This is a genomic window from Bacillus sp. SDLI1 (assembly GCF_001553895.1).
In the GTDB taxonomy this organism is placed as follows: domain Bacteria; phylum Bacillota; class Bacilli; order Bacillales; family Bacillaceae; genus Bacillus; species Bacillus siamensis.
Genome location: NZ_CP013950.1, coordinates 1756561 through 1869205, shown reverse-complemented (window position 1 = coordinate 1869205; position 112645 = coordinate 1756561). Strand labels below are relative to the sequence as shown.

Below are 112645 nucleotides of genomic sequence, written 5' to 3'. Positions count from 1 at the left end.
GCCCGCACACCGCAAGGCCGCCCGGTCATTATTCAGGCTGGCTCATCAGGTGACGGAAAGGCGCTGGCAGCCAAAACGGCGGAGGTCATTTTCACCGCGCAAAATCATCTGGAATCCGCGCAGGAATTCTATCAATCTATTAAAGAACAAGCGGCTTCTTACGGCCGTGATCCTGAAAAAATCGCGATCATGCCGGGGATTTTTCCCGTTATCGCCGATACCGAAGAAGAAGCGCGGGCCAAATATGAAGAGCTTCAAGACCTCATCATCCCGTCTGTCGGCCTGAACATTCTGCAAAACTATCTGGGCGGCGTCGATCTTTCCGCTTACCCGCTTGACGGCCCGCTGCCTGAATTGGATGCGGAAGCGTCAAATGCAGTTAAAAGCCGGTTCAAGCTCGTTCAGGAGATGGCCAAACGCGATAACATGACCATCCGCGAATTGTACAAATATGTGGCGGGTTCAAGAGGCCATCATATCTTTGTCGGAACGCCTGAACAGCTTGCCGATAAGATGGAGGAATGGGTTGAAAACCAAGCTTGTGACGGCTTCAACATCATGCCTCCGCTTTTGCCTGAAGGTCTCACTCTTTTTGTAGACAAAGTGATTCCGATTTTACAAGAGCGGGGCGTGTTCAGAAAAGAGTATGAAGGAACGACGCTGAGAGAACATTTCGGACTGGAAAAACCGGCAAACCGATATGCCGATTAAAGGAGGGCTCATCATGTCAAAACGATACCGGCTCGCAACGGAAGCGGACGCTGATGAACTGCTTTCACTGACACTGAGGGCATATGAACCGATCCGCAAGCTCGGCATCAACTTTGCCGCGGCAACGGCGGACAAAGAGCTCGTTTTGAATAACATACAAAAAAACGCCTGTTACGTTCTGGAGGAAGACGGACGCATAGTGGCGACGATTTCTCTGCGGATGCCGTGGGGGCCGAATCCCGGTCCGTACGGTGTCCCTCATATTTGGTGGTTCGCCGTCGACCCTGAAACCGGAAAAAAAGGGACTGGCTCAGACATGCTGGAGTGGCTGGAGAATACAGTGCTCCGCGATACACTAAAAGCGCCCTTCGTATCATTGGGCACAGCGGACAAGCATCCGTGGCTGATCGGCATGTACGAGCGGAAAGGCTACGTCCGCGCAGGCGAAAAGGATTTAGGAAAAGGGCACATCACCATCTATTTAAAAAAACAATTGCACGATTAACATATGAATAGGAAAAGGCGGGATTTCAATGAAGAAGAAAACATGGGCTTTGCTGCTCTCTGCCGCTCTTCTGGCGGTCTTATCAGCATGCGGAAACGGTAAAGAAAGCGAAGGCGGCGCTAACGTGCTGCATGTCGGCGCCACGGGGCAAAGCTATCCGTTCGCATATAAAGAAAACGGCAAGCTGACCGGCTTTGACGTGGATGTCATGGAAGCCGTTGCGAAAAAAATCAACATGAAACTGGACTGGAAGCTGCTTGAATTCAGCGGCCTGATGGGAGAGCTCCAGACCGGCAAACTCGACACCATCTCAAACCAGGTCGCTGTCACGGACGAACGCAAGAAAACGTATAACTTCACAGAACCGTATTCGTATGCGGGCACTCAAATCGTCGTCAAAGACGATAACAAAGACATCAAATCAGTCAATGATCTAAAAGGAAAAACAGTGGCGGCCGTTCTTGGCTCAAACCACGCGAAAAACCTTGAGAGCAAGGACCCGGATAAAAAAATCAACATTAAAACGTATGAAACACAAGAAGGCACGCTGAAAGACGTGGCTTACGGGCGCGTTGACGCTTACGTAAACAGCCGCAGCGTCCTGATCGCCCAAATCAAAAAGACCGGCCTGCCTCTGAAATTAGCAGGAGATCCGATTGTCTATGAAAAAGTCGCCTTCCCGTTTGCGAAGGATGCGGCTCACGATAAAATCCGCAAAAAAGTAGACAAAGCCATTGAAGAACTGCGGAAAGACGGCACGCTCAAAAAGCTGTCTGAAAAGTACTTTAAAGAAGACATTACAACGGAAGCAAAGCATTAAGAAACGGCGGTGAAAATCGAGAATGAACAGCATTGATTGGGGATTTATGTTTTCAGCTTTTCCCGCGTTAATCGAAGCCCTGCCGATCACATTACTAATGGCCGTCGCGGCCATGGTATTTGCCGTGATCGGCGGCCTTATATTAGCGCTTATCACAAAAAATCGTGTTCCTGTGCTTCACCAGCTGTCAAAGGTGTATATTTCATTTTTCCGGGGTGTGCCGACGCTCGTCCAGCTTTTCTTAATTTATTACGGCCTGCCTCAGCTGTTCCCCGGAATGAGCAAGATGACGGCGTTAACGGCGGCGATTATCGGGCTAAGCCTGAAAAATGCCGCCTACCTCGCTGAAATTTTCCGCGCCGCGCTCAACTCAGTCGATGAAGGGCAGCTTGAAGCCTGCCTGTCCGTCGGAATGACAAAATCACAGGCGTACAGACGGATCATTTTCCCGCAGGCCGTCAGAAACGCGCTTCCCGCAACGGGAAATACGTTTATCGGCCTGTTAAAAGAAACATCGCTCGCCTTTACATTAGGAGTGATGGAGATGTTCGCCCAAGGAAAAATGTACGCATCAGGCAACCTCAAATATTTTGAGACGTATTTAGCCGTTGCGGTCATGTACTGGATTCTTACGATTATTTACAGCGTGCTGCAGGATCTGCTCGAACGGGCGATCAGCAAGCCTTATCGCACATAGGAGGAGGCTCAGGATGATACAAGTCAGACATATTCGAAAAGCATTTAAAGACCTTACCGTACTTGACGGGATCGATCTTGAGATCAAAAGCGGCGAAGTCACGGCCATTATAGGCCCGTCCGGCTCGGGAAAATCAACGCTCCTCCGCTGCCTGAATCTGCTGGAGCGCCCGGATGACGGCATCATTGAAATCGGTGATGCCAAGCTGAATGCAGTGTCCTATTCGCGCAAAGACGTACACAAGCTTCGCCAGCAGACGGCGATGGTGTTTCAGAATTACAATCTCTTCAAAAACAAAACCGCGCTGCAAAACGTGACAGAAGCGCTGATCACCGCGCAAAAGAAACCGAAAAAAGAAGCGGAACAGATCGGGATGGATCTGCTGCGGCAAGTCGGTTTAGAGCAAAAAGCGGACAGCTACCCGATTACGATGTCAGGCGGGCAGCAGCAGCGGATCGGCATTGCGCGTGCTTTGGCCGTTGACCCTCACGCGATTTTACTGGATGAACCGACTTCGGCCCTTGACCCTGAGCTTGTAACCGGGGTGCTTCAAGTCATCAAATCAATTGCCGAAAAACAGACAACCATGGTCATCGTCACGCATGAGATGGCTTTTGCGCGTGAAGTGGCCGACCAGGTCATTTTTATGGCGGACGGACGCATCATCGAGCAGGGAACACCGGAAGAGCTGTTTGACAATCCGCAGAACGAACGGACGAAAAAATTTATAAAGCAAGTGGGAGAGCCTGCTGAGCTTGTATAGGAAGGGACGAAGAAGAAATGGCAAGAGAAACGTATGAATCATTAAACAAATGTTTAATCAATATCCGCCGCGACCTTCATGAACACCCTGAGCTGTCAGGCGAGGAATACGAAACGACGAATAAAATCCGCCGCTGGCTGGAGGAAGAGGGGATCACGGTTCTTGATGTTCCGAAACTTCAAACCGGAGTGATCGCCGAAATCAAAGGAGACAAAAGCGGCCCGGTCATCGCCGTCAGAGCGGACATTGACGCATTGCCGATCGAAGAGAAAACAAACCTTCCGTTTGCTTCGCGAAACAGCGGCGTCATGCATGCCTGCGGCCACGACTTCCATACGGCATCTATTCTCGGCACGGCTTTCTTATTAAATGAGAGAAAGCACGAGCTGAAAGGAACGGTGCGGTTTATTTTTCAGCCCGCGGAAGAAATCGCCGCCGGAGCGAGACAGGTCATTGAAGCCGGCGCGCTTGACGGTGTATCGGCAATATTCGGCATGCATAACAAACCCGACCTCCCCGTCGGCACGGTCGGCCTGAAAGAAGGCCCGCTGATGGCGAGTGTGGACCGCTTTGAAATCACTGTTAAAGGAAAAGGCGGCCACGCCGGAATCCCTGATAACAGCATTGATCCGATTCAGGCGGCAGGGCAGATCATCGGCGGCCTGCAATCAGTTGTCAGCAGAAATATCAGCTCGCTTCACAATGCCGTCGTCAGCATCACAAGGGTTCAAGGCGGCAGCTCTTGGAATGTCATCCCGGACCATGTGGAAATGGAAGGCACCGTCCGGACGTTTCAAAAAGAAGCGCGTGACGCTGTTCCGAAACATATGAAGCGGGTTGCCGAAGGAATCGCGGCCGGATTCGGGGCAGAAGCCGAATTCCGCTGGTATCCTTACCTTCCGTCAGTGATGAACGACGCCCGTTTCATCCAGACGGCGGAACAGACGGCTGAAGATCTCGGGCTTCAAACGGTTCGGGCAGAACAGTCTCCCGGCGGGGAAGACTTCGCGTTATATCAAGAAAAAATCCCCGGCTTCTTCGTCTGGATGGGAACAAACGGAACGGAAGAATGGCACCATCCCGCCTTCACACTCGACGAAAAAGCGCTCCCGAAAGCGGCTGAGTTTTTTGCCCGGCTGGCCGTTAATGTATTGGAGCAAGCGGAATGAATACGGAACATCTGACGGCCGGGCTTGCTCAGGCCGTCATGTCGTCTGTACCGGAAACATCCGCCGAAGCGATGAAAGAAGCGCGCAAAGGCCTGCTTGATTTTACAGCGGCAGCCTTTGCCGGGAGACGGGATAAAGGCATTGAGAAGCTGATTAAACTGGCCGAAGAAGAAGGCGGGGCGCCGACAGCTCCGCTTATCGGCAGAAATCAAAAAACAACGCCGTCCCAATCCGCGCTGATTAACGGATTCATTGCCCATGCGCTTGATTTTGACGATGTTCATTCTGATGTAAGAGGACATCCGAGCGCGGTCATCCTTCCGGCTCTGATCGCAGCGGCATCATCCGGCCATATAGACGAAAGTCGTTTTCTCGGTGCTTACGTGACAGGCATCGAAGTGATGGCGCGGCTCGGTGAGTCAGCGGGAAGACACCATTACGAGAAAGGCTGGCACAATACGGGAACGTTAGGCGCGATTGCGGCGGCCTGCGCCGTCGGTTTCGCGGAGAACCTCAATCAAAACGAATTGCAAAAAGCGATCGGCTTTGCGGCCGCCCGTTCCGGAGGCATGCGGGTGCAGTTCGGGACAGAAATGAAGCCGCTTCATGCCGGACTGGCCGCTCAAGCCGGGTTGTTCGCCGTAAAGCTTGCGAAGGCCGGTTTTGGCGGGTCGGATCATGCGCTTGACGGGGAGAAAGGCTTCTTCGGACTGTACGGCGATCTTGAACGGGCAGAAACCCTGCTTTTAAACGGGTGGGGAAAACCTTGGCGGATTGTGAGCCCGGGGCTTTGGTTTAAGGTTTATCCGTTTTGTTCGGCAGCCCATCACGCGGCGGACGCCATTCTCAAGCTGAAGGCTGAGCACGGTCTCACTTTCGGCCAAATGGAACGGACCGACGTTATTTATCCGCCGGGCGGGGATGCCGCATTGACAGAACGGCGTCCGAAAACAGGCGAAGCGGGCCGCTTCAGTGTGGAATATGTGATTGCCCTGGCTCTGCACGGTAAAGATTTTTCAGCAAAACACTTTACCTCCGAGCCGATTCCGGAATCCCTTCAAAAGGGGTTTGCGAGGATTCACCGAAGCTATGATGATCAAATTCAGCCGGCTGACAACGCCGTTCCGAAGGGCCGTTTTACAATTGTACGGGTCACGGCTTCCGGCAATCATGTCTATGAAACACGTATCGACTGTCCGAAGGGAGCGCCGGGAAACGGTCTTTCTGAAAAAGACATTGAAGACAAACTCCGGCTCGCTTTGCCGGGGGAAGAGGAAAAGGCGGAAGAATTGATTAAAGCAGCCGGTCAATCAAATATTGAACGCTATTTACAGCTGATATAAATAAAAAAAGCGAGGGGATGCAGCCCTCGCTTTTTTTACGTTCACTTCTATTGAATAGGGGGATATAGGGTGCGCCCCTGTCTGCGCTGGCAGGGGCGCGGTATCAGGAAACGGCCGTGCCATTTGCTTTTACCGTAAAACATCCTCTTGATAAGCGGATGTTGATATCCGAAACTTTGGCGATTTGTTCGTCGTGCGTGACCATGATGACGCATTTGCCGCCTTTATGCGCCAGGTCCTGAAAGAGCCGGACGATTTCCTTTGACGTATCCTCGTCGAGATTTCCCGTCGGCTCGTCCGCGCAAATCAAATCCGTGTCACAGCAGAAAGCCCGCGCAATCGAAACCCGCTGCTGCTGCCCTCCGCTTAATGTCAGCACCCGCTGTCGGGCCTGCTGTTCCGTGATGCCGACCCTTTCCAGCATGCTGAGCGCGAACGCATCTTTGTTTTTCTCCTTAGAACCGGTAATCTCCATCGCCGTTGTGACGTTCTGGAGCGCCGTCATATACGGGATCAGATTATAAGATTGAAAGACGATAGAAACATATTGATTTCTGAATTTGGTTAATCCGATTTTGGAGATGTCTTCTCCGTTATAAAGGATGCTTCCCTCTTTAGGTGTATCAAGGCCGCCCGCCAGTGACAGAAACGTGGTTTTTCCCGTTCCGGAGGCGCCGGCAATTGTATAAAACTTCTCTTTTTCAAAGCTGATCGTTATATTCTGAAACAGCGGCTGTGTTTTGTCTTTGTACCAATAGCCGGCCTGCTGAAAGGTTAATAAGCTCATTACGCTGCCTCCTCTTATTCCTGCTTGGTCAGAATGGTTTTAGGATGAAGCCGCATGACTGATACAGACGGCAGTAGTGTGGCGATGACGGCAATCGCGATGCCGATTCCGCCAAGAATCAGAAGATCATTCAGCGAGACGTTTACCTGCATCGTACTGATGACGTCCGCGCTGGATGAATGCTGGCCGAACATGCCGCCTCTGTGCGACATTTCTCCGCCGCCCCAGCCGCCTGCTGATTGCTGCTGTGAATCATCGGCTGAGCTGATCTGCTGGGAAAGAAGCTGGTTTCCGAGCTGATTCGCCACAAGGCTGCCTGCTGCGGATGCGATGCCGATGGCAATGACAGCGACAGCCAGAATTTCCGTTAAAAATTGTCCGATGAGCTTCCAGCGCTTTTCACCGATCGCCATTAAGACACCCATTTCATATTTGCGTTCCCTGATCGACATCATCACGATTAATCCGAGAATGACCGCGCCCGCGATGGATACCAGATACACCACGCTTTTAGAAAACGATGCGACATTTTCAATCGGGCCGACCATTTGCTGATACACCTGATCGTTCGCCGTCAGCGTGTAGGTGTTATAATCTATGGATGTTTTTTTCGCAGCCGCAACGAATGAGTCAATATATTTGGCATCATCCATGTAATAAACGGCTGAACTGATGTTGTTTTTGTTATCAGATCCTTTTAACGCCGCCGCGGCGGTGTAAGGTGTATAGATTTTATTGTCAGGATTTAAGAATGAAAAATGCTGTGCCTGATCGTCTCCTGATGATGTTGTTTTATAGATTCCCACAATTTGAAGCTTCGTTTTCACCGAATCATCCGCTGCTGAGGAAACCGTAATGGAGCTGCCGACCTTCAGCTTGTTTTGATCTGCCAGCGTTTCATTGATCACGGCGACTTTTGCGTCCGCATCTGTTTTTGTGATATTGCGTCCGTCAGTAATTTTTGAGCCGCCGCTCGTGAAATCGTCAAGCAATGCCGCAGAGAGCACGCCCTCGATCGAAATGTCCGCTGAAATCATCTGTCTTCCGCCGCCGCCTTGAAAACGGCTGCCGCCGGAATTATTATTGGCTGACTCGTCTGAGCTTTCAATCGCCTCAAAGCTTTCTGCATTTGCTGACGCTGTCGTGAGAAAGTTGTAATTTTTAACGTGCTGTAAGGATGTAAGCTTCTTTGCATCCGAGACGGAAATAGGCGTTGACTCAAACGACCTCTTTTCACCGTCTTTTTGCTGCTGCGCCATTTGCTTTTGGCGGTCAGCCTGGAGTGTGACGCTTCCGCCGAGCTGCTGCCTTGCCAGTTCGCTTGATTTCTTTGCCGCAGTTTGAATCGTAAGACCGGACAGGACAAAAATGCAAATCACTGAAAACACAACCAGCTGCAAAAATGTTTTCCCCTTTTTTGCCTTCATGCTCCAAAAGGCTCTTTTTATAAAGTTCATGTCGGTTCCTCCGTGTGGGTGTCAGATCTTGTAAAACCGGCCTTCTTTAGCACCGGTCATCCGATATGTATATAGTAGGAGAAATGTATGAAAAAAATATGAACAAACTATTTCCGGGTGATGAAATAAAAACTAACAATTGTGAAACGCGAAAATATCCGGGTAAAATGGTGCTATTATAAGTAAAAGCGTCAAGATAAGCGGAGGAACCAATGAAGATATTAATGATAGAAGACAATATAAGCGTATGCACCATGACGGAAATGTTCTTTTTTAAAGAAGGATTTGAAGCCGAATTTGTCCATGACGGAGTGGAAGGCTATCAGCGGTTCACAGAAGAGGAGTGGGATTTGGTCATTCTGGACATTATGCTTCCGTCCATGGATGGAGTGACGATCTGCCGGAAAATAAGAGAGACGAGCAGTGTGCCGATTATTATGCTGACCGCAAAGGACACGGAGTCTGATCAGGTGATCGGGTTTGAAATGGGGGCCGACGACTATGTCACCAAGCCGTTCAGCCCGCTGACGCTTGTAGCGCGGATTAAAGCGGTGATCAGAAGATACCGGGCGACGGGGCAGGCCGTAAAAAGCGATGACTTGATCGAAACGGCGTGTTTCTCAATCAATAAGAAGACGCGGGAAGTGTTTCTGCACGGAAAGGCTGTCGAGAATCTGACACCGAAGGAATTTGATCTGCTCTTTTATCTCGCACAGAACCCGCGTCAGGTTTTTTCAAGAGAGCAGCTGCTTGAGCAGGTGTGGGGCTATCAATTTTACGGCGATGAACGTACGGTTGATGTTCATATTAAACGGCTGCGCAAAAAACTGTCCAGTGACGAAAAAACGTTTTTATACACGGTGTGGGGGGTAGGGTACAAATTTGATGAGGATTAAATACTTATATCAGCTGCTGCTGAGCCATGTCAGCATTTTGATTTTGGCCTTTTTCATCATCATTTCCCTGTTTTCACATTTTGTGAAAGATTTTGCGTATCAAAACAAAGTGGATGAGCTGTCATCCTATGCCCAACAGATCACAAGTGAGCTGAACGGGCGCGAACTTGATCTGCGCCGCTTGTATCCGTATCAGGACATGTTAAAAACGCGCGAGACAAGGTTTATTATTTTTGATGAACATCAGCGGCCTTACTTTTTTCCTGATGATATGCCGCCGCGCGAGAAGCTGAAAAGTAAAGAGTGGCGCATGCTGAAGCAAGGGAAAACCGTTCAGATCAGAGCGGAGATGAATCGTTTTAATACGGAAGGCTTAGAAGTATCGCTCGTCGCAAAACCGCTTTTTATCAACAATCAATTTAAAGGCGCGGTGCTGCTCGTGTCTCCTGTCAGAGGGGTCGAGCAGATGATCAGCCAGGTCAACCGCTATATGATTTACGCGATTATCAGCACCCTTATCATCACGATTCTGTTAAGCTGGCTTTTATCTAAGTTTCACGTCAAGCGGATTCAGACATTGCGGGATGCGACGGGAAAAGTGGCTTGCGGTGATTACGATATTTCGCTCAAGAACAGCGGCGGCGATGAAATCGGCATGCTGGCGTCCGATTTCAATACGATGGCTAAAAATCTGAAGCAATCGAGAGAGCAGATTGACCGCCTTGAAAAGCGGAGGCGCCAATTTATCGCCGATGTTTCCCATGAGCTGAGAACGCCTTTGACGACCATTAACGGGCTGGTGGAGGGCCTTAACAGCAACACCATCCCGGAAAAAGATAAAGAGAAATGCTTCTCGCTGATCAGTGAAGAAACGAAGCGGATGCTCAGGCTCGTGAAAGAAAACCTGGATTATGAAAAAATCAGATCCCAGCAAATCAAGCTGGACAAGCTGAGCCTGCCGCTCATCGAGGTGTTTGAAATTATTAAAGAGCATCTCAATCAGCAGGCCGAGGAAAAACAAAATCGGCTCCGGATTGAAGCGGAGGACGGCGTCAAAGTGTTCGCCGATTATGACAGGCTGATCCAGATTCTCGTCAACATTACGAAAAACAGCATTCAATTTACGCAAAACGGAGACATTACGCTGCGCGGGTATGAAGGCTATAAGGAAACGGTTATTGAAATCGAAGACACCGGAATCGGTATTTCTAAAGAAGAAATCGAGCACATATGGGAGCGTTTTTATAAGGCAGATGTGTCCCGAACGAATACGGCATACGGCGAATACGGACTCGGCCTGTCCATCGTCAGGCAGCTCGTCGAAATGCACAAAGGCACGATAGACATTGACAGCGAAAAGGGAAAAGGCACAACCTTTACAATCCGCCTTCCGCTGAATACGAAACATGAATCATTTTAAAACCGGCAGTCCTGTTCGGCTGCCGGCTGTTTCATCTTCACTGCGAAAAATTGCGCTCTGCCGAAACAAAGTTTGCGTGTTTTTCGGGATGGAAAGACACGGAAACGTGATAAAATAACTGGTAAACAGGTCTTGGATGGGGAGGGTGAAGGAATGAAGAGCGGGTTAATTCCTTCTTCAGCAGTCGGGCAGAAGATTAACGAGTGGTATCGATACATAAGAACATTCAGCGTGCCGGATGCGGAGATCTTGAAGGCCGAGATCAAACAAGAGCTTGACCATATGGAGCCTGATTCGAACTTGGTGCTTTATTATTCCCTCATGGAATTTCGCCATCAGCTGATGCTGGACTACTTGGAGCCGCTGGAAAAACTGAAGATAGAAGACCAGCCGACCCTGTCGGAAATTCTTGATAACATTGATAACAGCCAGGCCGGGCTCAAAGGGCTTCTCGATTATTACGTCAACTTTTTCAAAGGCATGTTTGAATTTGATAAAAGAGAATTTATATCAGCGATTACGTATTATAAACAGGCTGAGAAAAAATTGGCCTTCGTATCGGACCACGTGGAGCGGGCAGAGTTTTATTTTAAGGTGGCCGAAGCTTATTATCATATGAAACAAACGTATTTTTCTTTGATACATATAAAGAATGCTTATGAAATTTACGTAGAGCAGGACACATACAACGTCCGGATCATTCAATGCCATTTTGTGTTCGGCGTCAATTTAATGGATGAAAGACGTTTTGAACAGGCGGCCAAACATTTTCAGCACGCTCTGCAAATGGCTGAAAAAGAACAAAAAGCGCAGCTTGTCGGGAGGGCGCTGTATAACCTCGGACTGTGCTACTACAATCAGGACCGCACCGACGAAGCGATTCCTTACTTTGAACGGGCGGTTGATACATTTGAATCACAAAGAATCGTCAATTCTCTTCCTCAAGCATATTTTCTAATCACACTCATTTACTTTAAACTCGGAAAAAAAGATAAAGCGTCGGAATATCACAGGCGGGGATATGAATATGCTAAAGAAACAGACGATCCCGTTTACACGGTAAAATTCGAATGGCTGCAGGCTCTGTATCAGGCGAAACCGGATGAGGAAAAAATCAGCGCATGTTTCCGTTACCTGGAGAATAAAAATTTGTACGCCGATATAGAGGATTTAGCACTAGAAGCAGCTAAATATTACTATGAACAAAATTGCTTTAAAATTTCTTCTGACTATTTTCTGAAAGTCGAAGAGGCAAGAAAACAAATACAAAGGAGTGAGGGTTTGTATGAAATTGAAATCTAAATGGTTTGTTATTTGTTTAGCAGCCGCCGCGATTTTTACAGTTGCAGGTGCAGGCCAGACAGATCAGGCTGACTTCCATGTAACTGAAAGAGGAATGACGTGAGAAGAAAATAACCTGAACAAAGGAAAAGACTGCCTGAGAATGTTCTCGGCAGTTTTTTTTGCGTGCATGGAAGCGGCTCAAAGAAAAAAAGAAAACGCCGCAGGTCAAAACCCGCAGCGTCCTCATATAGACGGAGTGATGCTTAGAAACCGCCAACAAAGGCAGTACCTACAATGACTAACAGGATAAATAAAACAACGATCAAAGCGAAAGAGCTAATTCCTTCTCCAGAGTATCCCATTATGCTTCACCTCCATATTGTCTATACCATACAATATGTTTCAGAAGCTGTTTTGTAAGGGATAGTAGTGGACAAGAGAAAAAAGAGGCTGTGCCCTATGAGAGTAGGACCCCGGCGAAAAATTCGTCATACAGCGCCCGCACCGCGTGTTTTTCCTGTTCTTCTTTCACCCCGAACATCATGCTGACTTCCGATGATCCCTGATTGATCATCTCGATGTTGACGCCGGCTCCCGACAGCGCTTTGGATGCCCTGGCGGTTGTGCCGACATTATGGCGCATCGCTTCGCCAACTACCATAATCAGCGCCAGATTGTGCCTGACGGTGACTTCATCTGCTTGAAGTTCCTGCTTCAGACGGGTGACGAGCTTCTCTTCCAGCTCTAAGTCCATCTGATTGTGCCGAAGGATGATTGTGATATCGTCAATCCCAGATGGAACGTGCTCATACGTCAATCCTTCTTCCTCCAAAATGTGAAGGGCTTTGCGGCCGAAGCCGATTTCCCGGTTCATTAAATATTTGCTTATGTAGATGCTGCAAAAGCCCGTGTCGCTTGCGATGCCGATGACAGGCCCGTTCGTATTGTCACGGCTGCTGACGACGCGCGTTCCTTTCGCATCAGGGTTATTCGTGTTTTTAATCTGAACGGGGATGCCGGCCCGAAAAGCGGGAATCAGCGCTTCATCATGAAAAACGGAAAACCCGGCATAGGAGAGCTCACGCATTTCCCGATACGTCAGTTCGTTAATTTCTTTCGGGTGCTGCACGATCGACGGGTTGACGGAATAGACGGCGTCCACATCGGTAAAGTTTTCGTACAGATCGGCCTTTAAGCCGTTGGCGAGAATGGAGCCGGTAATATCTGAACCGCTTCGGGAAAACGTCACAATCTCATTCTCCTTCGTATAGCCGAAAAAACCAGGAAAAATGATCAAGCCTTCACGGTTTCTCAGACGGTACAAATGATCATAAGACTCAGGGAGCACCTGCGCGCTGCCGGGTTCATTCGTTACAAACAGCCCCGCTTCTTTCGGGCTTACGTATTCGGCTTTCACGCCCTGCCTGCGGAAGTAGGCCGCGATCAGCTTCGCGTTATTGTCTTCGCCGCTCGCTTTCACCGCATCCATATACTGATCGGGATTGGCTTTGCTGCTGTTTAAGAGAGCGAATAAGTCACGGCGGATTCTTTCTATAATAGAGGGATCGAGATCCAGCTCGTGTGCGATGGCGGCGTACCGCTCAATGACCGCTTCGGCAAGCTCGGGAGCCGCTCCTTTTTGCAAATAATGCTCCGCACACCGGATTAACAGATCCGTCACCTTTGTATCGTCCGAGAAGCGTTTTCCCGGCGCCGATACGACGACGGCTTTCCGCGCGGGATCGGCCGTCACGATTTGAAACACTTTCTCAAGCTGGGCTCCTGACGCAAGGGAGCTGCCTCCGAATTTTACAACTTTCATGATTTACATCCCCTAATATTTAAATTTTCTCACAAATTTAATTTTTATTATCTCTCTTTCAAAGAGGTAAATCAAGGGTTTTTTCTACGTGGAAAGCACATTTGTATTCACAGAGAGGAATTTCATCGCTGTTTGTCAGATTTGCTTCCTTAAAGTGTGTCATCCTGTGCAAAAAATGATAAGCAGCCAAATGAAGGTTATAGTAAATCCTGCAAATTCTTGATAGACTGATTGTAAAAGAATTTAGTGTACGGCCCGCGGATGACCGCTTTTAAAAAGCAAAACCGTATTGACTGCGCTTGGAAAGATGATAAGATTATAATTGTCGTTGATAATGATAATCATTACGAGTGGGGATATATGGGAGTTGTTTGGCAATGAGTCATACCGTTTGTGATGGGTGCGGGGAGGCAGCATGAAGCTACGTTACTTACTTTTGCTACTGGCGGTATTGGCGTGTACTTCTATTTTTATCGGTGTAGAAGACTTGTCGCCGCTGGATATTTTTCATTTAAATAAAGAACAGGCAAGTACATTATTTGACAGCCGGCTGCCGCGTTTGGTGAGCATTATTATTGCCGGCATGAGCCTGAGCATCTGCGGATTAATCATGCAGCAGATCAGCCGGAATAAATTTGTATCGCCGACGACTGCGGGAACGATGGACTGGGCAAGGCTCGGGATTTTGATTTCATTAATGCTTTTTACGTCAGCGAGTCCGCTTGTAAAAATGTCTATCGCTTTTATTTTCGCGTTGGCGGGAAATTTCCTGTTCATGAAAATCCTCGAGAGAATCAAGTTTAATGATGCGATTTTTATTCCTCTCGTCGGTTTAATGCTTGGGAATATCGTCAGTTCAGTCGCCACGTTTATCGCGTATAAATACGATCTGATCCAAAATCTGTCGTCCTGGCTGCAGGGGGATTTCTCATTGGTCGTCAAAGGCCGGTACGAGCTTTTATATCTGAGTATCCCGCTTTTGATCATCGCTTATGTCTATGCGGATAAATTTACGGTGGCGGGAATGGGAGAGAGCTTTTCCGTCAATCTCGGCCTGAAATACAAACGCGTCGTCAATATCGGTCTGATTATCGTGTCGCTTATCGCTTCACTTGTGATTCTGACCGTCGGGATGCTGCCGTTTCTCGGTTTGATCATTCCCAATATCGTGTCGATCTACAAAGGGGACAACCTGAGGAGCAGTCTGCCCCACACAGCTCTCTTGGGCGCTGTTTTTGTGCTGTTTTGCGACATTTTGGGAAGGGTGATCATCTTCCCTTACGAAATTTCCATCGGCCTGATGGTCGGTGTGATCGGCAGCGGCATCTTCCTGTATATGCTGTTAAGGAGAAAAGCATATGAGTCATAATAAAAAAATTACGCTGCTGGCGGCGCTCGCCATGATATGTATCGGATTCTTTTTGTTCTACGGACTGGGCAACTGGGAATACTCCCTGCCGAGACGGTGCTTCAAAGTGCTTGCCATGATGCTCACCGGGGGAGCGATCGCATTTTCAACGGTCATCTTCCAGACGATTACAAATAACCGCATACTGACACCGGGCATCCTAGGCCTCGATTCCCTGTATATGCTCATTCAGACCGTCATCGTATTTCTGTTCGGTTCAATGAATATCGTCATGATGAACAAAAACCTTAATTTCGTCATCTCCGTCGGGCTGATGGTGCTCTTGTCACTCGTTTTGTATCAGCTCATGTTTAAAGGCGAGGGGCGGAACGTGTTTTTCCTTCTGCTTGTCGGCGTCGTGTTCGGCACGCTGTTCAACAGTCTGTCATCCTTTATGCAGATGCTGATTGATCCGAATGAGTTTCAGGTTGTTCAGGACAAAATGTTTGCCAGCTTTAACAATATCAACACCGATCTTTTAGGATTTGCCGGTGCCGTCTTTCTTCTGACAGGCATTTATGTCTGGCGGTTCACGCGGTTTTTTGACGTGCTGTCGCTCGGCAGGGAACACGCCGTCAACCTTGGGATTGATTACGATAAGCTTGTGAAACAGATGCTCATTGTCGTCGCTGTTCTTGTGTCTGTCTCTACGGCTCTTGTCGGGCCGATTATGTTTTTAGGACTGCTTGTCGTCAATCTGGCGAGAGAGTTTTTAAAAACCTTCAGGCACACGTATTTAATCGCGGGGTCTGTTCTGATCAGCATCATCGCGCTTGTCGGAGGCCAGTTCGTCGTGGAAAAAGTGTTTACGTTTTCCACGACGCTGAGCGTCATCATTAATTTTGCCGGCGGGATTTATTTTATCTATCTGCTGTTAAAGGAGAATAAATCATGGTAGAGGTCAAAAATGTAAGCAAACAATACGGCGGGAAAGTTGTCCTTGAGAAAACGTCTCTTTCCATTCAAAAGGGCAGGCTGACCTCGTTTATCGGTCCGAACGGCGCGGGAAAAAGCACGCTGCTGTCTATCATGAGCCGGCTGATTAAGACGGATTCCGGAGAAATCACGGTTGACGGGCAAGAGATCGGTTCCTGCAAAAGCAATGATCTGGCGAAAAAAATCAGCATCCTGAAGCAGACGAACCAAATCAATATCAGGCTGACGATTAAAGACCTGGTCAGCTTCGGCCGATTTCCGTATTCCCAGGGGAAGCTGACGGATGAGGATTGGGTGCACATCAACCAGGCCCTCAGTTATATGAAGCTTGACGACTTAAAGGATAAATATCTCGATCAGCTCAGCGGAGGCCAGTGCCAGAGGGCGTTTATCGCGATGATTATCGCTCAGGATACGGATTATATTTTTCTCGATGAGCCGCTGAACAATTTAGATATGAAGCATTCCGTTGAAATGATGAAGCTGTTGAAGCGGCTTGTGGAGGACTTCGGAAAAACGGTCGTCGTAGTGATTCATGATATCAACTTCGCTTCCGTATACTCAGACCATATCGTTGCTCTGAAAAACGGCCGGATCGTCAAAGAAGGGCCGGCGGAGGAGATTATTGACACTTCCGTGCTTGAAGACATTTATGATATGACCATTCCGATTCAAGAGATTGACAGTCAGCGGATCGGTGTGTATTTTTCTTAAAAACCAGATGAGGTGAGAGACATGAAAAAATTCGCATTGCTATTCATTGCGCTAGTTACGATTTTTGTTGTTTCTGCATGCGGAAACGGGGACAAAACATCCGGCAAATCAAAAGAAATGGTCACGATTAAGGACGACATGAACAAAGAAGGAGTCAAAGTGCCGAAGAACCCGAAAAAAGTCGTCGTATTCAACTTCGGAATGCTGGACACGATGGATGAACTCGGTTTACAGGATCATGTGGCAGGACTTCCGAAACAAAACCTTCCAAAATACTTATCTTCATATAATAGTGATAAATACGCCAATACAGGCGGTTTAAAAGAACCGGATTTTGAAAAAGTCGCAGATATAGATCCGGATTTAATCATTATCGCCCACAGACAATCTGATTCTTATAAAGAGTTCTCAAAAATCGCGCCGACGATTTATCTCGATGATGACTATACAAACTACGTTGACACATTCAAACACAACACCGAAGTGATCGGCAAAATCTTTAACAAAGAAAATGAAGTGAAAGATAAGCTTGCGAAAATTGACAAGTCCATTGCCGATCTGAAGAAAAAGACAAGCAGCACGGATAAAAACGGTCTAGTGGTGATGGCGAACGACGGCAAAATCAGCGCGTTCGGATCTAAATCAAGATACGGCTTCATTCATGATGTGTTCGGCGTTAAACCGGCTGACAAAAACATCGAAGCATCACTGCACGGACAAAGCATTTCCTATGAATATATCGCCAAAACAAACCCTGATTACATGTTTGTCGTTGACCGCGGAACAGCGATCGGCACAAAATCTTCAACGAAACAAGTGGTTGAAAATGATTATGTAAAATCGGTGAAAGCCGTGAAAAACAACCATGTTGTCTACCTTGACTCAGCTACATGGTATTTATCAGGAGGCGGCCTGGAATCCATGGCGCAAATGGTGAAAGAAGTAAAAGACGGAATCGAGAAGTAAAAAAAGAACCCGGTCACATACGTGATCGGGTTCTTCTGGGTTTAACGCGTGACGGCCTGCTGCTGCTCGGGCTGACGCGGTTTTTTCTTCATTATAAAAGATAGAAGGAAGCCGGCCAGCGCGATGCAGGCGGCTACGACAAATGCCGCATTCATGCCGTGCAGGGCGGCGTTTGCCGGAGTTGTCGCATTTGCGTGCGCCGCCTGGCTGCTCATCACGGAAACTAGCAGCGCCGTACCGATAGAACCGCCGATTTGGCGGACGGTATTGTTCATGGCTGTGCCGTGCGGAATTAAGTGGCGCGGCAGGGCGTTGATTCCCGCTGTCGTCACCGGCATCATAATCATGGCTGTTCCCAAAAGCCGCGCGGTATAAACGACGACAATCCAAATGAGAGAAGTCGAGTCCGTCAGATTCATAAACGGCAGGGACGTGAGCAGGATGATAAAGAATCCGGTCATCGCAAGGCCCTTTCCGCCGATTTTGTCAAAAATCCGGCCGATAAACGGAGACATCATCCCCATCACAACCGCGCCCGGCAAAAGCATTAATCCGGTATCAAACGCGGATACGCCCCGGACCTTCTGCGTGTAGAGCGGGAGAATGGTTTCCGTTCCGATCAGCAGCGCGAAAACAAGCGTGCCGAGCAGGGTGGTCAGGCTGAAAATCCCGAAGGAAAACACGCGGAATTCCAGCATCGGTTTTTTGAGCTTCATCTGTCTTGCGATAAAGAAAATCAGCGCGACCGCTCCGACAAGCAGCGAGGCCAGCACTTCAGTACTGGTCCACCCTGATGAACCGGCGCTTGAGAAGCCGTAAAGCAGACCGCCGAATCCGAGGGTCGATAAGATCACGGATAAAATATCAATCTGTGTTTCTCGTAATGTCGTGACATTTTTCATCAGAATAATCGCTAAAAGCAAATCGATGACCGCGATCGGAAAGATGATATAAAACAAAGAGCGCCAAGAGAATGCTTCGACCGCCCATCCGGAAAGCGTCGGGCCGATTGCCGGCGCGAACGAGATCACCAAGCCGACCATACCCATTGCGCGGCCGCGCTTTTCAATCGGGAAAATCGTGAGAAATACCGTCTGCATGAGCGGCAGCATAATTCCGGCGCCGGCCGCTTGGATAATCCGGGCCGTTAACAATACCGGAAAGTTCGGAGCGAATGCGCCGACAATGGTTCCGGCCGTGAAAATACTCATGGCGGAAATCAAGAGGGTGCGGCTCGTAAATTTCTCTATTAAAAACGCGGTAATCGGGATTAAAATCCCGTTCGTCAGCATAAACGATGTTGTCAGCCATTGCGCTTTGTTGGCGTCTATATTGAAGTCATTCATAATGTGCGGCAGCGCCGTAATAAGCAGCGTCTGGTTCAAAATGGCGACGAACGCTCCCGCCAAAAGAATCCCGACAATGACAGAGCGGTTGTACGGTGCAGTTTTAATACTCTTATTCAAGCTGATTCCTTCTTTCTTTATAGTTTGAGCAATGTTTTAACGGCTGCAAGCGGCTGGTGCAGCGGTCCGGCCTGTTCCAAATAACCGATGAGCGCTTTTATGAGAAAATCCCGCGGCTGTTTGTCCGCTGATTCTTTCTCCAGCATGGCCGCCGCGGAAGCGAGACCCGCGGCATCATATTTCTCCTCAGGAAGGGCTGAGACGGCTTCTTTCAGCTCCTTCAGGCTTTCAGCCAGCAATACGGTTTTGTCTTTCGGCTTAAATGAGGAAGCGGAGGCGATATAAAGGTCAATCATCTCCTGCGGCAAAGCGGTTTCGGTTTTCCTGTTTTCGACGATGAGATTGAGATGGCGGATGATAAACTCCGTGAGAGGCTTCAGGTCGAGCGGTTCTTTTTCCAGCTTAATCAGCGTGATGCATTCTCTCAGGAGCCCCTGCAGGACAATCACCAGCTCCCATACATAAGGAATGATGTCTTCGCCGTACGTCTGAATCAGTGAATCGCGATGCCAGCAGATAAAAGTGGAACGGGCCCTGTGAATATGCCGTTTTACCCGGTCATTAATAGAGGAAGGGCTTCCGTACATCAGCATATTAAAAAACTGCTGATTGCGCCTGAAGCCTTCAAGCTCAGCCATCAGTTTTTTGGCAAACCGTTCCTCAGGGGACAGGCTTGTTTCTTCATTTAATAGTGAAGCGGCCGCTACCATCTGTTTCTGGTTAAAATCGAGCAGCTCCAGAAGCAGGTCTTCCTTCGATTCAAACAGCTTATATAAAGATGCTTTGGAGACTTTGCACTCCTCAGCAATCGCCTGCATCGATACCGACGAAAAGCTTCTCCCCGAAAAAAGCTTTCTTGCCGCCAGCAGAATATCCGTTTTCTTATCATTCATAAGCCCAGATTCCTTCTTTCGTCACAATAGAAAACCCATCGGTTCACAGAAAACCAATGAGTATATGATGAAAATATTAACAAAAATTTTTGCGCAGTGTCAACGCTTTTGTTTGAGAAAAAGAAAAAACCTGCCGGAGCGTTTCCGGCAGGCTGATGCGCTTATTTATCCGTTTTAAACCCTTGTTTTTCAAGCATTTCACGAATGTGCGGATAATAAAGCTGCTTATAGTAGGAGGTGATGCCTTGTGACCAGTTTCTTGTTTCCTGTCCGCCTGTGCGGTTTTTCATGTATTCGGACATCTGCTTGTCATAGGCTTCGATATGTGTTCTTAAATCTTCCTCTTGATACGTTTCATGATGCAGAACGGCTGCTTGCGGCAGACGCGGTTTTTTCGCGGAGCGGTCTGCCGGATGGCCGATGACGAGACCGGAAACCGGGAAAACGTATTTCGGGAGTTTCAGCATTTCAATGAGTTCATCCGGCTTGCCGCGCACGGCTCCGATCGGCACAGTGCCGAGTCCCATTGATTCAGCCGCGGCTGTTGCCGTACCGAGCGCAATCCCGACGTCTACGGCGCCGACAAGAACGGACTCTAAACCGTTCGTGATCTCAAGCGGCGTATCATTGTATTCTTCAAGCGCAATTTTGGCGCGGTTAAAATCAGCGCAGAATAAAAGGAAAACCGGCGCTTGGTCAATCCACGGCTGGCCGCCCGCCAATTCGGATATTTTTTTCTTTCGTTCCTTATCTTTCACCGCAATAACGGTAAATTGCTGGCCGTTAATGGAAGTCGGCGCTGCCTGAGCGGCTTGAATGATAAGATCCAGCTGTTCATCTGATACGGGCTCATCTGTGTAGCTGCGGATGGAACGGTGGTCTGTTAATAATTGAAGGACTTCGTTCATGTTATTCATCCTTTCGTTACTCTGACAGCTCTGTGCGGACGACGTCAAGCGGCGCACTCAGCACTTCTTTTGCTTTTGCCACGAATCCTTGGAAATGGTCAGTGGCGTTGTGGAATTTCATCGCTTCTTCATCTTTCCATTGTTCAAGCATGACGAACGTATTTTCTTCACCGATTTTTTCGAAAAGATCGTATTGCACATTTCCTTCTTCCGCACGTGAATGCTGAAGAAGTGATTGCGCTTCTCCTAAAAATTCCTCGCGTTTATCCGCTTTTACTTTCATGTAAGCCTGTAAGACGATCATTGTTATTCCTCCTGATTGGGTTTATTTGTTATAGTTCGAATATTATCGAACTAACTGTAACATGTTTCGCAGTGAATGGTAAAGAAAAAACCCACACCGCCTAAATTGTCACCCGCCGCTTTTATGTGTTACATTTGACTCATGAACATTCCAAATCATCCTGAAACCGACCGCTTACAGCTGACAAAGGTTCTTCATGCTCTGAGTGATCCGCTCCGCTTAGAGCTGGTCAAACAATTGGCGGAAACAACTGAAAAAACGTGCGGCACATGTGCGGATGTCCGGGTCGCCAAATCAACGCTGTCCCATCACTTTAAAGTGCTCCGGGAAGCGGGGATCGCCCAAGTGCGCATAGACGGGAAGCACCGTTATTATTCCCTGCGCAAAGATGATTTACAAGCGGCGTTTCCCGGCCTGCTGGAGGCGATTTTGCAGACAGAGCCGGACCGCTGGTAAATAGTCCCCGAATTCCGGGGTTTTTTTATGCGCCGAAAACCGTCCGGTAAAGCCTTGTGACGCCTTCCTGAATATCGCTCTCCTTCAGGCGGGCGAAGCCGAGAATGAGCTGCGGCTTATATGAATCGCCTCCCATTTTCAGACGGAACCGGCTCATCGCAAACAGATCGAGCTGTTCTGCATCCGCCCGCGCCAACATTTCTTTTTCTGAACGGGCGCAGTCAAACTCCGTGACAAAATGAAGCCCGGCATTGGCGCCCTTTACATGGATTCTTTCCCCGAAGGTTTCGTCCAAAGCCGAAATAAGGCGTTCCCGCATGTTCTTATAATGCTGCTTCATCTTTTTTATATGTTTCTGATATTCACCTGAATCGATAAATTCTTTAAGCGCCAGCTGGGCAAGCGTGCTGCACGTATTAAGGTCATACGTTCTCTCTTTAAACGTCCGCAAAAGCCCGGGCGGCAGAACCATGTAGCTGATGCGCAGGCCGGGGAAAAGGGATTTTGAAAAGGTCCCCATGTAGATGACATTTTGAAACCGGTCAAGGCTTTGAAGCGCAGGGATCGTATCGGCGTCATATTTAAATTCACTGTCATAATCATCTTCAATGATGAAGCGGCCGCTCTGTTCGGCGGCCCAGTTTAAAAGCTGAATCCGCCGGGAAGCCGGCATGATTACCCCTGAGGGAAATTGATGGGACGGCGTGGTGATCAATACACTGGGCCGGCGCTTTTCGATTTCGGCTATGGACATGCCTTTTTCATCGAGGCTGATCGTGGCCGTCTTTTTCCCGAGGTTTTGCAGCAGCCGGTACATCCTCATATATCCCGGGTTCTCCATCGCGTACAGCGCGTCTTTTGGCAGCAGTTCCGTCAGCAGCTGCATCAGCATTTGCGTGCCCGCCCCGAGCACGATTTGTTCCGGTCGGCATGTAACGCCCCTTGTCAGGGAAATAAGCCTCGAAATTGTTTCACGGACTTCGTATAAGCCTTGCGGATGGACGAGTTCTCCGAGTGTATGAAACGAACGGGCGGCTGCTTTATGCTCACAGCGGAACCAGCTTTTCAGGGGGAAATGCGCCGTATCCACGCTCATATGCGAAAATGAAATCCAGCCGCTTTTATCCGTCTCCCGCTTTTTTAAATCTTCAGGCAATAAGAGCGAAGGCGTTTTTTCATGATAAACCGTATCAATTTCCTCAACGAAAAAACCTTTTCTTTCGACTGCATATAAATAACCTTCCGAAAGCAGCTGCTGATAAGCCGAATTCACTGAATTCACGCTGACCTTCAGCGTCTCGGCAAGCTCCCGTTTAGACGGCACCTTTGTGTGAGGCATCAGGCTTCGCTTCAAAACGGCCGCTTTTATGTGCTGATAGATCTGCTGGTATATATAATCCGCCGTTTCCGAATGATCAATGGAAATTGTCAGCATAAAGACCATGACCCCCTTTCTGGTACCATAGATAAATTGATTTTGGTACTTTTCATCATACCAAAAAGAAGTCAGAATGATAAGAAAAATAACGCAAGGGGATGAAATCTATGAGTCAAACAGCATCAACGGAAGTGACAACTGCCCAGTGGCAGCAAAAACGGGATCAATTCGTTTCCAAAGGGGTCGGCAACGGAAACCGCGGCATGGCGGTAAAAGGGGAAGGGGCGCTTTTATACGATTTGGACGGCAGACGATTCATTGATTTTGCCGGAGCGATCGGAACGCTGAATGTCGGCCATTCCCATCCGAAAGTGGTGGAGGCGGTGAAGAAACAGGCGGAGGATCTGATTCACCCGGGATTTAACGTCATGATGTATCCGTCTTATATTGAACTTGCCGAAAAACTTTGCGCCCTTGCGCCGGGAGATCATGCGAAAAAAGCGATTCTTCTCAACTCCGGAGCGGAAGCGGTGGAAAACGCCGTGAAAATCGCCAGAAAATATACGAACCGCCAGGCTGTCGTGTCATTTACAAGAGGGTTCCACGGCCGCACGAACATGACGATGAGCATGACGAGCAAGGTGAAACCTTATAAATACGGATTCGGCCCGTTTGCCCCGGAAGTGTATCAGGCGCCGTTTCCTTACTATTATCAAAAGCCGGCCGGCATGACTGACGAGCAGTATGACGACTTTATCATCAGTGCTTTTGATGATTTCTTTATCGCTGCAGTTGCGCCGGAAACGGTCGCTTGTGTCGTTATGGAACCGGTTCAGGGAGAAGGCGGTTTCATCATTCCTTCAAAACGTTTCGTGCAGCATGTCGCCGCTTTTTGTAAAAAGCACGGCATCGTTTTCGTGGCAGATGAGATTCAGACCGGATTTGCGAGAACGGGAACGTATTTTGCAATCGAGCATTTCGGGGCCGTCCCTGATTTGATCACCGTGTCCAAATCACTTGCGGCCGGATTGCCGCTGAGCGGCGTCATCGGCCGGGCGGAAATGCTTGATGCCGCTGCGCCGGGGGAACTTGGAGGCACATATGCGGGAAGCCCTCTCGGCTGTGCGGCTGCGCTTGCCGTCCTGGATATTATTGAAGAAGAAGGACTTAATCAGCGTTCTGAAGAGATCGGCCGCATCATTGAGCATCAAGCGCTTGAATGGAAAAAAGAGCATGCGTGTATCGGAGAAGTGCGCAGACTCGGCGCGATGGCGGCCATCGAAATTGTCAAAGATCCGGACACGCGGGAACCGGACAAAGCAAAAGCCGCGGCGATCGCTAAAACGGCGAATGAGAACGGACTGCTGCTGCTGACGGCGGGGATTAACGGCAACATTATCCGATTTCTGACGCCGCTTGTCGTGACGGATGAACAGCTCAAAAAAGGCCTTTCCATTATCGAAGCAGCTCTGTGAGTTCAATTATTGGTATGCCGGCGGATGGGTCTGCTATCATGAAAGTGTGAGATATATCAACAAGCATTCAATGGCTTTACTATAGGAGAGAAAGGAATGTTCAATATGCCAGAACAATTAACAGTGTACAACCCGGCAACGGGAGAGGCGATCGAAAGCATCGCCCAGCAGACGGCCGAAGAAGTTGAAAAAGCGATTGAACGTTCACATCAAGCGTTTCAATCATGGTCCAAAACATCAGCGGGAGAACGTGCCTCACTTTTGAGAAAATGGTATGAGCTGATTGTTGAAAATAAAGAAGAACTTGCGGAATTAATTACGAAGGAAAATGGTAAACCGTACGAAGAAGCGGTCGGAGAAGTTTTATACGGCGCCGGCTATATTGAATGGTTTGCCGAGGAAGCAAAACGGATTTACGGCAGAACCGTCCCTGCGCCGACAACGGGCAAACGGATCGTCGTCACCCGCCAGGCGGTCGGCCCGGTAGCCGCGATCACGCCGTGGAATTTCCCGAATGCGATGATTACAAGAAAAGCCGCGCCCGCTTTGGCCGCAGGCTGTACGTTCATCATCAAACCCGCGGAGGATACGCCGCTTTCCGCTTACGCCCTTGCGCGTCTCGCGTATGAAGCGGGAATTCCGAAGGACGTGCTGCAAGTGGTGATCGGTGACGGAGCTGAAATCGGAAACGTTTTTACCAGCAGCCCGAAAATCCGCAAAATTACCTTTACCGGCTCAACGCCTGTCGGCAAAATCCTGATGAAAAACAGCGCCGACACCGTAAAACATATGTCAATGGAGCTTGGCGGACATGCGCCGCTGATCGTAGATGAAGACGCTGATCTTGATCTGGCGGTAGCCCAAACAATGGCCTCTAAATTCAGAAATGCCGGCCAAACCTGCGTCTGTGCGAACCGTCTGATCGTACACGAATCCGTGAAAGACGAGTTTGCGAAAAAACTGAGTGAAGAAGCTGCGAAACTCAAAGTCGGAAACGGTCTTGAAAAAGGCGTAAACGTCGGTCCTGTCATCAACAAAAAAGGGTTCGATAAAATCGTCGCTCAAATTAATGATGCCGTGGAAAAAGGCGCAGAAGTGCTGACAGGCGGAACATATGACCAAAACGATGAAAAAGGATGCTATTTCGTGACGCCGACCGTGCTGTCAAACGTAGATACATCCATGAACATCATGCATGAAGAAACATTCGGCCCGGTTGCGCCGATCGTTACGTTCTCAGATATCGATGAAGCGATCAAGCTTGCGAACGATACGCCGTTCGGGCTTGCGGCTTATTTCTTTACAGAAAACTACCGCCGCGGCATCTATATTTCAGAACAGCTTGAATACGGCATCATCGGCTGGAATGACGGCGGCCCGTCAGCGGTTCAAGCGCCGTTCGGCGGAATGAAAGAAAGCGGCATCGGCCGTGAAGGCGGTACGGAAGGCATTGAGCCGTATCTGGAAACCAAATACATGTCAATCGGACTTTAATAGCCAAAAAAGAGCCCCTGCTTCTGAGCGGGGCTTTTTTTAATGGGCAGCCTGCCGGTAAAATCGCCGGCAGGCTTTTTTGTTGTGATTTGAGAATAATCGGTTCAATTCCAGACAAAATAACAGCAAATACGATTGAAAGAAGGTCGCCATCATGGATATATTACTGGCTCTTCTCCCGGCTTTGTTTTGGGGGAGCATCGTGTTATTTAACGTCAAATTAGGCGGCGGGCCTTACAGCCAGACGCTGGGTACCACAATCGGGGCGCTCATCGTTTCGTTTGTGCTGTATCTGTTTGTCCATCCGGTGCTGTCAGGGCGCATTTTTATTGTCGGCATCATATCGGGGCTGTTTTGGTCGCTCGGCCAAAGCAATCAGCTAAAAAGCATCCAGCTGATGGGCGTTTCAAAAACGATGCCGATATCAACGGGAATGCAGCTCGTCTCGACTTCTTTGTTCGGGGTGATCGTATTCAAAGAATGGTCAACCCCCATCGCGATTACGCTGGGTATTCTCGCCCTTATTTTAATCATCGTCGGTATAGTGCTCACATCTTTAGAAGATAAAAAAGGGCGGGCGGACGGAGAACCGGGAAATTTAAAAAAAGGCATTGTCATCCTGCTGATCTCTACGCTCGGTTATTTGGTCTATGTCGTCGTGGCCCGGCTGTTCGGCGTATCCGGCTGGTCAGCGCTTCTGCCGCAGGCGATCGGGATGGTTATCGGCGGGCTGCTCCTGACGTACAAGCATAAACCGTTTAATAAGTACGCCCTCAAGAACATTCTGCCGGGAATCATCTGGGCGCTCGGGAATATGTTTCTGTTCATCTCACAGCCGCGCGTTGGTGTTGCGACAAGTTTTTCCCTGTCTCAAATGGGGATCGTCATCAGCACGCTCGGCGGAATCTTCATCCTTCGTGAGAGCAAAACGAAGCGCCAGCTGGTCGCCATTGCCATCGGGATTATCCTGATCATCGTAGCCGCAATATTCTTAGGCATTGCAAAATCAAATTCATAACAACATGCAGGAGGTTTGAACATGTACACGGATTTAAAAGGAAAAGTCGTAGCCATTACGGGAGCATCATCAGGATTAGGAAAAGCGATGGCGCTCCGCTTCGGACAGGAGCAGGCGAAAGTCGTCATAAACTACTACAGTAATGAAAAAGAGGCCCAAACCGTAAAAGAAGGGGTTCAAAAAGCGGGCGGTGAAGCAGTCATCATTCAAGGTGACGTCACAAAAGAAGAAGATGTGAAAAACATCGTCCAGACCGCGGTGAAAGAATTCGGCACATTGGATATCATGATCAATAACGCCGGCATGGAAAATCCGGTTCAGTCGCATGAAATGCCGTTAAAAGACTGGAACAAAGTCATCAATACCAATCTGACCGGCGCTTTTCTGGGGAGCCGCGAAGCCATTAAATATTACGTGGAAAATGATATTCAAGGAAACGTCATTAACATGTCGAGCGTACACGAAATGATTCCGTGGCCGCTGTTTGTCCACTACGCGGCAAGTAAAGGCGGCATTAAATTGATGACGGAAACGCTGGCGCTTGAGTACGCGCCGAAGCGCATCCGTGTTAACAATATCGGACCGGGCGCGATCAATACGCCGATCAATGCGGAAAAATTCGCGGATCCCGTCCAGAAAAAAGATGTCGAAAGCATGATTCCGATGGGATATATCGGTGAGCCGGAAGAAATCGCGGCCGTCGCCGTCTGGCTCGCTTCAAAGGAATCAAGCTACGTGACCGGCATTACACTGTTTGCTGACGGCGGAATGACCAAATATCCGTCATTCCAGGCAGGCCGCGGATAAGAAAAAAAGCGATCTCAGGCTCTTTAGAGCCGGATCGCTTTTTGCTTACGCGCGTTTTTTCTTTACAAGCGCCGCGATCGAAAGGATAATCGCCGCAGCTGACAGGACGATGGCCGCAATATCAAGCGCAGATACGCCGGATTTGCTTTCTTCATTTGACTGTTCAGCTCCGTGAGCATCCGTCACGTTCGCCGCTTTTGTGATTTTCGTAATCGAGTGAGGCGTGTCGGCGTTCTCATCACCCGTCCATTCTACAATGCTGCCGTCTTTGTAATATTGGTAGGCATCCCAAGCGGCATCCGCGGTCTTTTCAGGGTTTTTCGCAACGAATGTGAACTGCTGGAATTGACCGGGCTGAATGCCGCCGTCCTTTGCTTCCCAAGTGACGGAGACCGCCTTGTCATCATGCTTTGATACGGATGTTTTCCAGCCCGGAATCGGCTGATACTGCTGGAATTCAACGCCCGCGGGCATTTTCAGCACGACTTTCGTTGTCGGCTCATTTTTTTCCACAGGCACTTTCATTGTGTACGTTTCCCAAGAACCCGCCGCGGATTCCGCGGGTTTGACGGAGACGTGGGCGCTTGCTGCAGCCGTAAAACCGGTGAGTGACAGGGTCACGGCAAATATGAATACGAAAGCCTTTTTTTTCAACATGAGATACACTCCTTAGTTTGTCGTTGAGAATACTTGGTTGATTTCATTGAAATCGCTTGTCAGTCCGTGGACTTTGATCTTCCAGTTTCCCTTTTCGGTGATGGACAGGTTGGCGGCTTCGAATGTGCCTTCCTTCGTCTTTTTCAAATCAAAGGTGCTTTCATGCTGTTTGCCGCTGAAGCCCGTCTGATAAACAGTCACCGTAAATTGCTGAATGTCTTTTACCAAGCCGCCGTTATGATCGGTGACAATGACTTGAAATTCATTTTTACCCGGCTGGTTCGGCGTAATATGCAGGGACAGGGTTTCCCCGTTTCCGATCATTTCTGAGCCGTTAAAAGGCAATGGCGCGGGCGGCGGCGGGCTGGGCAGGCTTGTGAAGACAGCGGTTGTAAATAACACCGCAATGCCGATTGCCCATTCGGCCTTTATCGTTGCGCTGATGCTCCTTTTTCTGCGGAACTTCGTCATCCATACGTGAATGGCGCCGAGCGCAAGCATGATGACAAACAGCCCGATTTTCAAAAGGAGCGTCTTGCCGTAAGCGGTGTGAAAGAGTGAATCAAACGAACGGATAATGAAAAATCCGTTCAGCACACCTGAAAATAAAAGCACGCCGACAGAGGCGAATGCCCAAGGAGAAAAGCGTCTGACCGTTTCCCAGGCGGCGGTTTTATCTGTTTTTCTCCACTCTGATGAAAGAAGGAGCACAAGCACGGCTATACCGCCGGTCCATACAGACGCGGCTGATAAATGGAGAAAATCCATCGCGATGCCGACCGCTTTTTCGTCAATAACCGCCGCATGTCCGGCGAATGCTTTTGCCAAAAGCGAAGCGAAAAAGAACAGCAGCGGCGCCGTCCAGTACGCAAATGACCGGAAAGCTTTCTTCTTCAGCAGCGGGATCATGGACAGGGCAAGCAGGATAAATAGGCTGATCTGGATCATCCAGACGCACCCGCCTGCCGTTTTCAGAAGCGTTTCTTTTACATAGTCCGGCTGAAACGCGGCGCTCCAAGCGCCGCCCGCGTTTTCTTTCGTCTGGATCGGGAGCTGGCAGACAAGCGCAAGCCCCGTTAAACATAAGGAAATCACGAGCAGCTTTACAGTTCGTTTTGCTTTTGATGAATCATTTTTTCTGTACCAAAACAGGTGGAAAAACGCCGTGCCGATAAACAGGGAGAGAGCGGTATACAAAATACCGCGGTCGATGGCCGCTTCGGGATGAAGCGCCGCTTGCGATGATGTTTGCTCCTGAAGTTCACCGCCGGCTTTCCCGATACTGAAAGGAATGACGCCGGATACCGGGTGACCGTCGGCCGACACCGCGTTCCATTCCGCTCTGTAAATATCATGCGGCAGATTTTTTTTCAAGGCCGCGGTCATGATGCGGGCATCACTTTTTTGAATCACCGTTTTGCCGGCATCGACCCGTTCGCCGGATGAATTATAGACCTTAATGGAGTGGAAGCCTTCTTCAATCTGTTCATTAAACTCAATTTCAATCTGCTTCGGCGCTTGTTTTAATTCGCTGTTCTCACCCGGGTTTGAGTTTGTGATGTAGGCGTGGGCAAAACTTGTTTTCGGAATCAAAACAAGGAACAGCAAAAAGATGAGCCAGCGTTTGTTCTGTCTCATGGCTTGTGACACCGCCTTCCGGTTGGTTGTTGTTATGTCTTGCTGCAGGTGCATCCCTTCTGCCTGTCGTGTAAGATGATGTCCGCCGCCTCGTCAAAGGTGCAAATGACCCCGCCGAATCCTTTTTGAAACCGTTCTGCGTAATCACGCGTTGAGAAGGGAATCGCCTGAGGCCGGCAGCAATGAAGGTCAATATCGGCATGGACTAAAAAGTAAGCAGAAGCGGCCGTCAGCGTTGTCTGGAGAAGAAAATCCTTACAAATGACATGAGACACTTCTTCCTTTTTATCCTCATACCGCAAAATCGCGCAATGAATGCAGCACATCTGCTCAACGGCTTGTGAAACAGTAATGAGCTGGACAGAATATGAATGCTGAATCGGCCGCAGGCAATAGCCGCATTGATTAGCGCTTTTTTCTGAAGCGGGCGGGAGCGTAATGCCGCCGGGTGTCCGGATAATCCGGTTTGCATCCGCCAGCTGATTGACGTCTCTGTACACGGTCATCTCGGAGACGCCGAATCTCTCGCTTATGTCAGAGATTTTCAGCGCGCCCTCCTCTTTCAGCCATTCAAGCAAGGTTTGCTGTCTGTTAATCGGAAGCAATTCTGCATCCTCCTTTTTATGCGAATGAGTGATGAACCTCCCTTTAAGAGTAGATGTTTTCACAAATGTGCACAAGAGCCTGATGATAAAATGTGTGAAAATATGTTGAACAATCACAAATGTAAAACGCGGAGACAGACTCTGTTATAATAGAAGAGTTGAATGGAGGAATAAACATGAAAGAAACGACCTGCCCGAACTGCGGCAAGCCGATTACAGGCGACATGGTCAGATCATCCATGATCCCGTGCCAGTTTCAGTGCGGACATTGCCATGTGAAATTGCGTGAATATAAAGTATCAGCTCCGATTATGGCTGTGGCCATTGCGATAACCGTGCTTTTGATTTATCTTGTGCAGATGGCCAGAACCGCCGTCATGCCGATGATTCCGGCCGCGCGGTATGTGCCGGCCGCCATTTTTGCGCTCGTATGTGCGTATCCGGTGTTTATTGTCAGTGAGCGGATCATTGCCAAACTTGTCGTTACAAAAGGACACATTATATACAGGAAGCGGTAAGACACCTTTGATGAGGTGTCTTTTTTTAGTTAAGGATTTGTCACTGTCTCTGTGCCAAACTCCTCTTTACTTTTCATTGAATGAGGATTGTAAGCGTTTTATGATGAAGGCACAGGGGCGAAAGAAAACCCCGTGTCTTATTTATTTTCATCTTAAGGCAGGCAAACAGGGAGGGAAATGATATGCAGCAAGAACAGCAAGCTGGCATGAAAGTAAAGATACAGCGGTTCGGCAGTTATTTAAGCGGTATGATCATGCCGAATATCGGCGCATTTATCGCATGGGGAATTATCACCGCGCTGTTTATTCCTGCGGGATGGTTTCCGAATCCGCAGCTGAATACATTGGTAAGCCCGATGATTACGTATCTTCTGCCGCTTTTAATCGCATATACGGGCGGAAAAATGATCTATGATCACCGCGGGGGAGTCGTCGGAGCGACAGCGGCCATCGGAGTCATTGTCGGAGCGGACATACCGATGTTCTTAGGGGCAATGATTATGGGGCCTTTGGGCGGTTATCTCATTAAACAATTAGACCGTGTGTTTAAAGATAAAGTCAGACAGGGCTTTGAAATGCTGATCAACAACTTCACGGCGGGAATTATCGGCGCGGTGCTGACAATTATCGCGTTTTATGCGATCGGCCCGGTCGTCCTGTCTCTTAACAAATTGCTGGCGGCGGGTGTGGAAGTCATTGTCCACGCGAATTTGCTGCCGATTGCAAGCGTTTTCGTAGAACCGGCGAAAGTCCTGTTCCTGAATAACGCGATCAACCACGGCATTTTAAGTCCGATCGGAATTGAGCAGGCAGCCAAAGCGGGTAAATCCATTCTGTTCTTAGTGGAAGCGAACCCCGGGCCTGGACTCGGTATTTTACTGGCATACATGTTCTTTGGGAAAGGTTCTTCAAGATCGACGGCTCCGGGTGCGGCGATCATTCATTTCTTCGGGGGGATTCATGAAATCTATTTCCCTTACATTTTAATGAAACCGATGCTGATCCTCGCGGCGATCGCCGGGGGAGCGAGCGGACTGCTCACATTCTCGATTTTTAACGCAGGTCTTGTCGCCGCATCATCTCCGGGCAGCATCATCGCCATTTTGGCGCTGACACCGAAGGGAAGCTATCTCGGCGTGCTGGCGGGCGTCATCGTGGCAGCGGCCGTATCGTTTATCGTCTCGGCGCTTATTTTGAAATCGTCTAAAGCGGGCGAAGAAGATTTGACAGCCGCAGCGGAAAAAATGCAGGAAATGAAAGGCAGGAAAAGCGAAGCGGCGGCCGCATTGGCGGACAAAGAGGAAGAGCCGGAAAACAGCGCCGCTGATATTTCCGCTGACCAAGTCAGCCGCATTATCTTCGCATGCGACGCGGGTATGGGATCGAGCGCAATGGGCGCCTCCATTTTAAGAAACAAAGTGAAAAAAGCAGAACTTGACATTGATGTGACAAATACGTCGATCAATAATCTTCCGAATGACGCGGATATCGTCATTACGCATAAGGACCTGACTGACCGTGCGAAAACGAAGCTGCCGCAGGCGGTGCACATTTCGGTTGATAATTTCTTGAACAGCCCGAAATACGATGAACTGATTGAAAAGCTTAAAAACTAATCAAACAGAAAGAGGGATCTTCATCATGGAAGTATTGGCTAAAGCGAACATCAAACTGAACCAGACGGTGAACTCAAAAGAGGATGCCATCCGCCTCGCGGGACAGACATTGATTGATAACGGCTACGTGAAGAACGGCTACGTGGAAAAAATGTTCGAACGTGAAGAAACATCATCGACTTTCATGGGGAATTTCATCGCGATCCCGCACGGCACGGAAGATGCGAAGGATGAGGTGCTTCATTCAGGCATTTCCGTCATCCAGATTCCGGACGGGGTGGAATACGGTGAAGGCAATACGGCAAAGGTCGTTTTCGGTATCGCCGGAAAAAACAATGAACACTTAGACATTCTGTCAAACATCGCCATCATCTGCTCAGAGGAAGAAAACATCGAGCGGCTGATCAGTGCAAAGACGGAAGAAGAACTGGCAGCGATTTTCAGCGAGGTGAACTGACATGATTGCCCTTCATTTCGGAGCGGGAAACATCGGGCGGGGCTTTATCGGCGCTTTGCTCCATCATTCCGGCTATGAGGTTGTTTTTGCAGACGTGAATGAAACGATGGTCGGCCTTCTCAATGATAAGAAGGAATATACCGTGGAGCTTGCCGACGGCGGCCGGCAGACAGAAATCATCGGCCCCGTTTCAGCCATCAACAGCGCGGCGCAAGAACAAGAGCTGTTCAGGCTGATCAATGACGCGGCGATCATTACGACGGCGGTGGGCCCGAACGTTCTGAGGCTCATCGCCCCGTCGATCGCGGAAGGGCTGAAGCGCAGAACGTCCTCTGAGCCTCTCAATATCATTGCCTGTGAAAATATGATCGGCGGCAGCCGTTTTCTGAAAAAAGAAGTTTTCGGACATTTGACGGAAGCGGAGCGGGAACTCGTTGACCGGACGGTCGGCTTCCCTGATTCTGCGGTGGACCGGATCGTGCCGATTCAGCACCATGAAGACCCGCTGAAAGTATCCGTAGAACCGTTTTTTGAATGGGTCATAGACAGAACCGGCTTTGCCGGCGGCCAGCCGGCACTTAAAGGTGCGATATTTACGGATGATCTTACGCCTTTCATCGTGAGAAAGCTGTTTACCGTCAATACCGGCCATGCCGTTACGGCGTACGTCGGCTATCAGCGCGGATTAAAAACCGTCAAAGAGGCCATCGGCCATCCGGAAATCCGGCGTGTCGTGTACGATGCACTTTCAGAAACGGGCGAGTACTTGGTGAAAGCGTACGGCTTTAAGCAAGCCGAACACGAGCAGTACATGAAGAAAATCATCAGTCGTTTTGAAAATGAATACATCACGGATGATGTGACAAGAGTCGCCAGATCACCGCTCAGAAAACTCGGAGCGAATGATAGATTAGTAGGGCCCGCAAAAAAAATAAAAGAACCGAACGCGCTGGCAGAAGGCATCGCCGCCGCCCTGCGCTTTGACTATCATGATGATCCGGAAGCGGTTGAGCTGCAGAAGCTTATCGCGGAAAAAGGAACGAGCGGTGTTCTGGAAGACATTTGCGGTATTCAGCCGCATGAGCCGCTGCACGGCATCGTGCTCAAAAAACTCAATCAATAAGATGAATCCGCGTCGGGGGACGCGGGTTTTTTCTTGCGTTATAATGAGAGGGAAGGGAGGCTGCGTGATGAATCAGAAGCTATTGCCCCATCGTTTTCCGTTTCTTTTGATTGACGGCACGAAGAACAGTGAAGCCGGAAAATGGGCGGCTGCTTACAAAAACATCAGTGAAAATGACTGGTTTATAACCGAATCACAAAGAGAGATGCCGTTTACACTCGTCATTGAAGCGATGGCCCAAACGGCGGCTTGCGCGGGAATTACCGGCGGTCACAGCCTCGGTCTATTATCCGCGGTGAAGAAAGCGGAAAGATTAGGCGCCGCTTTGCCGGGAGACCGTCTGGATCTGCTGTTTGAAGTCACGCGAACGAGGCGCGGGTTTGTGTTCGGCCGGGCGAAAGCGTCCGTTGCCGGGAATCCGGTGGCGGAAGCTGAGATCAGCATATTTATCGCACCATCGTAAAAAAAAGCCTGTTATTTTGTATCATAATCTCTTTCACTCTGTGAATTGTCTCTTTGGTCGTGTTTGTGTTTTTCGTCATTGGCGTTTTCCTTCAGTTCTTCCAGCGGAATCGGATCGGTTAAATCATGATGTTCAGGATTTTCATTCGGTTTGTTTTTCTGTTTTCTTTCTTTCATCCTCCATCACCTCAATATTTCTTTTCCTCAACGTTCTCCCCGCCAAACGTCAGGAGCGGTTTTTTGTTCCTGTGGGTCATATGTATTAAAATAGAGACGACTACATTATAAAAAGTGAGGTACATATATGCCGATACAAAGAGAAGACGCAGATATTAAACTGATCGCGATTGATATGGACGGAACCCTGCTCAATGACGAGCAGCTCATCCCGGAGGAAAACCGGCGGGCGATCAAGGAAGCGGAGGCGAAAGGAATTCACGTCGTCATCAGCACCGGACGCACGCTGATGACATGCCGCGAACTGGCTGAGTCTCTCGAACTGTCATCCTTTTTAATTACGGCAAACGGCAGCGAAATCTGGGATTCCAACTTTGAGCTGGTTGAGCGCAAGCTTCTTCATACCGATCATATTCAAAAATTATGGGATCTGAGAAATAAGCACAAGACGAATTTCTGGGCCTCTACCGTCGATAAAGTGTGGAGAGGGGAATTCCCGGAAACGATTACGGATCATCAGTGGCTCAAGTTCGGATTCGAAATCGAGGATGACGATGTGCGGAATGAGGTGCTGAAAGAGCTGAAAGAAAACAAGGAGCTCGAAGTCACAAACTCCAGCCCGATCAATATCGAAGTCAATGCCCTCGGCATCAATAAAGCGGCGGCGCTGGCGAAGGTATCGGAAAAACTCGGCTTTACGATGGAAAATGTGATGGCTATGGGTGACAGTCTGAATGACATTGCGATGATTGAAAAAGCGGGTGTCGGCGTCGCCATGGGAAATGCGCAGGATATCGTAAAAGAAACCGCTGACTGGGTGACTGATGTCAACACGGAAAACGGAGTCGCCAAAGCGATTCGCCACTGGGTGTTATAATAGAAAAAAGAGAGTCTCTGGATGAGGCTCTCTTTTTTGTTTTGTCACATTTGTGACTAGGTCCATGGTAGGTTTTCTGACAAAGGGATGTTCAAACGTGTCAGAATTGATATAATGAAGAGAAATTCAATAATTCAGAATAGTCATTCCGAATAGCGGAATGATAATCATATAAAACGTTTACAATACAGGAGGGAGCTTATGTTTCAGATTGACATCAATTGTGATTTAGGAGAAAGTTTCGGTGCATATAAGATCGGGATGGATGAAGAGATTTTGGATTATGTGACATCTGCAAACATCGCCTGCGGCTTTCATGCGGGTGATCCCAGCGTGATGCGCAAAACGGTTGCGCTTGCGGCGGAAAAGGGCGTGAAAATCGGCGCTCATCCCGGGCTGTTCGATCTTCAGGGATTCGGGCGGCGGCAGATCGCGATTACGCCTGAGGAAGCGTATGATCTGACACTGTACCAAATCGGCGCGCTGTCAGGTTTTTTAAAGGCAGAAGGTGTCGTGATGCAGCATGTAAAGCCGCACGGCGCTTTATATAATATGGCCGCCGTCAACCGCGGCCTGTCGGAGGCCATCGCTCAGGCGGTCTCTCATTTTGATCCCGGACTCATTCTTTTCGGGCTATCCGGAAGCGAGCTGATTAAAGCGGGAGATCGAATCGGACTGCAGACGGCAAGCGAAGTGTTTGCAGACCGCACCTATCAGGAAGACGGCACGCTGACGCCGCGTTCACAGCCGGACGCGCTGATTCAGGATGACAAAAAAGCGGTCGGGCAAGTGATTCAAATGGTGAAAGACAACACGGTGACATCACGTAAGGGACAAGCTGTAAGCCTGAAAGCGGACACCGTCTGCATTCACGGAGACGGCGCCCACGCGCTGACATTCGCCAAAACAATCAGAAACGAATTAAAAGCGGCTGACATTCAAATCAGTGCGCTTTCAAAAGACTGAGCAGCAGAGGGAGGAAGACAGCATGGAGCAAAAGAAAAAAACAGCCGGAAAGGCTTCCGGCAAATGGTCGCTGCTTTTAGGCGCGACATTTCTGATGGCGACATCATCAATCGGGCCCGGCTTTCTGACGCAAACGGCCACGTTTACCAATACATTGGCCGCAAGCTTCGGCTTTATCATTTTAATCTCTATTATTTTGGACATTTTCGCGCAAACCAATGTATGGCGGATTATCGCAGTTTCCGGAAAGCGCGGCCAAGAGATTGCAAATATGGTGCTTCCGGGCGCCGGTTATGCCATTGCTTTTCTGGTGGTGCTCGGCGGACTTGCATTTAATATCGGAAACATCGGCGGCGCGGGTCTCGGCCTTCAAGTATTATTCGGAATCAAACCGGAGATCGGCGCTTTAATCAGCGCTGCAATTGCGGTTCTGATTTTCGTCATAAAGGAAGCCGGAAAAGTCATGGACCGTTTTATGCAGATCGCCGGAATTGTCATGATCGTATTGACGGTGTATGTTGCCGTAACGACGGCTCCGCCGGTCGGACACGCCGTTGTGAAAACTTTTATGCCTGATCATATCAGTGTGCTGGCGATCGTGACGCTTGTCGGCGGCACGGTCGGCGGATACATTACATTTGCCGGCGGCCACCGTTTGCTTGATTCAGGCATTCAAGGGAAGGAAGTCATTCCTCAGGTCACGAAAAGCTCCGTCACAGGCGTATTGATTACATCTGTTATGCGGATTGCCCTCTTTCTCGCCGTGCTCGGCGTCGTCTCAAAGGGCCTGCGCATTGATCCTGATAATCCCGCGGCTTCTGTGTTCAAGCTTGCGGCGGGAAATGTCGGCTATAAAATTTTCGGTGTCATCATGTGGTCTGCGGCTATTACGTCTGTCATCGGCGCCGCATATACGTCAGTGTCTTTCTTCAAATCGTTCTCGGCAAAAATCGAAAAGCATTCGAACGGCGTCATTATCGCTTTTATCATCGTATCCACTCTCATTTTTGTCACGATCGGCCAGCCTGCCAAAATTCTGGTCGCGGTCGGTTCGCTTAACGGCTTAATTCTGCCGCTTGCATTAGCGATGATTTTGTTGGGTGCTTATAAGAAAAAAGTCGTCGGCGACTACAAGCATCCGATCTGGCTGACGATCGCGGGGGCAATCGTAGTCGTTGTCATGGCGGTTATGGGCATCTATACATTATTTTCGCAAATGCCGCAGCTATGGGGCTGATGGCATGAAAAGTCCCGAAGAAGTCAGGCAGCTTATCAGAAAAGGGCGGATGACCGGACCGACGGCGGGGTTGGCCGCTTCTTACGCACAAGCCAATCTCGTCGTTTTGCAAAAGGATCTTGCCTTTGATTTTCTCTTATTCTGCCAGCGCAATCAAAAGCCTTGTCCGGTGCTTGACGTGACGGATGCGGGTTCACCCGTTCCGGCAATAGCTGCGCCGGGAGCTGATATCCGGACGGACTTTCCGAAATACAGAATCTATCGGCATGGCGTGCTTACTGAAGAGGTAACGGATCTCACGCCATATTGGAAGGATGATTTTGTCGGCTTTTTGATAGGCTGCAGTTTTTCATTCGAGCAAGCCCTTATCAATCAGCACATTCCAATCAGGCATATTGATGAAGGCGTGAACGTTCCCATGTATAAAACAAATATTGACTGTGTTCCGGCGGGCCCGTTTTCAGGAAAGATGGTCGTCAGCATGAGGCCGATTCCGGAAAGACTGGCAGTCCGCGCGGCACAAGTCACGTCGCGTTTTCCTGCTGTGCACGGCGCCCCCGTCCGCATCGGGAATCCGAAAAGCATCGGCATCAGCGATCTGAATCAGCCGGACTTCGGAGATGCCGTAACGGTGCAAGAAGGCGAAGTTCCCGTATTCTGGGCGTGCGGCGTTACACCGCAGGCGGTGATCATGGAAACAAAGCCCGATATCGTGATAACCCATTCACCGGGGCACATGCTGATCACTGATATACGGAACGAATCGCTTGCTGTTCTGTAAGTGAGAAAGAAAACAACGAGGTGATGACAATGAAGCAGTATAGCGGCAATACAGCGCTTGATATACAGCCGCACGGTGATTCCGCCGTTATCATCCGCTTTGGCGGGCACATCAGCGAAGAAGTCAACAGCCGGGTGCATGCGGCGGCCGCCTGTATTGAAGAACGGCCGTTTCCGGGCTTCGTTGAATGTATTCCGGCATTCACAAGCTTGACGATCTTTTATGATGTGTATGCCGTCTCACAAATAAAAAAAGGCGTCTCTCCTTTTGCTTTGGTCAAGAAAGAAGTGACAGAACGCCTCAGCCATATAAAGGCCGCCCGGCAGGAAGAGCGCCGGGGGATGGAAATCCCCGTTTGCTACGGCGGTGAGTTCGGTCCTGATTTAGAAGACGTCGCTGAGATGAACGATCTGACGCCGGAAGACGTCATCCGCATTCATACCGAAGGCGAATATCTCGTTTATATGCTCGGGTTTGCGCCGGGATTTCCGTTTTTAGGAGGAATGTCTGAGCGGATCAGAGCGCCGAGAAAGGCGTCGCCAAGGCCGTCGATCCCGGCCGGTTCAGTAGGAATCGCAGGGATGCAGACCGGTGTGTATCCGATATCCACCCCCGGCGGCTGGCAGCTGATCGGCAGCACTCCGTTTCGGCTTTTCAGGCCTGAAGAACAACCGCCAAGCCTGTTGAGAGCGGGCGATACTGTGAAATTCGTCCGGATCTCAGCGGAAGAATACAGCCGCATCAAGGAGGGAGCCGAATGAGCATGAAAGTGGTGAAGCCCGGTCTTCTGACGACGATTCAGGATACGGGCCGAACAGGGTATCAGAAATACGGCGTACTGGGCAGCGGCGCAATGGATACAATTTCTCTGCGCATCGCCAATCTTCTTGCCGGAAATCAAGAAACAGAGGCGGGGCTGGAAATTACGCTCATGGGGCCCGGTCCTTCCTTTGAGTTTTCAGAACCGGCGGTCATTGCCGTCACGGGGGCCGATTTCGCCTTTCATATTAATGGGGAGCCCGCTCCTCTGTGGAAACCGATTTTGATAAAGGAAGCAAGCGTCGTCTCATTCGGGCCGTGCAAAATGGGGTGCCGCGCTTATCTTGCCGTCGCGGGGGGATTTGACGTGCCCGCCGTCATGGAAAGCAAGAGCACGTATGTCAGAGCGGGGATCGGCGGCTTTTGCGGAAGAGCGCTGCAAAAAGATGATGAACTGCCGCTCGGCGGTATGACGCAGTGCTCGGAACTGATCGCCGCCCGTCTGAGCGAATCGCCCGGGCAGCATGGTTTCTCAGCGCTGGATTGGTCAGTCAGCAGCAGAGGATTTTTGCCGCTGAAAAGAAATCCGGTCATTCGCGTGCTTGAAGGCGCTCAATTTCATGCGTTTACAGAAGAAGCAAAATGGCGTTTTTACCAAGAATCGTATACGGTTACGCCGCAATCCGACCGAATGGGCTACCGCCTGAAGGGCGCCCCGCTTGAATTGCGGGAGCCGCTTGAAATGGTATCTGAGGCTGTGACATTTGGGACGGTGCAGGTGCCGCCGGACGGCAATCCGATTATACTGCTGGCTGACAGACAGACGACGGGGGGCTACCCGCGAATGGCGCATATCATATCCGCCGATCTTCCTCTTGCCGCCCAAACGATGCCGGGGGAACATATCACGTTCGCTGCTGTTTCGCTGGAGGAGGCGGAAATGCTGCTGTTGGAGAAGGAACAGCAGCTGAAGGAGCTGAAAGCAAGACTCAAAATGGAATGGCTGATCTGACAAAGGGGATGAAAGGTCATGGAAAACAAAAACAAAACCGTCATCAAATCAATGGAGCTGCTTCATTTATTCCTGACCGAACCGAGCCTGAGCTTAAATGAGCTGGTTTCTCTATCGGAAATGCCGAAGACCTCAGTTCACCGGATGGCAAGTTCACTGGAGGAAATGGGATTTCTCACCCGGACAGCGGACGGCCGTTATCAGCTTGGTCTGATCTTTTTACAATTCGGCCAGCTCGTCTCTGACCGTCTGGACATCAGGAAAATAGCCAAGCCGGTGATGGAAAAGCTGTGCGGTGAAGTGGATGAGGCCGTTCAGCTGATTATGAGGGACGGCGATGAAGCCATTTACGTCGAAAAAATTGAGGGAACGCAAACCGTACGGCTGTATACTGCAATCGGCCGCCGGTCGCCGCTGTATGCGGGAGCGTGCGCCAGAAGCATTTTATCGTTTCTGCCGCGAGAGGAGATTGACACATACATTCAGAAAACAAAGCTTGCCGCAATCGCTTCAGGCACGATGACGAATCCGGCTGAACTGCTTCAATCCATTGAAACGTCATTACAATCAGGATATACGATCAGCTATTCGGAATTAGAGGATTACACGGCGGCGATCGGGGCGCCGATTTTCAATCACGAAGGTAAGGTGGCTGCGGGAATCAGCATCGCCGGCTTTGAAGCCAGGTTTTCAGAGGACAGACTGCCGTACTTAACCGAAAAAGTCAAAAACGCCGCTCAGCATATTTCTGAGAAATTGGGTTATTGACCGAGCCAATTTTTCTTCACTCGCGTACATTACAATATCGATAGTAACGAGTGGAGGAAAGAAAATGGGACTTGTTTATACGGCGCTTGGGGATTCTTTGACGACGGGAAGGGGATCCGGCCCGTTTTCCGCCGGTTTTGTTCAGCGGTTCGGACGTATGATGGCAGAAGATTTACAGACAAGAACCGACGTATCCATCTTTGCCAAATCAGGCCTTGAGACGGGAGAAATTCTCGGGCTTATGTCCTGGCCGTACATTCAGAGGCGGATTCAGGCTGCTGATATGATTACCATTACAGGCTGCGGCAACGATTTGATCGATTCGGTTCGGGAATATCAGCAAACATCTGACGCTTCGGTGTTCACCAGTGTGTCCAGTCACTGTCACGAGAACTTTGAAAAGATGATAGCCAAGATCACAGCCTTAAAAGGGCTGCACCCGTCTCCTTATGAGATCCGCGTCTTCAATTTATACAACCCTTTCCCGGGTATTTCCATTGCAGAGAAATGGATATCTTCTTATAATGCGCACCTCAGCACACTCGCATCGGCGCCGCACGTCAAAATTGCCGATGTCCACAGCGCTTTCAAAGGAAAGCTGAACGAATATCTCTCTCATGACCGCGTACACCCCAACGGCAGAGGATATGAAGTCATGGCATGCGTTCTCAGGGGGCTCGGATACGGAAGCCTCGCCCGCTCATAAACCGCGCGCTCCTTTTCATCGGGAGCGCGCTTTTCGTTCTCCTTAAAACAAACTTAAAATTGTCCGACTTTCGTTCTATCCGCGCAAAAAGTACGCTAGAATAATGGGGGATAAAGACAGAAATAGAATTGTGTTCAAAAAATGATAACAGAAAGGATGGATTTTTTTGCTGCGCGTTTTAAAACTGTCACTCGCGATGCTGATTATTATACTTGCTGCTGCCGCATTTACGTATGCAGAACATACATCTGTCATACAGCCGATTATGCTCGTGTTTCTCGGTGCGGTCATGTTCATTCAGGGGCTGGAAGAAAAACGGAAAGAAAACGACGGCTCCGGGAAATTCAATATATATACCGCCGTTTTTGTATGGTCGATCTCTTTAATCGGTTTTACGCTTCACGTAATCTGAGTTTGATAGATCCTGAAAATGCTCCACAACGGGAAAAGGTGAATAAAAACGGTGCAGTAAGGCTTTCCATTCCTGATATTTCGGCGATCCGCGAAAGCCTATTGTATGATCCTCTAATGTTTCCCATTCCACCAGCAGCAAATATTTATGCGTTTCCTCCATACATTTGGACAAGGAATGGGACAGATAACCTTTCATACCCGCTATAATCGGCTCCGCCCGGCGAAATGCCGCTTCGAATTCTCCTTCAAGACCTTCTTTTACATGCAGCATGGCTGCTTCTCTGATCATTCGGAACTCCCCCTTTTATTAATAGATACATTGTATAAAAATATGGACAAAAATAGCTGAAAAACATAAAAATTTAAAACACTATAAGTAAAAAATCCTTGCAAGCCTCATTTGGTTTAGGAGAAAATAACAATTGGAAGGCAGGGGAATAGACAGTGAAAAAAGGATTATACCTATTACTTTTACTCGCAGGAATCATAGGTTTAATCGGCTGCTCGAAATCGGAGTCAGCTGAAGACAGAATGAAAGATTTCGTAAAAGACTGGAATGGCGGTCATTACGATAAAATGTACCAAAGCCTCACCCAGGATGAAAAGAAAAAACTATCCAAAAAGGATTTTGTAAAACGATATGAAACCATTTATGAACAAGCAGGGGTCAAAAATCTGAAAGTCACTGCCGAAAAACAGGACGAAGACGATAAGAAAAAAGATGACCTTCAGCACATCGATTATAAAGTCAGCATGGATACAAAAGCAGGAAAGGTCGCCTTTGACAACACGGCCGTCCTGAAAAAAGAAAAAACAGACGATGGAGAATCATGGAACATCGACTGGAATCCTTCTTTTATTTTCAAACAGCTTTCCGATGACAAAACCGTGCAGATCGCAAATGAAGAACCGAAGCGCGGGCAAATCTACGACAAAGACGGCAAAGGCCTCGCCGTGAATACGGAGGTGCCGGAAATCGGCATTATCCCTGGAAAACTCGGCAAGGATAAAGACAGCGTGATCAAAAAACTGTCTGAAAAACTGGACCTTTCTGAAGACGATATCAAAAGCAAACTGAATCAGGGCTGGGTAAAAGACGACTCCTATGTTCCGATTCAAAAAATCAGACCGGATGATGAAAGCAAGGTCAAAAGCCTGCTCGCATTAGACGGCGTGACGAAAACGAAAGTCAGCTCCCGCTACTATCCGTACGGGGAAAAAGCGGCCCATCTGACCGGATATATTAAAACAATCACTGCGGAGCAGCTGAAAAAAGCGAAAGAAGGCCAATACAGCGACACCTCCAAAATCGGAACCGCCGGCCTTGAAAATGTATACGAAGACAAGCTTCGCGGCACGACCGGCTGGAAAATTTACGTCCCGCAAACGGGAGAGGTCATTGCTGAAAAGAAAGCCGAAAACGGGCAGGATATTCATGTAACGATTGATATGAAAACGCAGACGAAGCTGTATGATTCCATGAAAGATGACAGCGGAGCGGCAGTCGCTCTTGAACCGCAAACGGGAGAGACCCTCGCGCTTGTCAGCGCACCGTCTTATGATCCGAACGGCTTTATTTTCGGCTGGAGCGGCAAAGAATGGAAAAAGCTGAATGAAAATAAAGACAATCCGTTTTCAGCGAAATTCAACAAGCTGTATGCACCGGGATCAACGATTAAACCGATTGCCGCGGCAGTCGGCCTGACAAACGGCACATTGAAAGCGTCAGAAAAGAAAAAAATCACCGGAAAAGAGTGGCAGAAAGATTCAAGCTGGGGCGGTTACCATGTCACACGCGTATCAGAGCGCCTGAATGAAGTGGATCTCGAAAACGCGCTGATTACATCGGACAACATCTACTTTGCGCAAAATGCCATAGACGCCGGAGCGGACGCGTTTACAAAAGGATTAAAAACATTTGGCTTTGACGAAGACATTCCGTACCAATTCCCGATTGAAAAGTCGTCAATCGCAAATGGCAAGCTTGATTCCGAGATTCTTCTCGGAGATACGGGCTACGGCCAAGGACAGATGCTGATGTCTCCGCTGCACTTAGCGGCTGATTATACCGCATTTGTAACAGACGGAAATCTCGTCAAACCGACATTAATCAAAGACGGAGAAAAAACACCGCAAATCTGGCATAAGCAAGTAGTGTCCAAAGCCAATGCCGAAGAAATCACAAAAGGGCTGAGAGGCGTCGTGGAAGATCCGCGCGGCTCTGCATATCAGCCGGCCGTAAGCGGCATTACCGTAGCCGGAAAAACCGGCACAGCCGAGCTGAAAACGTCAAAAGAAGATAAAGACGGCAAAGAAAACGGCTGGTTTGTCGGCTACGATTATAAAAAGAAAGACCTCTTGATCGCGATGATGATTCAAGACGTCAAAAAACGCGGCGGAAGCCATTACGTCGTTGAAAAAGCGAAAAAGCAGTTTCAGAATCATTAAATGACGATTTTTGCGGGCTGAAAGGAAAATCAGCCGCCGAAGCAGAATGAAACAGCATGGGCAATTCCTGAAAACAGCGATACAAGGGCTCACTAAGAAAAAGGGGGATTTCACATGCAGCGTATTCAATTGGCTGAAGACCTGGAATTTTCAAGAGTGATACACGGGCTTTGGCGTCTGAACGAATGGAATTATTCGGACACAGAGCTGCTGGATCTGATTGAATGGTGTATCAGCCAAGGCATTACCACCTTCGACCATGCCGATATATACGGCAGTTATACATGTGAAAAGCTGTTCGGCGGTGCTTTGTCCCTTTCACCTTCAATAAGGGAGCAAATCGAAATCGTCACAAAATGCGGGATCGTCATTGAGTCACCGGAACGGCCCGGCAACAAGATGCACCATTATAATACGTTGAAATCTCACATCTTAGCGTCGGCTGAGCAGTCGCTCTTGAATCTGAATACGGATTATCTCGATGTGCTGCTCATTCACAGACCGGACCCGCTTATGGACCCGGAAGCTGTGGCTGAAGCGTTTCATGCGCTGAAAAGCTCGGGCAAGGTCAGATATTTTGGAGTGTCAAACTTTAAAGCGCACCAGTACAGAATGCTCGAATCCTATTTGGATGATCCGCTCATCACGAACCAAATTGAAATTTCTGCTTACGAGCTGGAAAATATTCACGACAGCACGCTGGATTTCTGTCAGGAAAAACGCATCCCGCCGATGGCGTGGTCACCGCTTGCGGGCGGAAGCGTTTTTACAGGCCAATCAGATAAGGACGTCCGGATCCGCGCCGCGCTTCGTTCCGTACAGGAAGAAATCGGCGCCGCGTCCATGGGCGAAGTCATGTACGCATGGCTGTTCACCCATCCGGCCGACATCATGCCGATTGTCGGCAGCGGAAAACAGAGCCGCATTTCCGCCGCGGTGCGTGCATCAGCTTACACACTCAGCCATGATCAATGGTTTCGGGTTTATACAAGTGTCCAAGGTTATGATATTCCATAAACAAAACAAACGCCCGGGAAGGTATCTTCCCGGGCATTTGTTTATGTGGTGTGCAATGTCTAAAAACAAGTAAGGTCACTTTGAAGTATAGCCGTTCAGATGAAAGGAACCAAGCATCATGGCATATTATCTGACACATTTTTCTTATTCAATACTGTCACACGGACCAGTGCCAAATTGCCATTAGAAAATGGTTGAATAATCATTGAAAGCGTTTTATATTTTTAGTTACAACACTTTCCCCGGAAGCACCCCCCATGTGCCGCATCCCTCACAACTAGAAAATCTGGAGGCGCGTTTCATGTATATGACAGCGAGAGAACAAAAATTAATGAAACATCTTTTACTGCAGAACCGGTACGAAACAGTGCATGAACTGGCGGAAGCTTTACAAGTCAGCACGAGAACCGTTCACCGCGAGTTAAAAACAATCAAACCGCTGATGGAATCATTCGGTCTGGCACTTGATAAACAGCCCGGCAAAGGACTGAAAGCGGTGGGAAACCCGGAGGATAAACAGAAGCTCCTGTCAGACCTGTCCTTTGAACAGCATGAGTACAGCGCTGAGGAGCGGAAACTTTTAATCCTATGTTCACTATTAGAGTCTCAAGATCCGATCAAGCTCTACAGTCTGGCGAACGAACTCCAAGTGACAAACGCGACGATCAGTTATGATCTTGATGAACTGGAGACTTGGATTGCGCCCTTCGGCTTGACGCTGATCCGAAAAAGAGGCTTCGGCATTCAGCTGACGGGACCGGAAAATGCGAAACGGAAAATCGTCGGCAACCTCATGGTCAACCGCCTTGATATTCAAAGCTTTTTGGAAGCGGTTGAATTGAATATTAAAGGAAAACCCGACGCTGATGATAAAATGTTCGGCGTCGTAAATAAAGCGGAACTTTTGAAAATGGACCGGCTCTTGATCCAGCTCAAGGAAAAAATTTCGATCGCCTTATCTGACAGCTCCTATATGGCGCTGGCGGTTCATTTAACCTTTGCGATGGAGCGGATCAGACTCGGAGAAACCATCACGATGGAGGCTTCTGAACGAAAAGCGCTGCAGCAGACGAAGGAATACGGCTCCGCGCTCGAAATGGCAAAAGAGCTTGAAAAAGCCTTCGGCGTTTCGATACCGGAGGCTGAGATCGGCTACATCACCATCCATTTACGGAGCGCCAACCGCCAATACAAAACCGAATTCAAGCCCGAGAACATTGAAGTTGAAACGGCTTTGCAAACAAAGCAGCTGATCGGCTTCATTTCAGAAAAAATTAAAATGGATCTGACGGAAAACGGCTCTTTATACGACGGTTTAATCGCCCATCTCGAACCTGCGATCAACCGGGTAAAAGAGAGTATCGACATGTACAACCCGATGACTCAGCAAATTAAACGCGACTACTTCCTGCTGTATATGGCCGTAGAAGAAGGAATGGAAAAATTCTTTCCGGGGCTTCATTTTCCTGATGATGAGATCGCTTTCATCGTTCTGCACTTCGGCTCCGCCCTGGAAATCAAACGGGAAGAAGCGAAAATCAAGGCGCTGATCGTCTGTTCAAGCGGCATTGGGTCGTCCAAAATGCTCGCATCCAGACTGAAAAAAGAGCTCCCGGAAATCCGTTCCTTTGATATGTCTTCCCTTATTGAACTGAAGGACCGTGATACCGCCGCGTACGACATGATCGTATCCACCGTGCCGATCCCGTATGAAAACATTGATTATGTCATGGTCAGTCCGCTTTTAAATGAAGAAGACGCCGATCAGGTCAAGCAGTACATCAAAAGAAAGATTCCGCTGATTCTTGACAAGAAAAGAAACGGCAGAAGAGAGGAGAACCAGCCGGAGACGCCTGATATGCTGGAAGCGGCCGGGCGTCTGGCGCATTATGCGGCGGTTATCCAAAGCGTGCTGGGGAACTTTTCGATCAAATCCATTGATTCAAACACGGCGTATGAGCTGTTTTTGAACCGTATGTTTGCCATGCTGGAGGAAGAAGGATTGGTTCATAATGCCCAAAAAACCGCACAGCGCCTTGCAGAGCGTGAAGAACAGGGCGGGCTCGGCATTCCGGGAACGGCAATGGCGTTGTACCATCTCAAAAATGAAGAAATTGTCACGCCTTTTTTCAAAATTTATGATTTGACAGTTCCATGCAGTGTCAAAGGCATGGACGGAAATTCCCTGACCGTCGGCCGCGCTTTAGTGATGATGGCGCCGGCTGATATGCCCGCTGAAGGATCGGAAATATTAAGTGCGGTCAGCTCGGCCATCATTGAATCCGAAGCCAGTATAAAAGCCTTCCAGACTGAGGATCAGGCCGATTTATACAAACGTTTAAACAGGCTGTTTTATCATTTCATTCAGGAAAAAGGACAGCGCTGAACAGATGGTGCACCCCTCATATGGGGTGTGTTTTTTTCTGCATGTATGAGGGTAATGGGAAGGGAAGAAACTAAAACAAGGGACTATTGTATCATTCACGAATGGAATAGTTCTAAAACAAAATTGTTTTACAAGTTATATTTTTTGGTTTAAAATGGGTTGCGTGAGGAAGAAAATCTGACAGAGTTTTTTGTGATTTATGATTATGGGAGATGAAAATATGGAGACATTACAGCATCTGATTCTGCACGACATTTCAAATAGCGAAGAGATCGAAGCTGTAAAAAGCGGTGCGCATACCCTGACTTACGCGGAATATCGAAAACGAATCAACCAGCTTGCGCAATCGCTTCTTGATAAAGGAATAAAAAAAGACGACAGAGTGGCGATGCTTTGTAAAAACGGCCACGCGTCATCTATCGTCATGTTTGCGGCACTTGAAATCGGAGCGGTGGTTGTGCCGGTCAGCTGGCAATTAACACCTTATGAAATGACAGGCATTTTAGCTGCCTGTGAACCGAAAGCTGTTTTTTACGGCACTGAATTTAAAGAGATTATGGAAGAAGTGCTTCCTGCGCTTGCATCTTCCCTTAAACTGAAGGTCGTGACCGGAACAGCTGCGGAGACAACGCCTGAGTTTGACGCTTTATTGACAGGCTCCGGCGATACACCGGACGTCGAAACAGTGTCCGAAAACGATACGGCATTGCTGATGTTTACCTCGGGTACTACAGGCAATCCGAAACGCTGCATGATCACTCACGGCGGCATATACAACTACGTAAAAGCGACATTGGCATACACGGGGAGAATGCAGAATGTCCGCTTCTTAGCATGCCATCCGAATTACCATACGAGCGCGATTATCTGCCAGATGGTCGGCACGATGAGCGGAACGACATTCATTATGACAGACAATCAGGACCCTGTAGAAAACTTGAAGCTCATCGAAAAAGAGAAAATTCAAACCATCATGGCGCTGCCAGTCTATTTCACATATCTGCTGAAAGCATGGGAAACGCACCAGACTGACATGTCTTCTATCGTTTATTTGATGACTGGAGGAACAAAGGTGCCAAGCAGCCTGATCCAGCAGTATCGCGACATCGGCATTCCGCTCATGCACGGATACGGAAGCACTGAAGCGTGGGGCATCAGCTCTTGGAATCCGCAAATGGGAATGGATAAAGCTGCTTCTGCGGGTAAACCGATGGAAGAAGTGGACGTCCGCATTGTAGATCCGGAAACAGGCGAAGTCCTTCCGCAAGGCTCAATCGGAGAAGTCGTTGTGACAAATCCGTTTTTATTCAAAGGGTACGAAGGTAACGAAGAAGCGACACGAAAAGTGCTGAAAGACGGCTGGTTCCATACGGGCGATTCCGGATATGTGGATGAAGACGGATTTATCTTTATCACCGGACGTTATAAAGATGTCATCATCTACGGAGGCGACAATATTTATCCTGACCAGATTGAAGAGGTCATTCAGCAAGTGCCGGGAATTCTCGAAACGGCGGTTGTCGGTATCCCTGATCCGCTTTACGGTGAAAAACCGAAAGCGTTCATCGTGACAAACGGCAGAGAAGACTTGACAGAAGAAGAAGTGACCCGATTCCTTCAAGAACGTCTTGCTGCCTTTAAAATTCCGGAAATTGAGTTCGTCAGCGAACTTCCGAAAAACAACCTTGGAAAAGTGAGAAAAGACGTTCTCCGCAAACAAGCGGTACGTTCATAATTGAAATCAAAAACCCGGCTGCCAGCCGGGTTTTTTTCTTGCGTTTCATGTGAAACATTTTTCTCCGAAAACGTTTTGAACTGTCTCATTCATGTTTATCCAAAAGACAGCAGAGGTAGACAAGAAGTATGACAACGAACAATAAGGAGGAACTTGACATGGAAAACTATCCGAAGGAATTCCCTGCAAAATCTCAAAACCGCCAGCCGGGCATTGAAAACGAAATGAATCCGGCGCCTGTTTACGAATACAAAGAATATAAAGGCGCTGACAAACTAAAAGGGAAAACCGCACTTATCACAGGGGGCGACAGCGGTATCGGACGCGCCGTAGCAGTCGCTTACGCAAAAGAAGGCGCAAATGTCGCGATCGTTTATTTTGATGAAAACGGAGATGCGGAGGATACAAAAAAACGAGTGGAAGAAGAAGGCGTAAAATGCCTGTTAATCTCCGGCGATGTCGGTGAGGAAGACTTTTGCAATGAAGCCGTTGAAAAAACGGTTGAAGAATTCGGACGTCTTGATATTCTCGTGAATAATGCCGGGGAACAGCATCCGAAAGAAAGCATTAAGGACATTACAAGCGAGCAGCTTCACAGAACCTTTAAGACAAACTTTTACTCACAATTTTATTTGACTAAAAAAGCAATTGATTACATGAAGCCGGGCAGCGCGATCATCAATACGACATCCATTAATCCTTACACAGGCAATCCGCAGCTGATCGACTACACGGCTACGAAAGGCGCGATTAACGGTTTTACGAGATCCATGGCGCAAGCGCTCGTCAACGACGGTATCCGTGTCAACGCCGTGGCGCCGGGACCGATCTGGACACCGCTTATTCCGGCGACCTTCTCGGAAGAAACCGTTGCTTCCTTCGGTCAGGATACGCCGATGGGCCGGGCAGGCCAGCCTGTTGAGCATGTCGGCTGCTATGTGCTATTGGCCTCAGATGAATCATCTTATATGACCGGACAGACGCTGCATGTCAACGGCGGCAGATTTGTGACCACATAAGGAGGCTGAAGCATGACGATATCGAAGCAAGACGTAAATGCATACTATCAAAAAGCGGGAATCGTTCTGACAGATGATGAAGTCGAAGATATTCAAATCATGGATTACGGCTTAGGCAAGCTTGAGGAAACCGGGCTTCAGCTGTTTATTTACGTGAATACCGACCGCTACTGTTCAAAAGAATTGGTGCTCTTCCCGCGCCAGACGTGTCCGGAACACCGTCATCCGCCGGTCGGCGGCGAAAAGGGAAAACAAGAGACATTCCGCTGCCGCTGGGGGAAGGTGTATCTCTACGTAGAAGGCGAAAAGGCAGAGAACCCAAGCGTCCTCCCGCCGGAAGAAGATAAGGAATACTACACTGTCTGGAATGAAATTGTGCTGGAACCGGGCGAACAATACACCATTCCGCCGGATACGAAACATTGGTTCCAAGCGGGAGAAGAAGGGGCGGTCGTTACGGAAATGTCATCGCCAAGCACGGATGATCACGACGTTTTTACCGACCCGCGTATTTAAAGATGAGGCTGCACGCCTCATCTTTTTTTGTATGGAAAAAAATGAATTTACCTGTATAATGGCTAATAAAGGAAAGAAGGTGTGATCGTGTTTTCCTGTCAAATCCGGGAACATCTGACGATCAGATTGCTTGCCAAAGAAGATACGGACGAATTGTATTCTGTTATGAAGCGAAATCAAAACCATCTCAGCGAATGGCTCAGCTGGGCGGAAGAACTGGCTGATATCGATACGTACCGCGATGTGATCATTCCGGAATGGCGCTATAAATATGCGGAAGAGAATGGTTTCGACGCCGGAATTTTTGTAAAGGGCCGGTTTTGCGGCATGATCAGCATCCATAATTTTGACACAGTCAATCATCAAGCGGAAATCGGCTACTGGCTGGATCAAGAGCATGAAGGATTCGGCATCATCACCGCAAGCTGCCGGGCGGTTATCACACATGCATTTCAGGACCTCGGGCTGAACCGTATCATGATCAGCGCCGCTGAAAAAAACACGAAAAGCAGGGCGGTGGCGGAACGGCTCGGATTTCAGAAAGAAGGACTGACGAGAGAAGGCATTTTCGTGCAGGGCGCCTATCATGACGCGGTGAAATACAGCATGCTGAAGCGGGAATGGAGCGAAGAACGGCAGAAGAGCACATTTCTTGGTTTAAATGTCTCCCCAATGTGGAAAAGTAACAGCGGAGACGTTAAAAAGGAGTGATTCTGCATGAATCAAAATGAAATCAAAGAAAAAGTGCTTGAAGTACTGGATCATCATAAAGTCGGTTCGCTTGCGACGGTAGAGCAAGGCAAGCCGCATTCACGCTACATGACATTTTTCCATGACGGCTTAACAATTTACACGCCGACGAGCAAAGACACTCATAAAGCGGAAGAAGTTGAAAACAATCCGAATGTTCATATCTTGTTAGGGTATGACGGTGACGGATTCGGTGACGCTTATGTGGAAGTGGCCGGAACCGCCAAATTGAACAACTCAGCAGATTTAAAAGAAAAGCTGTGGGATTCGAAACTGGAACGCTGGTTCGACGGAAAAGACGATCCGAACCTGGTGATTCTTGAAATTGAACCGAAGCAGATCAAGCTCATGAACGCGGGTGAAAAAACGCCGGCCGAGCTGGAACTTTAATAAATCATTTGATCATTCGGGGGCAATCTGTTATAATTAACTGCTAAGTGACAACATGCAAATAAAAAAGAAAGTAAACTTCTTTTTTCTGTTTTGATATAGAAGCTTCAGGCTTCAACAGACAGCTTGAAAAAAAGCTGAGCTTATTCTTTTCCTTCTGATATTCGCCCCTAACGAAGAGATGGAAAAAAGACTTTTTGTTTTACAATTCACACCGGCGCGGCTTCGGAGCCGCAGTGACGATTGAGAGGTAGGGCTTTCGTTGTCTTGTGTTCAAGAACTTCCATGGTGTTTACTTTCGAAGAATGATTCTGTCGGAACTGTAATTTACGAATCACCCGCGGGCTAAGGCGGGAAACCATATATTATTTATTTGCGTAAGAAAAGAATAAGACAAAACCGCACCGGACATCCGGGCGGTTTTTTTATTTGATCGGCCGAAACCTCGCCGCTTTCTGCAGAGTCTAATCAGTATGAAAAGATTTGGAGGAATCATACATTGCACGTTATTACTTCACAAGTACTGTTTATCTTCTGTTTTCTGCTGCTGATACATTCGGTTGAAACGCTTGCTTATGCAACACGGCTTTCCGGCGCGAGAGTCGGATTTATCGCGTCCGCGCTGTCATTATTTAATGTCATGGTCATCGTGTCGCGCATGTCAAACATGGTCCAGCAGCCGTTTACCGGACATCTGATTGATGCCGCCGGATCAAACGCCCTATCTGTTGTGGGCGCTCAGTTTCGGTTTTTAATATTCGGCTCCACGGTCGGAACGATACTCGGCATCTGTCTTTTGCCGACATTCGTCGCGTTATTCACCAGGGCGATTATACACTTGGCGGACGGAGGAGGCTCCGTCATGCAGGTGTTTAAAAAAGGATTTTCACTGAACGGGCTGAAGCATGCGCGTTCTTATATCAGACTGCCGTCCGTCTCCTATTTAAAAGGGCTTCAATTCCGAATGATCCCGAAACGCTTGTTTGTCATTAATATGGTCATTACGTCCATTTACACGATCGGTGTCCTGTCCGCTCTGTATGCCGGCCTTCTGGCGCCTGAGCACAGCACGACGGCGGTGATGGCATCAGGTTTAATCAACGGGGTTGCGACCATGCTGTTGGCCGTGTTTGTTGATCCGAAAGTATCCGTACTGGCAGACGATGTGGCGAAGGGCAAGCGCAGCTATGTCTCCTTAAAATGGACATCATTGACGATGGTGACCTCAAGGGTCGCGGGCACGCTTCTCGCCCAGCTCGTATTCCTCCCCGGCGCTTATTATATCGCCTGGGTGACGAAATGGATGTAACGCATAAAAAAAGCTCCTCTGCAAAAAAGAGGAGCTTTTCATTTATAATTTCTCAGGCCGCGATCATAAATAAAATTGCCGAATGGGATAAAGGCCGCGATAAAACCGGCGGCTGACCATTTCACGTGCCATTTGACGGTAAACGCCGCATACGCCAGCACTGCCAAATAAATGATAAACAAACCGCCGTGAATGGAGCCGGCAATGGTGACGGCGAGCGGATGATGAGCCCAATACTTCAGCGGCATCGCGATAAACAGCAGCACCAAAAGCGACATGCCTTCAATAAAACCCATCGTGCGAAGCCTGCCGATCGGCGTGTGTAACATACAATTCCCTCCTGTCAGACATCTTTTTTCCTCTATACTATGAGCAATGGGCAGTCCTAATATGACCATTTCGCGTCTGTTCCTGAAAAAACCTTCCTCATTTCAGATTGTTATTCTTGTCATTTTTCGGATTTCTCTTGATAATATAGCCAAAAAGGTAAGGAAGGACTACAGTCATGAAACTAGATAATGTTGATCTGAGCATCATAAAAGAGCTGCAGCGGGACAGCCGCCTGTCCATGCGGGAGCTGGGCAGAAAAATCAAATTGTCAGCCCCGTCGGTCACAGAGCGTGTCAGGCAGCTTGAATCCTTCGGCGTCATTAAGCGCTATACGTTGGACATTGATCAAAAAAAGATCGGGCTTCCCGTTTCCTGTATTGTCGAAGCGACAGTGAAAAACGGAAAATACGATCAATTTAAAACCTACATTCAATCCATTCCCAACATTGAATTTTGTTTTCGGATTGCCGGCGCGGCGTGTTATATGCTGAAGATGAACGCGGACAGCCTGGAAACGATCGAACACTTCATCGACCGCACCTCTCCGTATGCCCAAACCGTGACCCACGTCATTTTCTCAGAAATTGACACAAAAAACGTCCTCGATTAGAGAGAGCGTGAGGAAGTCTGTTATAATAACAGGATGAGTGTGAAAGAAAGAGAAGTGAAAAAGTATGTCAAAAACAGTTGTATTAGCTGAAAAACCTTCAGTCGGCCGGGACTTGGCCCGCGTTCTGAAGTGTCATAAAAAAGGAAACGGATATCTTGAAGGCGACCGCTACATCGTCACATGGGCGCTCGGGCATTTGGTAACGCTCGCTGATCCTGAAGGGTACGGCAAAGAATATCAATCATGGCGGCTTGAGGATCTGCCGATTATTCCGGAGCCTTTGAAGCTCGTCGTCATCAAAAAAACAGGAAAGCAGTTCAATGCGGTCAAAGCCCAGCTTGTCCGGAAAGACGTCAGCCAGATCGTAATCGCAACAGACGCAGGGCGGGAAGGGGAGCTTGTGGCCCGCTGGATTATCGAAAAGGCAAACGTCCGCAAACCGATTCAGCGGCTGTGGATTTCCTCTGTAACAGACAAGGCGATTAAAGAAGGATTCCAAAAGCTTCGCAGCGGCAAAGAGTACGAAAATCTGTATCATTCCGCCGTCGCCAGAGCGGAAGCGGATTGGATCGTCGGCATCAACGCGACCCGCGCCCTGACGACAAAATTTAACGCGCAGCTGTCATGCGGACGCGTCCAGACTCCGACACTGGCGATGATCGCCAAGCGTGAAGCGGACATTCAGGCGTTCACACCCGTCCCATATTATGGTCTCCGCGCGGCTGCTGATCAGTTGACGCTGACATGGCAGGATAAAAAAACAAAGCAGACAAGAACGTTCGACCAGACGGTGATCGGCCGTTTGGCAAAAGATCTCCAAGGAAAGCCGGCAGTCATTTCAGAATTGAAAAAAACGGCGAAGAAAAGCTTCGCTCCCGGTCTTTACGACTTGACGGAATTGCAGCGGGATGCTCATAAGCGCTTCGGTTTTTCCGCAAAAGAGACGCTGTCCGTGCTTCAAAAACTGTATGAACAGCACAAGCTTGTCACGTACCCGCGGACGGATTCCAGATTCCTTTCCGCCGACATCGTGCCGACTTTAAAAGACCGTTTAAACGGCATGGAAGTCAAGCCGTACGCACAATACGTCAATCAAATACTGAAGCGCGGCGTCAAAGCGCATAAAGGATTCGTCAATGATGCGAAAGTATCGGATCACCATGCCATCATTCCGACAGAGGAGCCGCTGATCCTTTCAAGCCTCAGCGACAAAGAACGCAAGCTTTACGATCTGATCGCCAAACGTTTTCTCGCTGTGTTAATGCCGGCGTTCGAATACGAAGAAACAAAGGTCACAGCCGATATCGGCGGCGAAACATTTACCGCAAAAGGGAAAACCGTTCAATCGCCGGGCTGGAAAGCCGTGTACGATATGTACGAGGATGACGACGATCATGAGGAAGACAAAGATCAGACGCTCCCGGCCCTTCAGCAAGGTCAGCGCCTGTCCGTCTCGTCGCTGAAAGAAACGAGCGGACAGACGAAACCGCCTGCGCGTTTTAATGAAGGCACGCTGTTGTCCGCGATGGAGAACCCAAGCGCCTTTATGCAGGGAGAAGAGAAGAACCTTGTGAAAACATTGGGTGAAACCGGAGGACTCGGAACAGTCGCCACCCGCGCTGATATTATTGAAAAACTGTTCAACAGTTTCTTAATCGAGAAAAAAGAAAAAGATATTTTCATCACGTCAAAAGGGAAGCAGCTCTTACAGCTCGTCCCGGAAGATTTAAAATCGCCGGCGTTAACCGCCGAGTGGGAGCAAAAGCTCTCCGCTATCGCAGCGGGCAAACTGAAATCCGCCGTGTTTATTAAAGACATGAAAACATATGCGGACAAAACGGTGAAGGAAATCAAAAACAGCAGCCAAACCTTCAGACATGACAACATTTCAGGCACCGCCTGCCCTGATTGCGGCAAGATGATGCTTAAAGTCAACGGCAAACGCGGCACGATGCTCGTGTGTCAGGATCGGGAATGCGGCAGCCGAAAAACGGTGGCGAGAAAAACCAACGCCCGCTGTCCGAACTGCCATAAGAAAATGGAGCTTCGCGGCCAGGGTGAAGGCCAAACCTTCGCATGTGTATGCGGCCACCGGGAGAAACTGTCCGTCTTTGAAAAGCGCAAGGCGAAAGATAAATCCGGACGCGCATCCAAGCGGGACATCAACTCTTATATGAAAACCCAAAATAAAGAGGAGCCGATGAACAACGCGCTGGCAGAACAGCTGAAAAAACTCGGCCTGGATAAATAAATCAGAGAAAGGCAGCATTTGTAAAGAAATGCTGCCTTTTGTCGTGTTTTCACTGTATTGGGAATGAAATCCAAACAAAGAGGGAAAAGGTGAATCGGCGGCACCCCTATTTTAAAATTTCCCAATGTGAAAATATGCTAGTATTCTTTTATCGTTTCTTATATAGTAAAAATTGCTTTGTGAAAAATAAGATATAGGTATAAAAAAGGAATTACAAAATAGGAGGATGGTATGTGAAGCGATTCGGTTTTAGTCTGATGATCCTTTTGATTTCAATCGTGCTGACGGCGGGATGCGCGGAGGCCGGCACCGAAAAACAGACGGCTGCTGAACCGTCCGGACCGCTTCAGCCCGCAGAGCATTTTATTTATCATAAATTGATGAACGGGCGGGGGATGATCCGGACGAACATATCCGGTGAGCCGGAATATTTATCTGAGTCTCTCGGACTATGGATGGAATTTTTGCTCGGCAGGAAAGATGAACGGCAATTTCAAGCCCAATATCAGCTTCTTACCGATTCATTTTTGACGGACAACGGGCTCGTGTCGTGGAAAATTGCCGGGAATAAAGCGAGCGGCACCAATGCCTTGATTGACGATTTCAGAATCATGAACTGTCTGAATGAGGCCGGAACCCTGTGGGGAAACAGTGAATACGGGAAAACAGCGGTGCAGATCGGGAAGGCGCTGGAAAAATACAATATGAATGAAGGGTATTTTACGGATTATTACGATGCCGCTTCAAATGCCGCATCAAAGACCGTGACGTTGTCCTATGTCAGCCCCGGCGCCTTACAGATGCTCAGAGAACAGGGGATTATCGATGAGAAAACGGAAAAACGGAACCTTGATGTTCTTAATCTTGCGCCCCTGAAAAATGGTTTTCTGCCGAAATCGTTCAATACCGAAACTAAGGAATACAAATATGACAGCGAGGTCAATGTCATCGATCAGCTGTATGCCGCCGTGAATCTGAAGCGGGGCGATGACAAAGCCGCGCTGTCAAAGTGGATCATAGAAGAATGGAAGTCGCGCGGACAGCTGTACGGACGATACAGCGCAGACACGAAGGAGCCGGCGGTTCAATACGAATCACCGTCCGTTTACGCCCTGGCCGTTCTTTTTTTAGCAGAACAAAAAGCTGATCCGGCTGTCATCAAGCCGCTTTATGAAAGAATGACTTCATTTGAAACACTGGACACACTGAACCCTGATTACGGCGGCTATATGAGCGGGAGCGATACACATTCTTTCGATAACCTGCTGCCGCTTTTGGCTGAAAGGAAATTGTTTAATGAACATATCATTCAATGAATCACAAAAACTGTGCAGCTACACAGCAGTTATGTTAGCGCTGCTGTCTTTATTTATTTACTATGTGTCACAGCAATCCGCAGGGCTTCTGATAACCTGCATCACATTGCTTGTCGCGGGAGCCGGCTTATGGTTCGGGGCGATCTACGCGCTCGTCATCACCTTACTCGTCTTATTTGTTCTCGGCAGCCTGCTCCTGTGGTTTCAGACCGGGAGCTTTATGGCGTCTGCCGGTGCCGAAGGTCTGCAGATGCTGGCCGTTTGGGGGATTGCGCTGCTCGTTTTTTCCTACATATCAGGAAGAATACACGATTTGGCCAAGGAGCTTGAGCGCTCAGTGAAGCAGCTGCGGGAAGAGATCACGAGCTTTGTCGCCGTCGACAGGGTGACGGGCTTTGACAACCATCTCCGGATGAAGCTGGAACTGTCTGAGGAAATCAAGCGGGCGGAACGCTACGGCAATTCCTTTGTTTTTTTGCTGCTGCACATGCATTATTTCAAGGAGTTCAAATCCCTCTACGGAGAAAAAGAGACCGACCGCCTGCTGGCATTTATCAGCCGTCAAATCCGGTCAAGCGTGCGGGAAACAGATAAAAAATTCAGGCCGTCCGCCGAACGGTTCGGCATCGTGCTGACCCATACGCCTGAAGAAAACATGCCGGCCGTTCTGGCGAAGCTGAAAAAGGAATTGAATACATACCGGCTGCAAAACGGTAAATACGTCTCCATCACCTTCCGTGTATGTTACTTGGCGTACCGAAAGGATTTACAGACGGCCGAGCAATTTTTAAATGAACTGGAAAACGAGATGATGATGAATGAACTCTAAATGGATACGTCTCTTACTCTCGGCGCTCTTCATGATTTCGGCGGTCTATATTCCCTGTACGGCGGGAGCAATAGACAAAAAGGACGGCATTCTCATTATTTATACAAGCGCGGACGGCGAAGAAACCGCTGAAGTCAAAATGCTTGATTTGATCGCGGGCCATTTCTCATCCGCCGTGACCGTGAAAAGCGACGGAGATATCACAGCCGCCGACCTCAAAAAGAATCGGCGCGTCATCTATTACGGCGTCACGAAGAAAAAGCTCAGCAAACCATTTGTGTCGCTGATCGGCAGCATGCCGCAGCAGCTTATCAGCATCGGCTATAACGCCGGCCAGTTCAACCGATTTGCGGGGTTGTCCCTCACAGAAAAAGAAACGGTATACCGCATTTACAGTAAGAAAGAAAAAACAGACATGCCGCTTGAAAAAGGAATGTCCGTGCTCGGTGCAGCGGGAGTAAAAGGGGAGCCCCTTTATACATACCGGTCCGGTGACGGCAGCACCCGCCCTTTTATGTGGAAAACGGCGCGCTCTGACTATTATTTCGGTGTGACCAGTCTGTTAAATGATTCGTTTCTGACGGCGAAAGAACTGCGCAAGGCGTTTGGAGAATCAGAGGGCGGCACCCTCCTTTATTTGCGGCTTGAAGACATCAGCCCGATGTCCGATGAAACATTGCTTTACGAAGCGGGCGCTTACCTGCATAAACGACACATACCGTTTATTCTGGCGGTCATTCCCGTCTATCTCAATCCGGAAAACGGAGAAAAAGTATATCTGGCGGACAAGCCGAAAATGGTCAGCGTCCTGAAAAAACTTCAGCAAATGGGCGGCAGCATCATTATCCACGGCTATACGCACGCATACCGGTACAGCGAAACGGGAGAAGGCTTTGAATTTTGGGATGCCAAAACGGATCAGCCGATTACGTCAGAAAATGCGGACGATGCTCCGGTCAAACTTGAAAAGGAACAGGATTTTCCGAATGAAAAAGCGTACCGGGCGTATGTGAAGCCTTTCCGTGAAAAAGAAAAAATCTACACGAGAACGAAGCTGGAGCAGGCGATTGATGACCTGACAGAGCTCGGCCTTTATCCGCTGTCATTCGAAGCGCCGCACTATACGATGTCTGAAGAAGGGTACAAAATCGCATCTTCTTATTTCTCCAGCATTTTCGGGCAAGTGCAGCTCAGCGGCACGACGTGGAAAACCTCAGGCGCCCCTCCGTTCGTCTCAAAGCCGGCTATGCTGGACGGGATGACGCTGTACCCTGAAACCATCGGTTATGCCGATAACTCAAAAGAAAATCCGCTCGGGGATATGGAGGATCATATCTCGCAGATGATTGACTTCGGCGGCGGAGTGGCGGGAGGTTTCTACCATCCGTATCTCGGCATGAAATACCTCCCCGAGCTCGTCAATCAGATGGAAAGAATCCCCGGCGGAGAGTGGCTCGATCTGAAGAAAACGAAGCAGACGGTAACGTCGGACAGCGTCAGAATCAAAACGGACGGAGACGGAACCATTCATGTGGAAAACAAGATTCATCCGATAACATCCTTTTTCAATCACCACCAACAGACGCCTCTGGAAAAAGCGCTTTGGATTCTCTCCGGCGTGGTGTTATTGTTTATCATCATGTTCGCATGCTACGTCCTTTATTTGCGCGCCACATTAAAAAAACGAATCTTTAAGGAGAGAAGAACCCTTGAGTAACATTCTGTTTTTTATCTCATTAAGTTTAATATGGGTGATGCTTCTCTATCACATGTTTCTGATGCAGGGCGGATTCAGGCATTATATGACCTTCGAACAAAACATTCCGAAATGGCGCGCAAAGGCGGGGGAGCTCCCGAAGGTCAGCGTCCTGATTCCCGCGCATAATGAGGAAGTCGTCATCAGACAGACGCTGAAGGCGATGGTGAATCTGTATTATCCGAAAGACAGGCTTGAGATCATCGTCGTTAACGATAATTCCTCCGATCGGACGGGGGACATCGTCAATGAATTTTCCCGTCAGTATGATTTCATTAAAATGGTTGTCACAAAGCCCCCGAACGCCGGAAAAGGAAAATCCTCAGCGCTGAACTCAGGGTTTGCCGAATCGAACGGAGACGTGATCTGCGTATATGATGCGGACAATACGCCGGAAAAAATGGCGGTGTACTACCTGGTTCTCGGTCTGATGAATGATGAGAAAGCAGGAGCTGTTGTCGGGAAATTCCGTGTCATCAACGCGGCCAAAACGCTCCTGACGAAGTTTATTAATATAGAAACCATCTGCTTTCAATGGATGGCGCAAGGCGGCAGATGGAAATGGTTCAAAATCGCCACCATCCCGGGAACGAATTTCGCCATCAGGCGGAGCATTATCGAACGGCTCGGCGGCTGGGATGATAAGGCGCTGGCGGAGGATACAGAGCTGACGATCCGCGTCTATAATCTCGGGTACCATATCCGCTTTTTCCCGGCGGCTGTGACATGGGAGCAGGAGCCTGAGACTTGGAAGGTCTGGTGGCGCCAGCGGACAAGATGGGCGCGCGGCAATCAATACGTCGTTCTCAAGTTTTTATCCCAATTTTTTAAGCTGAAACGCAAGCGGATCATCTTCGATCTGTTTTATTTCTTTTTTACGTATTTTTTGTTTTTCTTCGGTGTGATCATGTCAAACACGATTTTTATTATCAATCTTTTTTACGACCTGCATCTGGCAGTCGGATTTTTGGCGATGATTTTATGGATACTGGCCTTTTTCCTGTTTATGACCGAGGTCATGATTACCTTAAGCATTGAAAAAACAGAAATGAACAAACAAAACTTCTTTATCGTATTTCTCATGTACTTCACATACTCCCAGGCTTGGATCGTGCTCGTCATCTGGTCATTATTCACAGAGATCAAGCACCGCTTGTTCAAGCAGGAAGTCAAGTGGTACAAAACGGAGCGATACAATCAAAATAAAAGCGGGTGACCTTTTTGAAAAAAGCGATCATATTGATAACCGGCCTATTGCTGCTGATATATAACGGGCAGACGGCCGCGGCCCAGGAACTGAAAACGGACGGTTCCGCCCTCAGAACAAGCGCCGACGCAAAAGAGCAGCAGGCGCTGACGGGCGATCTGATTACTCTTTACGGGGCGAAAGACAGCTCGGAATTGACTTATCAGATTCCTGCGGGAGCTTCGAATGCCAATCAGTCGCTTCTGATTGATTACGAGGCGTCAAACTTATTAATAGCTCCGTCTTCTTTAACGATTGTCATTGATAATGAACCCGTCAAATCCATAAAGCTTGACGGCAGCTCCAAGCGGAGAACAGTAAAGCTCAATCTCAGCAAAAGCCAAGCCGCCCAAGGCTATCACAACGTATCATTGCAATTTTACGGCGTATTAAAAGAGGGCGTCTGCGTCAGGCAGGATACGTCAGGGAACTGGATAAAGATTTATCCCGACAGCCGCCTTGTGCTTTCAGAAGCAAGCAAGTCAAAGGGAGCGGATCTGAGCCATTTCCCGTATCCGTTTGCCCAATCAGGCAATACGGGTGAAGAAACCGATATTATCCTTCCTGACAAACCGACCTCTGCGGAAGCTGAAGCCGCAGTCAAAACAGAAGGATTTCTGAAAACGGCTGACAGCAGGCTGAAAGTGTCGTACGTAAAAGAATCCGCCGCCGGCAAAATCAGCAATCCGTCAATTGTCATCGGCGCCGGGCAGCATTGGAACGGCAAAATAAAAGAGCTTTTCGATCGCGGGAATATCAAAGCAGAACACAACAAACTCCTTCTCGCTGAACGGGTGCTGACCGCCGGAGATAAACGGCAGCCCGTCCTGTTTGTCACGGCACAATCAGACAAAACACTGGCAGAAAAAATCTGCGTCATGACAGACAGCGCTTATTCAGGCCAGCTGAGCGGCGACTCACTGATGATCGGCCGTCTTCAGCCCGCTGCTGAAAAGACAGGCAATAAACTGACTTTAGACGATTTCGGCGCGGGAAATGTAACGGTCGGATCAAACAAAACGGCGTCAGAGCACTTCTTTTACCCTGCGGCGGCCGCTGTTGATAAAGACGGGAAGGTCAAGTTTTCGCTTACATTAAAGACGTCGGAATCGGTCCGGACGAAGGCGGATTCTGGTGATGACGCCGAGAGAGCGGAACTGAACGTCATGGTCAACGGACAGCCGAATGCGGTGCGTCTTGATGATCTCGGCAATAAGGATAAAGACGGCTTTTACCACGTCTCCATCCCGATCGATCCGAAGCTTTTGCGCAGCAGCAGATACATTGATCTGCAATTTGTCACCTCAGGCTTGAAACATAACAATCCGTGTATCGACCGTGACGAAAACAAATGGGTCTATATTGATAAAAGCAGCACGCTGACGTATCCGGTAAGCGTTGCGGCGCAAAAAGCGGATTTCGGGCAATGGCCGCTTCCGTTTGCGGGGAGCGTGAATAAGAAAACTGTGATCGTCATCCCGGATGACGTGACCATGCAGACACTTAAAGAGCTTTCTTTAGTGGCCGATTCATTCGGAAACGGCGCCCGGCAGTCATTTACCGTGAAGACGGCATCAGACATGGAGGAAGCGGACGCCAAAGGCCGGAATGTTGTGTTTATCGGAAGTCTGCCGCAAATTCCGCTTTTAAAGTCAAACGCATCTAAGCTTCTCGTGCCGTCAGACCGCAGCGGCGCTTACGATGTTTCGTCGTTTCAGATGCTGAATGAGACAACGAAACAAGTCGCGTTTACACAGAAATCACCTTGGGACTCAGACAGCAGTATTGCTGTTTTTGCTCCGTTATCAGGAAGCGGCGCGGCCGTCACAAAAGAGCTGATCAGCTTTTTAGACAGCACAAGCGATGCCGCAACCGTCGTCAACGAAACAGCCGGCCGGCAGCTGTTTTCAAACCATCAGCAAATCAAATCCGACGACAGCAGTCCATCGGCTGATCCGAAAAGCCGTTCCGCAGCACTGAACGTTACGTATATCGCTGTTTTCGCAGCGCTTATGATCATTGCGGCCGGCCTGATCTGGCTGACGGCAAGAAGGAAAAAAAGAAAAGCGGATAATGAAAAAAGTGAAGAGTAATGAAAGAAAAAGAGGCCGTTAACGGCCTCTTTTTTTGTATTTTTATTTCCATTTTTGGCGGTGATTTTTTTATTTTTGAAACAGCATAAAAGCCCCTTTACAACCGGACGGGACGGGAGTATGATCTCTTTTATAATCTATATCGCTTAATCTGTATCCAGAGCGGGGGAACCAATTTGCGGCGCGTCATGCCGCTTGGGGTGAATCCTTTTTCAGGTAGGGCCAACTCTCATAAGCCCGAATCCGACAGCTAACCTCGTAAGCGTTCATGAGAGGAGATGAATGAAACCTGTGCACGATTATGGCGCAGGGGCATCCGTTTGCCTCTGTGTCTTTTTGCTGTCCTGAAATAAGGCATGCAATCAGCATTCGGAGACATCATAGCAGTAAGGGCTTGTAAATCAAACGGAAAATGAAAAAAAGGGGAAGACAACAAATGTATCATTCAATCAAAAGATTTTTGATTGGGAAACCGCTGAAATCACAGGCTGCCGGAGAGCAGAAACTGACGAAACTCAAGGCGCTTGCCATGCTTTCTTCAGACGCGCTTTCATCAGTTGCTTACGGAACGGAACAGATTCTGATCATTTTGGCTGCGGTAAGCGCGGCCGCGTTTTGGTATTCCATTCCGATCGCAGCTGGCGTTCTTATTTTGCTGCTAGCTTTGATTCTGTCCTACAGACAGATTATTTACGCTTATCCGCAAGGCGGAGGCGCTTATATGGTTTCTAAAGAAAATCTTGGTGAGAAGCCCGGACTGATTGCGGGCGGCTCATTGCTTGTTGATTATATTCTGACGGTGGCGGTAAGCATTTCTGCCGGAACTGACGCTATTACATCGGCATTTCCGGCTTTGCACCCGCATCATTTGCTCATTGCTGTTTTGCTTGTGATTCTGATTATGATTTTAAATTTGAGAGGGCTGTCAGAGTCGGCGTCCATTTTGGCGTATCCCGTCTATCTGTTTGTGGCGGCGCTTGTCCTTTTGATCGTCGTCGGGCTGTTTAAGCTCATGACGGGCCAGGTTCATCCGGCCGAGCATACACCGATCGGCACGCCCGTAGCGGGCATCACGCTGTTTTTGCTGCTGAAGGCCTTTTCTTCAGGGTGTTCGGCGCTGACCGGTGTTGAAGCCATTTCAAACGCGATCCCGGCCTTTAAAAATCCTCCGGCGAAAAATGCGGCCCGCACTCTGGCCATGATGGGGATTCTGCTGGCGATCTTATTTACGGGGATTACGGTGCTGGCGTACGGCTACGGCACGGGTCCGAAGCCTAACGAGACCGTTATTTCGCAAATCGCCGCGGAAACCTTCGGACGCCATACGGTGTATTATTTCATTCAAGGCGTTACATCACTGATTCTCGTGCTTGCGGCGAATACGGGCTTTTCCGCATTTCCGCAGCTGGCGTTCAATTTAGCGCGCGATCAGTATATGCCGAGAATGTTTACGGTTCGCGGCGACCGATTAGGTTTTTCAAACGGAATTATTTTTCTCGGTATCGCGTCCATCATGCTTATTCTTTTATTCGGCGGCCGCACGGAACATCTCATTCCGCTTTATGCCGTCGGCGTGTTCATTCCATTTACGCTGTCCCAGACGGGAATGTGCATCAAGTGGATCAGGCAGAAGCCGAAGGGCTGGGCTGTAAAAATGCTGATCAACTCATGCGGCGCCGCCATTTCATTTATGGTGCTGTGCATTTTATTCGCGACAAAATTCAACCTTGTCTGGCCCGTGCTGTTATTCATGCCGGCTGTCGTCTTTTTGTTTTTCGTTATTAAAAATCACTACACCGCGGTCGGCGAACAGCTGCGGGTCGTTGATCAGCAGCCTGAGGAAATCAAGGGAACCGTCGTCATCGTGCCTGTCGCAGGTGTCACTACGGTCGTCCAAAAATCGATTCAGTATGCGAAATCATTATCGGATCAGGTCATTGCGGTTCATGTTTCCTTTGACAGGGAAAACGAAAAGAAGGTGGAAAAGTGCTGGGAAGAGCTTCATAACGGCGTCCGCCTCGTCACCCTGCATTCCTCATACCGCAGTCTGGTTCACCCGTTTGATAAGTTTTTAGAAACGGTCGAACAAAAAGCGAAAAAAGAACAGTTCTCCGTGATGGTGCTGTTTCCGCAATTCATCACAAAAAAACGCTGGCAGACCATCCTTCACAACCAATCAGCCTTCTTGCTCCGCGTCCGGCTGTTTTGGAAGAAGGACATAATCGTCGCCACACTGCCGTATCATTTTAAAAAGTAACGGTAAAGACCGCAGGCCATAGTGCCGCGGTCTTTTTTGTAAAGGAGGACGACATGGCTCAAGGCGCTTTTGTCATCATTCAAAATGACGGGCGGGACATATTGCTCGTAAAACGAAAAGACGTTCCCTTATGGGATTTGCCCGGCGGCGGGATCGCAGAAGGTGAAACACCTGAAGCCGCAGCCATCAGAGAGGCCTTCGAAGAAACCGGTTATAACGTGACCATCCTGCAAAAATCCGGTGAATATGAAAGACCTGCATTTGAAGATACACAGCACGTGTTCATCGGAGCCGTTACTGGTGGAACCCCGCTGATGAACGGGCCGGAAACCGCCGCATTACGCTGGTTTTCCCCAAACCGGCTGCCGCTGTTCATGGTGCCGAACAGGAAACGCCAAGTGAAAGACGGAATCAATGGTGCGGCAAATATGAAGGTAACGCTGAAAGACCGGCATCTGTTATCCATCCTTGATCTGCTGAGAAAAAAGTCAGGCAGATAGCCCCGTGTTTCAACCCGTTTTAAAAAGGGGATGAATACAGGTAAAAGGAGGATGCAGTATGCCAAGTAAAACAGCAGGACACGTAATGACAGAGCTGCTTGAACAATGGGGAGTCGGACATATATACGGCATTCCCGGAGACAGCATTAATGAATTTATCGAAGAACTGAGACATGAACGAAACAACCTGACATTCATCCAAACCAGGCACGAGGAAGTCGCAGCCCTGGCCGCCGCGGCTGAGGCAAAACTGACCGGGCAGATCGGTGTCTGCCTTTCAATCGCAGGGCCGGGAGCCGTTCATCTGCTGAACGGTTTGTACGACGCCAAAGCGGACGGTGTTCCGGTTTTGGCCATTGCGGGACAGGTTGCCTCAGATGAAATCGGCCGTGACAGTTTCCAGGAAATCAAATTAGAGCAAATGTTTGAGGACGTGGCGGTATTCAACCAGCAGGTACATACAGCAGAAGCGCTGCCCGATCTTCTGAACCAGGCGATCCGTACGGCTTACAGCAAAAAAGGCGTTGCCGTCTTAACCGTATCTGATGATTTATTTGCGCAAAAAATCAAACGGGAGCCGGTCTACACGTCGCCGATATATTTAAAAGCCGATATCGAGCCGAAAAAAGAACATCTCGTGACATGCGCGCAATATATTAACAACGCAAAAAAACCGGTCATTCTCGCCGGCCAAGGGTTAAAGTCAGCAAAAGAGGAGCTGCTCGCATTCGCCGATAAAGCGGCCGCTCCGATTGTCATTACTCTGCCGGCAAAAGGGGTCATACCTGACAGCCATCCCCATTTTCTCGGAAATCTCGGGCAAATCGGCACAAAGCCCGCCTACGAAGCGATGGAGGAATGCGATCTGCTGATCATGCTCGGCACATCGTTCCCATACAGGGATTATCTCCCGGAGGATACGCCTGCCATCCAGCTTGATTCGGATCCGGCCAAAATCGGCAAGCGCTATCCCGTCAATGCGGGAATCGTCAGTGATGCGGCTCTGGGCCTGAAAGAGCTGACGGATTACATTGAATATAAAGAAGACAGAAGATTTTTAGACGCCTGCACCGAGCACATGAAGCATTGGTGGAAGGAAATCGAAAAAGATGAAACCGAAGCGACTCATCCGCTCAAGCCCCAGCAGGTCATCGCCCGGCTCCAGGATGCGGCCGCAGAGGATGCCGTCCTGTCAGTGGATGTCGGAACGGTTACGGTATGGATGGCCCGCCATTTTAAAATGAAAAAGCAGGACTTTATCGTCTCAAGCTGGCTCGCCACGATGGGATGCGGGCTTCCGGGAGCGATTGCCGCGAGCCTTGCCGAACCTGAGCGGCAGTCCATCGCCATTTGCGGAGACGGCGGATTTTCAATGGTCATGCAGGATCTGCCGACGGCTGTTAAATATAAACTGCCGATTACAGTTGTCATTTTAAACAACGAAAATTTAGGCATGATTGAATATGAACAGCGAGTCAAAGGCAACATTGACTACGTCACCCAGCTGCAAAATGTGGATTATGCCGCTTTTGCAAAAAGCTGCGGGGCAAAAGGGATCAAAGTGACGAAACACGAAGAATTGGCTCCCGCTTTTCATGAAGCGCTCAACTCAAATGAACCGGTCGTCATTGACGCCGTCATCGGCGACGAGCCGCCGCTTCCGGGAAAAATCACTTACGGCCAAGCGAAAGGCTTCAGCAAATACATGCTGAAAAACTTCTTTGAAAACCAAAAAATCGAAATGCCGTCGCTCAAGAAAAGCTTGAAACGGCTGTTTTAAAAAGCGGCGCTTATAAAAAAAATAAACAGGCAGCATGCCTGTTTATTTTTTTGCCGTGCAGCTTGTTTGCATATAGGCTCTCCTATTTATTCAGATGAGCCGTATGATCATTTTTCTTCAAAAAGATTATCCCGGGTTAAATGGAATAGGTCAGCCAATTTCCAAGGGAGCCGCCCATCTTGTCATAGAACTTTTGTGCACGGTAATTATCAGTTGCTGTTATCCATGACATATGCGCATATCCGTTTTCTTTTGTAAATGCCTCACAACTTTTAAACAGTTCTTGGGCTGCTCCTGTGCCTCTTGCTTTTTCTGCCACGAATAAATCATTCATTATTGTTATTTTATCTGCTTTCGTCGTACTAAAACTAAAATACAATGTTGCAAAGCCAATAAGTTCCCCATCTTGTTCAGCAACGAATTGAATACCTCTGTCCTTTTCAAATAGCATTTCAATCAAACGATGTATATCTTCAATCGGTGGTTTAGGCCTTTGATAAAAATCCACGATATATAAATACATTAAATCGGTCAATTGGTTTACATCATAAGGTTCCGCGCTTCTGATGATCATATGTTTCCCTCCTCACTCTTTTTTTAATTTTTGTTATACAAAACTTACACAAATATTCCAAATAATGCAATGTTTTGAATTGGTTTTGAACCGGTTTGTTGTTTAAGAAAAAATAAGAAGGCGGAATCATTCTCATGAATCGCTTAACTCAAATGAGCCGGTCGTCATCGGCGACGAGCCGCCGATGACGGCATTCAGCATGAGGCTATGTATTTGATGCCCGCTCTATTACTTTAAGGAGGGAACAGATTGCAAGCAGTCAAACAATTGTCATTCATTCCGGAACTATCGGTCTGTTTCCGCAGTTACGAAAAAACACTGAAGGTCAAGCAGATGGATAGGGCGCTAGAGAACTGTCTTGACCAAGATGAGCGTAGCATTATTGAAAAGAAATATTTGTCCCCAAGAAACATAAAGGGTTTAGAAATTATGATTGAACTCGGTCTCAAAAGAGATAAGTTTTATCAGGTGAAAAGGCAGGCCATTTGCAATATCGCGACAGCGCTCGGAATAATCTGAGGGCTGTTTTTTAATCCGTTAAATTAAATTCAACTTTTAGAGTCTCAGCTGTGCGAGAAGGCTTTATAGTCAAGGCTTTTTTCACTGGTGTACTTGTTTGTTGCGCGATAAAATGGCAGTAGCTGAAAGGAGGGGTGCAAGTGATAAAAAGAAAAAAGGACTCAGAGGAGTTTAGATAATGGATGATAAGAAGAAAGAGGTTCAAAGAAAATATAGAGAAGAGATTAAGAAAAAGAAACAGCAAAAAGAAGATGATAAAAACTTCACAAGAGAAGCCTTTATTGTTGTGACGATCATCGTGCTGTTTATTTTTTTGAATTTCATGTTCAAAAGTTTTTAACAAAAAATCCCTGCCCCCCCTGCTTCAGTTCATTTTGATGAAGCATCCCTTCTTAAAGATAGGAAGTACATCATGAATAAGCAATTAGTCTCTGGGAAATTCATTCCTGAGTTCCGAACACTGACGGTGGCTTCTCAACAGCATCTTATATGGGTTGCTTAAAACAAAAAATTATTGACTTTATTTCCGGAGGTCTGCAAAAATTACTTGAAAAAATGTGGAAAGAAGCAGCTATTCCAATCTTAAAAATCGTCGGGAAAAATGCAGTTAGAGGTGGAGTTGTTGGTTTAGCCGCGACAGCATATTAAGCCAAGTGTTTGTTACAAAAGATAATTAATGAGAATTTTTGTCCCTCCGTAAATGCGGCGGATTTGCATTTACATTCGATAAAAGTATCGGCCGTATGATGAATGTTGCTCTTTTCATGACGAAGAGGGTTTTTTGTTTTTTAAGTCAATGTATGGTCTGGCTGCTGGCGGAATTTACAGACCGAAAATGAAAGCGAAGCTTGAAGGAATGTTAAAATAAAAAAACAGGCTCTATTTTGCCCGCTTTTCTTTAAAAATTTGATCCAAGATGAACATAAAGAGAGTGAATAAAAAGGACATTGTCATCATATCTATTAGAGATATATTTGAGGTTTCTTTTATTAGCAGCAGCCATACCACCTGCAAAACGAAAGAAATAGAAAAATAAGATATATATTTAATGCTCTTCATACCCATTTCCCCCTTTATTAGCCTAATTTCTCTTTTGCGATCTTATCCAAATGAGTAAAAAGGATATCCAAGCCCGAAAATAAGAAAGTTATGAACAATGAAAGAAGAATTTCTCCATCTTGAAATATAGCTATGTTCTCAATGATATGATTGGAAATGTATTTAATTGAGAAGTAAACAGCTGCCCATGCAAAAATGAATTCAAGGATATAGGCTAACCAAGCAGGTAGTTTAAAAACATGAGTCATTCCTTTTACAATTACCATTAGGATTAGCATATAAATGAAAGCTAAAATACTGACGACGACAGAAAATATGTATAAGTCTGAAAGTGAACCATATAGGATATATTCTCCGGAAAAATGATTTACAGTTATAGCTGCAAAATAAATAACTAGGCTGGGAACAGTTACAGCGAAGCACAGGGAGAATCCAACAAGCCCTATGAATGCTGCATGCGCTAAGTGATTGGGTGGTGTATCCACAATCTCCTTTTTTAATAGAATCATAAAAACAAGAGATGAAATAACAAGGCAGCATAAGAGAGTGAGCAAAACAGTAAAAAAGACAGTCATGTGAAATCTCCAATGAAAAAGTGCTATTAGAGTGAATCTAACAGCACTTTGCATGATCATTTATGAATCAGTTTAAAATGTTTTCATTGCTAAAGTTGTCAAATGAGCGAGGTTTTTAGCCTGGCTGTCAGAAAGTCCGGACTTTTTAAGTGAAAGATAAAGATTCTTTTCCACGTCAGTCCAGCTTAAGGCGACATACTCGTTCAGCATTTTCTTTAAAACCGGTTCTATGTGTTCATTGAAAACAGATTCAAGTTCATTTCTTATTTTCTTTCCTGCTAATTTTTCAACAAGATTAAATAATTTTGTTTTATTTTTCAGCACCTCTCTGATTGCATCTTTAACTGGTTTTGACACAGATGCATCGCTTTGTGCTTTTAGTCCGTAGGAAAATTGCGTATCAGTCTGATAAAAAAATGATTTGGTCGTTCCAGTGGCATTGGCAGTATTATTATGATTTTCTTTAGCTAAGGATGCGGGGACAAAAGAAGTAGTTACAAGGGCTAAAGATGCGGCAAACAGAATGCCTTTAGCTGTGTGTTTAATGGGAAATCCTCCTTTAGAAATGTAGTGTAGAGAGAAATGAAAGACTATGTATTTAGGCGGGACCTATATGATCCGCTTTGAACATTTTTCCCTCTCAGATACCATTCTATCAATAGGTATTTTTTGGGTAAATAGGATTTTTATACAGTATTTTTCTCATCATCCAAAATCTTCTTTAGCAGAATTCATTTTAGCTGCAGTTTCGTGAAATAGAACATGGGCTGGAGCCTATATAACACATGTACAGGCTGATTGATGCGGAACGACATGATCGGAGCGGTTTTATCATTTAGGGTTAATTTAAAAAAATAAACAGGCAGCATGCCTGTTTATTTTTTTTTGCGTGAAAGAGCGAAGAAAAACGGGAAGGCGGAACCGGCCAATAACGTACCGAATAAAAACATGCCCCCGATGAACACATGATAGTTCACTCCGCCGATCCAAAGCCCCGTGATTAAGGAAACGATGCTCAATGCGACCATCACAAAGCCGGGAATCAGGCGTTTCTTGCCCGTTGTCCGATAAGCAATAAGAGAACAGAAGATGCCGATGACAATCGGCACGATCCACAGATAAAAAAGGATAAATACTGACATAAGCAAAACTCCGATTTTTTCTTCTATCATACCAAAAACCCCCGGAAAAAGATACGAACGAGAGCCGGCGCCAAAAGAAAAAAACCGGCCCATATCGGCCGGTTTTTCTAACGGAAAGAATCGTAAATCACAAACAGATTAAGCGCGATCACCAAAACCGCAATCAGCCAGGCGAGAGCCGTCACCCATTTACGGTTCGTCAGGGCGCCCATCAGGCGTCTGTTGCCCGTAAACATAATCAGCGGCACGAGCGCAAAGGAGATGCCGAATGAAAGAACGACCTGGCTCCATACAAGCGCTTCTGTGGCGTTGACCCCTGAGATAATGATGACCATCGGCGGAATAATGGTAATGAAACGCCGCAAATAAAGCGGGATACGGTAACGGATGAATCCCTGCATGATAATGTCGCCTGACAATGTGCCGACAGAAGAGCTCGAAAGCCCCGCGGCCAGCAGCCCGATTCCGAAGAGAGCGGCTGATGCCGGCCCGATATAGTGGCCGAATTGCTGATAAGCCACGTCTAAATCTTCTACATACAGCCCGTTCTTGAAGAAAAGCGCCGCCGCTACAATCAGCATGCTTGCGTTAATCGCCCCTGCGATCACCATCGCGATGAGAATGTCAATCGTCTCGAATTTAAAAATCTTTTTCCGCTCGCTATCCGTTTTTCCGACGACACGGCGCTGTGTCAGTGCGGAATGTAAGTAAATGGCGTGCGGCATCACGGTTGCGCCGAGTATCCCTGTTGCCAGAAGCACACTGTCCATTCCGTCAATTTTCGGGATAAACAGCCCTTCGAGAACGGAAGCGGCGTCAGGCTTGGCGAAGAAGGTTTGCAGAGCGAAGGCGATCACCACCACAAACAGAAGTCCGGCAATGCCCGCTTCCAGCGCCCGGTAACCGCGGCGCTGCAGTTCTAAAATCGCGAATGAGCCGATCGCCGCGATAATGGCCGCTTCCATCATAGGTATGCCGAACAGCAGATTGAGCCCGAGGGCCGCTCCGATAAACTCAGCCAGATCAGTCGCCATAATCACCAATTCACCCTGTATCCACAACCCGGCGGATACCCATTTCGGATACCGGTCTCTGGCGATTTCCGGCAGGTTTTTACCCGTGGCGATGCCGAGCTTCGCGGAAAGGACTTGAATTAAAAAAGCCATCAAGTTTGAAAAGAGGATGACCCACAACAGCATATACCCGAATTTCGAACCAGCTGAGATATTCGTAGCGAAGTTTCCCGGATCAATGTAGGCAATCGCCGCGATAAATGCGGGACCTAAAAAAGGCAGAAGCCGCTTGAATCCCTTGCTTTTGCCGTCAAGTGCATCCTGAATGGCTTTTGCTTGCAATGATTGTGCTGAGATGTCTTTGCTCATTATGTCTCACCTAAATTCCGATAGATTTTTAGCTAAATAACAAAAAGTTTCCTAGATGCAAATTATTTTATCTACATCATAAATCCGCTATTATGAGATGTCAAGCTCTTTATGTTCAATAAACCAGTACATTTATGCCCTGTTTTATCTATGATATGTATCCCGCCTGAGAAAGGTCCGAAAATGAAAAAGACATCGTATTCGGAAAGAAACGATGCCGTTCTCAACGATGTTTCCGCACGGGTTCTCCATTTTAAAAAGGGGGAAGAGTACACTGTCCCATAAATCGTCAGAACTTTCCGTCCGCCAGCACAGATTTGAAAAAAAGACGGCACATTTCCTCCATTTTGCCGGGTAAATAGAATAATAATGTTTCTTTCCATTGGAGATAAAACCTTCCTGTACCATTCAAATGACATCCGGAAAAACCCCGGACGCTCTGAATAAATGTTTGAATCAACGATATATCAGTGATTCCAGTCCAATAAACCGCTGTTATTTATCGAAAACAAAGAAAGCGCTTTATCATTCAGGCAGAAAAGAAGTTGGAGCATTAGACTTATTTCAGTCTTCCGGGCGAAAACGTATAATAACCTCAGGAAAGCTTTCCAGACATATGATAAAAGAGGGGGAATTTTCTTGGTACGTCGTTTGTCGGTCTTTTCTTTCGCCATGATGTTTGTTGTTTCTTTATTCGCTTTTGGCGGCTCTGCATCAGCTGCAGCTTTTACACCTAAAGCTGAACCGGACGTTTCCATTTTAGCCAGCGGGGGCACAGTCGGTATTTACGGAGCTAATATGCGCTCATGCTCTAAGGTCAGCTGTTCAACAATTACAACATTCTCAAGCGGTAAAAAAATTACAGGTTCTTGGGTGACTGGAGAATATGTTCAGGGCCACTACACCAACTCTGATAAATGGCTGAAAGTCACCTATGCAGGAGCGACAGGCTACGTGTCAGTCACCACTCTTTCTTATTATTACGGTTTATAATCAGAAAACCCCGTTCTCTTTAGAGCGGGGTTTTTTCATGTATTCCGGATCAATTTCCGCGCTTCGTTTCATCATCGTGTTTCATCAGCTGATCGATTTCTTCCTTAGAGGCATTTTCTTTCCACTCTTTCGCCTGACTTGTCGCAATGGGAATGGCCCGTCCTTCTTCATAACCCTCATCCACCATCGCATTCGCGATTTCGATCGCTTTTTTCTTCACAGGTTCCTCGAGATTCTTCAATGATTGCGGATAATCCTTCATTGACCAAGGCATGTCTATCACTCCTTTATGAAAAGTGTTTCCCGCCTGAAGAAAAAGAAAACCGACTCATCAAAAAGAATGACAGCCATTTTTACGAGAGACCAGCAATTTCTGAATAAAATATAAAGGATAAAGAAGCAAGTACAGATTGAATGCCCACCACATAAGATCAAAATCACCGATAAATACCCAAAAGGCAATCGCCTGCAGGCCTGAACAAAAGGTCAGCACAAGTGATATTAATGCGAAAGGGCGCCATAACGCATGTTTCCGTTTATAAAGAAACAAGCTGTACAGCCCGGTTATCGATATGAAAATATCTAAGGGAAAGAATGACCAGTTCCAAGCCATGATCATGGCGTTATCATAATCTTTAAACACCATGTTTTTTGGAATCCACTCAAAAAAAGTAACAATCCAATAAATGATAAATCCAATATCTGTAATGAGGAAGAGAACCTTTAACCCTTTCATCATCTGTTTCTGTCCGTATGAACGCTGATGCCGTTTGATGACGTTTCACTTTCAGAAATAAAGTTTAAGGAAACGACACCGATGATGATCAGAAGAACAGAGACAGCTTTTATGACAGAGAACTGTTCATGGAAGAAAAAAATTCCGATCAAGGAAATCAGTACGATCCCCATTCCCGACCAGACCGCATACGCGATGGAGACACTTATATATTTCAAAGTCAAAGTAAGAAAACATAGGCTGCCGATATAAAACAATAATAATAAAATACTGGGGACAAGTTTTGTAAAACCATTTGATAATTTCATGCTGACCGTACCCATTACTTCAAAAATGATCGCTAAGCTCAAATAAATCCAATGCATTCAACATTCTCCTTCATTCGTATTATTCAAAATTATACAATATATAGAATTTAAAGAAAATTAAACAACGGGATGTTTTCCCCAGGTCGGGTAAGAAAACACCATAAAGGTATACTATGAACAAAGAATTCAGAAAGGACGTGCAGGACGGGTGACAGAAGAGCGGACAGACCTGGAAAGACAATTGAGAGACATTCAAAAATGGGAAAAGGCGCAGCAGAGGGTGATGTTCTGGCAAACATTCACCCGCTTGCCGTTTCAGCTTTTGGACAAGCTGACACCGCAATTTATTCAGCGGAAAATCGGACGCATACTCGATGAAACGGGAACGTTTATTCAGTCAGGCGGACAGTATCTCACATCAGAAAAGCGCATCATGAAAAAGTTTCAGAAACAGCTGCCGCACGGTACATGTCAAACGCTTCACGACATTCGCAATGCGCCGCTTGCCGTCATGGACGAAATCGCAGAAGCCATGGCGCGCGCAAGCGTAAAGGCCGCGACGGTACAGGGAGCCGCAACAGGAGTCGGCGGCGTGTTTACGCTTGCGGCAGACATCCCGGCGATGCTCGGTCTGTCTTTAAAGACACTGCAGGATATCGCGATTGCCTACGGCTTTGACCCGAAAGACAAAAAAGAGCGCGTGTTTATCGTCAAATTGCTTCAGCTGGTATCGAGTGACGTCATCGGAAAAAAAGCGATCCTGCAGGATTTACGGCAATATGATCAAAACGACCGCACCTATCAGCGCGTCGCCTCGCAGATACAGGGCTGGCGGGAAGTCGTTTACAGCTACCGCGATACGTTCGCCGCGAAAAAACTGCTGCAAATGGTTCCGGCCGCAGGCATCATCTTCGGCGCATCCGCCAACCGTTCAGCTTTAGAAAGCATCGCGGAAACAGGCATCATGCTTTATAAAAAGCGCCGGATTCTAAGCCGCCTGAAGGATGCAGAATGATAAAAAACCACCCGAAAACACATTCATTGTGTTTTCTTTGTTTAGCAGTTCTGAAATCGGGAAACCAACAACCAACACCAATTAAAGGAGGAATTCAAAAATGGCACAAGATAATAACAAAATGAGCAGAGAAGAAGCAGGTAAAAAAGGCGGAGAAGCTACAAGCAACAACCATGACAAAGAATTCTATCAGGAAATTGGTCAAAAAGGCGGAGAAGCTACAAGCAAAAATCACGACAAAGAATTCTATCAGGAAATCGGTGAAAAAGGCGGAGAAGCCACAAGCAAAAACCACGACAAAGAATTCTATCAGGAAATCGGTGAAAAAGGCGGAGAAGCCACAAGCAATAACCATGACAAGGAATTCTATCAGGAAATCGGCCAAAAAGGCGGAGAAGCTACAAGCAAAAATCATGACAAAGAGTTTTATAAAGAAATCGGCCAAAAAGGCGGAAACAGACGAAGCAGCTAATAAAAGCATAAAAGGCAGACAACCTGCAGATCAAAAGCGATCCGGCGCATCAGCTGGATCGCTTTTGGTTTTGGGAAAATCTTGATCTGGGCCGGCGTTGCGGTACAATAAATGAAAAAAGGAGTTTTCCCTCGTGTCTGAAATGCAACATTTACTCGCCATCGCCAATAAAGTCAAAGAAAAACACGACAATTTTTCAATCGCGGAGATCAATGACCACTGTGTGCGCCTTGCAGTGTTTACGGGAGAATATGACTGGCACCATCACCCTGACTCAGATGAATGGTTCATTGTTCTTGAAGGTGAGCTGCTGATCGATTTTAAGGACAAAGAAACCGCAGTGCTCAAAGCAAATGACAGCCTGCTCATCCCGAAAGGCACGATTCACCGTACACGCTCTTACGTCAGAACCGTGAATCTTTGTGTCGAGCATACGCATGCGAAAACAGTCATCACAGAGGAACTGCCGTGCTGATCAAAAAGATTGTATGTGAAACAGACGCTGCAAACGCTGAAGCATTTTCGCAAGCACAGTCACGGTGGGGAGCATTATCACGTGTAAATGGCTTCGTCAAACAGGCCGGCGGCTGGCGGAAAAACGCAGACGGCCTGTTCATCGCAGAGATCATCAGCGTTTGGGAGAACAGACAGGCCTATGATCATTTTATGGAGAACGAACATGACCGCATATACGAAGAAAACGAGCAGAAGGCTGCGATTCTATCAATAGAAGTGATGCTGTACGAAGAGGATGAACCTTTCATTCACGAGCTGTTACATCACCCGGACATCCGATACGAACCGGATTGGATAGTTGTGCGCACATAAAAAAGCCCCTTTAGAAAGCCCCTTTAGAGGGCTTTTTTATTTTCGTCCGGGAAGCGTGTTGTGGACATAAGGCGGGACGGGAGCCAGCTTTGCTATTTCGCCGTGCGCTTTCGGTTCCTTTTCGTATTCAAAAGGTTCGCCGTCCGGCGCTGTTTCTTTCAGCCAACTTTGTTCATCGCTTTCTGCTCCATCTGAGAAATGGATAAGTTTATGCGAGAATGACTGCTTTTCCAGCGCCTTAGGGAAAGTGGAAGGAACGATCGGGCCTTCCTGTTCTTCTAATTCTTTAATGGCCGCAAGCCATTGGTTTTGATGTATGGTATCGCGGGCCAATAAAAAGCTGAGCATATCTTTCACGCCTTTATCATCGGTCATTTCATACAGGCGTGCGACTTGAAGCCTTCCTTGTGATTCGGCGTTCAGATTGGCGCGGAAGTCTGCCAGAAGGTTTCCGCTTGCGACGATATAGCCTGCGCTCCACGGAACGCCCGTGCTGCTCTCCGGCATTGCGCCGAGTCCTGACACAATTGCATGATGCGGATTCATGCCGCCTAAAATGGACCCGATGACCGGATCATCAGCCGCTTTTTCCTGCTTTGCCAGCGGGGCGTCTTCTAACAGTCTCGCAATCATCGTCGCGATCATTTCGACATGGCCGATTTCTTCCGTCGCGGTATCCATCAGAAGATCCTTATATTTTTCATTGCCCCGTGTATTCCATCCTTGAAACAAATATTGCATGGCGACGGATATTTCCCCGTATTGTCCCCCTAAAATTTCCTGCATCTTTTTTGCGAACAGCGGGTCAGGACGATCCGGTTTAGCCGGATGCTGCAGTTTTTTCGTATGTGTAAACATGTCTCCATCTCCTTTTTTATTTGTCCCTATTTACTTCCCCATCAGGAAAAGGGATGAAACGGAGATGGGCGTATTGGTCCTGCTAAGGATCGCGCCGCAAAGATAACAAATCTTGCACAAGCCCGCGGCCGATCACCTGCTCATATTGTCCGTAAACCGGATCGAGGCGCTTCATCCATTTTTTCTTTTCCGCTTTCGTCAGCACGTGAATATTGATGGATGAATTCTTCTTGATTTCTTCAAGCTGGTCTTTATTCATTTTCTCAGCGGAGGCTTCGTTCCATTCCGTTGTTTCTTTCATCGCCTCCGTTAAGATGGTGCGCGTTTTTTCCGTCTGTGAATTCCAGAAATGTTCGTCGGTCATCACGGCATAACCGAGGTATCCGTGATTGCTGATTGTCAAATAATCTTGAACATTATAAAATTTTTTAGAATAGATATTTGAAATCGTATTTTCCTCTCCGTCTACGAGATGGCTTTCCAAGAGCTGAAACGTGGAATTAAAGGAATCCTGGCGCGGGTGCGCGCCGAGCAGGCGGAATTGGTCTTCAATCACGCTGCTCGGCATGATCCTGAGCGCCTGTCCTTTCAAGTCATCCGGAGTGAAGATCGGCCCTTTATTTGACGTGAGCTGCTTAAATCCGTTCGTCCAGTACGCCAGGCCTTTCAAATGATGCTTTTCTAAAGAAGCGAACAGGCGAGTCCCGATTTTGCCGTTTAGGCCTTCCTGTACGGCTTTATAGTTTGAAAACGCGTACGGCAGATCCAAAACACCCCATTCGGGCGACAGTGATCCGAGCTTTGAGGTGGAGGGAGCGATGAATTGCACGTCCCCGTTTTGGAGGGCGTTTATTTCTTCATTATCTGAATAGAGGCTTCCGTTTGGAAACACCTCTACTTTAATGGTCCCGCCTGACTTTTGATAGACCAGATCGGCGAATTTATTCGCCGCCCGCCCTTTAGGCGTGTTTTCAGCAACGACATGGCTGAATTTGAACACCATTTGATCTTTCAGGCCTTCCTGTTCGTCATCATAATACGGTTCATCCGTTGGGAAACGATCATGAAAGCCGATGAATAAAGCGGTTCCGATACCGAGTACCATCAGGCTGAGACACGTCAGCAAGCTTTTCATCGAAAACCCCCTCCGCCATTTTCTATAACAAGCATAATCGGGCGGGCCGTTTTCGTAAAGAGACGGAAAGGAAGAGGCCAATGACGAAAAAAAAGCTCACCATCCGCTGGAAAATCACCATACTTTCTTATATCGTCGTGCTTTTTACCTTTTTGATCGTCGGCATCGTGCTGATCGGAAATATTCAGCATACAGAGGAGCGCGAGCTGAAAAAACGGCTGATGAATACGGCGCGTACGGTATCTGAGATGACCGATGTCAAACGCGCCCTGGAGCAGAAAAAGCAGAGGGAAGACGTGCGCCATGCGGTCGAAGAAATAAGGATCATCAATGAAGCGGACTACATCGTCGTCATGGATATGGACCATATCCGTTATTCACATCCCGTCAGCACGATGATCGGAAAGCGTTCAAGGGGTGAAGACGAAGCCGCGGCGTTTGCCGAGCACATTTATTTTTCCGAAGCAAAGGGAGAAATCGGCACTGCCGTCCGCGCTTTTTATCCGATAAAAGACCGGGATCTGAATCAGATCGGTGTCGTCCTTGCCGGTCAAACGCTGCCCGGTTTTGGTGAAATCCTTCTTCAGCTGAAACATGACATTCTCTTTATCGTTCTGCTGGCGCTCGGTTTCGGACTGACCGGTTCTTTTTTGCTGGCACGCCACATCAAAAAACAGATGTTTTGGCTGGAGCCTCATGAGATCGTAAGAATGTATGAAGAACGGACCGCTACGTTTCACTCAATGAATGAAGGTGTCATCGCCATTGATAACCAGCACCACATCACCATTTTTAATGAAAAAGCGAAGCAGATATTCAATGTCAGACAAGAGACCGATGGCAGGCTGATCTGGGACGTGTTAAAAGATTCGCGGCTCCCGGAGATCGTCGAGCGGAACCGGGCTGTATATAACGAAGAAATCCAAGTCAGCGGAAAGGTCATCATGAGCAGCAGAATTCCGATCGTCATGAAAAAGAAGGTCATCGGCGCCGTCGCCATATTCCAGGACAGGACGGAAGCGGCGAAAATGGCTGAAGAACTGACAGGCGTGAAAAATTTTGTCGATGCGCTCAGAGTCCAAAACCATGAACACATGAACAAGCTTCACACCATCGCGGGACTGATTCAGCTCGGAAAATCAGAAAAAGCGCTCCAGCTTGCTTTCAAGGCATCATCAGAACAAGAAAGCGTCACGGAATTCCTTCATCAGGCCATTCAGAATGACGCCGCGGCGGGGCTTCTGTTAAGCAAAATCAAAAGAGGCAAAGAGCTCGGCATTTCTGTGAAAATTGATGAAAACAGCAGCTTTTCACAATTTCCGGTGCATGTGGACCAGCATGACATCGTCGTCCTGCTCGGCAATTTAATCGAAAACGCGTTCGGCGCATTCGAAACAGCCGACACGGAGGACAAACACATTGACATCAGTATCGAGCAAAATGAAGAAGTGCTTGCTATATTAATAGAAGACAATGGAAGCGGGATTTCCGATCAGCATATCCCGCACATTTATGAAAAGGGGTTTACCGTCAATAAAACGGGAGGCACGGGATACGGCTTGTACCTCGTCAAACAGATCGTCGACAAAGGGATGGGCATCATTGAAGTCGACACACGGCAGGGACAGGGAACGGCATTTTCTATTTTATTTCCAATGAAGGGGGAGGAATCGATAGATGGACATCAAGGTGCTGCTTATTGAAGATGATCCGATGGTGCAGGAGGTGAATAAAGAATTTATCACCGGCGTTTCAGGGTTCAGCGTCATCGCCACGGCGGCTGACGGAGACGAGGGAATCAGGCTTATAAAAAATCTTCGGCCCGAACTCGTGGTATTAGACGTGTACATGCCGAAAAAAGACGGAATTAAAACGCTTCAGGAAATCAGAAAACAAAAGCTCGAAGTGGACGTCATCATCGTCTCGGCTGCAAAAGACAAAGAAACGATCCAGCTTATGCTGCAAAACGGCGCGGCCGACTATATTTTGAAGCCGTTTAAGCTGGAGCGGATGAGACAGGCGCTCGAAAACTTTAAACAATATAAACGGAAAATGGAACAGCATGACACCATGTCGCAAGACCAGCTTGACGCGCTGCTTAAAATTCCGCAAAATCCGTCCCGGGATCTGCCGAAGGGGTTAAATCATTTTACGATGAATGAAATTATAACCTATATGAAACGGCAGACGGAGCCGCTTTCAGCTGAAGAAGCCGCCAAAGCGCTCGGAATCGCCAGAGTGACGGCACGGCGCTATCTTGATTTTCTTGAGAAAGACGGTCAGATTAAGCTCGACATTCAGTACGGGGGAGTGGGCCGGCCGGTTAACCGCTATAAATTCGTCCGTTAGCCGAGACCAAAAAGACCAAAATGTCCGTTATGATCATAAGCTTCCCCTCTTTGTTTGAAAACGCTATCATTTCAGCATAGACACAGCAAGAGGCAAGGGGGGAGCAGGGATGAAAATATTCAAAAATCTCACGGTGCAAGTCATCACAGCGGTCATCATCGGCGTCATCGTCGGACTTGTATGGCCTGAGGCCGGGAAACAGATGAAACCACTCGGCGATACATTTATCAATGCGGTAAAAATGATAATCGCACCGATCATATTCCTGACGATCGTGCTTGGCATTGCCAAGATGGGAGATATGAAAAAAGTCGGCAAAGTCGGGGGAAAAGCATTTATTTATTTTGAAGTCGTGACCACCATCGCCCTTATTATCGGACTTCTGGTCGTCAATATCATGAAACCCGGTGAGGGGCTTGATTACAGCAAGCTTGAAAAAGGGGATGTCTCTCAGTACACGCAAAACGGGGGACAGGGAATTGATTGGATTGAATTTATCACTCACATCGTTCCGTCAAATATGGTTGACGCTTTTGCGAAAGGTGACATTCTTCAGGTCTTATTCTTTTCTGTTTTATTCGGAGTCGGCTTGGCAGCGCTCGGTGAAAGAGGCAAAAGCATTATTGATTTCTTCGATAAACTGTCGCACGTCTTTTTCAAGATCATCGGCTACATCATGCGTGCGGCGCCGATCGGCGCATTTGGGGCCATGGCCTATACGATCGGGCACTTCGGACTTGATTCCATCAAGCCGCTGGCGAGTCTGATGCTGTCTGTATACGTTACAATGTTCCTGTTTGTATTTGTCGCTTTGAATATCATTTGCAAGCTTTTCGGTTTCAGTTTGTGGAACTATCTCCGGTTTATTAAAGATGAACTGCTCATCGTTCTCGGCACAAGCTCTTCTGAGTCCGTCCTGCCGCGGATGATGGATAAAATGGAGCGCTACGGCTGCTCCAAATCGGTTGTCGGTCTTGTGATTCCGACGGGGTATTCCTTTAATCTGGACGGCACCTCGATTTACCTTTCCATGGCAACGGTTTTTCTGGCGCAGGTGTTCGGCGTTGACCTTACCATCGGTCAGCAGGTTACAATCATTCTCGTGTTAATGCTGACATCAAAAGGCGCGGCGGGCGTAACCGGAAGCGGATTTATCGTGCTCGCCTCCACTTTGTCGGCGCTCCAGGTGATCCCGCTGGAGGGGCTTGCGCTGCTCCTCGGTGTTGACCGCTTTATGAGTGAAGGAAGGGCGATCGTCAATCTGATCGGAAACGGAATCGCCACGATCATCGTAGCCAAGAGCGAAAATGAGTTTGACGAAGCAAAAAGCACACAGGCCGTAAAAGAAATGAAAACGGCGGTATAAAATGGGAGAACGGCATGCATCCGGCATGCCGTTCTTTTTTTTCGTCTGCTATGAGTAAAAAAGATAAATTTGTTTAATTTTATTAGGAGGTGGACAAAGACCTTAGCGTCATTTTGTTATATAATTTACAATTAGAGAGTGAAAGATGAAATCTAAGGGCTTTTTGTCCTAGCAGGAGTGTATAAATGGCGGCTATTTTTAAATTTTTTCAGCATCCGGGTGTCAGACGTTTTTCCGTTTTTCTTGTTTTGACTGGGGTGTTAGTTGTATTCCGAAGTATGATTAATTTGATTTTGCTTACGTTTATTTTTACTTTTCTGATGGATCGGCTGGAGACTGTCATCCGGCACGTGTTGAACCATTTTTTCCGTATCAGTCAGAGGGTGGTCATCACCATTTTATATATTGCGCTGGCTGTCGGAGCGACTGTGGGGGGCTTTGTCTTTTACCCGATTGTTGCCAAGCAGATTGAACAGCTGATTAAGCAGATCAAGCATATCGCGTATCATCCCGATGTCATCCCGTTTTATGATGAAATATCGAGCGTGTTCGGTGACATTAATATCGGTTCTTATGTAAAAGAAGGATTTAATGTACTGTATACATACTTGGCCGATATCAGCACTTTCGGTTTGCAGGTCGTGATGTCACTGATTCTCAGCATGTTTTTCCTGTTCGAGAAAAAGCGGCTCACGGAATTCATGAAAAAATTTCAGCACAGCAAGCTGTCTGTCTTTTACTATGAACTTGCTTTTTTCGGCAGCAAGTTTGCGAGAACATTCGGCAAAGTGATTGAAGCACAATTTATTATCGCGCTGGTGAACTGTATTCTCACCTTCATCGCATTGGCCATTCTGCATTTTCCGCAGCTGTTCGGCCTGTCCATCATGGTCTTTTTCCTCGGGCTCATTCCCGTGGCGGGTGTGGTGATTTCGCTCATCCCGCTCAGTATCATCGCGTATACGACAGGCGGCGCTGCGTACGTCATCTACATCGTATTGGTCATTTTCGTCATTCATGCGATTGAGACGTACTTCCTCAATCCGAAACTGATGTCAGCGAAAACGGAACTTCCGATCTTTTTTACCTTTACGGTTTTGATTTTCTCGGAACATTTCTTCGGCATTTGGGGCCTGATTATCGGGATTCCGATTTTTGTGTTCCTGCTGGATATTCTGGATGTCGTCAATAATGAAGAGAAAGAAAAATCCGGACCGGGGCCGGAAAAGACGTAACAGCCCCGGCGCTTCACGAATAAATGACAAATGTTATAATGCAGACAGTGCCTTATGTACGGGCACTGTTTATTTTTTTTTGAAAAAGGAGGAAGGCTGTATGACTGAGCCGATTTTACATATTGAAGGCCTTGACAAAACAATAGGCAAAAAGCACATTTTGAAAAACATCAGCATGGATGTCAGGCAGGGCGAGATCATCGGTTTGCTCGGTCCGAACGGGTCGGGAAAAACCACACTGATCCGAATCATCGTCGGTCTTTTAAAGGAAAACAGCGGCACGATTACAATTAACGGCTTTCAGCACGATACTGAGTTCGAAAAAGCGTTGGAATCCGTCGGCGCGATCGTGGAAAACCCTGAATTTTATCCGTATCTGACGGGATGGGAAAACCTGAAGCACTTTGCCAACATGCACAAAAACATCAAAGAGGACAGGCTTCAGGAAGTCATCGAGCGGGTCGGGCTCGCAAATGCCGTTCACGACAAAGTTAAAACGTATTCCCTCGGCATGCGTCAGCGTCTCGGGATTGCACAGGCCATTCTTCACCGTCCGAATCTGCTCATTTTAGATGAACCGACAAACGGGCTTGATCCCGGCGGAATGAAAGATTTTCGCGATCACTTAAAAGAGCTCGCGGAGCTTGAAGGGACGAGCATCCTTTTTGCGACGCATTTATTGCGTGAAGTAGAGGACCTTTGCGACCGTGTCATCATCATTCAAAAAGGTGAAATTAAAACAGAGGTCGTTCTGCGAGGCGCTGCGGAAAAAGAAGAAAAAGCCGTCCTCGACATACAGCCTGCTGACGAAGCATTCGAATGGCTGTCCCAACAGCAGTTTGCTCCGGAGAAAAAAGGCGGGGACATTACCGTCACCGTAGCGAAGAAGGACATCCCGGCATTAAACCGGGCGCTCGTCGGACAAGACTTTCTCGTGTATTCCATCATGCCGTATGCGGAATCGCTTGAGGATGAATTCATGAAAGTGACGGCGGCGCTTCAAGAGGAGGGGGAGACGAATGTTTAAATTGACAGCGAATGAGCATATGAAACTTTTTAATCGTAAAGTCTCATTAGTGGCGCTGATTTTAATGGCCGTTCTTCAGTTTATGATGGCGCTCGTCATTAAACGGCTTGTCATCAGCTCCGGAACGGACGAGAACTTCATCGGCTATATGGCGTACGCACCCGGGCTCAATATTCTGCTTGAAGCATTAACGATCGTCATTGCGGCGACGATCATTTCAGCTGAATTTGATAAGAAAACGATTAAATTTTTGTTAATCCGTCCGGTAAAGCGGGAGCGGATTTTTATATCTAAACTCATTACCGTATTTTTGGTCAGCTTGTACCTGTATGCGGCGTACTATATTCTGTCTCTGCTGTTTGGCATGGCTTTCTTCGGAGTGTCGGTGACATCTGAATCAGGGACGCTTCTTGTGAACACACTGAAAGTAATCGGCACGAACTGGGTCGAGGCATTCGCGATGGCATGCTTCGGATTGCTGTGTTCTTCCTTATTCCGTAACAGCGCCACGGCCGTCATTCTGTCATTTATCGTCCTGTACGGCGCAAAATCACTCGTGACGATTATGTCGCTCTTTCAAAACAAATGGGGAAGTTTTCTGCTGTTCGCGAATACGGACCTGACGCAATACATGAGCGGGGCGAAACCGCTGTTTGCGGGAATGACGCCGTTATTTTCGACAGGCATTATCATTATCCATATCGTCTTCTTCTTAGCCGTCGCTTGGTGGAGCTTTTGCAAACGCGATGTTCGGGTATAAAGTAAAGGAATGACATTTTTGTGAAAAAGATCACGATAAATCAATAATTTATGCTATTTTGATTTATAATAAAGGTAATGACGGAGGTGCTCACTTGAGAAATTTTATTACCGCATTACCGATTGTGTTATTGCTTGGTTTTTCCTTTGTGTCATTCATGTTCCAATTCGAACATCTTGTTTATTTCAGGCTTGCGCTGGGATTGTTTTCTACAGTGGGTCTGTTTCTCTTATATAAAATGAAGACGGGATTCCGTTATTTCATCATCTACCTGTATGCAAGCTGGATCGTGCTTGCGGCGGTTACCGCGTTTGAAGAGCCGATTTTCTCAAGCTTTTTCTTTGGCGGACTTGTGATGACGATGGGTTACCTCACATATATGCTGATTTATCTCGGGCTCAAGCAGGACCGCGGCCCGGAAGCAGTCTGAGCACGCTATTCTATGGAATAGCGTGTTTTTTCGTACAGCCTTACAGTTGCGAAACGGGACTTGAATCTCTATAATACTTATTAACTTTATCGGAATTATAATGGGGGGATTCCAGTGTCTTTATGGATACAGAACGAACGGCAGAGAGAATGGATGGAAAAAATCGGCCTGCTTGCAGACGAATTTCAAAAAACAGCCGCGCTCGATGACGAAGAGGGCCGTTTTCCCGCGGAGAAAATTGAAAGACTGCGGGATGCGGGATATACAGCGCTAACGGTACCTGAGGCCTTCGGCGGTGCAGGCATTTCTGTTTATGATATGGTGCTGTTTCAGGAACGGCTGGCGCGGGGAGACGCGGCCGTTGCTCTCGGAATCGGCTGGCATTTATCTGTCATGGGAGAGCTCGGAGAAGAAAACAGCTGGAATGAAGATGTCTTTTCATTTATCACTGAAGAGGTGAAAAAGGGAGCCGTCCTGAACAGGGCAGCGACTGAACGGCAGACCGGCAGTCCGACGAGAGGGGGAAGACCCGGCACCTCTGCTGTCAAAAAGAACGGACAATGGGTGCTGAGCGGCCGAAAAACTTTTACAACCCTTTCGCTGACTTTGGATTATATGCTTGTGACGGCATGGATTGAAGAAAAACAAACGACCGGTGTTTTTCTCATTCATAAAGATCAGGCAGGCGTCTCGGTCGAAGAAACATGGGATATGATTGCCATGAAGGCGACCGGAAGCCATGATCTCCTTTTAGACCATGTCACGGTCAGTGACGAGCGGCTTGTGGAGCTTATCAGCGGGCCGAGAGCGGCGAAAGTGAATGGCTGGCTGCTTCACATTCCTGCTGCTTATCTGGGCATCGCTCAAGCGGCAAGGGACTATGCCGTCCGCTTTGCATCCGAATATTCACCGAATAGCCTGAACGGACCGATTAAAGACGTGCCGGCCGTTTTGCAGCGGGTCGGAGAAATGGAGCTTGAATTGTTAAAAGCGAGACAGTTTCTTTTCACGGCGGCGCAAATGTATGATGACCCGAAACGCCGCCCTTTCATCAAAAGCGAGCTTGGCGCGGCAAAACATATTGTGACAAATGTCGTCCTTTCCGTTGTTGATAAAGCCATGAGAATCACCGGCGCGAAAAGCCTGGAGCGAAACAACCCGCTTCAGCGGTATTACCGGGACGCCCGCGCCGGACTTCACAACCCGCCGATGGACGATGCGGTTATCGGCAAATTAGCGGCGGAAGCCTTTGAGCAATAAAAAAAAGAGCCTGAAATAGGCTCTTTTTATGTATGGCTGTTGTGCCGGAGCAACTTTTGATGCTTGCGGTCGATTCTGTCATAAATTACATTCATCAGCTTTTGATTATTCATAATGGCCGCCTTGTTTTCTTTTATCAGCTGTTCGTATGTTTTTATTTTCCGTTTCGCCATGAGCCCGCACCTTCCTTACATATTTGATATTCGCTTTCTAACTCTCCAAGCGATAATTCATATAAGTGCCGTTCCGACTTTTTGTATATTCCGTTACTGATCAGCAAATGGATCAGATGTTTTTTACGTCCTTCGACTGATGATCTGAGTTGAGGAGAAGATCTCATGATTACCCTCCTAATCAAATGATATTGAGAATCATTATCAGTTAATGAAAGTATACAATGAGCCTATTCATATGTAAAGAGAAAATACCGCCAATTTTTCGACAAAAAGTTTCCCGGGGAATAATGCTGTCGAATTGATTGCATTTCCGCCATTCAAAACTGCTATTTTTCTGCTTTTCCATCCATACTATGAATGAGAATGGAGGAGTCCTTACATGAATGATCAAACGGCAAACTTAAAACGGGGCGAAAAAGGCGCGATTCTTAATATCGCCGCGTACCTCATCCTTGCCGCAGTCAAATTGGCGATCGGTCTTATTTATCATTCCGAAGCGCTCAGAGCGGACGGGTTAAATAATGCCACGGATATTGTCGCATCTCTTGCTGTGCTGATAGGGCTCCGGATTTCCCAGCGCCCCGCGGACAGCGATCATGCCTACGGACATTATCGGGCTGAAACCATTTCTTCACTAATTGCGTCTTTTATTATGATGGCGGTCGGGATTGAAGTGCTGATCGGGGGAGCGAAGGCGGTTGTCAGCGGAACGGAGGCCGAGCCGAGCTACATTGCGGCATGGACGGCGCTCGGAAGCGCGATCGTGATGTACGGCATGTATGTATATAACAGCCGTCTTGCAAATCGGATCAAAAGTTCGGCGCTTCATGCGGCGGCGAAAGACAGCCGATCTGACGCATATGTCAGTATTGGGGCGTTTATAGGTGTCATAACTGCCCGCTTTCATCTGCCATGGATTGATCCGGTCATTGCTTTTCTGATCGGGATCATCATCTGTAAGACGGCATGGGACATCTTCAAAGATGCTTCCCACTCATTGACGGACGGATTTGACTTGAAAGATTTGGAACCGTACAAACATACGGTGAAAGAAGTAAAAGAAGTCAGCAGGCTGAAGGATGTGAAAGCAAGGTACTTGGGAAGCACGGTTCATGTGGAAATCATCATTACGGTAGATCAGGGACTGTCTGTGAAGGAAGGCCATGAAGTAGCCGATGAAGTCGAATATGCAATAAAACATGAACATGATGTGACTCATGTCCATGTTCATGTAGAGCCAGAAGTCATAAACAAAGATCACGAAACGAATTAAATATGCTGTGATAAAAACTCTGTGACTTCTTCCGGAGTTTTCGCGTTTGCGCTGTGCAGATGCGCTTTCTTTTCACCTTTTTTAAAGACCAGAAGGCTCGGGATGCCCATCACCTGATATTTGTCGGCAAGCTCAGGGAGTTCGTCTCTGTTCAGCTCATACCAATCATTTTGATTATATTCTTCCAAAATATCGCCGATGAACATATTCATGCGCGTGCAGTCAGGGCACCAGTCAGCGAAAAATTTCACGATGATTTCCTTGTCGGATTGAATAAGTTCATTAAATTGTTCTGTTGTACTGATTTTTTTCATATGACACATCTCCTTTTCCATGCCATTTTAATATAAAATAAAAAGGAATTACATACAAATGCTTTCATATTCAGAATGCCCAAAAATAATTAGATCATTTTCTGATGAAAATGATAAGATAGTAAAGATGAATTGCTGTGGGGGGAATATCCATTGAAAACAAGTCTAGGATTGGTGTACGGCGGAAAGTCAGCCGAACACAATGTATCGCTGCAGACAGCACTGGCTGTAACAAAAGCGCTTAATACTGATAAGTTTGATATACATCCGATTTACATCACTGAAAAAGGAGAGTGGCAAAGAGGCCCGCTTCTGACTGAACCGGTTTCCAACGTGAAAATGCTTCAGCTGGAACAAAACGGTGAAAGTTTTGCTCTTTCAGCATTGAACCGGGAAATGTTTCCTGAAGCGTCGGCTGACGAGAAGGCGCCGATTGACGTCGTATTTCCGCTTCTCCACGGACCGAACGGTGAAGACGGCACGATTCAAGGGCTGCTGGAGCTGCTGAATGTTCCTTATGTCGGCAACGGAGTGCTTGCATCATCCGCCGGCATGGATAAAGTCATCATGAAGCATTTGTTTGCTCAAGCAGGGCTTCCGCAGGCAAAGTATGCCGCTTTCTTAAAAAAGGATTGGAAACAGACGCCGGACAGCTGCTTACAGCAAGTTGAAGAAGAGCTGGGGTATCCGTGCTTTGTCAAACCGGCGAACCTCGGGTCAAGTGTCGGCATCAGCAAATGCCGAAACCGTGAAGAGCTTGAAAAAGCTTTCGAACTGGCTTTTGAGTATGACCGGAAAATTGTTGTGGAAGAAGGAATCGCCGGCAGAGAAATCGAAATCGGCGTGCTCGGAAATGACGAACCGAAATGTTCCGCCGTCGGTGAAATCGCTCCGAAAACCGACTTTTACGACTATAAAGCGAAATACGAAGATGGCGATACGGATTTAATGATTCCCGCGCAAGTGACGGATGAACAGTACGCGGAAATCAGCGAGATGGCGATTAAAGCCTTCAAGGCGATTGACGGCTCAGGCCTTGTCCGCGCCGATTTCTTCCTGACCAATGACGGTCAAGTGCTCATTAACGAAGTGAACACAATGCCGGGCTTTACGCCATTCAGCATGTTCCCGCTGCTGTGGAAAGAAGCCGGTGTAGATTACAGCGATCTGATCGAGCAGCTGGTTGAGCTGGCAAAAGAACGCCATGCCGAAAAACAGCTGATTAAACATACATTTTAATGAAGACGGACACTGCCTGAAGGGGGCAGTGTCTTTTCCCGTAACAGACAACATTTTCAGAAAGCGAGGTGCTACCTTTGATAAAGCGAACTGTAAAACGAATCGCCGACATGGTCAAAGGCACACTGATAAATCCTGTATTTGAACAAACGATGATTGAGGGCGCCGCAACCGATACGCGGACTTTGGAAAAAAATCAGCTGTTCATTCCTTTAAAAGGAGAGCATTTTAACGGCCATACCTTTGTGCCGCAAGCATTCGAAAAAGGCGTCTCCGCGGTATTGTGGGACCGCTCTGAGCCGAATCCGCCCGAAGAGCGTGCCGTGATCCTTGTCGATGACACGCTGGAGGCGCTGCAAATATTGGCAAAAGCTTACTTAAAAGAGCTCGGCACACGGGTCATCGGGGTGACCGGAAGCAACGGAAAAACGACAACAAAAGATATGCTTCACGCCGTCCTCGGCACTCAATACCGCGTTCACAAAACCGCAGGCAATTTCAACAACCATATTGGCCTGCCGCTGACCGTGCTTGCCATGCCTGAAGATACAGAAATCGCCGTTTTAGAAATGGGGATGAGCGCGAGAGGCGAAATTGATTTTCTGAGCCGTCTCGCCGAACCGGAAGCTGCCGTCATTACCAATATCGGCGAATCCCATATGCAGGATTTAGGCTCAAGAGAAGGAATTGCGGAGGCGAAACTAGAAATTATAAACGGACTTCGGGAAGACGGCGTTCTGTTTTATTTCGGGGATGAGCCGCTGCTTCGCGAAAGGGCGTACACTTGCCGGACAACGACATACGGCGCAGGCGCGGACAATGATTTCCGCCTGAAAGAAATGAAACAGGCGGAAGAAGGCACTTATTTCAGTATCGCCGGTATTGATCGTTCTTTCTTTGTTCCCGTTCTCGGCAGACATAATGTCATGAATGCCATGGCCGCATACGCCGCGGGCATCTATTTCGGCATTACGCCGGAAAATGCCGCTCTTGGACTGAGCCGCCTGAAAGTGACGGGAATGAGATTGGAATTGGTCAAAACGGAAAACGGCATTTCAATCGTTAACGACGCGTATAATGCGAGTCCGACGTCAATGAAAGCGGCGGTCGAATTAATCGAAACGATGAAAGGCTACCGGAAGAAAATGCTCGTGCTCGGTGATATGCTTGAACTCGGTGATCATGAAAAAGCATTCCACGAAGAATGCGGAGCCGCGATTAATCCGGAGGAGATCGACCATGTATTTACTTACGGCACTCTTGGCGCGTTCATCGCTGACGGGGCACGCCGGCATTTTGAAGAAGGCCGCGTCAGCCATTATTTCGACAAAAAAGAACTGCTTCACGCCATACAGGAAAAGGCCGCTTCCGGCGATCTCCTTCTGTTTAAAGCATCAAGAGGTATGAAGCTTGAAGAAATCGTTAAAGATTTATTAGAGAAGAACTGAAGAAATACTGATCAGCGTCATAAAAATTTATAAAAATGAAGAAACTAAATCCGGGTGAAATAATTCTGTCCGTATGAAAAAGAAATACCGCCGGTTGGAAAATCCCGCCCGGCGCGGGGGCCGGCGTCATTTGCGGGAAGAATCCGGTCAGGCCGCTTCCGGCAGCTTGACCATCTCGCCTTATTGAAAAACACATAGTGTAATGGTAAGATTAAACGTAAAGTAATTCGGGCTTTGTATACGTATGATCCTGTCCTTTGTATGAGAGGGCAGTTTTTAGTGGTAAATCACGACATTACTGAAACAGCAATCAGAAGGAGTTTGAATAATTTGACTATAACGTTTCAAGATTTCCAATTAAGTTCTGATCTCATGAAGTCAATCAATCGTATGGGATTTGAAGAAGCAACACCAATTCAGGCACAAACGATTCCGCTCGGACTTTTAAATAAAGATGTCATCGGACAAGCGCAAACAGGTACAGGTAAAACAGCTGCGTTCGGTATACCCCTTGTTGAAAAAATGAACCCCGAGTCTCCTAATATTCAAGCAATCGTAATCGCGCCAACCCGTGAATTAGCCATTCAAGTATCTGAAGAGTTATATAAAATCGGACAAGATAAGCGTGCGAAAGTGCTGCCTATTTACGGCGGCCAGGATATCGGGCGTCAAATCCGCGCATTGAAGAAAAACCCGCATATCATCGTAGGTACGCCGGGACGTCTTCTTGACCATATCAACCGCCGCACGATCCGTCTTAACAACGTGAATACGGTTGTCATGGATGAGGCCGACGAAATGCTGAACATGGGATTCATTGATGATATCGAATCAATTCTCTCAAACGTGCCGAGCGAGCACCAAACGCTTCTATTCTCAGCAACAATGCCTGCGCCGATCAAACGGATCGCAGAGCGTTTCATGACTGAGCCGGAGCATGTAAAAGTAAAAGCGAAAGAAATGACTGTTTCCAACATTCAGCAGTTCTACTTGGAAGTGCAAGAGCGTAAAAAGTTCGACACGCTGACTCGTCTTCTTGACATTCAGTCTCCGGAACTTGCGATCGTATTCGGACGTACAAAACGCCGTGTCGATGAGCTGGCTGAAGCCCTGAACCTGCGCGGATATGCAGCTGAAGGAATTCACGGCGACTTAACGCAGGCGAAACGTATGGTTGCGCTTCGTAAATTTAAAGAAGGTGCAATCGAAGTGCTTGTAGCGACTGACGTTGCAGCCCGCGGACTTGATATCTCAGGCGTAACACACGTGTACAACTTTGACGTGCCTCAAGATCCTGAAAGCTACGTTCACCGTATCGGAAGAACGGGCCGTGCAGGAAAAACGGGTATGGCGATGACGTTTATCACACCGCGTGAGAAAAGCATGCTTCGCGCGATTGAACAAACGACAAAACGCAAAATGGACCGCATGAAAGAGCCGACGCTTGACGAAGCATTAGAAGGTCAGCAGCAGGTGACGGTTGACCGTCTGCGCACGGCGATCAGCGAAAACAACCTGAACTTCTACATGACGGCAGCTGCGGAATTGTTAGAAGATCATGATGCAGTGACAGTTGTGGCTGCAGCCATCAAAATGGCGACAAAAGAGCCGGACAGCACGCCTGTACGCCTCACTGATGAAGCGCCGATGGTCAGCAAACGCTATAAAAACCAGCGTACTTCTAAGCGCAGAGACGGCCAAGGCGGCGGCTACCGCGGCGGCAAAGGGAAAAACAACAGCCGTTCTTCCTACGATAAAAAACGTTCAACTGACCGCCGTTCATCTTCAAGTGACAGACGCCAGAAAAAATCATACTAAAACACAGGAAGCGGACCCTTTTACAGGGTCCGCTTTTTTTCGATATGCCGGAAAGTGAATCTTTTTTGCAAATCAGCCGTATTTGTATGTATGATAAAAAATGGGAGGTAGGTATGTTGAGAGCACAGCCAAAAAATCGAATCAGTCCAAGCGGCTTAAAAGTCTGGCGTCTTCAGGAAATCATCCTGTCCGCCGTTTGTCTTCTGGCCGTTATAGCAGCAGCTGTTTTAAGCCATTTTTTCCATTGGCCGTATTGGATCACCGGAGTCCTCGGCATCATTTGGATCATCGGCTCAGTGATATCCATCTATGCCATACCGAAAATCAGGCACAGGATCTGGCGCTATGAAGTCCATGAAAATGAAATAGATATTCAATCCGGCATTTTTATTGTCAAACGGGTCATTGTGCCGATGGTGAGGGTGCAGCACGTAGATACTTCACAAGGCCCGCTTCTCAGAAGATACCGCCTGGCCTCAGTCAAAATCTCCACGGCGGCGACCATTCATTCCATTCCGGCGCTTGATATGGAGGAAGCTGACCGGCTGAGGGATTCCATTTCCCGTCTGGCAAGGGTGACGGAAGATGATGTCTGAACCGAAACGTCTGCACCCGGCGGCCGTGATTTTGAACTTATTCCATATTATTATCGAAACCATTAAAAATATCATTCTTCCGTTTTTTCTCGTCTATATCGTCAATTCCAACCACTTCATCCGCTTTTATGGCGGCATTGCGCTCGCCGTTTTGCTTATCTGGCTGATTGCAGCAAGCGTGATCGAATGGAGAAAGTTTACATATCGCATTGAAGACGGGGAATTCAGAATAGAAGAAGGCTTATTTTTTACGAAAAAAAGATACATCTCCATTGACCGGATTCAATCAATGAATACGAGTGCAGGCGTCATTCAGCAGCTTTTTAAGCTGGTTAAGCTGCAAATCGAAACGGCCGGCGACGGAAAAAATGCCGAGGCCGTCTTATCCGCCATTACTGTGGAAGAGGCGGAACGGATCAGAGCAGCGGTTTTTCAGCAAAAAGCTGAGCTGGAAGAACACCGGGAGACAGCGGCGGAGCAGGAGCCGATGCCTAGGGGTGATGTGCAATCCGTCTACAGGCTGTCTTTAGGCGAGCTGCTCATGGCGGCTTCAACATCCGGGGGAATCGGTGTCATCATCTCAGCGGTATTCGCCCTCTTTTCTCAGATTGATGAAGTATTTCCGATGGACTGGCTCTATGACAGGTTCTCTTTTCTCAAGCATGCGAGCATCGGCATTTACGCCGTGATCATTTTCATAGGATTGTTCATCGCCTGGCTGTTAAGCATCGCCGGTATGATGATCAAGCATGCCAACTTCAAAATAGAGAAAAAGGAACATGAATTAGTCATTACACGAGGAATTATTGAAAAGCATCAAGTGACGATCCCGCTCCGTAAAATTCAGGCCATTAAAATTAAAGAAAATGTCATCAGACAGCTATTCGGATACGCGACGGTTGCGATTGTCAGTGCAGGCAGGGCGGGGAATGAGAAAGAAGGCGCTCAGACGATTCTGTTTCCGATCATCCGCAGATCAAAGCTCGGTGTGATGCTGAACGATTTCACACCGGACTACGTGCTGGAAGAAAACCGGAATCATTTGCCGAAAAGGGCGCTGCGCCGGTATTTATTCCGATCCGTTATCTTTTCGGTTTTCGTAATCATCCCGCTTTGTATTCTGTTTAAACCGTGGGGATATGCCTCGCTGCTTGTGCTTCCTGCCGAACTGGTGCTTGGATATGCCTCGTTTAGGACAGCGTCATGGTGCATAAACGGCGGCAGGCTTCAGATCACCACGAGGCTGATCGGGAAGACGACCACGATTATGCTGAGAAGAAGAATGCAGATGTTTGAAGTCAGCCGGTCTATTCTGCAAAAAAGAAGACGGCTCGCATCCGTGGCTACCGCAGTGAAATCAGCTCACCACATGGAGCATGTCATGCTGAAGGATGTCAGTGAGGAAGATGCCGAACGCATCGGGCGCTGGTATTCATATGAAAAAGCGGACGGTTAATACCGCCGCTTTTTTTGCTGCACGCATAAAAAAGAAAGCAAAAATCCGCCTGCCAGTCCGAATAAATGCGCCATAATGTTAATATTAGAATTGATAAAGGTCGACAGCACCGCGATGACAAGCAGCGTCATAATCATTTTTGACTGGTCCCGGCCGATCAGCTCTTTCCGGAAAACAGTCAGAAACACATACACGCCGAAAAGTCCGAAGATCGCCCCTGATGCGCCGACATGCACATAATCAAGCGGCTCGACAAGATACGTGCCGATATTGCCGATGATGCCTGATGCGATGTACACAATCAGAAAACGGACTTTTCCGAGCATCTGCTCAAGCGGGGGCGCGAATAAAAACAGAGACATGGAGTTAAACAGGAGATGGGTGAAATTCGCGTGTAAAAACATTGGTGTCACCAGCCGCCACCATTCTCCCTCGAAAACGCCGTAATTATAGCCGGTCACTGCATCTGACCACATCATGACGGAATGAAGCGGCAGGCTGAAAAACAGCCATAAAAACGCCTGAAGCGCCAGAATACAGCTGACGGCGGGATAACGTCTGATAAAAGTCTGGAAATTTTCCGTTCGTATAAACATCGCAAGCCCCTTTGCACTTGATTTGTTACATATATAGTAACACGTTTATGACACAAACCGTTTTTTAGTACGGACTTTTAGGAGGAATTCACATGATTTTCGGAATCGGAATCGACATCGTTGAACTGCACAGAATTGAAAACATGCTCAGCCGGCAGACGAGATTTCCGCAAAGAATATTGACGGACGGTGAATACGTCCGTTTTACACAGCTGTCGGACAAAAGGAAAATTGAATTTCTCGCGGGAAGATTCGCGGCAAAAGAAGCCTTTTCGAAAGCGTACGGCACGGGGATCGGCAAAGAGCTCAGCTTTCAGGATATTGAAACCGGAAAGGACCCGGCCGGAAAGCCAGTGCTGACGTGCGCCAAGCTTGACGGCGCGGCAATTCACGTCTCCATTACCCACACAAAAGAATACGCCGCGGCGCAGGTCGTGATTGAAAGGTTGTCACGCTAGTCTGCATATTAGCCGAAACCCCTTCATATATTTGATAGTGCATTAAGGGAGACAAGTTGTTTGAGGCTTTTATGGTACGCGTCCGGCCGTTCAGGGCGTACCGTTAAAGTCAAACAAGCGATTTCTTCCCTTTACATCAATTGAGAAGAAGGGGTTGGAAAAAGGTGAGAAAAAGCTTTGTTTTGCTTTTAACGGGACTGCTTGCCGTCCTTATTCTTTCGGCCTGCGGCCAAAAATCACAGGAAGATATCGTGACCGGTTTAGATAAGAAGGCGAAAGAATACACCTCGTACAAAGCAAAAGCCAAAATGACCATTGAAACGGGGAGTGATCCGCAAGTATACAATGTGGAAATCTGGCATAAAAAACCTTCCCTATACCGGGTCTATCTGGAAAATCCGAAAAAAGACCAAAATCAAGTCATTTTACGGAACGCCAACGGAGTCTTTGTCCTCACGCCGTCTTTAAATAAGAGCTTCCGCTTCCAAAGCGACTGGCCGAATAACAGCAGCCAAGTATATTTGTTTGAGTCACTTGTAAAAGACGTGCAAAATGACAAAGACGCCGTCTATTCCGCCAAAGATAAAAAGTACACGTTTGAAACAAAAACAAACTATCAGCATAACAAAATGCTGCCGACGCAAGAAATCACTTTCAACAAAAAGGACATGAGCCCATCGCTCGTCAAAGTCATGGATACAGACCGGAAAGTGATGGTAAAAGTCGAATTCAAAAGCTTTGAATTCAACAAACCGTTTGACAAAGACTCTTTTGACGAGAAGAAAAATATGACGCTTTCCCAGATGGACGTCGCCACAAGCGCCAAGCCGTCTGATTCATTTGCCGTCAAAACACCGCTTCAAGTGCCGGCCGGCGTCAAAAAGCTTGAAGAGAAAGATATTTCAACCGCGGACGGCAAACGGGTCGTCATGACATACGGCGGGGAAAAATCATTCACGCTCATTCAAGAAAAAGCCCAAATCGCAAAAGCAGCTTCTGCCGTCACGCTGAAAGGCGAACCGGTTAATCTCGGCTTCACGGTCGCCGCACTATCCGATACGTCTTTAACGTGGACATATGACGGAGTGGATTATCTCCTGTCATCGAAGGATCTTACCAAAGACGAAATGGTGGCCGCCGCCAAAAGCATGCAGGGACAGTCGTCAAAATAACGTCAAAAAGAGGCCGCCGCTGCCGGCCTCTTTTTTGATTCCATTTCACTTTGCAGCATAATTTTAGTATGATAATAACAATATGGTTTGAAAATAATGCTAGGAAGTGTATCGAGTGAACACAGCATCCTTTTACAGAGAAACGTGGGCGGAAATCAACCTGTCTGCGATTAAAGAAAATGTCACACATATGAAAAAACACATCGGCGAAAACGTCCATCTCATGGCGGTTGTAAAGGCGAACGCTTACGGCCACGGAGATTTGGAAGTCGGGAAAGCCGCGCTTGAAGCAGGTGCCTCGTGTCTTGCCGTAGCGATACTGGATGAGGCGATCTCCTTGAGAAAACGGGGCATTACAGCGCCGATTCTCGTGCTTGGCGCCGTGCCCCCTGAATATGTACAAGCCGCTGCCGAATATGACGTCACACTGACGGGATATTCTGTTGAATGGCTTCAGGAAGCTGCGCGCCACCTCGGAAGTGAAACAGTGCCTTTTCACCTGAAAGTCGATACCGGCATGAACAGACTCGGAGTCAAAACGGAGGAAGAAATCCAAAGCGTGTTAAAAATCCTCGGCCAAAATCCCGGTTTAGTCTGTAAAGGCGTATTCACCCATTTTGCAACCGCGGATGAAAAAAACAGAGATTATTTCCTCTTCCAATTTGAACGCTTTAAAAAATTGATCGCTCCGCTTCCTTTAAAAGAATTGATGGTTCACTGCGCGAACAGCGCTGCCGGACTTCGTCTTAAAAAAGGCTTCTTTAACGCGGTTCGTTTCGGCATCAGTATGTACGGGCTCCGTCCTTCCGCTGACATCCAAAACGAAATTCCGTTTCAATTAAAGCCGGCTTTTGCACTGCACTCTGTTTTATCCCATGTGAAAAAGATCCGCAAAGGGGAAAGCGTCAGCTACGGTGCAACATATACGGCAGAGAAGGATCAATGGATCGGAACTGTTCCCATCGGCTATGCAGACGGATGGCTCCGCAAGCTGAGCGGTACGGCTGTGCTGATCGGCGGCAGACGGATGAACATTGCCGGAAGGATCTGCATGGACCAATTGATGGTCGAATTAGACCAATCTTATCCGCCGGGCACCAAAGTCACCCTGATCGGCAGCCAGAAAGAAGAAACGATCACGATGGACGAAATCGCCGGGCGGCTTGAGACGATTAATTACGAGGTCCCTTGTACCATTAGTTCCCGCGTTCCCCGTATGTTTTTGGAAAATGAGAGTATAATGGAAGTAAGAAATCCTTTACTGCAAGAAAATACAAGCAAGTAGCCGTCATCCGGAAAAAGAGAATTTATAAAACAGCTTTGCTTGACGTTTGAATAATGGTATCATTATGTCTGGATGGATGAATTGGTCGTATCCGTAAGTTTGGTGGAGGTGTATGTTTTTTGTCTGAATCCAGCGCAAGAACCGAAATGAAAATCAGCTTGCCTGAAAACTTAGTAGCTGAATTGGATGGTGTAGCGATGCGGGAGAAACGAAGCAGAAACGAACTGATATCACAAGCAGTGAGAGCGTATGTCAGCGAACGGACAACTCGCCACAACCGTGATTTGATGAGACGCGGGTATATGGAAATGGCGAAAATCAACTTGAACATTTCTTCTGAGGCTCACTATGCTGAGTGCGAAGCAGAAACGACCGTTGAGCGCTTAGTCAGCGGAGGATAATCATTTTGATTGTAAAGCGCGGCGATGTTTATTTTGCTGATTTATCTCCTGTTGTTGGCTCAGAGCAAGGCGGCGTACGCCCGGTTTTAGTGATCCAGAATGATATCGGAAATCGCTTTAGCCCGACTGCTATTGTTGCAGCCATAACAGCCCAAATACAGAAAGCGAAATTACCAACCCACGTCGAAATTGATGCGAAACGCTACGGTTTTGAAAGAGATTCCGTTATTTTGCTGGAGCAAATTCGGACGATTGACAAGCAAAGATTAACGGATAAAATAACTCATCTGGATGATGAAATGATGGATAAGGTTGATGAAGCCCTGCAAATCAGTTTGGCACTCATTGATTTTTAGTCATATTTTTCTGGTTGCTCATATGGAGCAACTTTTTTTGTTTTCGAAAAACACAAGCGCTATAATAAAGAGATAATCAAACAAAATTTGTTGTTTTGTGTCGGGAGGTCAGTGAAACCCATGTCGAATCAGAAAGTGTATCAGTTCATTATTGATCAGCATGATGAACTGCTTGATACTTGGACAGCCAAACTAAAAGAAGTAGGCAATCAGGAAGACTATCAGCTTACGAATCACATATGTGAAAATATTTGTAAAGATTATATAGACATTCTTTTATTATCGACTAAAAATGATGAGGTCACCGAAGAGCAGATCAGTGAACTCGCACTGCGCGCCGTTCAGCTTGGCCTGTCACTGAAACTTCTTTCAGCCACCCTGTCAGAGTTTTGGAAACTGCTTTACGAAACGATGGTCGACCTTAATATGGCCGATCAGGACAGAGCGGATTTGATTTTGGAAATAGACAGCTTTTTCAATCCGATCAACACGGAAATCTTAAATCAGTATTCTATCTCCTGGGAAAAAACGGTTACTTTGCAAAAAATCGCGCTTCAGGAATTGTCAGCTCCGCTGATCCCGGTATTTGAGCATGTAACGGTTATGCCGCTTGTCGGGACGATTGATACGGAGCGTGCAAAGCATATTATGGAAAATCTGTTAAACGGCGTCGTAAAGCACCGTTCACAGGTTGTATTGATTGATATTACGGGCGTGCCGGTCGTTGATACGATGGTGGCGCACCATATTATTCAGGCATCGGAAGCGGTGCGGCTTGTCGGCGCGAAATGCCTGCTCGTCGGAATCCGTCCGGAAATCGCGCAGACCATCGTTAATCTGGGAATTGATTTGTCACAGGTTATTACGAAGAATACCCTTCAAAAAGGAATTCAAACAGCGCTTGAGATGACAAATCGAAAAATCGTTTCATTGGGGGAATAACATTGTGAGACATCCGAAAATCCCGATCTTGAAACTGTATAACTGCTTATTGGTATCCATTCAATGGGAACTTGACGACCAGACTGCTTTGCATTTTCAGGAAGACCTGCTGAACAAAATCTATGAAACCGGCGCAAACGGGGTCGTCATCGACCTGACATCCGTTGATATGATCGATTCATTTATCGCGAAAGTGCTCGGCGATGTTATTACCATGTCAAAATTAATGGGCGCAAAAGTCGTGTTGACGGGAATTCAGCCGGCTGTAGCGGTCACATTGATTGAACTCGGAATCTCACTTGAGGAAATCGAAACAGCGCTCGACTTAGAGCAAGGGCTTGAGACATTGAAGCGGGAATTGGGGGAATAGCGATGAACGACCAATCCTGTGTGAAAATCATGACAGAATGGGATATCGTAGCCGCCAGACAGCTTGGCCGCAACGTTGCGAAGGAATTAGGCTTCGGCACGGTGGACCAGGCCAGAATCACGACGGCTATCTCAGAATTGGCCAGAAATATCTACTTATATGCCGGCAAGGGCCAGGTCAGCATAGAACAAGTAAACGACAGAGGAAAAAAAGGCCTTAAAATCATAGCAGAAGACAAAGGACCCGGAATCCCCGACATCCGTAAAGTGATGGAAGACGGCTTTTCAACGTCAGGCGGACTGGGAGCGGGCCTTCCGGGCGTCAAAAGGCTGATGGATGAATTCAGCCTGCAATCTGTTGCAGAGGAAGGAACAGAGATTCAAGCCGTGAAATGGCTTCGGTAGGAGGTTAGAACGTGGATTTCAGGGAGGTTATAGAGCAGCGGTACCATCAGCTGCTTAGCCGATATATAGCCGAATTAACAGAAACATCTTTATATCAAGCCCAAAAATTCAGCCGAAAAACGATTGAACATCAGGTTCCTCCGGAGGAAATTATCAGCATCCACCGAAAAGTAATAAAGGAACTGTATCCGGATCTGCCGGAAGATGTTTTTCATTCGCTGGATTTTTTAATAGAAGTCATGATTGGCTACGGGATGGCTTATCAGGAACATCAAAGTCTGAGAGATATCCAGCAGGAGCTTCGTTCAGAAATTGAAATTGCCGCAAATGTCCAGCAGACGCTGCTGGGCACAAAAATTCCTGAAGAAGAAGAGCTGGATATCGGGGCGATCAGCGTTCCCGCCAAGCAGATGAGCGGGGACTATTATCACTTTGTCAAAGACAAGGAATCGATTAACATCGCGATAGCCGATGTCATCGGAAAAGGAATACCCGCCGCATTGTGCATGTCGATGATCAAGTATGCCATGGACTCTCTTCCAGAGATCGGCATTCACCCCTCCCAAGTGTTGAAAAACCTTAACCGCGTTGTAGAACAGAATGTGGACTCAAGCATGTTTATCACCATGTTTTACGCAAACTACAATACGAAAAATCACCAATTTACCTATGCTTCTGCGGGGCATGAACCGGGCTTCTACTACTCTGAAAAAGAAAAGAAGTTTTATGATCTGGAGGCAAAAGGATTGGTGCTGGGAATTTCTCAGGATTTTGATTACAGCCAATACGAACAGCACATGGACGAAGGAGACATGATCGTTCTTTTTTCTGACGGCGTCACCGAATGCCGTACCGAAAACGGTTTCTTGGAGCGCAGCGACATTCAGCGCATGCTGGAAGAACATATGGAATGCTCGGCGCAGGATATGGTCAAAAATATTTACGACAGCCTGCTGAGACTCCAGGACTTTCAGCTTCATGACGATTTTACGTTAATAGTTTTGAAAAGAAAGGTTTAACAAAACGGCAGCACGGGTAAAAAGCCATTAGCACGAGTAAGGATAACTTTCAGAGGTGATACGATGAATTTAACGGTAGATATGAAGGAGAATCTTTCAGATATACAAATCAATATCGCTGGGGAAATCGATGTATACTCAGCTCCGGTGGTTCGTGAAAAGCTGATGCCCTTGGCAAACGAGGGGAAAAACATGAGAATCTGCTTAAAAGATGTAAACTATATGGACAGTACGGGTTTAGGCGTTTTTGTAGGCGTGTTTAAAACGGTGAGCAAGGAAGGCGGTTCTTTGAAGCTTGAGAATCTTTCCGATCGGCTCGTCCGTCTGTTTGAAATTACGGGGCTTAAGGACATCATCGACATTTCGGCAAAGTCAGAAGGTGGCGTGCAATGAGTACATCAGTTGATTATATTGAGATGAAAATTCCGGCTGAACCGGAATACGTAGGGATCGTCAGGCTTACATTATCAGGTGTCGCCAGCAGAATGGGCTATACCTACGATGACATTGAAGATTTGAAAATCGCTGTCAGCGAAGCTTGTACAAACGCTGTCCAGCATGCATACAAAGATGAAAACAAGGGAGAAGTATCCGTGCGGTTCGGTGTGTTTGAGGACCGGCTGGAGGTCATTGTCGCCGATCAGGGAGACAGCTTTGATTTTGATCAGAAGCAGCAGGATCTCGGGCCGTACACACCTTCGCACACAGTCGATCAATTGTCAGAAGGAGGACTCGGTCTATATTTAATGGAAACGCTCATGGATGAAGTCAAAGTTCAAAGCAACTCTGGCGTAACCGTGGCGATGACAAAGTATTTAAATGGGGAGCGAGTTGATCATGGCACAACCATCAAAAACTACGAAACTAACTAAAGATGAAGTTGATCGGCTCATACGCGACTTTCAAATAAATGATAATAAAAAAGCCCAGGAGACACTCGTCGAGGTGTATACCAATCTCGTCGAAATGCTGGCAAAGAAATATTCAAAAGGAAAAAGCTTTCACGAGGATCTCCGCCAGGTCGGGATGATCGGGCTTCTCGGCGCCATTAAACGCTATGATCCGGAGGTCGGCAAATCCTTTGAGGCATTTGCGATTCCGACCATTATCGGCGAGATCAAACGCTTTCTCCGAGATAAAACATGGAGTGTACACGTCCCGAGACGAATTAAGGAACTCGGGCCGCGCATTAAAATGGCGGTGGATCAGCTGACGACAGAGACACAGCGGTCGCCGAAAGTCGAAGAAATCGCAGCCTTTCTCGATGTGTCAGAAGAGGAAGTGCTTGAAACGATGGAGATGGGAAAAAGCTATCAGGCGCTGTCTGTCGATCACAGCATCGAAGCGGATGCAGACGGAAGCACCGTCACGATCCTTGATATCGTCGGTTCGCACGAGGAAGGATACGAACGCGTCAACCAGCAGATGATGATCCAAAGCGTGCTTCATGTGCTGTCTGAACGCGAAAAACAAATTATCGATCTAACATTTGTGCAAAATAAAAGCCAAAAAGAAACAGGGGACATTCTCGGAATATCTCAAATGCACGTCTCGCGCCTTCAGCGGAAAGCGGTGAAAAAACTGAGAGAGGCCTTGATTGGAGATCCCTCCATGGAGCTAATGTAATGATTCAGGTTGAAGAAAACGAACATGTTCAAACTCTTGTATACCAATTAAATAAAGAAGGCAAGTCCATATGCGGGGACAGCTTTTTCATGAAGGCGGATGAAGAGGAATTGGTTTGCGCGGTAGCCGACGGTCTCGGCAGCGGATCCCTTGCCAACGAATCCTCCTCAGCTATTAAAGACATCGTGGAAGCATATGCGGATGAGGATGTGGAAAGCATCATTGAGCGCTGTAACCAAGCGATGAAAAACAAAAGAGGGGCGACTGCCTCCATCTTAAAAATCAATTTCACCAAAAGAGAACTGACATACTGTTCGATCGGGAATGTCCGTTTCTTTCTGCACTCCCCATCAGGCGAAGTCTTTCATCCGCTCCCGATTTCGGGTTACCTCTCAGGCAAACCGCAAAAATACAAAACGTATACGTCATCATACGAAAAAGGGGCGACATTCATCATCTACACGGATGGGCTGGAGGTTCCGCATATCCGCACCTGCTTAAAGCAGGGACACTCAATAGAAGATATATCAAAATCAATTCATCCGTACACAACATCCAGACGTGATGATTTGACCTATATTCTCGGGCAGCTTTTATCGTAAGGCTGCTTTTTTTATGTTCCGCCGTTTTTTGATACACTAGAGAAAGAATGAAGAGATGGAGGCTTTGGTGAGATGGAAACATTAGCCCTTTTGAAAAAACAAATTGCTGAAGAAACAGCGTTATCCCAAAAACATGTCGAAAGTGTCATCCGCCTGCTTGAAGACGGCAATACCGTTCCGTTTATTGCGCGGTACCGAAAAGAGCAGACCGGTTCAATGGATGAGGTGCAGATTCAGGCAATCTCCGAGCGGTGGCAGTACATACAAAACCTGACGCAGCGGAAAGAAGAAGTCATCAGATTGATCGCCGAACAGGACAAGCTGACGGACGGACTGAAGCAAAAAATCGAACATGCGGCCAAGCTTCAGGAAGTCGAGGATTTATACCGTCCCTTTAAACAAAAACGGAAAACAAAAGCGACCGTCGCCAAAAGCAAAGGGCTTGAACCGCTTGCGGACTATATTCTTTCACTCCCGAAAGACAACCGTCTTCACGAAACCGCTGATCAATATATCAATGCAGAAAAGGAAGTCGCCACAAGGGAAGAAGTTATTGAAGGCGCGAAGCACATCATAGCCGAACAAATCTCGGATGATCCTCATTTCAGAAAGTGGATCCGCCAGGAAACGTATAAAAAAGGAATTCTCACATCCGCGGCAGGCAAGTCAGCCGCAGACGACGAGAAAAACGTCTATGAAATGTACTATGAGTACGAAGAGCCGATTCAAAAGGTCGTTCCTCACAGAGTGCTCGCGATGAACCGCGGTGAAAAAGAAGGCATTTTAAAGATTGCGATCGAACCGCCCGCCGATCAGATAAAAGCTTATTTAGAAAAGCAAATCATCAAACACCGTGAAACGCCTGTGAAAGAAACGCTGAAAGAAGCCATTGAGGACAGTTACAAACGCCTGATCCAGCCGGCTATTGAGCGTGACATCCGCAAAGAGTTGTCAGAAAAAGCAGACGCGCAGGCGATCCATATTTTCGCTGAAAACCTGCGTAAGCTCCTGCTGCAGCCGCCGATGAAGGGAAAAGTCGTGCTCGGCGTCGATCCGGCCTTCCGTACGGGGTGCAAACTGGCAGTCGTTGACGAGACGGGAAAAGTGCTGAAAATCGACGTCATTTATCCGCACGCTCCCGTCAAAAAGACAGCGGAAGCCCGGAAAAAAATCAAAGAATTGCTGGACCGGTACGAAGTCGAGGTTGTGGCGATCGGAAACGGAACGGCATCAAGGGAGACAGAGCAATTCGTCGTTGATGTGTTAAAAGAAACAGAGCGGGACATTTATTACGTCATCGTCAATGAGGCTGGAGCAAGCGTGTATTCCGCGTCAGAAATCGCCCGTGAGGAATTTCCGGATTTTCAAGTCGAAGAGCGCAGCGCCGTCTCCATCGCGCGGAGATTGCAGGACCCGCTGGCCGAGCTTGTAAAAATTGATCCTAAATCCGTCGGTGTCGGGCAATACCAGCATGATGTCAGCCAAAAGCAATTAAACGAATCTCTCCGTTTTGTCGTAGAAACCGTCGTCAACCAAGTCGGGGTAAATGTCAACACAGCATCCGCCGCGCTGCTTCAATATGTAGCCGGATTATCCAAAACCGTCGCCGGCAATATCGTCAAAAAAAGGGAAGAACTCGGCAAATTTACAAATCGTAAAGAGCTGAAAGAAATCCCGCGCCTCGGCGCAAAAACATATGAACAATGCATCGGCTTCTTGAGAGTGCCCGGAGGCCAGGAGCCGCTTGACCGCACCGGGATACACCCGGAAAGCTATAAAGAGACAAAGGCGCTGCTCAAAAAACTGCAGCTCACTGCAGATCAGATCGGAAGCGCGGACGTAAAAGAGAAAATCAGCGCACTGCCGCTGTCTGAGACGGCTGAGGAGCTCGGTATAGGGGAAATTACACTTGCAGATATTTGCGAACAGCTGACAAGGCCGGAACGCGATCCCCGTGACGAAGTGCCGAAGCCTTTGCTGAAAAAAGACGTTCTGCAGCTTGAGGATTTAAAGGAAGGAATGGAATTGCAGGGCACCGTCCGCAACGTTGTAGATTTCGGCGCTTTCGTCGATATCGGCGTCAAGCAAGACGGGCTTGTGCACATCTCAAAACTGAGCAATCAGTTCGTCAAACATCCTCTCGACATCGTATCGGTCGGAGACATTGTCACCGTATGGGTCGAAGGGGTGGACGTGCAAAAAGGCAGGGTGTCGCTGTCTATGGTAAAATAAAAGCACTGCTTACGAGCAGTGTTTTTTTCTGTAGAAATACCAGCACTGGTTCAGCAGTTTGATTTGATAATTGTCCTTTTCTAAAAACGCTTTTTGCATTTGTTTCATCAGCCAATTCGGCATGGCTCATTCCTCCTCAGCTTTTAGTTAGAGGGCGGTTTTAACATATTGTATGCGAACGGTAAATTGTCCCGTTCGATGTTTTTAAGCGGGGTGCACATATGGATAACGAACAACTTCAAAAGCTGACGGAAGACATCTCTGCACAGGATTTCGGGAAGCCGTTCCGTCACCGGGCCTTTTTCAATGACCGGCTGAAAACGACAGGCGGCCGGTACATGCTGTCTTCCCATAACATCGAATTAAACCGCAAATATCTGCTCGAACACGGCCAGAGCGAGCTGGTAGGCATCATCAAACACGAGCTTTGCCATTATCACCTTCACCTTGAAGGAAAAGGGTACAAGCACAGAGACAAAGACTTCAGAGACCTGCTTCAGAAAGTCGGAGCGCCGAGATTCTGCACGCCGCTCCAAACAAAAAAGACACAAAAGAAAACATATATGTATAGATGCACGGCCTGCGGCCAACAGTATATAAAGAAGCGGGCAATGAATCCGGAAAGATATGCCTGCGGAAAATGCAGAGGAAAAATCAAAAGATTTTTTTAAAAAGGCTTGACTCATTTTAATGTTCTATGTTAAATTATAAAAGTCGTTGAGAGACAACGACACTTTCTCAAAAAATAAATGTTGCTTATTGACACAATATGTCGCATCATTTATAATGAAGGAAGTCTGATTATTCCACAGTAGCTCAGTGGTAGAGCTATCGGCTGTTAACCGATCGGTCGCAGGTTCGAATCCTGCCTGTGGAGCCATATGGAGAAGTACTCAAGTGGCTGAAGAGGCGCCCCTGCTAAGGGTGTAGGTCGCGTAAGCGGCGCGAGGGTTCAAATCCCTCCTTCTCCGCCAGATAAGTTCTCAACCAGACGGCCCGTTGGTCAAGCGGTTAAGACACCGCCCTTTCACGGCGGTAACACGGGTTCGAATCCCGTACGGGTCACCATTTACCTTCGTTGGGCTATAGCCAAGCGGTAAGGCAACGGACTTTGACTCCGTCATGCGTTGGTTCGAATCCAGCTAGCCCAGCCATTTTATTTTAAAATTTTGAATCACTTTTATAGAGCGAGCCATTAGCTCAGTTGGTAGAGCATCTGACTTTTAATCAGAGGGTCGAAGGTTCGAGTCCTTCATGGCTCACCACTTGTCACGCGGGTGTGGCGGAATTGGCAGACGCGCTAGACTTAGGATCTAGTGTCTTACGACGTGGGGGTTCGAGTCCCTTCACCCGCACTTTCTTTTCAAAATGCTGAACACTAGCTTACATGCTTAGTGGAAAAACAGCTTCATAGCACGCGGTCGTGGCGGAATGGCAGACGCGCTAGGTTGAGGGCCTAGTGGGTGAATAACCCGTGGAGGTTCAAGTCCTCTCGGCCGCATCAATGATACCAAGGGTTTTGACGCCCTTGGTATTTTTTATTTCTTTAGAAAAATGTGTTTTGTGACCAAAAGTGTCCACTAACTTATAGTAAGTCGTCTAATTTGTCAGCCATCTCTTTCTGTTTGTTAGGATATAAATGGCCATATACGTCAATCGTTGTTTTCACTGAAGCGTGACCTAGACGTTCTTTTATTGTGATGTAGTCTTCACCTTGATTTATTAAAAGAGCAACATGTGAGTGTCGAAAATCATGTAATCTGATTGGTTCTAGGTCGGTGTCTCTGCAAAAATATTTTATCTTTCGGCTGAAAATATCCTTTGATGATGGTGTATCCTTATATTGAAATACATAAGTGTTTTCTGAATGAGGAATCATCAATGATTTGAATAACTCTTTTTGGTGTCGTTTCCAATGTTCTAATAGCTGTAATAATTTTTGGTTTATACTTATGCGCCGGAAGCCATTCCTTGTTTTTGGTTTAGTAACAATAAATTCACCTTTTATAAGAGTGGCTGACTTTCGAATATCCAGTTCCATTATGTAGGGGTCTATATCGTTCCATTGCAAAGCTAACATTTCGCCGCATCTTAATCCTGTCAGGTAAGCTGTTGTATAAAATGTTTTAAACAATAGTTGATCGTCAGGAATGAAACTGATAAATTTTTTGAATTCTTCAGGTCTCCAAAACTTCATTTTTTTATGGTTTAGAGGTAATCTCTTTACTTTGCCACAAGGGTTTTCTTTTATCACATCTTCATTTATTGCTTTTTCAAATAATTGGCTCAATGTAGCTAAAAGGTTATTTACTGACTTGTTACTCAATCTTTTTTCAATAAGATGTTTTCTGAATTCAATGATCTCATTGTGTGTAATTCTTTTGATATCTGCATGTTCAAAATAATCTCGTATATGTTTGTTGATTGTGTATAACTGTACACTATGATAACCCGGTTTACTTGAAGTTTTACATTCATCTAAGTACAACTCTATTAATTCTGGAAAACTGATTTTTTTATTTCTTATCCAGTCTTTTGATGCGTGTTTACTTCTAAAGTTGGCCTCTAATGTAAGGGCATCCTTTTTTGTGGGGGCAGTTGGTCTTTTTCTTATTCTTTTTCCAGTTATAGGATCATTACCTAAACTTACATCTACTTTATATTTTCCACTCTTTGTTTTTTTGATCGGCATTACTATCTCTCCTTACCCAAACGCTTTAAGCTGGTTATTACAGAAATTGAATACACTGTTCAGGGTGTTGCCGGGCTGCGCGAATTTATAATCGACAACCGCAGATAAAGGCACTTCAAAATAAGACGCCACTTGCTCTTGAGTGAATTCTCTAATGATGGGGATGGCATCATGAATCATTCTGTCTGTGAGTAACAGTTCTGAGGCAAAAAGATTTGCTTGATGTTCAAGTTTATCTTTCAGGGCACTTGAACAGTTCAGAATCTTAAAAGTATTGAGATTTTTGTGTAGGTAATAATGCCCTAACTCGTGGGCAATTACAAAGTGTTCGTATTTTAAATTTTCATTGATATGAATTAGATATTGATTTGTGGGTTCATCAAATTGAAGAAATCCATTTGCTTGTCCTAGATTATTTTTTAAGATGTAAATACCCAAAGATTCACATATTTGATAAACGTTATTTGTGCCATATTCTTTTATTACAGCTAACGATTTATGTTTTATTCTTCTACTTGTATAAATGATAATCACTCTTTCTTTTTTAACTCGTCTATAAATTTAATTCCGTTTTTTAATGCTTTCTTAATTAATAAAGCAGTTTCTTCATCGAATTCACCGTTATTCATAAAAAGGAGTGTATCTTCATCCTTTAATTCTTGGATGGCTTCGTTAATTGTTTTGTTAAGCAGATTATTGTCATTAGATTCTTTGTTTTGGTTCACCTGTTCTTTTCCTAATAAATAATCTGTTGTTACATTGTAAACGTCACTGATCTTTTTCAAAGTAGAAGTATCGGGGTCTCTGTAATCTCTTTCATAATTAGATAATGTGTTTTTGGATATTCCGATTTTATTAGCAGCTTGTTGCTGATTCCAACCTAAGTTTTCTCTACATATTTTTAGTCTTTGACCTAATGTCATAATGTTTTTCACTCCA

General features: G+C 47.5%; 121 protein-coding genes, 7 tRNA genes, 3 pseudogenes and 1 riboswitch (1 of these 132 cut by a window edge). Of the genes and pseudogenes, 97 read left to right on the top strand and 34 right to left on the bottom strand.

Features of this window, described 5'->3' with window-relative positions:
- The 7 genes in view from AUL54_RS08890 to AUL54_RS08860 are tightly spaced (at most 28 nt apart) and all read left to right on the top strand, a layout consistent with a single transcriptional unit that may run on beyond the window.
- A protein-coding gene (locus tag AUL54_RS08890) for an LLM class flavin-dependent oxidoreductase (protein WP_060963616.1) crosses the window boundary here: on the top strand, nt 1-711 show its 3' portion. It extends 612 nt beyond the left edge of the window; the window shows 711 of its 1323 coding nt (coding positions 613-1323); its start codon lies off the left edge, out of view; its stop codon occupies nt 709-711.
- 13 nt (nt 712-724) lie between these two features.
- A complete protein-coding gene (locus tag AUL54_RS08885; RefSeq protein ID WP_016937272.1) occupies nt 725-1216 on the top strand; it encodes a GNAT family N-acetyltransferase in 492 nt (163 codons plus the stop codon).
- Between the two features lie 28 nt (nt 1217-1244).
- Nucleotides 1245-2036: an amino acid ABC transporter substrate-binding protein gene (locus AUL54_RS08880; protein ID WP_060963615.1), complete on the top strand. Its 792-nt coding sequence runs from the start codon at nt 1245-1247 to the stop codon at nt 2034-2036.
- Between the two features lie 22 nt (nt 2037-2058).
- Entirely contained in the window at nt 2059-2733 is a 675-nt protein-coding gene (locus tag AUL54_RS08875; protein WP_007410261.1) for an amino acid ABC transporter permease, read from the top strand.
- Nucleotides 2734-2746: 13 nt separating this feature from the next.
- Nucleotides 2747-3496, top strand: a complete 750-nt coding sequence (locus AUL54_RS08870; protein WP_060963614.1) for an amino acid ABC transporter ATP-binding protein — start codon at nt 2747-2749, stop codon at nt 3494-3496.
- Nucleotides 3497-3513: 17 nt separating this feature from the next.
- Nucleotides 3514-4665, top strand: coding sequence for a M20 peptidase aminoacylase family protein (locus AUL54_RS08865; RefSeq protein WP_060963613.1), 1152 nt, complete (start codon nt 3514-3516; stop codon nt 4663-4665).
- Nucleotides 4662-6008 (top strand): MmgE/PrpD family protein, encoded by a 1347-nt coding sequence (locus AUL54_RS08860; RefSeq protein WP_060963612.1) that lies wholly within the window; start codon nt 4662-4664, stop codon nt 6006-6008. Before AUL54_RS08865 ends, AUL54_RS08860 begins: the two co-directional genes overlap by 4 nt.
- Before the next feature lie 103 nt (nt 6009-6111).
- On the opposite strand, the gene AUL54_RS08855 is transcribed toward AUL54_RS08860, so the two are convergent.
- Nucleotides 6112-6795 carry an ABC transporter ATP-binding protein gene (locus AUL54_RS08855; protein WP_060963611.1) on the bottom strand — a complete coding sequence of 228 codons (684 nt, stop codon included), beginning with the start codon at nt 6793-6795 and terminating at the stop codon, nt 6112-6114.
- 14 nt (nt 6796-6809) lie between these two features.
- A complete protein-coding gene (locus AUL54_RS08850; protein ID WP_060963610.1) occupies nt 6810-8252 on the bottom strand; it encodes an ABC transporter permease in 1443 nt (480 codons plus the stop codon).
- A 212-nt stretch (nt 8253-8464) separates the two neighbouring features.
- On the opposite strand from AUL54_RS08850, the gene AUL54_RS08845 reads away from it, so the two are divergent.
- The 4 genes from AUL54_RS08845 to AUL54_RS08830 all read left to right on the top strand — a co-directional run bounded on the left by AUL54_RS08845 (nt 8465) and on the right by AUL54_RS08830 (nt 11973).
- The gene (locus AUL54_RS08845; protein ID WP_060963609.1) at nt 8465-9148 is read left to right on the top strand and encodes a response regulator transcription factor; all 684 of its coding nucleotides are present in this window, start codon (nt 8465-8467) and stop codon (nt 9146-9148) included.
- Complete coding sequence (locus AUL54_RS08840) at nt 9135-10568, top strand: two-component system sensor histidine kinase YclK (protein WP_162492439.1); 1434 nt, start codon at nt 9135-9137, stop codon at nt 10566-10568. The genes AUL54_RS08845 and AUL54_RS08840 overlap by 14 nt, the downstream gene beginning before the upstream one ends.
- A 153-nt stretch (nt 10569-10721) precedes the next feature.
- Entirely contained in the window at nt 10722-11870 is a 1149-nt protein-coding gene (locus AUL54_RS08835) for a response regulator aspartate phosphatase (protein WP_045926250.1), read from the top strand.
- Complete coding sequence (locus tag AUL54_RS08830; RefSeq protein ID WP_016937261.1) at nt 11854-11973, top strand: phosphatase RapC inhibitor PhrC; 120 nt, start codon at nt 11854-11856, stop codon at nt 11971-11973. The genes AUL54_RS08835 and AUL54_RS08830 overlap by 17 nt, the downstream gene beginning before the upstream one ends.
- A gap of 142 nt (nt 11974-12115) precedes the next feature.
- Here AUL54_RS08830 and AUL54_RS20670 read toward each other — a convergent pair whose 3' ends face one another.
- Nucleotides 12116-12214 carry a YjcZ family sporulation protein gene (locus tag AUL54_RS20670; protein ID WP_016937260.1) on the bottom strand — a complete coding sequence of 33 codons (99 nt, stop codon included), beginning with the start codon at nt 12212-12214 and terminating at the stop codon, nt 12116-12118.
- Nucleotides 12215-12309: 95 nt separating this feature from the next.
- Nucleotides 12310-13674, bottom strand: coding sequence for an aspartate kinase (locus AUL54_RS08825; protein ID WP_060963607.1), 1365 nt, complete (start codon nt 13672-13674; stop codon nt 12310-12312).
- A 415-nt stretch (nt 13675-14089) separates the two neighbouring features.
- Here AUL54_RS08825 and AUL54_RS08820 point away from each other — a divergent pair, with 415 nt between their 5' ends.
- The 4 genes from AUL54_RS08820 to AUL54_RS08805 are packed head-to-tail and all read left to right on the top strand — an operon-like array spanning nt 14090 to nt 17698.
- Nucleotides 14090-15043 (top strand): ABC transporter permease, encoded by a 954-nt coding sequence (locus AUL54_RS08820; protein ID WP_060963606.1) that lies wholly within the window; start codon nt 14090-14092, stop codon nt 15041-15043.
- Nucleotides 15033-15980, top strand: coding sequence for an iron chelate uptake ABC transporter family permease subunit (locus tag AUL54_RS08815; RefSeq protein ID WP_045926247.1), 948 nt, complete (start codon nt 15033-15035; stop codon nt 15978-15980). The genes AUL54_RS08820 and AUL54_RS08815 overlap by 11 nt, the downstream gene beginning before the upstream one ends.
- Entirely contained in the window at nt 15974-16732 is a 759-nt protein-coding gene (locus AUL54_RS08810; protein WP_047476235.1) for an iron ABC transporter ATP-binding protein, read from the top strand. Before AUL54_RS08815 ends, AUL54_RS08810 begins: the two co-directional genes overlap by 7 nt.
- 21 nt (nt 16733-16753) lie before the next feature.
- Nucleotides 16754-17698: a siderophore ABC transporter substrate-binding protein gene (locus tag AUL54_RS08805; RefSeq protein ID WP_060963605.1), complete on the top strand. Its 945-nt coding sequence runs from the start codon at nt 16754-16756 to the stop codon at nt 17696-17698.
- 41 nt (nt 17699-17739) lie between these two features.
- Here AUL54_RS08805 and AUL54_RS08800 read toward each other — a convergent pair whose 3' ends face one another.
- The 4 genes from AUL54_RS08800 to AUL54_RS08785 form a co-directional block, all read right to left on the bottom strand.
- Nucleotides 17740-19164: an MDR family MFS transporter gene (locus AUL54_RS08800; RefSeq protein WP_060963604.1), complete on the bottom strand. Its 1425-nt coding sequence runs from the start codon at nt 19162-19164 to the stop codon at nt 17740-17742.
- Between the two features lie 17 nt (nt 19165-19181).
- Complete coding sequence (locus AUL54_RS08795; RefSeq protein ID WP_060963603.1) at nt 19182-20057, bottom strand: TetR/AcrR family transcriptional regulator; 876 nt, start codon at nt 20055-20057, stop codon at nt 19182-19184.
- Nucleotides 20058-20218: 161 nt separating this feature from the next.
- Nucleotides 20219-20965, bottom strand: a complete 747-nt coding sequence (gene nfsA, locus AUL54_RS08790; protein WP_060963602.1) for an oxygen-insensitive NADPH nitroreductase — start codon at nt 20963-20965, stop codon at nt 20219-20221.
- Nucleotides 20966-20981: 16 nt separating this feature from the next.
- Nucleotides 20982-21269 (bottom strand): putative quinol monooxygenase, encoded by a 288-nt coding sequence (locus tag AUL54_RS08785; protein WP_060963601.1) that lies wholly within the window; start codon nt 21267-21269, stop codon nt 20982-20984.
- Between the two features lie 141 nt (nt 21270-21410).
- Here AUL54_RS08785 and AUL54_RS08780 point away from each other — a divergent pair, with 141 nt between their 5' ends.
- Entirely contained in the window at nt 21411-21725 is a 315-nt protein-coding gene (locus AUL54_RS08780) for an ArsR/SmtB family transcription factor (protein WP_003156322.1), read from the top strand.
- 25 nt (nt 21726-21750) lie between these two features.
- Here AUL54_RS08780 and gabR read toward each other — a convergent pair whose 3' ends face one another.
- Nucleotides 21751-23160, bottom strand: a complete 1410-nt coding sequence (gene gabR, locus AUL54_RS08775; protein ID WP_060963600.1) for a MocR-like transcriptional regulator GabR — start codon at nt 23158-23160, stop codon at nt 21751-21753.
- A gap of 110 nt (nt 23161-23270) precedes the next feature.
- On the opposite strand from gabR, the gene gabT reads away from it, so the two are divergent.
- The 4 genes from gabT to gdh all read left to right on the top strand — a co-directional run bounded on the left by gabT (nt 23271) and on the right by gdh (nt 27897).
- Nucleotides 23271-24578 carry a 4-aminobutyrate--2-oxoglutarate transaminase gene (gabT, locus tag AUL54_RS08770; RefSeq protein WP_060963599.1) on the top strand — a complete coding sequence of 436 codons (1308 nt, stop codon included), beginning with the start codon at nt 23271-23273 and terminating at the stop codon, nt 24576-24578.
- Between the two features lie 105 nt (nt 24579-24683).
- A complete protein-coding gene (gabD, locus tag AUL54_RS08765) occupies nt 24684-26072 on the top strand; it encodes a succinate-semialdehyde dehydrogenase (protein WP_060965075.1) in 1389 nt (462 codons plus the stop codon).
- Nucleotides 26073-26226: 154 nt separating this feature from the next.
- Nucleotides 26227-27090, top strand: a complete 864-nt coding sequence (locus tag AUL54_RS08760; RefSeq protein WP_016937246.1) for a RhaT/GlcU family sugar-proton symporter — start codon at nt 26227-26229, stop codon at nt 27088-27090.
- A 21-nt stretch (nt 27091-27111) separates the two neighbouring features.
- On the top strand, nt 27112-27897 hold the full coding sequence (gene gdh, locus AUL54_RS08755; protein WP_060963598.1) for a glucose 1-dehydrogenase: 786 nt from the start codon (nt 27112-27114) through the stop codon (nt 27895-27897).
- Nucleotides 27898-27942: 45 nt separating this feature from the next.
- Here gdh and AUL54_RS08750 read toward each other — a convergent pair whose 3' ends face one another.
- Genes AUL54_RS08750 through AUL54_RS08740 form a run of 3 tightly spaced genes read right to left on the bottom strand, consistent with a single transcriptional unit; the run spans nt 27943 to nt 30797 of the window.
- Nucleotides 27943-28554 (bottom strand): YcnI family copper-binding membrane protein, encoded by a 612-nt coding sequence (locus AUL54_RS08750; protein ID WP_060963597.1) that lies wholly within the window; start codon nt 28552-28554, stop codon nt 27943-27945.
- Nucleotides 28555-28566: 12 nt separating this feature from the next.
- Nucleotides 28567-30192 carry a copper resistance CopC/CopD family protein gene (locus AUL54_RS08745; RefSeq protein ID WP_060965074.1) on the bottom strand — a complete coding sequence of 542 codons (1626 nt, stop codon included), beginning with the start codon at nt 30190-30192 and terminating at the stop codon, nt 28567-28569.
- A gap of 32 nt (nt 30193-30224) precedes the next feature.
- Nucleotides 30225-30797, bottom strand: coding sequence for a DeoR family transcriptional regulator (locus AUL54_RS08740; protein WP_047476249.1), 573 nt, complete (start codon nt 30795-30797; stop codon nt 30225-30227).
- 176 nt (nt 30798-30973) lie between these two features.
- On the opposite strand from AUL54_RS08740, the gene AUL54_RS08735 reads away from it, so the two are divergent.
- From AUL54_RS08735 to AUL54_RS08715, 5 genes are all read left to right on the top strand, one after another.
- Entirely contained in the window at nt 30974-31315 is a 342-nt protein-coding gene (locus AUL54_RS08735; protein WP_060963596.1) for a hypothetical protein, read from the top strand.
- A gap of 182 nt (nt 31316-31497) precedes the next feature.
- A complete protein-coding gene (locus AUL54_RS08730) occupies nt 31498-32931 on the top strand; it encodes a PTS mannitol transporter subunit IIBC (protein ID WP_060963595.1) in 1434 nt (477 codons plus the stop codon).
- Nucleotides 32932-32956: 25 nt separating this feature from the next.
- Nucleotides 32957-33388, top strand: coding sequence for a PTS mannitol transporter subunit IIA (locus tag AUL54_RS08725; RefSeq protein ID WP_012116817.1), 432 nt, complete (start codon nt 32957-32959; stop codon nt 33386-33388).
- Between the two features lies 1 nt (nt 33389).
- Nucleotides 33390-34511, top strand: coding sequence for a mannitol-1-phosphate 5-dehydrogenase (locus tag AUL54_RS08720; RefSeq protein ID WP_060963594.1), 1122 nt, complete (start codon nt 33390-33392; stop codon nt 34509-34511).
- 67 nt (nt 34512-34578) lie between these two features.
- A complete protein-coding gene (locus tag AUL54_RS08715) occupies nt 34579-34974 on the top strand; it encodes a 3-hydroxyacyl-ACP dehydratase FabZ family protein (protein WP_060963593.1) in 396 nt (131 codons plus the stop codon).
- Nucleotides 34975-34985: 11 nt separating this feature from the next.
- Here the strand turns inward: AUL54_RS08715 and AUL54_RS21175 are convergent, their stop codons facing one another.
- Nucleotides 34986-35150, bottom strand: coding sequence for a hypothetical protein (locus AUL54_RS21175; protein ID WP_003156294.1), 165 nt, complete (start codon nt 35148-35150; stop codon nt 34986-34988).
- A 127-nt stretch (nt 35151-35277) separates the two neighbouring features.
- Here AUL54_RS21175 and AUL54_RS08710 point away from each other — a divergent pair, with 127 nt between their 5' ends.
- The 9 genes from AUL54_RS08710 to AUL54_RS08670 all read left to right on the top strand — a co-directional run bounded on the left by AUL54_RS08710 (nt 35278) and on the right by AUL54_RS08670 (nt 42668).
- Complete coding sequence (locus AUL54_RS08710) at nt 35278-36027, top strand: Cof-type HAD-IIB family hydrolase (RefSeq protein WP_060963592.1); 750 nt, start codon at nt 35278-35280, stop codon at nt 36025-36027.
- Between the two features lie 201 nt (nt 36028-36228).
- Nucleotides 36229-36993, top strand: coding sequence for a 5-oxoprolinase subunit PxpA (locus AUL54_RS08705; RefSeq protein ID WP_060963591.1), 765 nt, complete (start codon nt 36229-36231; stop codon nt 36991-36993).
- Between the two features lie 22 nt (nt 36994-37015).
- Entirely contained in the window at nt 37016-38230 is a 1215-nt protein-coding gene (locus AUL54_RS08700) for an NRAMP family divalent metal transporter (protein ID WP_060963590.1), read from the top strand.
- Nucleotides 38231-38234: 4 nt separating this feature from the next.
- Complete coding sequence (locus AUL54_RS08695; protein ID WP_060963589.1) at nt 38235-39011, top strand: putative hydro-lyase; 777 nt, start codon at nt 38235-38237, stop codon at nt 39009-39011.
- Between the two features lie 29 nt (nt 39012-39040).
- Nucleotides 39041-39772, top strand: coding sequence for a 5-oxoprolinase subunit PxpB (gene pxpB / locus AUL54_RS08690; protein ID WP_060963588.1), 732 nt, complete (start codon nt 39041-39043; stop codon nt 39770-39772).
- A complete protein-coding gene (locus AUL54_RS08685; RefSeq protein WP_060963587.1) occupies nt 39769-40782 on the top strand; it encodes a 5-oxoprolinase subunit C family protein in 1014 nt (337 codons plus the stop codon). The genes pxpB and AUL54_RS08685 overlap by 4 nt, the downstream gene beginning before the upstream one ends.
- Nucleotides 40783-40800: 18 nt before the next feature.
- Complete coding sequence (locus AUL54_RS08680) at nt 40801-41550, top strand: IclR family transcriptional regulator (RefSeq protein WP_060963586.1); 750 nt, start codon at nt 40801-40803, stop codon at nt 41548-41550.
- 64 nt (nt 41551-41614) lie between these two features.
- The gene (locus AUL54_RS08675) at nt 41615-42256 is read left to right on the top strand and encodes a GDSL-type esterase/lipase family protein (protein ID WP_060963585.1); all 642 of its coding nucleotides are present in this window, start codon (nt 41615-41617) and stop codon (nt 42254-42256) included.
- Nucleotides 42257-42452: 196 nt separating this feature from the next.
- On the top strand, nt 42453-42668 hold the full coding sequence (locus AUL54_RS08670; RefSeq protein ID WP_406795068.1) for a YczI family protein: 216 nt from the start codon (nt 42453-42455) through the stop codon (nt 42666-42668).
- Here the strand turns inward: AUL54_RS08670 and AUL54_RS08665 are convergent.
- Nucleotides 42639-42959, bottom strand: a complete 321-nt coding sequence (locus AUL54_RS08665; protein WP_060963584.1) for an antibiotic biosynthesis monooxygenase family protein — start codon at nt 42957-42959, stop codon at nt 42639-42641. The two genes, AUL54_RS08670 and AUL54_RS08665, sit on opposite strands and share 30 nt — an antisense overlap.
- Before the next feature lie 155 nt (nt 42960-43114).
- On the opposite strand from AUL54_RS08665, the gene AUL54_RS08660 reads away from it, so the two are divergent.
- The 9 genes from AUL54_RS08660 to AUL54_RS08620 all read left to right on the top strand — a co-directional run bounded on the left by AUL54_RS08660 (nt 43115) and on the right by AUL54_RS08620 (nt 54240).
- A complete protein-coding gene (locus AUL54_RS08660) occupies nt 43115-45118 on the top strand; it encodes a penicillin-binding transpeptidase domain-containing protein (RefSeq protein WP_045926230.1) in 2004 nt (667 codons plus the stop codon).
- Between the two features lie 114 nt (nt 45119-45232).
- Nucleotides 45233-46135, top strand: coding sequence for an aldo/keto reductase (locus tag AUL54_RS08655; RefSeq protein ID WP_060963583.1), 903 nt, complete (start codon nt 45233-45235; stop codon nt 46133-46135).
- Nucleotides 46136-46436: 301 nt separating this feature from the next.
- On the top strand, nt 46437-48521 hold the full coding sequence (locus AUL54_RS08650) for a BglG family transcription antiterminator (protein WP_060963582.1): 2085 nt from the start codon (nt 46437-46439) through the stop codon (nt 48519-48521).
- Nucleotides 48522-48741: 220 nt separating this feature from the next.
- Nucleotides 48742-50256 (top strand): class I adenylate-forming enzyme family protein, encoded by a 1515-nt coding sequence (locus tag AUL54_RS08645; RefSeq protein WP_060963581.1) that lies wholly within the window; start codon nt 48742-48744, stop codon nt 50254-50256.
- 158 nt (nt 50257-50414) lie between these two features.
- Nucleotides 50415-51275, top strand: coding sequence for an SDR family oxidoreductase (locus AUL54_RS08640; RefSeq protein ID WP_016937221.1), 861 nt, complete (start codon nt 50415-50417; stop codon nt 51273-51275).
- A 12-nt stretch (nt 51276-51287) separates the two neighbouring features.
- Entirely contained in the window at nt 51288-51791 is a 504-nt protein-coding gene (locus tag AUL54_RS08635; RefSeq protein ID WP_060963580.1) for a D-lyxose/D-mannose family sugar isomerase, read from the top strand.
- 87 nt (nt 51792-51878) lie between these two features.
- Nucleotides 51879-52502, top strand: a complete 624-nt coding sequence (locus AUL54_RS08630) for a GNAT family N-acetyltransferase (RefSeq protein ID WP_060963579.1) — start codon at nt 51879-51881, stop codon at nt 52500-52502.
- A gap of 6 nt (nt 52503-52508) precedes the next feature.
- Nucleotides 52509-52931 (top strand): pyridoxamine 5'-phosphate oxidase family protein, encoded by a 423-nt coding sequence (locus AUL54_RS08625; protein WP_060963578.1) that lies wholly within the window; start codon nt 52509-52511, stop codon nt 52929-52931.
- Nucleotides 52932-53430: 499 nt separating this feature from the next.
- Complete coding sequence (locus AUL54_RS08620) at nt 53431-54240, top strand: lipid II flippase Amj (RefSeq protein WP_060963577.1); 810 nt, start codon at nt 53431-53433, stop codon at nt 54238-54240.
- 38 nt (nt 54241-54278) lie between these two features.
- Here the strand turns inward: AUL54_RS08620 and AUL54_RS08615 are convergent, their stop codons facing one another.
- Nucleotides 54279-54569 carry a DUF3817 domain-containing protein gene (locus AUL54_RS08615; RefSeq protein WP_013351048.1) on the bottom strand — a complete coding sequence of 97 codons (291 nt, stop codon included), beginning with the start codon at nt 54567-54569 and terminating at the stop codon, nt 54279-54281.
- 176 nt (nt 54570-54745) lie between these two features.
- Here AUL54_RS08615 and AUL54_RS08610 point away from each other — a divergent pair, with 176 nt between their 5' ends.
- From AUL54_RS08610 to AUL54_RS08565, 10 genes are all read left to right on the top strand, one after another.
- Nucleotides 54746-55180, top strand: coding sequence for a transcriptional regulator LrpC (locus AUL54_RS08610; RefSeq protein WP_045926223.1), 435 nt, complete (start codon nt 54746-54748; stop codon nt 55178-55180).
- 64 nt (nt 55181-55244) lie between these two features.
- Nucleotides 55245-57431: a DNA topoisomerase III gene (locus AUL54_RS08605; protein WP_060963576.1), complete on the top strand. Its 2187-nt coding sequence runs from the start codon at nt 55245-55247 to the stop codon at nt 57429-57431.
- Between the two features lie 233 nt (nt 57432-57664).
- The gene (locus AUL54_RS08600) at nt 57665-58747 is read left to right on the top strand and encodes a hypothetical protein (protein ID WP_060963575.1); all 1083 of its coding nucleotides are present in this window, start codon (nt 57665-57667) and stop codon (nt 58745-58747) included.
- Nucleotides 58728-59576, top strand: a complete 849-nt coding sequence (locus AUL54_RS08595; protein WP_060963574.1) for a diguanylate cyclase domain-containing protein — start codon at nt 58728-58730, stop codon at nt 59574-59576. The genes AUL54_RS08600 and AUL54_RS08595 overlap by 20 nt, the downstream gene beginning before the upstream one ends.
- Complete coding sequence (locus tag AUL54_RS08590) at nt 59566-61293, top strand: DUF2334 domain-containing protein (RefSeq protein ID WP_060963573.1); 1728 nt, start codon at nt 59566-59568, stop codon at nt 61291-61293. Before AUL54_RS08595 ends, AUL54_RS08590 begins: the two co-directional genes overlap by 11 nt.
- Entirely contained in the window at nt 61286-62548 is a 1263-nt protein-coding gene (locus tag AUL54_RS08585) for a glycosyltransferase family 2 protein (RefSeq protein WP_016937212.1), read from the top strand. The genes AUL54_RS08590 and AUL54_RS08585 overlap by 8 nt, the downstream gene beginning before the upstream one ends.
- 5 nt (nt 62549-62553) lie before the next feature.
- Complete coding sequence (locus tag AUL54_RS08580) at nt 62554-64671, top strand: cellulose biosynthesis cyclic di-GMP-binding regulatory protein BcsB (protein ID WP_060963572.1); 2118 nt, start codon at nt 62554-62556, stop codon at nt 64669-64671.
- 133 nt (nt 64672-64804) lie between these two features.
- A riboswitch (cyclic di-AMP (ydaO/yuaA leader) is annotated at nt 64805-64951 on the top strand.
- Nucleotides 64952-65107: 156 nt separating this feature from the next.
- Nucleotides 65108-66928: an APC family permease gene (locus AUL54_RS08575; protein ID WP_060963571.1), complete on the top strand. Its 1821-nt coding sequence runs from the start codon at nt 65108-65110 to the stop codon at nt 66926-66928.
- A gap of 53 nt (nt 66929-66981) precedes the next feature.
- The gene (locus AUL54_RS08570) at nt 66982-67428 is read left to right on the top strand and encodes an NUDIX hydrolase (RefSeq protein WP_060963570.1); all 447 of its coding nucleotides are present in this window, start codon (nt 66982-66984) and stop codon (nt 67426-67428) included.
- 58 nt (nt 67429-67486) lie between these two features.
- Nucleotides 67487-69208, top strand: a complete 1722-nt coding sequence (locus AUL54_RS08565; RefSeq protein WP_060963569.1) for a pyruvate oxidase — start codon at nt 67487-67489, stop codon at nt 69206-69208.
- Between the two features lie 136 nt (nt 69209-69344).
- On the opposite strand, the gene AUL54_RS08560 is transcribed toward AUL54_RS08565, so the two are convergent.
- The gene (locus AUL54_RS08560) at nt 69345-69782 is read right to left on the bottom strand and encodes a GNAT family N-acetyltransferase (RefSeq protein ID WP_060963568.1); all 438 of its coding nucleotides are present in this window, start codon (nt 69780-69782) and stop codon (nt 69345-69347) included.
- 281 nt (nt 69783-70063) lie between these two features.
- On the opposite strand from AUL54_RS08560, the pseudogene AUL54_RS08555 reads away from it, so the two are divergent.
- The 3 genes and pseudogenes from AUL54_RS08555 to AUL54_RS21690 form a co-directional block, all read left to right on the top strand.
- A pseudogene (locus AUL54_RS08555) lies at nt 70064-70301 on the top strand (ArpU family phage packaging/lysis transcriptional regulator); the annotation flags it as partial.
- Between the two features lie 178 nt (nt 70302-70479).
- The gene (locus tag AUL54_RS21170; RefSeq protein ID WP_101605584.1) at nt 70480-70641 is read left to right on the top strand and encodes a hypothetical protein; all 162 of its coding nucleotides are present in this window, start codon (nt 70480-70482) and stop codon (nt 70639-70641) included.
- A 149-nt stretch (nt 70642-70790) separates the two neighbouring features.
- Nucleotides 70791-70949 (top strand): hypothetical protein, encoded by a 159-nt coding sequence (locus tag AUL54_RS21690; protein ID WP_235588407.1) that lies wholly within the window; start codon nt 70791-70793, stop codon nt 70947-70949.
- Between the two features lie 231 nt (nt 70950-71180).
- Here the strand turns inward: AUL54_RS21690 and AUL54_RS21880 are convergent, their stop codons facing one another.
- The 5 genes from AUL54_RS21880 to AUL54_RS08530 all read right to left on the bottom strand — a co-directional run bounded on the left by AUL54_RS21880 (nt 71181) and on the right by AUL54_RS08530 (nt 74462).
- The gene (locus AUL54_RS21880) at nt 71181-71360 is read right to left on the bottom strand and encodes a hypothetical protein (protein WP_060963567.1); all 180 of its coding nucleotides are present in this window, start codon (nt 71358-71360) and stop codon (nt 71181-71183) included.
- Nucleotides 71361-71377: 17 nt separating this feature from the next.
- Nucleotides 71378-71935: a hypothetical protein gene (locus AUL54_RS08545; RefSeq protein WP_060963566.1), complete on the bottom strand. Its 558-nt coding sequence runs from the start codon at nt 71933-71935 to the stop codon at nt 71378-71380.
- Between the two features lie 72 nt (nt 71936-72007).
- Nucleotides 72008-72259, bottom strand: coding sequence for a hypothetical protein (locus tag AUL54_RS08540; RefSeq protein WP_235588406.1), 252 nt, complete (start codon nt 72257-72259; stop codon nt 72008-72010).
- A gap of 551 nt (nt 72260-72810) precedes the next feature.
- Nucleotides 72811-73077, bottom strand: coding sequence for a hypothetical protein (locus AUL54_RS08535; RefSeq protein WP_029575267.1), 267 nt, complete (start codon nt 73075-73077; stop codon nt 72811-72813).
- A gap of 107 nt (nt 73078-73184) precedes the next feature.
- Nucleotides 73185-74462: an Nramp family divalent metal transporter gene (locus AUL54_RS08530; RefSeq protein ID WP_101605583.1), complete on the bottom strand. Its 1278-nt coding sequence runs from the start codon at nt 74460-74462 to the stop codon at nt 73185-73187.
- 636 nt (nt 74463-75098) lie between these two features.
- Between AUL54_RS08530 and AUL54_RS08520 the strand changes: the two genes are divergently transcribed.
- Nucleotides 75099-75452 (top strand): hypothetical protein, encoded by a 354-nt coding sequence (locus tag AUL54_RS08520; RefSeq protein ID WP_060963563.1) that lies wholly within the window; start codon nt 75099-75101, stop codon nt 75450-75452.
- 58 nt (nt 75453-75510) lie between these two features.
- Here the strand turns inward: AUL54_RS08520 and AUL54_RS08515 are convergent.
- The 3 genes and pseudogenes from AUL54_RS08515 to AUL54_RS08505 all read right to left on the bottom strand — a co-directional run.
- A pseudogene (locus AUL54_RS08515) lies at nt 75511-75726 on the bottom strand (DUF2188 domain-containing protein); the annotation flags it as partial.
- Nucleotides 75727-75783: 57 nt separating this feature from the next.
- Nucleotides 75784-76191 (bottom strand): DUF5360 family protein, encoded by a 408-nt coding sequence (locus tag AUL54_RS08510; protein ID WP_060963562.1) that lies wholly within the window; start codon nt 76189-76191, stop codon nt 75784-75786.
- Nucleotides 76188-76553 carry a DMT family transporter gene (locus tag AUL54_RS08505; protein WP_060963561.1) on the bottom strand — a complete coding sequence of 122 codons (366 nt, stop codon included), beginning with the start codon at nt 76551-76553 and terminating at the stop codon, nt 76188-76190. Before AUL54_RS08505 ends, AUL54_RS08510 begins: the two co-directional genes overlap by 4 nt.
- A gap of 151 nt (nt 76554-76704) precedes the next feature.
- Here AUL54_RS08505 and AUL54_RS08500 point away from each other — a divergent pair, with 151 nt between their 5' ends.
- From AUL54_RS08500 to AUL54_RS08485, 4 genes are all read left to right on the top strand, one after another.
- Nucleotides 76705-77511 carry an EcsC family protein gene (locus AUL54_RS08500; protein WP_060963560.1) on the top strand — a complete coding sequence of 269 codons (807 nt, stop codon included), beginning with the start codon at nt 76705-76707 and terminating at the stop codon, nt 77509-77511.
- 100 nt (nt 77512-77611) lie between these two features.
- On the top strand, nt 77612-77983 hold the full coding sequence (gene gsiB, locus AUL54_RS08495) for a glucose starvation-inducible protein GsiB (protein WP_003156229.1): 372 nt from the start codon (nt 77612-77614) through the stop codon (nt 77981-77983).
- Nucleotides 77984-78116: 133 nt separating this feature from the next.
- Nucleotides 78117-78458 carry a cupin domain-containing protein gene (locus AUL54_RS08490; RefSeq protein WP_045927189.1) on the top strand — a complete coding sequence of 114 codons (342 nt, stop codon included), beginning with the start codon at nt 78117-78119 and terminating at the stop codon, nt 78456-78458.
- Nucleotides 78452-78811 carry a YdbC family protein gene (locus tag AUL54_RS08485; RefSeq protein ID WP_060963559.1) on the top strand — a complete coding sequence of 120 codons (360 nt, stop codon included), beginning with the start codon at nt 78452-78454 and terminating at the stop codon, nt 78809-78811. The genes AUL54_RS08490 and AUL54_RS08485 overlap by 7 nt, the downstream gene beginning before the upstream one ends.
- Nucleotides 78812-78847: 36 nt before the next feature.
- Here AUL54_RS08485 and AUL54_RS08480 read toward each other — a convergent pair whose 3' ends face one another.
- Entirely contained in the window at nt 78848-79669 is an 822-nt protein-coding gene (locus AUL54_RS08480) for a manganese catalase (protein ID WP_060963558.1), read from the bottom strand.
- An 82-nt stretch (nt 79670-79751) separates the two neighbouring features.
- Nucleotides 79752-80804 carry a TRAP transporter substrate-binding protein gene (locus tag AUL54_RS08475; RefSeq protein ID WP_060963557.1) on the bottom strand — a complete coding sequence of 351 codons (1053 nt, stop codon included), beginning with the start codon at nt 80802-80804 and terminating at the stop codon, nt 79752-79754.
- 80 nt (nt 80805-80884) lie between these two features.
- On the opposite strand from AUL54_RS08475, the gene AUL54_RS08470 reads away from it, so the two are divergent.
- The 8 genes from AUL54_RS08470 to AUL54_RS08435 all read left to right on the top strand — a co-directional run bounded on the left by AUL54_RS08470 (nt 80885) and on the right by AUL54_RS08435 (nt 89231).
- Entirely contained in the window at nt 80885-82507 is a 1623-nt protein-coding gene (locus tag AUL54_RS08470) for a two-component system sensor histidine kinase DctS (RefSeq protein WP_060963556.1), read from the top strand.
- Complete coding sequence (locus AUL54_RS08465) at nt 82482-83153, top strand: response regulator (protein WP_060963555.1); 672 nt, start codon at nt 82482-82484, stop codon at nt 83151-83153. Before AUL54_RS08470 ends, AUL54_RS08465 begins: the two co-directional genes overlap by 26 nt.
- Nucleotides 83154-83262: 109 nt before the next feature.
- On the top strand, nt 83263-84519 hold the full coding sequence (dctP, locus tag AUL54_RS08460) for a C4-dicarboxylate transporter DctP (RefSeq protein WP_012116859.1): 1257 nt from the start codon (nt 83263-83265) through the stop codon (nt 84517-84519).
- Nucleotides 84520-84704: 185 nt separating this feature from the next.
- Nucleotides 84705-85754: an AI-2E family transporter gene (locus AUL54_RS08455; RefSeq protein WP_016937187.1), complete on the top strand. Its 1050-nt coding sequence runs from the start codon at nt 84705-84707 to the stop codon at nt 85752-85754.
- Between the two features lie 100 nt (nt 85755-85854).
- The gene (locus tag AUL54_RS08450) at nt 85855-86781 is read left to right on the top strand and encodes an ABC transporter ATP-binding protein (protein ID WP_060963554.1); all 927 of its coding nucleotides are present in this window, start codon (nt 85855-85857) and stop codon (nt 86779-86781) included.
- Nucleotides 86782-86800: 19 nt separating this feature from the next.
- Nucleotides 86801-87541: a DUF2705 family protein gene (locus tag AUL54_RS08445; RefSeq protein ID WP_101605620.1), complete on the top strand. Its 741-nt coding sequence runs from the start codon at nt 86801-86803 to the stop codon at nt 87539-87541.
- Nucleotides 87542-87635: 94 nt separating this feature from the next.
- Entirely contained in the window at nt 87636-87971 is a 336-nt protein-coding gene (locus tag AUL54_RS08440; protein ID WP_003156210.1) for a hypothetical protein, read from the top strand.
- 114 nt (nt 87972-88085) lie between these two features.
- Nucleotides 88086-89231, top strand: a complete 1146-nt coding sequence (locus tag AUL54_RS08435; protein ID WP_060963552.1) for an acyl-CoA dehydrogenase family protein — start codon at nt 88086-88088, stop codon at nt 89229-89231.
- Between the two features lie 26 nt (nt 89232-89257).
- Here the strand turns inward: AUL54_RS08435 and fbpB are convergent, their stop codons facing one another.
- Nucleotides 89258-89404 (bottom strand): Fur-regulated basic protein FbpB, encoded by a 147-nt coding sequence (gene fbpB, locus AUL54_RS20660; protein ID WP_003156206.1) that lies wholly within the window; start codon nt 89402-89404, stop codon nt 89258-89260.
- Nucleotides 89397-89571, bottom strand: a pseudogene (locus AUL54_RS08430) (Fur-regulated basic protein FbpA); the annotation flags it as partial. The pseudogene AUL54_RS08430 and the gene fbpB, both read right to left, overlap by 8 nt.
- Before the next feature lie 215 nt (nt 89572-89786).
- Here AUL54_RS08430 and AUL54_RS08425 point away from each other — a divergent pair.
- Nucleotides 89787-90680, top strand: a complete 894-nt coding sequence (locus AUL54_RS08425; RefSeq protein ID WP_060963550.1) for a cation diffusion facilitator family transporter — start codon at nt 89787-89789, stop codon at nt 90678-90680.
- Here AUL54_RS08425 and AUL54_RS08420 read toward each other — a convergent pair.
- A complete protein-coding gene (locus tag AUL54_RS08420; protein WP_060963549.1) occupies nt 90677-90994 on the bottom strand; it encodes a thioredoxin family protein in 318 nt (105 codons plus the stop codon). The two genes, AUL54_RS08425 and AUL54_RS08420, sit on opposite strands and share 4 nt — an antisense overlap.
- Before the next feature lie 153 nt (nt 90995-91147).
- Here AUL54_RS08420 and AUL54_RS08415 point away from each other — a divergent pair, with 153 nt between their 5' ends.
- The 5 genes from AUL54_RS08415 to AUL54_RS08395 all read left to right on the top strand — a co-directional run bounded on the left by AUL54_RS08415 (nt 91148) and on the right by AUL54_RS08395 (nt 97551).
- Nucleotides 91148-92233, top strand: coding sequence for a D-alanine--D-alanine ligase (locus AUL54_RS08415; RefSeq protein WP_013351087.1), 1086 nt, complete (start codon nt 91148-91150; stop codon nt 92231-92233).
- A gap of 77 nt (nt 92234-92310) precedes the next feature.
- On the top strand, nt 92311-93681 hold the full coding sequence (locus AUL54_RS08410) for a UDP-N-acetylmuramoyl-tripeptide--D-alanyl-D-alanine ligase (RefSeq protein WP_060963548.1): 1371 nt from the start codon (nt 92311-92313) through the stop codon (nt 93679-93681).
- A gap of 330 nt (nt 93682-94011) precedes the next feature.
- A complete protein-coding gene (cshA, locus tag AUL54_RS08405; RefSeq protein ID WP_060963547.1) occupies nt 94012-95499 on the top strand; it encodes a degradosome RNA helicase CshA in 1488 nt (495 codons plus the stop codon).
- A gap of 116 nt (nt 95500-95615) precedes the next feature.
- The gene (locus tag AUL54_RS08400; protein WP_060965072.1) at nt 95616-96095 is read left to right on the top strand and encodes a PH domain-containing protein; all 480 of its coding nucleotides are present in this window, start codon (nt 95616-95618) and stop codon (nt 96093-96095) included.
- A complete protein-coding gene (locus AUL54_RS08395) occupies nt 96085-97551 on the top strand; it encodes a PH domain-containing protein (protein ID WP_060963546.1) in 1467 nt (488 codons plus the stop codon). The genes AUL54_RS08400 and AUL54_RS08395 overlap by 11 nt, the downstream gene beginning before the upstream one ends.
- Here the strand turns inward: AUL54_RS08395 and AUL54_RS08390 are convergent.
- Nucleotides 97548-98147: a rhomboid family intramembrane serine protease gene (locus tag AUL54_RS08390; RefSeq protein ID WP_016937174.1), complete on the bottom strand. Its 600-nt coding sequence runs from the start codon at nt 98145-98147 to the stop codon at nt 97548-97550. The two genes, AUL54_RS08395 and AUL54_RS08390, sit on opposite strands and share 4 nt — an antisense overlap.
- 92 nt (nt 98148-98239) lie before the next feature.
- Between AUL54_RS08390 and acpS the strand changes: the two genes are divergently transcribed.
- The 14 genes from acpS to AUL54_RS08320 all read left to right on the top strand — a co-directional run bounded on the left by acpS (nt 98240) and on the right by AUL54_RS08320 (nt 109014).
- Entirely contained in the window at nt 98240-98605 is a 366-nt protein-coding gene (acpS, locus tag AUL54_RS08385; RefSeq protein ID WP_060963545.1) for a holo-ACP synthase, read from the top strand.
- 164 nt (nt 98606-98769) lie between these two features.
- Nucleotides 98770-99777 carry a LolA family protein gene (locus tag AUL54_RS08380; RefSeq protein ID WP_016937172.1) on the top strand — a complete coding sequence of 336 codons (1008 nt, stop codon included), beginning with the start codon at nt 98770-98772 and terminating at the stop codon, nt 99775-99777.
- 115 nt (nt 99778-99892) lie between these two features.
- Nucleotides 99893-101062, top strand: coding sequence for an alanine racemase (gene alr, locus AUL54_RS08375; RefSeq protein ID WP_016937171.1), 1170 nt, complete (start codon nt 99893-99895; stop codon nt 101060-101062).
- 119 nt (nt 101063-101181) lie between these two features.
- Nucleotides 101182-101463 carry a type II toxin-antitoxin system antitoxin EndoAI gene (gene endB, locus AUL54_RS08370; protein WP_003156188.1) on the top strand — a complete coding sequence of 94 codons (282 nt, stop codon included), beginning with the start codon at nt 101182-101184 and terminating at the stop codon, nt 101461-101463.
- A 5-nt stretch (nt 101464-101468) separates the two neighbouring features.
- The gene (ndoA, locus tag AUL54_RS08365) at nt 101469-101819 is read left to right on the top strand and encodes a type II toxin-antitoxin system endoribonuclease NdoA (protein WP_003156187.1); all 351 of its coding nucleotides are present in this window, start codon (nt 101469-101471) and stop codon (nt 101817-101819) included.
- A gap of 120 nt (nt 101820-101939) precedes the next feature.
- Nucleotides 101940-102761, top strand: a complete 822-nt coding sequence (locus AUL54_RS08360) for an STAS domain-containing protein (protein WP_060963544.1) — start codon at nt 101940-101942, stop codon at nt 102759-102761.
- Between the two features lie 4 nt (nt 102762-102765).
- Complete coding sequence (rsbS, locus tag AUL54_RS08355) at nt 102766-103131, top strand: RsbT antagonist protein RsbS (protein ID WP_003156180.1); 366 nt, start codon at nt 102766-102768, stop codon at nt 103129-103131.
- 2 nt (nt 103132-103133) lie between these two features.
- The gene (locus AUL54_RS08350) at nt 103134-103535 is read left to right on the top strand and encodes an anti-sigma regulatory factor (protein ID WP_003156178.1); all 402 of its coding nucleotides are present in this window, start codon (nt 103134-103136) and stop codon (nt 103533-103535) included.
- A gap of 11 nt (nt 103536-103546) precedes the next feature.
- The gene (locus AUL54_RS08345; protein WP_016937170.1) at nt 103547-104554 is read left to right on the top strand and encodes a PP2C family protein-serine/threonine phosphatase; all 1008 of its coding nucleotides are present in this window, start codon (nt 103547-103549) and stop codon (nt 104552-104554) included.
- A 63-nt stretch (nt 104555-104617) separates the two neighbouring features.
- Nucleotides 104618-104947 carry an anti-sigma factor antagonist gene (locus tag AUL54_RS08340; protein ID WP_016937169.1) on the top strand — a complete coding sequence of 110 codons (330 nt, stop codon included), beginning with the start codon at nt 104618-104620 and terminating at the stop codon, nt 104945-104947.
- Nucleotides 104944-105426: an anti-sigma B factor RsbW gene (rsbW, locus tag AUL54_RS08335; RefSeq protein WP_003156173.1), complete on the top strand. Its 483-nt coding sequence runs from the start codon at nt 104944-104946 to the stop codon at nt 105424-105426. The genes AUL54_RS08340 and rsbW overlap by 4 nt, the downstream gene beginning before the upstream one ends.
- Entirely contained in the window at nt 105392-106180 is a 789-nt protein-coding gene (sigB, locus tag AUL54_RS08330; RefSeq protein WP_060963543.1) for an RNA polymerase sigma factor SigB, read from the top strand. The genes rsbW and sigB overlap by 35 nt, the downstream gene beginning before the upstream one ends.
- On the top strand, nt 106180-106782 hold the full coding sequence (locus AUL54_RS08325) for a phosphoserine phosphatase RsbX (RefSeq protein ID WP_060963542.1): 603 nt from the start codon (nt 106180-106182) through the stop codon (nt 106780-106782). Before sigB ends, AUL54_RS08325 begins: the two co-directional genes overlap by 1 nt.
- A 72-nt stretch (nt 106783-106854) precedes the next feature.
- On the top strand, nt 106855-109014 hold the full coding sequence (locus tag AUL54_RS08320) for a Tex family protein (protein ID WP_060963541.1): 2160 nt from the start codon (nt 106855-106857) through the stop codon (nt 109012-109014).
- A gap of 9 nt (nt 109015-109023) precedes the next feature.
- On the opposite strand, the gene cmpA is transcribed toward AUL54_RS08320, so the two are convergent.
- Nucleotides 109024-109137: a cortex morphogenetic protein CmpA gene (gene cmpA / locus AUL54_RS21165; RefSeq protein ID WP_003156164.1), complete on the bottom strand. Its 114-nt coding sequence runs from the start codon at nt 109135-109137 to the stop codon at nt 109024-109026.
- Nucleotides 109138-109235: 98 nt separating this feature from the next.
- Between cmpA and AUL54_RS08315 the strand changes: the two genes are divergently transcribed.
- The 8 genes from AUL54_RS08315 (at nt 109236) to AUL54_RS08280 (ending at nt 110515) form a co-directional block, all read left to right on the top strand.
- A complete protein-coding gene (locus tag AUL54_RS08315; RefSeq protein ID WP_060963540.1) occupies nt 109236-109685 on the top strand; it encodes a SprT family protein in 450 nt (149 codons plus the stop codon).
- Nucleotides 109686-109819: 134 nt separating this feature from the next.
- A tRNA-Asn gene (locus AUL54_RS08310) sits at nt 109820-109894 on the top strand.
- A 3-nt stretch (nt 109895-109897) separates the two neighbouring features.
- Nucleotides 109898-109988, top strand: a tRNA-Ser gene (locus AUL54_RS08305).
- A 19-nt stretch (nt 109989-110007) separates the two neighbouring features.
- Nucleotides 110008-110082 (top strand) — tRNA-Glu (locus AUL54_RS08300).
- A gap of 11 nt (nt 110083-110093) precedes the next feature.
- Nucleotides 110094-110168: transfer RNA gene (locus AUL54_RS08295), tRNA-Gln, on the top strand.
- Between the two features lie 35 nt (nt 110169-110203).
- Nucleotides 110204-110279 (top strand) — tRNA-Lys (locus AUL54_RS08290).
- Between the two features lie 8 nt (nt 110280-110287).
- Nucleotides 110288-110369: transfer RNA gene (locus tag AUL54_RS08285), tRNA-Leu, on the top strand.
- 62 nt (nt 110370-110431) lie between these two features.
- A tRNA-Leu gene (locus AUL54_RS08280) sits at nt 110432-110515 on the top strand.
- Nucleotides 110516-110599: 84 nt separating this feature from the next.
- Here the strand turns inward: AUL54_RS08280 and AUL54_RS08275 are convergent.
- Genes AUL54_RS08275 through AUL54_RS08265 form a run of 3 tightly spaced genes read right to left on the bottom strand, consistent with a single transcriptional unit; the run spans nt 110600 to nt 112629 of the window.
- On the bottom strand, nt 110600-111706 hold the full coding sequence (locus AUL54_RS08275) for a tyrosine-type recombinase/integrase (protein ID WP_060963539.1): 1107 nt from the start codon (nt 111704-111706) through the stop codon (nt 110600-110602).
- Between the two features lie 12 nt (nt 111707-111718).
- Nucleotides 111719-112240, bottom strand: coding sequence for an ImmA/IrrE family metallo-endopeptidase (locus AUL54_RS08270; protein WP_025649961.1), 522 nt, complete (start codon nt 112238-112240; stop codon nt 111719-111721).
- Entirely contained in the window at nt 112237-112629 is a 393-nt protein-coding gene (locus AUL54_RS08265; protein ID WP_025649960.1) for a helix-turn-helix domain-containing protein, read from the bottom strand. Before AUL54_RS08265 ends, AUL54_RS08270 begins: the two co-directional genes overlap by 4 nt.
- Nucleotides 112630-112645: the final 16 nt, after the last annotated feature.

What these genes read in the sequence shown, in the direction of transcription:
- AUL54_RS08470 (WP_060963556.1), top strand. Translation starts at nt 80,885, where the DNA reads ATGACGAAAAAAAAGCTCACCATCCGCTGGAAAATCACCATACTTTCT.
- AUL54_RS08570 (WP_060963570.1), top strand. Translation starts at nt 66,982, where the DNA reads ATGGCTCAAGGCGCTTTTGTCATCATTCAAAATGACGGGCGGGACATA.
- AUL54_RS08425 (WP_060963550.1), top strand. Translation starts at nt 89,787, where the DNA reads ATGAATGATCAAACGGCAAACTTAAAACGGGGCGAAAAAGGCGCGATT.
- AUL54_RS08650 (WP_060963582.1), top strand. Translation starts at nt 46,437, where the DNA reads ATGTATATGACAGCGAGAGAACAAAAATTAATGAAACATCTTTTACTG.
- AUL54_RS08445 (WP_101605620.1), top strand. Translation starts at nt 86,801, where the DNA reads ATGAAACTTTTTAATCGTAAAGTCTCATTAGTGGCGCTGATTTTAATG.
- AUL54_RS08785 (WP_060963601.1), bottom strand. Translation starts at nt 21,269, where the DNA reads ATGATCGTCTTACAGGCTTACATGAAAGTAAAAGCGGATAAACGCGAG.
- dctP (WP_012116859.1), top strand. Translation starts at nt 83,263, where the DNA reads ATGAAAATATTCAAAAATCTCACGGTGCAAGTCATCACAGCGGTCATC.
- AUL54_RS08875 (WP_007410261.1), top strand. Translation starts at nt 2,059, where the DNA reads ATGAACAGCATTGATTGGGGATTTATGTTTTCAGCTTTTCCCGCGTTA.
- AUL54_RS08455 (WP_016937187.1), top strand. Translation starts at nt 84,705, where the DNA reads ATGGCGGCTATTTTTAAATTTTTTCAGCATCCGGGTGTCAGACGTTTT.
- AUL54_RS08705 (WP_060963591.1), top strand. Translation starts at nt 36,229, where the DNA reads ATGTTTCAGATTGACATCAATTGTGATTTAGGAGAAAGTTTCGGTGCA.
- AUL54_RS08475 (WP_060963557.1), bottom strand. Translation starts at nt 80,804, where the DNA reads ATGAAAAGCTTGCTGACGTGTCTCAGCCTGATGGTACTCGGTATCGGA.
- AUL54_RS08795 (WP_060963603.1), bottom strand. Translation starts at nt 20,057, where the DNA reads ATGAATGATAAGAAAACGGATATTCTGCTGGCGGCAAGAAAGCTTTTT.
- AUL54_RS08725 (WP_012116817.1), top strand. Translation starts at nt 32,957, where the DNA reads ATGGAAGTATTGGCTAAAGCGAACATCAAACTGAACCAGACGGTGAAC.
- AUL54_RS08680 (WP_060963586.1), top strand. Translation starts at nt 40,801, where the DNA reads ATGGAAAACAAAAACAAAACCGTCATCAAATCAATGGAGCTGCTTCAT.
- AUL54_RS08760 (WP_016937246.1), top strand. Translation starts at nt 26,227, where the DNA reads ATGGATATATTACTGGCTCTTCTCCCGGCTTTGTTTTGGGGGAGCATC.
- AUL54_RS08420 (WP_060963549.1), bottom strand. Translation starts at nt 90,994, where the DNA reads ATGAAAAAAATCAGTACAACAGAACAATTTAATGAACTTATTCAATCC.
- AUL54_RS20670 (WP_016937260.1), bottom strand. Translation starts at nt 12,214, where the DNA reads ATGGGATACTCTGGAGAAGGAATTAGCTCTTTCGCTTTGATCGTTGTT.
- AUL54_RS08315 (WP_060963540.1), top strand. Translation starts at nt 109,236, where the DNA reads ATGGATAACGAACAACTTCAAAAGCTGACGGAAGACATCTCTGCACAG.
- AUL54_RS08360 (WP_060963544.1), top strand. Translation starts at nt 101,940, where the DNA reads ATGTCGAATCAGAAAGTGTATCAGTTCATTATTGATCAGCATGATGAA.
- AUL54_RS08855 (WP_060963611.1), bottom strand. Translation starts at nt 6,795, where the DNA reads ATGAGCTTATTAACCTTTCAGCAGGCCGGCTATTGGTACAAAGACAAA.
- sigB (WP_060963543.1), top strand. Translation starts at nt 105,392, where the DNA reads ATGGCACAACCATCAAAAACTACGAAACTAACTAAAGATGAAGTTGAT.
- gabR (WP_060963600.1), bottom strand. Translation starts at nt 23,160, where the DNA reads ATGCTGACAATTTCCATTGATCATTCGGAAACGGCGGATTATATATAC.
- AUL54_RS08700 (WP_060963590.1), top strand. Translation starts at nt 37,016, where the DNA reads ATGGAGCAAAAGAAAAAAACAGCCGGAAAGGCTTCCGGCAAATGGTCG.
- AUL54_RS08720 (WP_060963594.1), top strand. Translation starts at nt 33,390, where the DNA reads ATGATTGCCCTTCATTTCGGAGCGGGAAACATCGGGCGGGGCTTTATC.
- AUL54_RS08590 (WP_060963573.1), top strand. Translation starts at nt 59,566, where the DNA reads ATGAACTCTAAATGGATACGTCTCTTACTCTCGGCGCTCTTCATGATT.
- AUL54_RS08480 (WP_060963558.1), bottom strand. Translation starts at nt 79,669, where the DNA reads ATGTTTACACATACGAAAAAACTGCAGCATCCGGCTAAACCGGATCGT.
- AUL54_RS08535 (WP_029575267.1), bottom strand. Translation starts at nt 73,077, where the DNA reads ATGTCAGTATTTATCCTTTTTTATCTGTGGATCGTGCCGATTGTCATC.
- AUL54_RS08625 (WP_060963578.1), top strand. Translation starts at nt 52,509, where the DNA reads ATGAATCAAAATGAAATCAAAGAAAAAGTGCTTGAAGTACTGGATCAT.
- AUL54_RS21880 (WP_060963567.1), bottom strand. Translation starts at nt 71,360, where the DNA reads ATGAAGAGCATTAAATATATATCTTATTTTTCTATTTCTTTCGTTTTG.
- AUL54_RS08685 (WP_060963587.1), top strand. Translation starts at nt 39,769, where the DNA reads ATGAGCATGAAAGTGGTGAAGCCCGGTCTTCTGACGACGATTCAGGAT.
- AUL54_RS08730 (WP_060963595.1), top strand. Translation starts at nt 31,498, where the DNA reads ATGCAGCAAGAACAGCAAGCTGGCATGAAAGTAAAGATACAGCGGTTC.
- AUL54_RS08665 (WP_060963584.1), bottom strand. Translation starts at nt 42,959, where the DNA reads ATGATCAGAGAAGCAGCCATGCTGCATGTAAAAGAAGGTCTTGAAGGA.
- AUL54_RS08820 (WP_060963606.1), top strand. Translation starts at nt 14,090, where the DNA reads ATGAAGCTACGTTACTTACTTTTGCTACTGGCGGTATTGGCGTGTACT.
- gsiB (WP_003156229.1), top strand. Translation starts at nt 77,612, where the DNA reads ATGGCACAAGATAATAACAAAATGAGCAGAGAAGAAGCAGGTAAAAAA.
- AUL54_RS08610 (WP_045926223.1), top strand. Translation starts at nt 54,746, where the DNA reads ATGAAACTAGATAATGTTGATCTGAGCATCATAAAAGAGCTGCAGCGG.
- nfsA (WP_060963602.1), bottom strand. Translation starts at nt 20,965, where the DNA reads ATGAACGAAGTCCTTCAATTATTAACAGACCACCGTTCCATCCGCAGC.
- AUL54_RS08715 (WP_060963593.1), top strand. Translation starts at nt 34,579, where the DNA reads ATGAATCAGAAGCTATTGCCCCATCGTTTTCCGTTTCTTTTGATTGAC.
- AUL54_RS08810 (WP_047476235.1), top strand. Translation starts at nt 15,974, where the DNA reads ATGGTAGAGGTCAAAAATGTAAGCAAACAATACGGCGGGAAAGTTGTC.
- AUL54_RS08265 (WP_025649960.1), bottom strand. Translation starts at nt 112,629, where the DNA reads ATGACATTAGGTCAAAGACTAAAAATATGTAGAGAAAACTTAGGTTGG.
- AUL54_RS08825 (WP_060963607.1), bottom strand. Translation starts at nt 13,674, where the DNA reads ATGAAAGTTGTAAAATTCGGAGGCAGCTCCCTTGCGTCAGGAGCCCAG.
- AUL54_RS08655 (WP_060963583.1), top strand. Translation starts at nt 45,233, where the DNA reads ATGCAGCGTATTCAATTGGCTGAAGACCTGGAATTTTCAAGAGTGATA.
- rsbW (WP_003156173.1), top strand. Translation starts at nt 104,944, where the DNA reads ATGAGTACATCAGTTGATTATATTGAGATGAAAATTCCGGCTGAACCG.
- AUL54_RS08885 (WP_016937272.1), top strand. Translation starts at nt 725, where the DNA reads ATGTCAAAACGATACCGGCTCGCAACGGAAGCGGACGCTGATGAACTG.
- AUL54_RS08505 (WP_060963561.1), bottom strand. Translation starts at nt 76,553, where the DNA reads ATGCATTGGATTTATTTGAGCTTAGCGATCATTTTTGAAGTAATGGGT.
- AUL54_RS08850 (WP_060963610.1), bottom strand. Translation starts at nt 8,252, where the DNA reads ATGAACTTTATAAAAAGAGCCTTTTGGAGCATGAAGGCAAAAAAGGGG.
- AUL54_RS21175 (WP_003156294.1), bottom strand. Translation starts at nt 35,150, where the DNA reads ATGAAAGAAAGAAAACAGAAAAACAAACCGAATGAAAATCCTGAACAT.
- AUL54_RS21690 (WP_235588407.1), top strand. Translation starts at nt 70,791, where the DNA reads ATGGGTTGCTTAAAACAAAAAATTATTGACTTTATTTCCGGAGGTCTG.
- fbpB (WP_003156206.1), bottom strand. Translation starts at nt 89,404, where the DNA reads ATGGCGAAACGGAAAATAAAAACATACGAACAGCTGATAAAAGAAAAC.
- AUL54_RS08830 (WP_016937261.1), top strand. Translation starts at nt 11,854, where the DNA reads ATGAAATTGAAATCTAAATGGTTTGTTATTTGTTTAGCAGCCGCCGCG.
- AUL54_RS08275 (WP_060963539.1), bottom strand. Translation starts at nt 111,706, where the DNA reads ATGCCGATCAAAAAAACAAAGAGTGGAAAATATAAAGTAGATGTAAGT.
- AUL54_RS08750 (WP_060963597.1), bottom strand. Translation starts at nt 28,554, where the DNA reads ATGTTGAAAAAAAAGGCTTTCGTATTCATATTTGCCGTGACCCTGTCA.
- AUL54_RS08350 (WP_003156178.1), top strand. Translation starts at nt 103,134, where the DNA reads ATGAACGACCAATCCTGTGTGAAAATCATGACAGAATGGGATATCGTA.
- AUL54_RS08450 (WP_060963554.1), top strand. Translation starts at nt 85,855, where the DNA reads ATGACTGAGCCGATTTTACATATTGAAGGCCTTGACAAAACAATAGGC.
- AUL54_RS08395 (WP_060963546.1), top strand. Translation starts at nt 96,085, where the DNA reads ATGATGTCTGAACCGAAACGTCTGCACCCGGCGGCCGTGATTTTGAAC.
- AUL54_RS08340 (WP_016937169.1), top strand. Translation starts at nt 104,618, where the DNA reads ATGAATTTAACGGTAGATATGAAGGAGAATCTTTCAGATATACAAATC.
- AUL54_RS08880 (WP_060963615.1), top strand. Translation starts at nt 1,245, where the DNA reads ATGAAGAAGAAAACATGGGCTTTGCTGCTCTCTGCCGCTCTTCTGGCG.
- gabT (WP_060963599.1), top strand. Translation starts at nt 23,271, where the DNA reads ATGAGTCAAACAGCATCAACGGAAGTGACAACTGCCCAGTGGCAGCAA.
- AUL54_RS08710 (WP_060963592.1), top strand. Translation starts at nt 35,278, where the DNA reads ATGCCGATACAAAGAGAAGACGCAGATATTAAACTGATCGCGATTGAT.
- AUL54_RS08645 (WP_060963581.1), top strand. Translation starts at nt 48,742, where the DNA reads ATGGAGACATTACAGCATCTGATTCTGCACGACATTTCAAATAGCGAA.
- AUL54_RS08695 (WP_060963589.1), top strand. Translation starts at nt 38,235, where the DNA reads ATGAAAAGTCCCGAAGAAGTCAGGCAGCTTATCAGAAAAGGGCGGATG.
- AUL54_RS08860 (WP_060963612.1), top strand. Translation starts at nt 4,662, where the DNA reads ATGAATACGGAACATCTGACGGCCGGGCTTGCTCAGGCCGTCATGTCG.
- AUL54_RS08870 (WP_060963614.1), top strand. Translation starts at nt 2,747, where the DNA reads ATGATACAAGTCAGACATATTCGAAAAGCATTTAAAGACCTTACCGTA.
- AUL54_RS08745 (WP_060965074.1), bottom strand. Translation starts at nt 30,192, where the DNA reads ATGAGACAGAACAAACGCTGGCTCATCTTTTTGCTGTTCCTTGTTTTG.
- AUL54_RS08510 (WP_060963562.1), bottom strand. Translation starts at nt 76,191, where the DNA reads ATGATGAAAGGGTTAAAGGTTCTCTTCCTCATTACAGATATTGGATTT.
- AUL54_RS08390 (WP_016937174.1), bottom strand. Translation starts at nt 98,147, where the DNA reads ATGTTTATACGAACGGAAAATTTCCAGACTTTTATCAGACGTTATCCC.
- AUL54_RS08635 (WP_060963580.1), top strand. Translation starts at nt 51,288, where the DNA reads ATGACGATATCGAAGCAAGACGTAAATGCATACTATCAAAAAGCGGGA.
- cmpA (WP_003156164.1), bottom strand. Translation starts at nt 109,137, where the DNA reads ATGCCGAATTGGCTGATGAAACAAATGCAAAAAGCGTTTTTAGAAAAG.
- AUL54_RS08845 (WP_060963609.1), top strand. Translation starts at nt 8,465, where the DNA reads ATGAAGATATTAATGATAGAAGACAATATAAGCGTATGCACCATGACG.
- AUL54_RS08575 (WP_060963571.1), top strand. Translation starts at nt 65,108, where the DNA reads ATGTATCATTCAATCAAAAGATTTTTGATTGGGAAACCGCTGAAATCA.
- AUL54_RS08595 (WP_060963574.1), top strand. Translation starts at nt 58,728, where the DNA reads ATGAACATATCATTCAATGAATCACAAAAACTGTGCAGCTACACAGCA.
- AUL54_RS08670 (WP_406795068.1), top strand. Translation starts at nt 42,453, where the DNA reads ATGCTGATTATTATACTTGCTGCTGCCGCATTTACGTATGCAGAACAT.
- AUL54_RS08565 (WP_060963569.1), top strand. Translation starts at nt 67,487, where the DNA reads ATGCCAAGTAAAACAGCAGGACACGTAATGACAGAGCTGCTTGAACAA.
- AUL54_RS08805 (WP_060963605.1), top strand. Translation starts at nt 16,754, where the DNA reads ATGAAAAAATTCGCATTGCTATTCATTGCGCTAGTTACGATTTTTGTT.
- acpS (WP_060963545.1), top strand. Translation starts at nt 98,240, where the DNA reads ATGATTTTCGGAATCGGAATCGACATCGTTGAACTGCACAGAATTGAA.
- pxpB (WP_060963588.1), top strand. Translation starts at nt 39,041, where the DNA reads ATGAAGCAGTATAGCGGCAATACAGCGCTTGATATACAGCCGCACGGT.
- AUL54_RS08320 (WP_060963541.1), top strand. Translation starts at nt 106,855, where the DNA reads ATGGAAACATTAGCCCTTTTGAAAAAACAAATTGCTGAAGAAACAGCG.
- AUL54_RS08865 (WP_060963613.1), top strand. Translation starts at nt 3,514, where the DNA reads ATGGCAAGAGAAACGTATGAATCATTAAACAAATGTTTAATCAATATC.
- AUL54_RS08560 (WP_060963568.1), bottom strand. Translation starts at nt 69,782, where the DNA reads ATGATCATCAGAAGCGCGGAACCTTATGATGTAAACCAATTGACCGAT.
- AUL54_RS08640 (WP_016937221.1), top strand. Translation starts at nt 50,415, where the DNA reads ATGGAAAACTATCCGAAGGAATTCCCTGCAAAATCTCAAAACCGCCAG.
- AUL54_RS08675 (WP_060963585.1), top strand. Translation starts at nt 41,615, where the DNA reads ATGGGACTTGTTTATACGGCGCTTGGGGATTCTTTGACGACGGGAAGG.
- AUL54_RS08815 (WP_045926247.1), top strand. Translation starts at nt 15,033, where the DNA reads ATGAGTCATAATAAAAAAATTACGCTGCTGGCGGCGCTCGCCATGATA.
- AUL54_RS21170 (WP_101605584.1), top strand. Translation starts at nt 70,480, where the DNA reads ATGGATGATAAGAAGAAAGAGGTTCAAAGAAAATATAGAGAAGAGATT.
- AUL54_RS08465 (WP_060963555.1), top strand. Translation starts at nt 82,482, where the DNA reads ATGGACATCAAGGTGCTGCTTATTGAAGATGATCCGATGGTGCAGGAG.
- gdh (WP_060963598.1), top strand. Translation starts at nt 27,112, where the DNA reads ATGTACACGGATTTAAAAGGAAAAGTCGTAGCCATTACGGGAGCATCA.
- AUL54_RS08735 (WP_060963596.1), top strand. Translation starts at nt 30,974, where the DNA reads ATGAAAGAAACGACCTGCCCGAACTGCGGCAAGCCGATTACAGGCGAC.
- AUL54_RS08615 (WP_013351048.1), bottom strand. Translation starts at nt 54,569, where the DNA reads ATGTTACACACGCCGATCGGCAGGCTTCGCACGATGGGTTTTATTGAA.
- AUL54_RS08835 (WP_045926250.1), top strand. Translation starts at nt 10,722, where the DNA reads ATGAAGAGCGGGTTAATTCCTTCTTCAGCAGTCGGGCAGAAGATTAAC.
- AUL54_RS08545 (WP_060963566.1), bottom strand. Translation starts at nt 71,935, where the DNA reads ATGACTGTCTTTTTTACTGTTTTGCTCACTCTCTTATGCTGCCTTGTT.
- AUL54_RS08780 (WP_003156322.1), top strand. Translation starts at nt 21,411, where the DNA reads ATGAACATTCCAAATCATCCTGAAACCGACCGCTTACAGCTGACAAAG.
- gabD (WP_060965075.1), top strand. Translation starts at nt 24,684, where the DNA reads ATGCCAGAACAATTAACAGTGTACAACCCGGCAACGGGAGAGGCGATC.
- AUL54_RS08605 (WP_060963576.1), top strand. Translation starts at nt 55,245, where the DNA reads ATGTCAAAAACAGTTGTATTAGCTGAAAAACCTTCAGTCGGCCGGGAC.
- AUL54_RS08325 (WP_060963542.1), top strand. Translation starts at nt 106,180, where the DNA reads ATGATTCAGGTTGAAGAAAACGAACATGTTCAAACTCTTGTATACCAA.